Source organism: Streptococcus sp. LMAG:39, assembly GCF_008680485.1.
GTDB lineage: Bacteria > Bacillota > Bacilli > Lactobacillales > Streptococcaceae > Streptococcus > Streptococcus pasteurianus.
Genome location: NZ_NALE01000001.1, coordinates 1,952,971 through 2,068,313, shown reverse-complemented (window position 1 = coordinate 2,068,313; position 115,343 = coordinate 1,952,971). Strand labels below are relative to the sequence as shown.

Annotated in this window: 108 protein-coding genes and 10 pseudogenes (2 of these 118 only partly in view); 15 read left to right on the top strand and 103 right to left on the bottom strand. The window is 37.3% G+C overall.

The features are described from left to right. From CCC20_RS10600 to CCC20_RS10545, 12 genes are all read right to left on the bottom strand, one after another. Positions 1-202: the start of a YbhB/YbcL family Raf kinase inhibitor-like protein gene (locus CCC20_RS10600; protein WP_117575636.1), read on the bottom strand. 299 nt of this gene lie to the left of the window's left edge; only the first 202 of its 501 coding nucleotides appear in the window; the start codon lies at positions 200-202; the stop codon falls past the left edge of the window. 78 nt (positions 203-280) lie between these two features. Then, on the bottom strand, positions 281-910 hold the full coding sequence (gene pyrE, locus CCC20_RS10595) for an orotate phosphoribosyltransferase (RefSeq protein WP_003064536.1): 630 nt from the start codon (positions 908-910) through the stop codon (positions 281-283). 14 nt (positions 911-924) lie between these two features. Further along, the gene (locus CCC20_RS10590; RefSeq protein WP_013851753.1) at positions 925-1,248 is read right to left on the bottom strand and encodes an inorganic diphosphatase; all 324 of its coding nucleotides are present in this window, start codon (positions 1,246-1,248) and stop codon (positions 925-927) included. Positions 1,249-1,292: 44 nt separating this feature from the next. After that, positions 1,293-1,985, bottom strand: a complete 693-nt coding sequence (pyrF, locus tag CCC20_RS10585) for an orotidine-5'-phosphate decarboxylase (RefSeq protein WP_003064530.1) — start codon at positions 1,983-1,985, stop codon at positions 1,293-1,295. Between the two features lie 219 nt (positions 1,986-2,204). Next, complete coding sequence (locus CCC20_RS10580; RefSeq protein ID WP_117575633.1) at positions 2,205-3,149, bottom strand: dihydroorotate dehydrogenase; 945 nt, start codon at positions 3,147-3,149, stop codon at positions 2,205-2,207. 9 nt (positions 3,150-3,158) lie between these two features. Further along, entirely contained in the window at positions 3,159-3,965 is an 807-nt protein-coding gene (locus CCC20_RS10575; protein WP_069788991.1) for a dihydroorotate dehydrogenase electron transfer subunit, read from the bottom strand. A 422-nt stretch (positions 3,966-4,387) separates the two neighbouring features. Next, a protein-coding gene (locus CCC20_RS10570) for an IS3 family transposase (protein ID WP_285394395.1) occupies positions 4,388-5,736 on the bottom strand; the annotation gives its coding sequence in 2 pieces (ribosomal slippage) (positions 4,388-5,295 and positions 5,295-5,736; 1,350 coding nt in all). Positions 5,737-5,808: 72 nt separating this feature from the next. After that, entirely contained in the window at positions 5,809-7,014 is a 1,206-nt protein-coding gene (locus tag CCC20_RS10565; protein WP_013851752.1) for a hypothetical protein, read from the bottom strand. A 227-nt stretch (positions 7,015-7,241) separates the two neighbouring features. Next, positions 7,242-9,908 carry a mannosylglycerate hydrolase gene (gene mngB, locus CCC20_RS10560; RefSeq protein ID WP_013851751.1) on the bottom strand — a complete coding sequence of 889 codons (2,667 nt, stop codon included), beginning with the start codon at positions 9,906-9,908 and terminating at the stop codon, positions 7,242-7,244. A 51-nt stretch (positions 9,909-9,959) separates the two neighbouring features. Beyond that, the gene (locus CCC20_RS10555; protein WP_013851750.1) at positions 9,960-11,051 is read right to left on the bottom strand and encodes a PTS fructose transporter subunit IIC; all 1,092 of its coding nucleotides are present in this window, start codon (positions 11,049-11,051) and stop codon (positions 9,960-9,962) included. A 24-nt stretch (positions 11,052-11,075) separates the two neighbouring features. Further along, positions 11,076-11,384 (bottom strand): PTS fructose transporter subunit IIB, encoded by a 309-nt coding sequence (locus CCC20_RS10550; protein ID WP_003064512.1) that lies wholly within the window; start codon positions 11,382-11,384, stop codon positions 11,076-11,078. A 1-nt stretch (position 11,385) separates the two neighbouring features. After that, on the bottom strand, positions 11,386-11,841 hold the full coding sequence (locus tag CCC20_RS10545; RefSeq protein WP_013851749.1) for a PTS sugar transporter subunit IIA: 456 nt from the start codon (positions 11,839-11,841) through the stop codon (positions 11,386-11,388). A 193-nt stretch (positions 11,842-12,034) separates the two neighbouring features. Here CCC20_RS10545 and CCC20_RS10540 point away from each other — a divergent pair, with 193 nt between their 5' ends. From CCC20_RS10540 to CCC20_RS10530, 3 genes and pseudogenes are all read left to right on the top strand, one after another. Then, a complete protein-coding gene (locus tag CCC20_RS10540; protein ID WP_287180216.1) occupies positions 12,035-13,960 on the top strand; it encodes a BglG family transcription antiterminator in 1,926 nt (641 codons plus the stop codon). A gap of 56 nt (positions 13,961-14,016) precedes the next feature. Continuing rightward, positions 14,017-14,168, top strand: a pseudogene (locus tag CCC20_RS10535) (ISL3 family transposase); the annotation flags it as partial. 359 nt (positions 14,169-14,527) lie between these two features. Further along, positions 14,528-16,009 carry a nucleotide sugar dehydrogenase gene (locus CCC20_RS10530; protein WP_048791278.1) on the top strand — a complete coding sequence of 494 codons (1,482 nt, stop codon included), beginning with the start codon at positions 14,528-14,530 and terminating at the stop codon, positions 16,007-16,009. Between the two features lie 79 nt (positions 16,010-16,088). Here the strand turns inward: CCC20_RS10530 and CCC20_RS10525 are convergent, their stop codons facing one another. From CCC20_RS10525 to cpsA, 14 genes are read right to left on the bottom strand one after another with little or no spacing between them, the layout of a single operon-like run. Then, a complete protein-coding gene (locus tag CCC20_RS10525; protein ID WP_013851746.1) occupies positions 16,089-17,522 on the bottom strand; it encodes a flippase in 1,434 nt (477 codons plus the stop codon). A gap of 1 nt (position 17,523) precedes the next feature. Beyond that, on the bottom strand, positions 17,524-18,855 hold the full coding sequence (locus CCC20_RS10520) for an O-antigen polymerase (protein ID WP_013851745.1): 1,332 nt from the start codon (positions 18,853-18,855) through the stop codon (positions 17,524-17,526). 4 nt (positions 18,856-18,859) lie between these two features. Next, positions 18,860-19,702, bottom strand: coding sequence for a glycosyltransferase family 2 protein (locus CCC20_RS10515; RefSeq protein ID WP_013851744.1), 843 nt, complete (start codon positions 19,700-19,702; stop codon positions 18,860-18,862). Then, complete coding sequence (locus tag CCC20_RS10510) at positions 19,699-20,331, bottom strand: AAA family ATPase (protein WP_013851743.1); 633 nt, start codon at positions 20,329-20,331, stop codon at positions 19,699-19,701. Before CCC20_RS10510 ends, CCC20_RS10515 begins: the two co-directional genes overlap by 4 nt. 5 nt (positions 20,332-20,336) lie before the next feature. Then, positions 20,337-21,368, bottom strand: a complete 1,032-nt coding sequence (locus CCC20_RS10505) for a glycosyltransferase family 4 protein (RefSeq protein WP_013851742.1) — start codon at positions 21,366-21,368, stop codon at positions 20,337-20,339. Between the two features lie 5 nt (positions 21,369-21,373). Then, entirely contained in the window at positions 21,374-22,276 is a 903-nt protein-coding gene (locus tag CCC20_RS10500) for an ATP-grasp fold amidoligase family protein (protein WP_287180210.1), read from the bottom strand. Continuing rightward, positions 22,277-23,047 (bottom strand): glycosyltransferase family 2 protein, encoded by a 771-nt coding sequence (locus tag CCC20_RS10495; protein WP_013851740.1) that lies wholly within the window; start codon positions 23,045-23,047, stop codon positions 22,277-22,279. Positions 23,048-23,053: 6 nt separating this feature from the next. Then, the gene (locus tag CCC20_RS10490) at positions 23,054-23,746 is read right to left on the bottom strand and encodes a sugar transferase (protein ID WP_043910388.1); all 693 of its coding nucleotides are present in this window, start codon (positions 23,744-23,746) and stop codon (positions 23,054-23,056) included. Between the two features lie 8 nt (positions 23,747-23,754). Next, positions 23,755-24,981, bottom strand: coding sequence for a DegT/DnrJ/EryC1/StrS family aminotransferase (locus CCC20_RS10485; protein ID WP_048791277.1), 1,227 nt, complete (start codon positions 24,979-24,981; stop codon positions 23,755-23,757). A 3-nt stretch (positions 24,982-24,984) separates the two neighbouring features. After that, a complete protein-coding gene (locus CCC20_RS10480; protein ID WP_043910168.1) occupies positions 24,985-26,793 on the bottom strand; it encodes a polysaccharide biosynthesis protein in 1,809 nt (602 codons plus the stop codon). Positions 26,794-26,834: 41 nt separating this feature from the next. Beyond that, a complete protein-coding gene (locus tag CCC20_RS10475; RefSeq protein ID WP_013851736.1) occupies positions 26,835-27,566 on the bottom strand; it encodes a tyrosine-protein kinase in 732 nt (243 codons plus the stop codon). A gap of 14 nt (positions 27,567-27,580) precedes the next feature. Next, positions 27,581-28,267: a Wzz/FepE/Etk N-terminal domain-containing protein gene (locus CCC20_RS10470; RefSeq protein ID WP_013851735.1), complete on the bottom strand. Its 687-nt coding sequence runs from the start codon at positions 28,265-28,267 to the stop codon at positions 27,581-27,583. Between the two features lie 8 nt (positions 28,268-28,275). Further along, complete coding sequence (gene cps4B / locus CCC20_RS10465; RefSeq protein WP_013851734.1) at positions 28,276-29,007, bottom strand: capsular polysaccharide biosynthesis protein Cps4B; 732 nt, start codon at positions 29,005-29,007, stop codon at positions 28,276-28,278. Next, complete coding sequence (gene cpsA, locus CCC20_RS10460; protein ID WP_048791276.1) at positions 29,008-30,483, bottom strand: LCP family glycopolymer transferase CpsA; 1,476 nt, start codon at positions 30,481-30,483, stop codon at positions 29,008-29,010. A gap of 293 nt (positions 30,484-30,776) precedes the next feature. On the opposite strand from cpsA, the gene CCC20_RS10455 reads away from it, so the two are divergent. Next, on the top strand, positions 30,777-31,685 hold the full coding sequence (locus CCC20_RS10455) for a LysR family transcriptional regulator (protein ID WP_003064471.1): 909 nt from the start codon (positions 30,777-30,779) through the stop codon (positions 31,683-31,685). A 34-nt stretch (positions 31,686-31,719) separates the two neighbouring features. On the opposite strand, the gene CCC20_RS10450 is transcribed toward CCC20_RS10455, so the two are convergent. The 8 genes from CCC20_RS10450 to CCC20_RS10415 form a co-directional block, all read right to left on the bottom strand. After that, the gene (locus tag CCC20_RS10450; RefSeq protein WP_013851732.1) at positions 31,720-32,496 is read right to left on the bottom strand and encodes a Gbs1250 family HEPN protein; all 777 of its coding nucleotides are present in this window, start codon (positions 32,494-32,496) and stop codon (positions 31,720-31,722) included. Then, a complete protein-coding gene (deoD, locus tag CCC20_RS10445; RefSeq protein WP_013851731.1) occupies positions 32,496-33,203 on the bottom strand; it encodes a purine-nucleoside phosphorylase in 708 nt (235 codons plus the stop codon). The genes CCC20_RS10450 and deoD overlap by 1 nt, the downstream gene beginning before the upstream one ends. After that, complete coding sequence (locus CCC20_RS10440) at positions 33,160-34,449, bottom strand: chloride channel protein (RefSeq protein ID WP_013851730.1); 1,290 nt, start codon at positions 34,447-34,449, stop codon at positions 33,160-33,162. The genes deoD and CCC20_RS10440 overlap by 44 nt, the downstream gene beginning before the upstream one ends. Then, entirely contained in the window at positions 34,433-35,137 is a 705-nt protein-coding gene (locus CCC20_RS10435) for a type 1 glutamine amidotransferase (RefSeq protein WP_013851729.1), read from the bottom strand. Before CCC20_RS10435 ends, CCC20_RS10440 begins: the two co-directional genes overlap by 17 nt. Positions 35,138-35,188: 51 nt before the next feature. After that, positions 35,189-36,001, bottom strand: coding sequence for a purine-nucleoside phosphorylase (locus CCC20_RS10430; RefSeq protein ID WP_003064461.1), 813 nt, complete (start codon positions 35,999-36,001; stop codon positions 35,189-35,191). A 9-nt stretch (positions 36,002-36,010) separates the two neighbouring features. Further along, positions 36,011-37,222, bottom strand: coding sequence for a phosphopentomutase (locus CCC20_RS10425; RefSeq protein ID WP_003064459.1), 1,212 nt, complete (start codon positions 37,220-37,222; stop codon positions 36,011-36,013). A gap of 162 nt (positions 37,223-37,384) precedes the next feature. Continuing rightward, a complete protein-coding gene (gene rpiA / locus CCC20_RS10420) occupies positions 37,385-38,059 on the bottom strand; it encodes a ribose-5-phosphate isomerase RpiA (RefSeq protein ID WP_003064456.1) in 675 nt (224 codons plus the stop codon). Between the two features lie 107 nt (positions 38,060-38,166). Next, the gene (locus tag CCC20_RS10415; protein WP_003064454.1) at positions 38,167-39,012 is read right to left on the bottom strand and encodes a DUF368 domain-containing protein; all 846 of its coding nucleotides are present in this window, start codon (positions 39,010-39,012) and stop codon (positions 38,167-38,169) included. Between the two features lie 420 nt (positions 39,013-39,432). On the opposite strand from CCC20_RS10415, the gene mnmE reads away from it, so the two are divergent. Further along, complete coding sequence (mnmE, locus tag CCC20_RS10410) at positions 39,433-40,806, top strand: tRNA uridine-5-carboxymethylaminomethyl(34) synthesis GTPase MnmE (RefSeq protein ID WP_003064451.1); 1,374 nt, start codon at positions 39,433-39,435, stop codon at positions 40,804-40,806. Positions 40,807-40,914: 108 nt separating this feature from the next. On the opposite strand, the gene CCC20_RS10405 is transcribed toward mnmE, so the two are convergent. The 8 genes and pseudogenes from CCC20_RS10405 to CCC20_RS10370 all read right to left on the bottom strand — a co-directional run bounded on the left by CCC20_RS10405 (position 40,915) and on the right by CCC20_RS10370 (position 50,960). Continuing rightward, positions 40,915-41,499, bottom strand: coding sequence for a uracil-DNA glycosylase family protein (locus tag CCC20_RS10405; protein ID WP_013851728.1), 585 nt, complete (start codon positions 41,497-41,499; stop codon positions 40,915-40,917). A 95-nt stretch (positions 41,500-41,594) separates the two neighbouring features. Beyond that, positions 41,595-43,001, bottom strand: coding sequence for a dipeptidase PepV (gene pepV / locus CCC20_RS10400; RefSeq protein ID WP_003064448.1), 1,407 nt, complete (start codon positions 42,999-43,001; stop codon positions 41,595-41,597). A gap of 160 nt (positions 43,002-43,161) precedes the next feature. Then, a complete protein-coding gene (locus CCC20_RS10395; RefSeq protein WP_003064446.1) occupies positions 43,162-43,764 on the bottom strand; it encodes a nitroreductase family protein in 603 nt (200 codons plus the stop codon). Positions 43,765-43,921: 157 nt separating this feature from the next. Further along, on the bottom strand, positions 43,922-45,652 hold the full coding sequence (locus CCC20_RS10390) for a putative glycosyltransferase family protein (protein ID WP_058692839.1): 1,731 nt from the start codon (positions 45,650-45,652) through the stop codon (positions 43,922-43,924). A gap of 161 nt (positions 45,653-45,813) precedes the next feature. Next, positions 45,814-46,149: pseudogene (locus tag CCC20_RS11445) on the bottom strand (ACT domain-containing protein). Beyond that, a complete protein-coding gene (uvrC, locus tag CCC20_RS10380; protein ID WP_287180194.1) occupies positions 46,136-47,935 on the bottom strand; it encodes an excinuclease ABC subunit UvrC in 1,800 nt (599 codons plus the stop codon). Before uvrC ends, CCC20_RS11445 begins: the two are co-directional and overlap by 14 nt. Before the next feature lie 419 nt (positions 47,936-48,354). Then, a complete protein-coding gene (locus CCC20_RS10375) occupies positions 48,355-49,731 on the bottom strand; it encodes an NAD-dependent succinate-semialdehyde dehydrogenase (RefSeq protein ID WP_041973959.1) in 1,377 nt (458 codons plus the stop codon). Between the two features lie 203 nt (positions 49,732-49,934). After that, positions 49,935-50,960, bottom strand: coding sequence for a YeiH family protein (locus tag CCC20_RS10370; RefSeq protein WP_003064438.1), 1,026 nt, complete (start codon positions 50,958-50,960; stop codon positions 49,935-49,937). Between the two features lie 99 nt (positions 50,961-51,059). Between CCC20_RS10370 and CCC20_RS10365 the strand changes: the two genes are divergently transcribed. Together CCC20_RS10365 and CCC20_RS10360 are read left to right on the top strand one after the other, a co-directional pair. Then, complete coding sequence (locus CCC20_RS10365) at positions 51,060-51,926, top strand: LysR family transcriptional regulator (RefSeq protein WP_003064436.1); 867 nt, start codon at positions 51,060-51,062, stop codon at positions 51,924-51,926. 79 nt (positions 51,927-52,005) lie between these two features. Continuing rightward, complete coding sequence (locus CCC20_RS10360) at positions 52,006-52,677, top strand: Crp/Fnr family transcriptional regulator (RefSeq protein WP_048791273.1); 672 nt, start codon at positions 52,006-52,008, stop codon at positions 52,675-52,677. Positions 52,678-52,715: 38 nt separating this feature from the next. Here the strand turns inward: CCC20_RS10360 and pynA are convergent, their stop codons facing one another. The 21 genes and pseudogenes from pynA to CCC20_RS10255 form a co-directional block, all read right to left on the bottom strand. Next, positions 52,716-53,402 carry a pyrimidine 5'-nucleotidase PynA gene (gene pynA / locus CCC20_RS10355; protein ID WP_013851722.1) on the bottom strand — a complete coding sequence of 229 codons (687 nt, stop codon included), beginning with the start codon at positions 53,400-53,402 and terminating at the stop codon, positions 52,716-52,718. A gap of 10 nt (positions 53,403-53,412) precedes the next feature. Continuing rightward, complete coding sequence (locus tag CCC20_RS10350; RefSeq protein WP_003064430.1) at positions 53,413-53,742, bottom strand: potassium channel family protein; 330 nt, start codon at positions 53,740-53,742, stop codon at positions 53,413-53,415. 83 nt (positions 53,743-53,825) lie between these two features. After that, on the bottom strand, positions 53,826-54,509 hold the full coding sequence (locus tag CCC20_RS10345; RefSeq protein ID WP_013851721.1) for an ABC transporter ATP-binding protein: 684 nt from the start codon (positions 54,507-54,509) through the stop codon (positions 53,826-53,828). Between the two features lie 9 nt (positions 54,510-54,518). Next, a complete protein-coding gene (locus tag CCC20_RS10340; protein ID WP_013851720.1) occupies positions 54,519-55,571 on the bottom strand; it encodes an ABC transporter permease in 1,053 nt (350 codons plus the stop codon). A gap of 152 nt (positions 55,572-55,723) precedes the next feature. Next, the gene (locus CCC20_RS10335) at positions 55,724-56,224 is read right to left on the bottom strand and encodes a YkgJ family cysteine cluster protein (protein WP_021142109.1); all 501 of its coding nucleotides are present in this window, start codon (positions 56,222-56,224) and stop codon (positions 55,724-55,726) included. A gap of 80 nt (positions 56,225-56,304) precedes the next feature. Next, on the bottom strand, positions 56,305-57,165 hold the full coding sequence (locus tag CCC20_RS10330; protein WP_003064420.1) for a hypothetical protein: 861 nt from the start codon (positions 57,163-57,165) through the stop codon (positions 56,305-56,307). A gap of 142 nt (positions 57,166-57,307) precedes the next feature. Then, entirely contained in the window at positions 57,308-57,733 is a 426-nt protein-coding gene (locus tag CCC20_RS10325) for a cupin domain-containing protein (RefSeq protein ID WP_061100120.1), read from the bottom strand. Positions 57,734-57,760: 27 nt separating this feature from the next. Continuing rightward, positions 57,761-58,084, bottom strand: coding sequence for a carboxymuconolactone decarboxylase family protein (locus CCC20_RS10320; RefSeq protein WP_003064415.1), 324 nt, complete (start codon positions 58,082-58,084; stop codon positions 57,761-57,763). A 102-nt stretch (positions 58,085-58,186) separates the two neighbouring features. Further along, positions 58,187-59,032 (bottom strand): aldo/keto reductase, encoded by an 846-nt coding sequence (locus tag CCC20_RS10315; RefSeq protein WP_061100119.1) that lies wholly within the window; start codon positions 59,030-59,032, stop codon positions 58,187-58,189. Between the two features lie 11 nt (positions 59,033-59,043). Beyond that, positions 59,044-59,436: a stress response transcriptional regulator NmlR gene (gene nmlR, locus CCC20_RS10310; RefSeq protein ID WP_061100118.1), complete on the bottom strand. Its 393-nt coding sequence runs from the start codon at positions 59,434-59,436 to the stop codon at positions 59,044-59,046. 97 nt (positions 59,437-59,533) lie between these two features. After that, positions 59,534-60,118 (bottom strand): NAD(P)H-binding protein, encoded by a 585-nt coding sequence (locus CCC20_RS10305; protein ID WP_101774222.1) that lies wholly within the window; start codon positions 60,116-60,118, stop codon positions 59,534-59,536. Positions 60,119-60,154: 36 nt separating this feature from the next. Further along, positions 60,155-60,505, bottom strand: a complete 351-nt coding sequence (locus CCC20_RS10300; RefSeq protein ID WP_058692833.1) for a nuclear transport factor 2 family protein — start codon at positions 60,503-60,505, stop codon at positions 60,155-60,157. Beyond that, positions 60,506-61,366: an SDR family oxidoreductase gene (locus tag CCC20_RS10295; RefSeq protein WP_058692832.1), complete on the bottom strand. Its 861-nt coding sequence runs from the start codon at positions 61,364-61,366 to the stop codon at positions 60,506-60,508. A 22-nt stretch (positions 61,367-61,388) separates the two neighbouring features. Then, positions 61,389-61,985 (bottom strand): carboxymuconolactone decarboxylase family protein, encoded by a 597-nt coding sequence (locus tag CCC20_RS10290; RefSeq protein WP_231729886.1) that lies wholly within the window; start codon positions 61,983-61,985, stop codon positions 61,389-61,391. Continuing rightward, positions 61,982-62,280, bottom strand: a pseudogene (locus CCC20_RS10285) (DUF3848 domain-containing protein). Before CCC20_RS10285 ends, CCC20_RS10290 begins: the two are co-directional and overlap by 4 nt. A 154-nt stretch (positions 62,281-62,434) precedes the next feature. Continuing rightward, complete coding sequence (locus CCC20_RS10280; RefSeq protein WP_058692830.1) at positions 62,435-62,899, bottom strand: DUF3021 domain-containing protein; 465 nt, start codon at positions 62,897-62,899, stop codon at positions 62,435-62,437. Between the two features lie 10 nt (positions 62,900-62,909). Further along, positions 62,910-63,350, bottom strand: a complete 441-nt coding sequence (locus tag CCC20_RS10275) for a LytTR family DNA-binding domain-containing protein (RefSeq protein WP_058692829.1) — start codon at positions 63,348-63,350, stop codon at positions 62,910-62,912. A 178-nt stretch (positions 63,351-63,528) separates the two neighbouring features. Continuing rightward, complete coding sequence (locus tag CCC20_RS10270) at positions 63,529-63,888, bottom strand: hypothetical protein (protein WP_058692828.1); 360 nt, start codon at positions 63,886-63,888, stop codon at positions 63,529-63,531. A gap of 36 nt (positions 63,889-63,924) precedes the next feature. Further along, positions 63,925-65,112 (bottom strand): Mbeg1-like protein, encoded by a 1,188-nt coding sequence (locus tag CCC20_RS10265; RefSeq protein ID WP_058692827.1) that lies wholly within the window; start codon positions 65,110-65,112, stop codon positions 63,925-63,927. Positions 65,113-65,272: 160 nt separating this feature from the next. Further along, positions 65,273-68,062, bottom strand: a complete 2,790-nt coding sequence (locus CCC20_RS10260; protein ID WP_117567383.1) for a cation-translocating P-type ATPase — start codon at positions 68,060-68,062, stop codon at positions 65,273-65,275. A gap of 154 nt (positions 68,063-68,216) precedes the next feature. Then, positions 68,217-68,390, bottom strand: coding sequence for a DUF2798 domain-containing protein (locus CCC20_RS10255; protein ID WP_003064389.1), 174 nt, complete (start codon positions 68,388-68,390; stop codon positions 68,217-68,219). Between CCC20_RS10255 and CCC20_RS10250 the strand changes: the two are divergent. Beyond that, positions 68,386-69,177, top strand: a pseudogene (locus CCC20_RS10250) (transposase); the annotation flags it as partial. The gene CCC20_RS10255 and the pseudogene CCC20_RS10250 sit on opposite strands and share 5 nt — an antisense overlap. On the opposite strand, the gene CCC20_RS10245 reads toward CCC20_RS10250, so the two are convergent. The 7 genes and pseudogenes from CCC20_RS10245 to CCC20_RS10215 form a co-directional block, all read right to left on the bottom strand. Then, positions 69,128-70,195 carry an FUSC family protein gene (locus tag CCC20_RS10245; protein ID WP_003064383.1) on the bottom strand — a complete coding sequence of 356 codons (1,068 nt, stop codon included), beginning with the start codon at positions 70,193-70,195 and terminating at the stop codon, positions 69,128-69,130. The pseudogene CCC20_RS10250 and the gene CCC20_RS10245 overlap by 50 nt on opposite strands. 28 nt (positions 70,196-70,223) lie before the next feature. Next, positions 70,224-70,571: pseudogene (locus CCC20_RS10240) on the bottom strand (transposase); the annotation flags it as partial. A gap of 1 nt (position 70,572) precedes the next feature. After that, positions 70,573-71,040, bottom strand: coding sequence for a GNAT family N-acetyltransferase (locus tag CCC20_RS10235; protein ID WP_003064380.1), 468 nt, complete (start codon positions 71,038-71,040; stop codon positions 70,573-70,575). Between the two features lie 60 nt (positions 71,041-71,100). Next, on the bottom strand, positions 71,101-71,751 hold the full coding sequence (locus CCC20_RS10230; protein WP_058692825.1) for an HD domain-containing protein: 651 nt from the start codon (positions 71,749-71,751) through the stop codon (positions 71,101-71,103). 57 nt (positions 71,752-71,808) lie between these two features. Then, positions 71,809-72,108 carry a rhodanese-like domain-containing protein gene (locus tag CCC20_RS10225; protein WP_013643007.1) on the bottom strand — a complete coding sequence of 100 codons (300 nt, stop codon included), beginning with the start codon at positions 72,106-72,108 and terminating at the stop codon, positions 71,809-71,811. Continuing rightward, complete coding sequence (locus CCC20_RS10220) at positions 72,101-73,756, bottom strand: FAD-dependent oxidoreductase (RefSeq protein WP_081048614.1); 1,656 nt, start codon at positions 73,754-73,756, stop codon at positions 72,101-72,103. Before CCC20_RS10220 ends, CCC20_RS10225 begins: the two co-directional genes overlap by 8 nt. Next, positions 73,753-74,136: a rhodanese-like domain-containing protein gene (locus CCC20_RS10215; RefSeq protein WP_081048613.1), complete on the bottom strand. Its 384-nt coding sequence runs from the start codon at positions 74,134-74,136 to the stop codon at positions 73,753-73,755. Before CCC20_RS10215 ends, CCC20_RS10220 begins: the two co-directional genes overlap by 4 nt. Before the next feature lie 86 nt (positions 74,137-74,222). On the opposite strand from CCC20_RS10215, the gene CCC20_RS10210 reads away from it, so the two are divergent. Continuing rightward, the gene (locus CCC20_RS10210; RefSeq protein ID WP_003064371.1) at positions 74,223-74,483 is read left to right on the top strand and encodes a metal-sensitive transcriptional regulator; all 261 of its coding nucleotides are present in this window, start codon (positions 74,223-74,225) and stop codon (positions 74,481-74,483) included. 129 nt (positions 74,484-74,612) lie between these two features. Continuing rightward, the gene (locus tag CCC20_RS10205; protein ID WP_058692824.1) at positions 74,613-75,395 is read left to right on the top strand and encodes a protein-ADP-ribose hydrolase; all 783 of its coding nucleotides are present in this window, start codon (positions 74,613-74,615) and stop codon (positions 75,393-75,395) included. Positions 75,396-75,665: 270 nt separating this feature from the next. Here CCC20_RS10205 and CCC20_RS10200 read toward each other — a convergent pair. After that, positions 75,666-76,008, bottom strand: a pseudogene (locus CCC20_RS10200) (NADPH-dependent FMN reductase); the annotation flags it as partial. Between CCC20_RS10200 and CCC20_RS10195 the strand changes: the two are divergent. Further along, positions 75,992-76,456 (top strand): annotated as a pseudogene (locus CCC20_RS10195) (MFS transporter); the annotation flags it as partial. The pseudogenes CCC20_RS10200 and CCC20_RS10195 overlap by 17 nt on opposite strands. A gap of 268 nt (positions 76,457-76,724) precedes the next feature. On the opposite strand, the pseudogene CCC20_RS10190 reads toward CCC20_RS10195, so the two are convergent. The 8 genes and pseudogenes from CCC20_RS10190 to CCC20_RS10155 all read right to left on the bottom strand — a co-directional run. Continuing rightward, positions 76,725-76,856: pseudogene (locus CCC20_RS10190) on the bottom strand (alpha/beta hydrolase); the annotation flags it as partial. Positions 76,857-76,964: 108 nt separating this feature from the next. Then, positions 76,965-78,128, bottom strand: a complete 1,164-nt coding sequence (locus CCC20_RS10185; RefSeq protein ID WP_058692822.1) for an MFS transporter — start codon at positions 78,126-78,128, stop codon at positions 76,965-76,967. Positions 78,129-78,256: 128 nt separating this feature from the next. After that, on the bottom strand, positions 78,257-79,621 hold the full coding sequence (locus tag CCC20_RS10180) for an MATE family efflux transporter (RefSeq protein WP_003064359.1): 1,365 nt from the start codon (positions 79,619-79,621) through the stop codon (positions 78,257-78,259). A 131-nt stretch (positions 79,622-79,752) separates the two neighbouring features. Continuing rightward, positions 79,753-80,253: a pyridoxamine 5'-phosphate oxidase family protein gene (locus CCC20_RS10175; protein ID WP_333485237.1), complete on the bottom strand. Its 501-nt coding sequence runs from the start codon at positions 80,251-80,253 to the stop codon at positions 79,753-79,755. A gap of 79 nt (positions 80,254-80,332) precedes the next feature. Further along, entirely contained in the window at positions 80,333-80,683 is a 351-nt protein-coding gene (locus CCC20_RS10170; RefSeq protein ID WP_003064355.1) for a cyclophilin-like fold protein, read from the bottom strand. Beyond that, positions 80,683-81,159 carry a cyclophilin-like fold protein gene (locus tag CCC20_RS10165; protein ID WP_003064353.1) on the bottom strand — a complete coding sequence of 159 codons (477 nt, stop codon included), beginning with the start codon at positions 81,157-81,159 and terminating at the stop codon, positions 80,683-80,685. The genes CCC20_RS10170 and CCC20_RS10165 overlap by 1 nt, the downstream gene beginning before the upstream one ends. Continuing rightward, positions 81,160-82,329 carry a MalY/PatB family protein gene (locus CCC20_RS10160; protein ID WP_013851703.1) on the bottom strand — a complete coding sequence of 390 codons (1,170 nt, stop codon included), beginning with the start codon at positions 82,327-82,329 and terminating at the stop codon, positions 81,160-81,162. Continuing rightward, on the bottom strand, positions 82,322-83,182 hold the full coding sequence (locus tag CCC20_RS10155) for a DUF3737 family protein (protein ID WP_287180177.1): 861 nt from the start codon (positions 83,180-83,182) through the stop codon (positions 82,322-82,324). The genes CCC20_RS10160 and CCC20_RS10155 overlap by 8 nt, the downstream gene beginning before the upstream one ends. Before the next feature lie 211 nt (positions 83,183-83,393). Here CCC20_RS10155 and CCC20_RS10150 point away from each other — a divergent pair, with 211 nt between their 5' ends. From CCC20_RS10150 to CCC20_RS10140, 3 genes are all read left to right on the top strand, one after another. Continuing rightward, positions 83,394-84,263: a LysR family transcriptional regulator gene (locus tag CCC20_RS10150; protein WP_003064347.1), complete on the top strand. Its 870-nt coding sequence runs from the start codon at positions 83,394-83,396 to the stop codon at positions 84,261-84,263. A gap of 151 nt (positions 84,264-84,414) precedes the next feature. Beyond that, positions 84,415-84,723, top strand: a complete 309-nt coding sequence (locus tag CCC20_RS10145; protein WP_003064345.1) for a DUF898 family protein — start codon at positions 84,415-84,417, stop codon at positions 84,721-84,723. A 57-nt stretch (positions 84,724-84,780) separates the two neighbouring features. Continuing rightward, a complete protein-coding gene (locus tag CCC20_RS10140) occupies positions 84,781-85,323 on the top strand; it encodes a hypothetical protein (protein ID WP_003064344.1) in 543 nt (180 codons plus the stop codon). An 86-nt stretch (positions 85,324-85,409) separates the two neighbouring features. Here the strand turns inward: CCC20_RS10140 and lplA are convergent, their stop codons facing one another. From lplA to trpX, 21 genes and pseudogenes are all read right to left on the bottom strand, one after another. Then, complete coding sequence (gene lplA, locus CCC20_RS10135) at positions 85,410-86,399, bottom strand: lipoate--protein ligase (RefSeq protein ID WP_003064342.1); 990 nt, start codon at positions 86,397-86,399, stop codon at positions 85,410-85,412. Positions 86,400-86,884: 485 nt separating this feature from the next. Then, a pseudogene (tnpA, locus tag CCC20_RS10130) lies at positions 86,885-87,212 on the bottom strand (IS200/IS605 family transposase); the annotation flags it as partial. A 67-nt stretch (positions 87,213-87,279) separates the two neighbouring features. Further along, positions 87,280-87,423 (bottom strand): phosphotransferase, encoded by a 144-nt coding sequence (locus tag CCC20_RS10125; protein WP_167310043.1) that lies wholly within the window; start codon positions 87,421-87,423, stop codon positions 87,280-87,282. A 6-nt stretch (positions 87,424-87,429) separates the two neighbouring features. Beyond that, complete coding sequence (locus CCC20_RS10120; protein ID WP_167310042.1) at positions 87,430-88,128, bottom strand: MBL fold metallo-hydrolase; 699 nt, start codon at positions 88,126-88,128, stop codon at positions 87,430-87,432. A gap of 368 nt (positions 88,129-88,496) precedes the next feature. After that, positions 88,497-88,891 (bottom strand): annotated as a pseudogene (locus CCC20_RS10115) (iron chelate uptake ABC transporter family permease subunit); the annotation flags it as partial. Positions 88,892-89,245: 354 nt separating this feature from the next. Next, positions 89,246-90,991, bottom strand: coding sequence for a dihydrolipoyl dehydrogenase (gene lpdA, locus CCC20_RS10110; RefSeq protein WP_013851698.1), 1,746 nt, complete (start codon positions 90,989-90,991; stop codon positions 89,246-89,248). Positions 90,992-91,136: 145 nt separating this feature from the next. Continuing rightward, entirely contained in the window at positions 91,137-92,531 is a 1,395-nt protein-coding gene (locus CCC20_RS10105) for a dihydrolipoamide acetyltransferase (RefSeq protein WP_013851697.1), read from the bottom strand. Between the two features lie 14 nt (positions 92,532-92,545). Then, positions 92,546-93,550, bottom strand: a complete 1,005-nt coding sequence (locus tag CCC20_RS10100; protein WP_003064327.1) for an alpha-ketoacid dehydrogenase subunit beta — start codon at positions 93,548-93,550, stop codon at positions 92,546-92,548. Between the two features lie 31 nt (positions 93,551-93,581). Further along, a complete protein-coding gene (locus CCC20_RS10095; protein ID WP_013851696.1) occupies positions 93,582-94,550 on the bottom strand; it encodes a thiamine pyrophosphate-dependent dehydrogenase E1 component subunit alpha in 969 nt (322 codons plus the stop codon). Positions 94,551-94,968: 418 nt separating this feature from the next. Beyond that, complete coding sequence (locus CCC20_RS10090) at positions 94,969-96,468, bottom strand: PTS transporter subunit EIIC (RefSeq protein ID WP_003064322.1); 1,500 nt, start codon at positions 96,466-96,468, stop codon at positions 94,969-94,971. A gap of 16 nt (positions 96,469-96,484) precedes the next feature. After that, positions 96,485-97,192, bottom strand: a complete 708-nt coding sequence (locus tag CCC20_RS10085) for an N-acetylmannosamine-6-phosphate 2-epimerase (protein ID WP_003064319.1) — start codon at positions 97,190-97,192, stop codon at positions 96,485-96,487. Further along, positions 97,189-98,019 carry a MurR/RpiR family transcriptional regulator gene (locus CCC20_RS10080; RefSeq protein WP_003064317.1) on the bottom strand — a complete coding sequence of 277 codons (831 nt, stop codon included), beginning with the start codon at positions 98,017-98,019 and terminating at the stop codon, positions 97,189-97,191. Before CCC20_RS10080 ends, CCC20_RS10085 begins: the two co-directional genes overlap by 4 nt. Before the next feature lie 482 nt (positions 98,020-98,501). Further along, positions 98,502-100,379, bottom strand: a complete 1,878-nt coding sequence (locus CCC20_RS10075) for an ABC transporter ATP-binding protein (RefSeq protein ID WP_003064312.1) — start codon at positions 100,377-100,379, stop codon at positions 98,502-98,504. Next, the gene (locus tag CCC20_RS10070; protein WP_117567381.1) at positions 100,379-102,130 is read right to left on the bottom strand and encodes an ABC transporter ATP-binding protein; all 1,752 of its coding nucleotides are present in this window, start codon (positions 102,128-102,130) and stop codon (positions 100,379-100,381) included. Before CCC20_RS10070 ends, CCC20_RS10075 begins: the two co-directional genes overlap by 1 nt. After that, positions 102,123-102,569, bottom strand: a complete 447-nt coding sequence (locus tag CCC20_RS10065; protein ID WP_003064307.1) for a MarR family winged helix-turn-helix transcriptional regulator — start codon at positions 102,567-102,569, stop codon at positions 102,123-102,125. The genes CCC20_RS10070 and CCC20_RS10065 overlap by 8 nt, the downstream gene beginning before the upstream one ends. 231 nt (positions 102,570-102,800) lie before the next feature. Beyond that, on the bottom strand, positions 102,801-104,720 hold the full coding sequence (locus CCC20_RS10060) for an ABC transporter ATP-binding protein (RefSeq protein ID WP_003064305.1): 1,920 nt from the start codon (positions 104,718-104,720) through the stop codon (positions 102,801-102,803). Positions 104,721-104,811: 91 nt separating this feature from the next. Continuing rightward, entirely contained in the window at positions 104,812-105,525 is a 714-nt protein-coding gene (locus tag CCC20_RS10055) for a matrixin family metalloprotease (RefSeq protein WP_003064304.1), read from the bottom strand. A 158-nt stretch (positions 105,526-105,683) separates the two neighbouring features. Continuing rightward, entirely contained in the window at positions 105,684-107,345 is a 1,662-nt protein-coding gene (locus CCC20_RS10050; RefSeq protein WP_013851684.1) for a ribonuclease J, read from the bottom strand. A 197-nt stretch (positions 107,346-107,542) separates the two neighbouring features. Next, positions 107,543-108,301 carry an ABC transporter ATP-binding protein gene (locus tag CCC20_RS10045; RefSeq protein ID WP_003064301.1) on the bottom strand — a complete coding sequence of 253 codons (759 nt, stop codon included), beginning with the start codon at positions 108,299-108,301 and terminating at the stop codon, positions 107,543-107,545. Beyond that, on the bottom strand, positions 108,298-109,167 hold the full coding sequence (locus tag CCC20_RS10040; RefSeq protein ID WP_013851683.1) for an ABC transporter permease: 870 nt from the start codon (positions 109,165-109,167) through the stop codon (positions 108,298-108,300). The genes CCC20_RS10045 and CCC20_RS10040 overlap by 4 nt, the downstream gene beginning before the upstream one ends. Positions 109,168-109,187: 20 nt before the next feature. Continuing rightward, positions 109,188-110,189 (bottom strand): tryptophan ABC transporter substrate-binding protein, encoded by a 1,002-nt coding sequence (gene trpX / locus CCC20_RS10035; RefSeq protein WP_003064294.1) that lies wholly within the window; start codon positions 110,187-110,189, stop codon positions 109,188-109,190. 596 nt (positions 110,190-110,785) lie between these two features. On the opposite strand from trpX, the gene CCC20_RS10030 reads away from it, so the two are divergent. Then, positions 110,786-112,441, top strand: coding sequence for an Rqc2 family fibronectin-binding protein (locus tag CCC20_RS10030; RefSeq protein ID WP_003064291.1), 1,656 nt, complete (start codon positions 110,786-110,788; stop codon positions 112,439-112,441). Positions 112,442-112,491: 50 nt separating this feature from the next. Here the strand turns inward: CCC20_RS10030 and CCC20_RS10025 are convergent, their stop codons facing one another. The 3 genes from CCC20_RS10025 to CCC20_RS10015 form a co-directional block, all read right to left on the bottom strand. Further along, positions 112,492-113,895 (bottom strand): APC family permease, encoded by a 1,404-nt coding sequence (locus CCC20_RS10025; RefSeq protein WP_117567379.1) that lies wholly within the window; start codon positions 113,893-113,895, stop codon positions 112,492-112,494. A gap of 138 nt (positions 113,896-114,033) precedes the next feature. Continuing rightward, positions 114,034-114,798, bottom strand: coding sequence for a MurR/RpiR family transcriptional regulator (locus tag CCC20_RS10020; RefSeq protein WP_117567377.1), 765 nt, complete (start codon positions 114,796-114,798; stop codon positions 114,034-114,036). 235 nt (positions 114,799-115,033) lie between these two features. Beyond that, on the bottom strand, positions 115,034-115,343 hold the final stretch of the coding sequence (locus CCC20_RS10015; RefSeq protein ID WP_003064281.1) for a glycoside hydrolase family 13 protein. It continues 1,373 nt past the right edge of the window; 310 of the gene's 1,683 nt are visible here — the last part of the coding sequence; the start codon falls outside the window, past its right edge; the stop codon is at positions 115,034-115,036.

Below are 115,343 nucleotides of genomic sequence, written 5' to 3'. Positions count from 1 at the left end.
CAACCCAATGAATATAAGCAAAACCGCAGACAGGAATAGAATCATAATCAACAAATGTCCATGCAAAACTTTTCGTTTTTTCAGGAACATCTTCAATCGTAAACGGAAAAGAAACCACTGCATTTCCCTTTACTTGTACCTTTGCTTTCTTAGCATAAACGTCTGGCAAAATATTATCTTCAAATGTACAAGAAAGTTTCATCTTTTTTACTCCTTTCATCCTTTAAACCAAGAAAGCCACTAAAGCAATTTTACTTTAGTAGCCAAATACTAAACTTGATTAATCACGCCAAGTTTCTTGATTTTCTTTAAATTTATGTAGTAATTGAAGGTCGTCAGCTGTGATATAACCTTGCACCTTAGCAACTTTGATTAATTCAGTATAGTTAGAAAGTGTCACCAATTTAACACCTGCTTTTTCAAAGTTTTCAGTTGCTTTAGGCAATTCATAAGTAAAGATAGCCACAACTCCGATGACATCAGCACCTTCACGTTCTGCTGCTGCAACAGCTTCTAGTACAGAGCCACCAGTTGAAATAAGGTCTTCAACGACGACCATTTTTTGACCTTTTGTCACACGACCTTCGATTTGATTACCAGCTCCGTGATCTTTTGGTTTGCTACGAATGTAAGCAAATGGAAGGTTCATCTTGTCAGCAATAATCGCACCGTGAGGGATTCCTGCTGTTGCTGTCCCTGCAATCACTTCTACTTCAGGAAATTCTTCTTTGATTTTTTCAACAAAACCATTTTCAATCAATGTACGCGTTTCAGGATATGAAAGCGTCACACGATTATCTGTGTAAATTGGTGATTTAATACCAGATGCCCAAGTAAATGGATCGTTTGGTTTCAAGTAAACAGCTCGAATATCAAGCAAATCTGATGCAATTTGTGATGCTAAAGTCATAATATTCCTCTTTTCTATAATAACTCAATGGTTGATGTAAAATATTGTTCTAAAAAATGGGTTGCTTGTTTTATTTGGTCATAAGTAACTAGTTCACCAGCGGTTATTAAAATCCATTTAGTCTCCACATCATCAGCACGATGACTAATGGCTACTAATTCCCCTTCGAATACTTCTAGGGGAGCTGAGATATTCTCTGAAATAATATAGACATCTTGCCACTCACCGTCACCTCCAATCAGATTTGGAATGTAATCATAATTGATTGGATAGTTATTCCCGTATCTATCTTGATAACCGATTGGTCTATCAATAACCGCTGTGTAAGATTGCCTCATTGTTAACTCCATACCAACCCTAAAACAATTTTAGTATTCCAATACTAAGCATTCCATTCATCGTAAATGGCTTTGTAAGCCGCAACAGGATCATCCGCTTTTGTAATTGGGCGTCCAACAACAATATAGCTTGAGCCAATGGCACTAGCTTGACTTGGGGTCATTACACGTTTTTGATCACCGACAGCAGCTCCCGCAGGACGAATACCTGGTGTCAAGCAAACGAAATCTTCAGAAGTTGTGTCTTTAATAACTGCAACCTCACGTGCTGAACAAACCACACCATCAAGACCAGCTTCGTTTGCTTTCTTAGCATAATGCAAAACAGATTCCACTAAGCTTGTTTGGATATTTTGATCAGCCTTCATCTGTTCGTCTGACGTTGACGTTAACTGTGTTACCGCGATTAGTTTCGGACCTTGTCCAAGACCTTCACGCGCTGCTTTCATCATTTCAACGCCACCAGCAGCATGAACATTAGTCATATCGACACCAAGATTTGATAACACACGCATAGCTGATTTGACTGTATTTGGAATGTCATGTAATTTTAAATCTAGAAAAACAGAATGTCCAAGTGATTTAACATAACGGACAATTTCTGGTCCTGCTGCATAGTATAGCTCCATACCAATCTTAACATAAAGTTTTTCATCAGCAGGGAACAAAGCAAGAAATGATTTCACATCATCAAATGACGGAAAATCAAGAGCAATAATCGGACGACTTTCGTGCATTTTTTCTCCTTTTTCTACAAAGAAAACCTCGCCAAAGGGCGAGGTTACACGAAAAGCAGGGTAGCAAACACCCATCATTCAAAGACTTTTTATCTTCTTTTTTCACGAACCTTTCTCGCCTCTCTGGACTCAATTAAAGGTTATTCAGTTGTTAATATTATATCTTTTTTTACTGGCAAAGTCAAAAACTTACTTGACTTTTCGGAAAAATAGCAGAGCTTATTTTCCACGTAATTCTTGCCTAACCTCACATCGTAAGGTTTCAAGATTTTCAATGCCGTATTTATCCATCACTTCTGGCAAACGGTCAATAATATTTGGACAAGCATATGGATCTGCAAAATTAGCTGTTCCAACGCCAATCGCTGATGCGCCAGCAATCATCATTTCAATAGCAGCTTCTGCCGAATCCACACCACCCATACCGATGATTGGCAAATCCGTACTTTGCGCCACTTGACGAATGAGTTTTAGAGCTACTGGAAAAACCGCTGGACCGCTCATGCCACCAGTACCGTTAGCAATAATTGGCTTACGAGTTTTCAAATCAAATCGCATACCAACCAAGGTATTAATCATGGTAAATCCTGTTGCACCAGCTTCTTCAACAGCCTTAGCAACTGTTGTGATATCAGCCACGCTCGGTGTTAATTTAACATAAACTGGCACATCAGAATGCTCAACACTCGTTTTTACTGCTGCATAAGCCAATTCTGGCACTTGTCCAATCAATAAGCCATGATTACCATGGTCAACGTTAGGACAAGAAATATTAAGCTCGATAGCTTTAACATTTGGAGCTTTTGAAATCTTTTCAGACACATAAGCATACTCATCATTTGAAAAGCCCGCAACATTGGCAATAATCGGTAATTCTGGATAATGCTGCGCTAACCACGGTAGCTTTTCAGCCAAAACAACATCCACACCTGGATTTTGCAAACCAATAGCATTTAACATTCCTGACGGCGTTTCAGCCACACGCGGTGTTGGATTTCCAAAACGAGCATCTTTGGTTGTCGCTTTAATCATGATTGAGCCAAGCTTATCTAAATCGTAATATTTAGCATATTCTTGACCGAAGCCAAAACAACCTGATGCTGGGATAATTGGATTTTTCAAGTCAAGCCCTGGGAGACTGACCGCTAAACGATTTTCTGACATAAGACCTCCTTATAAGATGATGTTACCAGTTTCAAAAACCGGTCCGTCTTCGCACACACGTTTATTAGCCGCTTCTTGTGCATTTTTTAAATGAACAACACAAGCATAGCAAGCTCCCATACCACACGCCATACGCGATTCCATTGACAGGTAGGCATGCGGATGATTTTCAAATTTTTGGTCAACGTATTTTAACATGCCTGGCGCACCACATGAATAAATCGCATCATACGTTTCGTTCTGCACCAAATCATCGACGACCGTTGAGACATAGCCTTTAATACCATAAGAGCCGTCATCTGTTGTGACATAAACTTTGCCATAAGCTGACAATTCTTCTTCCAGAATCACAGCCTCTTTACTGGCAAAACCAAGAACAGAAGTGACGTCAACACCCTTAGCAGCGAGTTGTTTAGCTGTCTCAACCAAAGGAGGTACACCAATTCCACCACCAATTAGCAACGCTTTTTGACCTGATGTCACCACCGACAAATCGAATCCATTCCCTTGAGGCCCCATTGTGTCAACACGGTCACCAGCCTTCATTTGCGATAAAATCGCTGTTCCTGCACGCTCCACACGATACACAATCGTTGCCACTTTATTAACTTTATCAATCTGACAAATCGAAATCGGACGACGTAACAATTTACTTGGGTCAGGCACACGCAGATGTAAGAATTGACCGGAAGCCATATCCAAGACCATTTCTCCTGATAATGTCATCTCAAAAATACGTGGAGCAATCTCTCTTTGACTAACAATAAGTAAATCTTCTTTCAACACTAAAGGTTTGTTTTTACAACTTGGATTCATAACATTCCTTTCACACAAAAAACCTCGCCAGAAGGCAAGGTTACAGCAAAATAAGCAGAGTACATCAAAGCACACTCATACCTTTTATTAGAGTTAAAACTCTTTTTTTTACAGTAACCTTGAAAGTCTCTCTGGACTTAATTAAAGGTTTTCAAATTTTTATTATTATAACGCGTTTTAAGATGATTGTCAATTAGTTTTATAAGAATGATTGTTAGCGTTAACATCATTTAAAGTTATCAAAACTCTCACTTATTTCTAAATCACCACTTCTAAGTTGCATAATAGCAATTTCAAAAAGTGCTTTCAAGCTTTTTCTCTCTTTTGTAGGCACTTCTGCATCATCTCCTACTTATCGACATAATACCCAAAAATAAAAAGAAGGCACAAGTGAAGTGCCCCCCAAAAGTTAGACTAAATATTTAAGTTAAGGATTGAGTTCTGTATTGCACAGGACTTAGTCCTTTTAATGTAAGTTTGATTCGTTTAGTGTTGTAGTAGTTGATATATTCTGAAATAGCTGTTTTCAATGTTTCGAGGGAAGTAAATTCCTTCTCAAACCCATAAAACATTTCTGTCTTCAATGTTCCAAAGAAAGATTCCATCATGCCGTTGTCTAAGCTATTTCCTTTACGCGACATGGACGGTCTCATTCCATGCTCCTCAAGAAAATGATGGTAGTAAGTGTGTTGATATTGCCATCCTTGGTCACTATGTAAAATAGTGCCCTGATAAGTTTGTTCAGGAAAAGCCTCGGAAAGCATCGTTTTAAGTTGTTGTAAGTTTGGCGAGGTAGATAAATTATATGCAATAATCTCACTGTTAAAGCCATCAAGAACTGGTGATAGATACAATTTTTGATCACTAGCAGGAATTGAAAACTCTGTTACATCGGTATAACACTTCTTAAGTGGTTGGGCAGCTTTAAATTGACGCTTAATGAGATTATCAGCTTTCTTGCCCACCTCACCTTTATAAGAGTTATAGCGACGTTTCGCACGGATTCTAGCTTTCAAACCAAGTTCTGTCATCAGACGTTGAACTTTCTTATGGTTAACTTTATAGCCTCGATTTTTAAGTTCGAGGTGAATTCTACGGTAACCATATCTCCCTTTGTTCTCAGAATAAATATCTTGAATAGCTTCTTTTAATTCTTTGTTTTTATCTACCTGGGTTAGACGTTTAACCTGATAATAGTAGGTTGATCGAGACAGCTTCAAAATATTAAGTAGGATTCTTAAATCAAATACATTGATTAGTCCTTGAATGATTTCTGTTGCTCTTTGAGCCTTGCTTCGTCCCTCAATCGGAGTTCTCTCAACTTTTTTAGTACGGCACTCTCCGCTCTAAGGTACTCATTTTCATATTGAAGACGCTCTAATTCAGTCATTTCTTCAAGTTTTTTCTTTGGTTTGCGTCCCATCTTTACAGGTCTCCCTCTTGATTTCTCAAGAATAGTATACCCGTTTTTCTTGTATTGCGCTATCCAATTAGGAAGCATTCCCTTATTTGGTAATCCATAATCTAGAGAAACCTCTAGCTGAGACCTACCTTTCATCAGAACTTCGTTTATGATTTCCTGCTTTAGTTCAGGAGAATAATACCTATTTTTCCTTTTACAAACACTTTCCAATCCGTGTATATCAATAAGGCGGACCATGTATTGAAGGTTATACTTACTAATATTAAATGTTTGACTGATTTTAGGCCATGTCCAACCAGATTGTCGTAAGCGATAGATTTCAATTTTATCTTCATAACTTAATTTCATAGAAAAACACCCCAAAAGTTAGATTTGTTGTCTAACTTTTGGGGGGCAGGTCAAAGTGACCTTCTTTTACTTTTATTCATAAGCTTTGTAGGCTGAAATGTGTAAATCTGAACGATTTGAAAAGTGCTGAAGTTCTAATAAGAGACTTTCAAAGCGACTATCTTCCATTAATAGATTTTGCCCGTAGATAAGAAGATAAATTGGTTCTGTTGGCTCACTCGTTAAGTTTCCTTCATCATCAAATGTTTCTTCGTCACGTTCTTCCAGATCTTCTAAGATTTTTTCCATAAGAACTAGAATATCTGATATTTCATCAAAAGCACCCTCAAAACGATCAAATGCATTGTAAAATTTGATTTCACGTTTTAAATCATCCTGAGCATCTGCAACGTAAATCATCCCTTTATGGTCAAAAAGATAATGACGGAATTGCTTGATAGCAGCCTCACGACTAATTTCGGTAAGCTCCAGCTCTGATTCTTCCTCATCAAGAAGCGTAGCAAGAGGAGCATGAGATATACTCTCTATCTCTTTAGACTCTTCTTCGACCTTAACTACCAATTCGGTAGCATCCTCAACTTCAGATTGAACACCAGCAACCTCTTCTTCAACATCATCAGACGGTTCTTCCTCGTCAACCACTGGCTCAACTGATTGCGGTTCAGCTGCAAGCTCAGCTTCTTTATTCTCAAGGATAGGGACATCTTGGACATCTTTATCAACTTCAAGACTCTGTTCTGATTTTCTAGGGGTCAAGGCATCAATTTTAGCCAATAATTCGGCTTTTTTCGTTTCCCTTTTTTGATATTCTACCGCTTGCAAAGGGTCAACTAAAATAGGGTATTCTGATTCTTCCTTGATTGATAAATTGGTAATTCGAATTGAAGTAAAAACATCAATCAGCACGCCAAAAACACGCTGGCGCTTATCACCAAGAATCGCTTGAAAAACAGATTTTGACTCACAGATTTCTAAAACATTATCAATCCCACGAATCCAATTACCGACAATATCCAAAGAGTGATTCATCAATCTAAAAGATGCTTCATCATACCAAAACGTTGATTTAATCAATTTTTCTTGCTTAGAAAGCGCATCAACAGCCGCTAAAATTTCACCCAACTCTGATTGAACTACATAAGGCGAAAAAGACGCCCCCAACAATGACGGAGTCTTTTCAACCAAAACAATCTCATCTCTGAAAAGTGTCAAGTAATGAATACTAACAAGCAGCTTCTGAATCAACAATCGATGATTATTTGAATTAGTATTTTCCATCACTTCCACCACTTACCTTTATCTATTAATATTACAGTTTCGTTACAATCCACTACTATTAATATAACATATGCGAGGCAAAAGAGCAACGAAAAAGAGGAGACAGTTAGCAAAGAAAGATAAAAAACGAACGATGGGGAAGAAAATATAAATCCTACAAAAGGAATCCCCCACGTGGACGATACCACCAAAAATTAGACATAAAATCTAATGATTGAAATATGATTTTAAAACTCTACATATAATGTTACAAACTTATTATGAGTCAAATTCGGAATAACAACTTTTCTACCTGTTATTTCTAGTTTTTGCTTGATTTCCTCCTTTAAATCTACACACTCAATAGTTTTAGGTTGTTCATAAAATTCAACTTCTCCACTACATGTCTGTTTATAATTTCCGTTATAGAATCTGAGAATATAACCCGGGCGCTCTTCTGCTTTCTTTACAATACTTAAAATAGCATCTCCCTTAATATTTAATAATGAATATTTTTGACTAAGAGTTTTAGGAACACTAAACTGTGTAAACCGTAAACGAGTATTTAAATAATCAGCATATTGATAAATTTGAAACTCCTTCAAATATTCATTAACCACTTCTGCTAATCCATATGTATTCATATTTCCTTGGTAATATATGACTGAAAAAGCAAACGTCATTTCTTTATGACATTGAGCATCTGGCGTGGCAATAACAGTTTCTCCTGAGGCTCTTCCTGGACGGTATAAAAGATTTTCTTTCCCCATATATCCATACGTTCTAAATAATGTTAATCGGATGGTATCATACTTCGAACCAATAACTTCATATTCTCTGACACCTTTTGGAATTACAGCGACTCCTCGAATATCATTATCTAGTCCCACGAATGACTGACAAGTTTCAATAGAAATTGGGACCTCGTTCCACTTATCTGGCTCCGTCTTCCAAAGTTTCATTTCTTTTCGGACAATAGGACGTTTAATCGTTCCAAACTGATGATCAGCTAGTGAAAATTTTGAAGCAATTTCACTATTAAATAAAACACACATACGGTGACTATCCACAAAACGGTTATCAACCTTGAAGTAGAATTCTATAATAGGAGATTTAGATTTTAATACTACTGATAGTTGTATTGGTAAGTGGGTATCTTTAATCCCACATGCACGTTTTTCTAAGTTTTTTGGAACCTTAAACTGATAAGATAATGTCATTTTACTGATAACCTTAGAAGTTTTAACTTCCACCTTAGGGCAAAACTCAAAAGAATTAATTATCAGATCCTCTCTAGGTGGAGAATAATTGAACGAATCTCCTGCATCACCATTTTCTTGAATTATTCCTTGGTTTTGATAAAGCTTACCGCTTTTTTTATCAAGTATATCTAGAGTATTATTTGCATTAACAGTAATACTATAAAATTCGTTTTCAATTCTGCTAGCTAAATTCTCCTCTAGTTTATCATGACTATTCCCTCCTAAATCCAAGTAGAAACTCTTGTAGCCAAATGTTGGTAAACTATCAAAACTAATCGCTATCGCCACCTTGTATATTTTATCTGGTTTATAAATCTTTGTAGAATCTAAAACATTACCTTGTCCTAAAATATAATCAGTTTGATCTTCGATAGAAGTCACCGTATATTGATATTGTTTGCCTTCTTTATCTTTTATTGCAAAGTCAAGTTGTGGAGTATAAAATATTGTTTCTATCACTCCTTCTTTTTTACGACCAGAAAGATTGAAAACAGTTGCCGTTATTGCTTCATCGCTCTCAATTCGCATAACAATCTCACGCATTTTCAATTCAGCTAAATTTTCAGCCAAATCACGCGCTTTTTTGTATCTTAAATAAACATCTTCATTGGTTGTATCTGATACACACGAACCAATTGAATCATGAGCAGCATTTTCAAACATTAATTTCCAAATTTCCTTAACTACCTCCACAGGATAGTCAAATCCTAAAGATTGCGAAAGAGAAAGTAATGGTTCTAATATATTAACAATATAATTCTGAACTTGTGTATTTAACTTCTTTAAATCAGATCTAGAAGAGTATATTGATTTATGAATCCGCATTAGTTTTCCGTTCAAAAGTTCCCCAGCTATTTCTTCTAATTCTGGATGTTGTTCTTTAACTTTACGTATATAATCCGAGTAAGTAGAAATTTTAAATTCATACTCCCCTGCATAAAACTTTTGCATTTTACCTAAAATATCAGTTAAATTTTCACGTGCAGGAGCTTGATCAAATCCGTTTGGAAAGAGGACCTGATTCGTACTACTTCTTTCCCACAAACTTTTAAAAGGTTCATTATGCAAATAATTTTTAAGATTTTCTGCCTCTTCAGGAATATCCCCACCGATATAATATCCAGCTTGAATCTGATAAGCATTTACTGTTGAACCATCCTCTCCTCGCCATTTAAACTCAGTTTTATGAGTATCCTCATCACTAACGCCACGCCAAAATAAGGTATCATCAATGCCAAATTCTTTATAAATCTGTGGCATAGCAGCAGATTGCCCAAACGAATCTGGAACATAGCCTACATTCATATGCTTTCCAAATTTTTTCGATATATTTATACCATAAAGTAAATTTCGAACAATACTTTCACCAGAAATAACCATCTGATCCGTTTGTGTGTACCATGGACCAATAATCAATTTTCCCTCCTGTACTAACTCCCTGATAACTTCTTTATCTTCAGGGCACCAAGCCAAGTAATCATCTAATAAGGAAACTTGACCATCTAGGGTATAACGGTTATATCCATTATCTCCCTGTAATAATGAAATAACTCTTTTTAAGTTATTCATTAAATAAATTTTTGAACGACTTGTTGTAAAATACCATTCTCTATCCCAATGAGAATGTGGAACTACATGTACTGTTTTCTTCATATTATTCTCTACTTTCTAGAAATAAAGAGCACATATATGTGCCCTATAATATTATTCAAAGCTAATTTCAATGTCGTCTATATCAACATCTTCAACATCATCAGAATCTTTAAAGTTGACAATCAACGGAGCAACAAATCCAATGAAAGCTGCACCTATAAACATCCCCACGAGATAAGCCCAACCATTCCCAACTGTAATAAATCCATAAATTCCACCAACAGGAGGCATTTTAGCATACATTCCAAATAGAATTCCTAATCCAGATGCAATTGCACCGCCAATCATATTAATAGGAACAAGTTTGAGGCTAACCATTGTAAATGGAATGGCACCTTCTGTAATTCCAATAAATCCCATAACCCAATTATTACGTGAAGCATCTCTAAGTTCATCACTTAATTTATCTTTATGGAACAATGAAGCAAATGCATATCCAAGAGGAACTGCACAAATTGCAACATTTACAATAATTGCTGGCAAATAAATTCCTTCTGCAAGAAGAACATTTCCAGCCATCCAAGCAGCTTTATTAATAGGACCACCTAAATCTGTACCAATCATAGCCCCCATTATCATGGCAAGAAGTACTTTATTAACATCATTTTCAATCATCGCTTTAATCCAAGCGACTAAACTTGTATTAATCCAACTAAGTGGACCTGCAAGAATGACTCCCATAACTATAGCTACCGCAAAAGTTGCAAAGAACGGAAAAACAATCAATGGTAAAACACTACTGTATTTTTCGGGAACCTTAACCGTCTTCTTAGCCCAAACTACCATATAGCCAGCAACAAATCCAGCTACCATAGCCCCAAGAAAACCAGCATTTGAATTAGATGCAAGAGCACCACCTATTAAACCTGCACCAATTGCAGCTTTATCGCCAATAGAATATGCAATAAAACCTGCTAATACTGTATTTAATAGACCAATGCCTGTCCATCCAACTTGTTCTGTCAAATAAAGGTAGTGTTCAAAACCATTAGTTTCAGCAAAACCATCTAAACTGGTATGTCCCATTGCTAAACCGATTAACTTAGGTACCGCGATAACCAAAGACGCTCCTATAATCAATGGTAAAGCATAACTAATACCAGTCATCAGATGTCCTTTGGCATCGTTTAAAAATTTTTTCATCTTAACTCCTCCTTCATTTTATTACTAACTAACCGCTTGAATGCATTTTTTTAACACTGCTTCAGGTGCTTTAATGCATGTTGAGATATTCACTCGAATTTTTTTCTTCCCTTCAAAACGCTCTTCACCTACAATTTTTTGATCTGTAGCAAGTAAAACAAAATCTGCATCAGCAATTTCCTGTGGTGTTAATTTGTTGATTTGCCCCATTGAACCTTGTTGTTCAATTCTAACGGTATGACCTAGCTTAGGTCCAGCTTTTTCTAAAGCTTTTGCTGCCATAGGAGTGTGAGCTAGCCCTGCTGGGCATGATGTAATTCCGACAATTTTCATATTAATTATCTCCCTTCATTGCACTAATGATTGTTTTTTCTAGTTCATCTATATTTGATGAGTTCTTAACTATCATAATAAATTCATCATCCAAAAGAGAAGTTGCAATTCTGCTAATCATTTCCAAATGTAAAGTTCCTTCATGTTTAGTTGGAACTAATAATGCAAAAATATTTTGGACCGGTTTGTCATCAAAAGTCTCCCACTCAATTGGATGAAGTAATTTCAAATAAAGAACAGTGGGCTTCATTATGCAATCTGCTTTAGCGTGAGGAATAGCAAATGAGTTCTGTAAACCTGTCGAAACTTCTGATTCTCTATTAGTAAATGCTTTAATCAATAATTGCTCATCATCAATAATCCGCTTCTTTTTTGCATATCTTGCAATATAGGCAAATAAGTCTTTCTTGTCTTTGACATTAACATTCAAAAGAATATTTTCTTTGTCAAATTTCATTTCAAACACCTCTTTTCGTTTACAGCTATATCATATCATTCGTTGACAGCGCTGTCACTAATTGCTTTTTCCAATTATTTCTGGAAAAATGGAAAAAATTATTTTTATCTATTTCAACTTCTTTTTGGAAAAATAGTAAAAAATCATTCATTTGTTTTGTGCTAAAATAAAGATGATATAAGGAGAAGAAGGTATGAGTATATTTGACTTCCAAAGATTAGATAATATATTAAATCTACTAATACAAAAAAACGAACCCATTCATATTAATGAATTAAGTTCGTTTTGTGGTGTTTCAGATAGAACTATCCGTTCTGATATCCATACAATTAATGACTATATCACTGAGAATGGAGCAACTATTACTTTAATTCGAAAAAAGGGATATGTTATCAACTATATTGATAAAGAAAAATTTGATAAATTTTGGACAAACCAAGACAGTGGTACTTTTTTATTCACTTCATCTGATTCAAGGCTTAAATATCTTGTACGGAAATTTCTTACTACTGATAATTATATTTCTCAAGACTATTTGCAGTCTATTCTTTTTATCAGCCAAAATACCCTTTATAGTGATTTTCGTACCTTAAAGAATCACTTTTCTTCCTATAATCTGAAACTCGTTAATAAAAGTAATCTTGGTTATATCGTTAATGGACTCGAACAAGATAAGCGAAAAGCTATAATTGATTTAATATTTAAAGAAGACTTTTCAAACTACATCACAGCAAAATCAACTATTGAAAAAGATTTTTGTAACAACATTAATTACGATACATTCTCTACTATTTTCAATAAGTACTTTAAAGATAGTATAAAAACAGATTCCGATTATTTTTACCGAAACTTATTCACTGGTATTTTTTTAGCCATTAGTCGAATAAAATCCAATAATAATATTCAACAATTTAAGCAAAACATACAGTTAAACACAACAATTAATGAAATTGTTGAAAAATTTATAACCGATTTAGAAAATCAATTTCAAATTCACATAACAATTTTTGAAAAGAATTACTTTCAATTTCTAATTGCAGAAAATTTCCCAAACTATATCGACGATCACACTATTTCAAATAATCAAGAACTTGCAGAAAAAATTACAATCACCATCTATGATATTCTTTCAGAATTAACCAATGCTGATTGGCTAACAGATTGTAAATTAAAAACTAATCTCCTTGAACATATAAAACTCTTTTTGAGCATCCAAACCATAGAAGGCAAGCGTTCTAATCCTATACTAGATACAATCAAAAATAATTTTCCTTACGCCTTTGAATTATCCGTGGCTTGCTGTCAAGAAGTTGTCAAACAGTATAATATACATTTTTCAGAGGATGAAATATCCTACATTGCTCTCCATTTAGCTAATGCCATTGAACGAAATATGGAATCCAATAACCACGAACTATCATTAGCAATTATCTGTGGAAGCGGCAAGACTTTTAGTTCTATTATTGAATCTAAAATACGACGACTGTTGCCAAATATATTTTCTAAAATCTCCAAATTTTCGTATTCGAATTTTAATCGAGAACAACACTATCACAATTTTGATCTCGTTATCTCAACAATTCCAAATCAAACTTTAGCAGATAATCTTATTTATATCAATATCAATGATTTAGACTATTCAATGACTAAAATTAATCAATTTCTTAAAACTTTAGAAAAAACACAAAATGATGGTAACCTATTTTCTAAAGAAAGATTTCTATATTTCAACAAAAAAATGTCAAAGGATGATATATTGTTTACTATAAATACGATACTAAAAAAGCAAGGATACGTTAGCGATGATTTCTTAAATGATATTTATGAAAGAGAAAAAATTTCTTCAACTATCATAGGTGATAACATTGCACTACCTCACCCTATTGGAGATAGTGTCTTAAAAAGTTGTGTCTTTACCGTCATTAATCCCAAGGGGATTAATTGGGATAAACATCAATCGATAAAATTTATCTTCTTATTTGCTGTGAAATCCGAAGATACCGAAAAAATTCAAACGATTTATGAACAAATGCTTGATTTTATCGGTTCAAAAGACAAACAAGATCTACTTCTTAAAACACCAACTTTTGAGACATTAACTAATATTTTTTCAGAATAAAGAGAGCAAAGTAAGAGTTTGGAATGTCATATTTCAAACTCTTATTCATCTGATAACTTCACTATTCGGATGCCAAACTAGAAGCTACTAACAAACTCATCAAACACAACGTTTTGGTTACAGGAACTTTGACGACTTTAAAAAACACATTTACTTCATTTTGAATATCAAAAAAGCAAGAACATCATTTGTTCTCGCTAGAGTTTAACTTTGCCACCCATTACAGTTGACAAAGAGCCTATAAAAAAAACGACTTAGCACTGGTACGCATTATTAAGAGGCGTTTGCTAAGTCTTAATCATAACTGTATATTAACGAACTTAGAGCTATAAGTCAACTATTTACCTTTTAACTCTTCTCATCGACTATTTCCGAGTTGTAACATTTCTTTTTCAACCATAGTCCACTCTCCGAAAAGCAAAGTATGAAGTACCTTTACTGCTGATTCGCTATCTAAAGAACTTTTAGTTACTACTAACAACATAATATCAAAGCATATGTTATTTATCCTTATTTTCAGTTGTTTTAAGAAACAAAAAAGAGTATAATTTTGTTAGGAGGAATTCAATGAAAACTTTTTCGTCAGCTACTTTAGCGAAGCTTATTTTAGATTACCGTAAAGAAAACAAAGTATCTCAGGAAACCTTGGCCGCTGAAAGTGGGATCAACCGCTCTATTCTAAGCAAAATTGAGCAAGAAGAGCATATCCCTTCTATCACTCAGATAGAATCATTGGCCAAGATTATCTCTTTTGATATTGCTGATTTATTTACAGAAACAAAAGAAAAGAAACAAAAATTGGACCGTTCCTATAATATTGCTGTAGCGGGAACTGGATACGTGGGATTATCTATCGCCACTCTTCTTGCACAACATAACTCTGTGACTGCTGTTGACATTGTCCCAAAAAAAGTTGAACTGATCAACAATAAAAAATCACCCATTCAAGATGAGTATATTGAAAAATACTTAGCAGAGAAAGAACTCGATTTAGTTGCAACAACCGATGGAGATGCTGCTTACAAAAAGGCTGATTTTGTGGTTATCGCTGCTCCAACTAACTATGATAGCGAAAAAAATTATTTTGATACTAGCGCCGTAGAATCTGTTATTGAGCAAGTGCTTTCAGTCAATAAAGATGCCATTATGGTTATTAAATCAACAATTCCTGTCGGCTTTACAGATGCCGTTCGTCAAAAATTCAATACAGATAAAATTATTTTTAGCCCTGAATTTTTACGTGAATCAAAAGCCTTGTATGACAACCTTTATCCAAGCCGTATCATCGTTTCTACTGATAAGGACAACAAAGAGTTGACATCTGCTGCACATACTTTTGCGCAATTGCTTCAAGACGATGCTGAAAAAGATGACATTGACGTTCTCTTCATGGGCTTCACAGAAGCTGAAGCGGTTAAACTATTTGCCAATACTTATCTTGCACTTCGTGTGTCTTATTTCAACGAGTTGGATACTTATGCCGAACTAAAAGGATTAGACACCCAAGCAATCATCAATGGTGTTGGTTTAGACCCACGTATCGGTACACACTACAATAACCCTTCATTTGGTTACGGTGGCTATTGCTTACCAAAAGATACCAAACAACTTCTAGCCAACTACAATGATGTGCCACAAAATATGATGAGTGCGATTGTTGAGTCAAATCGTACCCGCAAAGATTTCATTGCAGACCAAGTGCTTAAACTAGCTGGTTATTATGCTTATTCAGATAACGACAACTATTCACCACAAAATGAAAAAGAAACTGTTATCGGTGTTTATCGCCTTACCATGAAAAGCCATTCCGACAACTTCCGTCAAAGCTCTATTCAAGGTGTTATGAAACGTATCAAAGCCAAAGGAGCGACCGTTATTATCTATGAACCAACTCTTGAAAACGGAACAACTTTCTTTGGGTCAAAAGTCGTTAATAACCTCAACCAATTTAAAAAATTAAGTCAAAGCATCATTGCTAACCGCTATAATACTGAATTGGATGACGTCAAAGAAAAAGTCTACACACGAGATATTTTTAGAAGAGATTAAACAATACACTTAACCCGTGGTTTTAGTTAAGGTCAGATACATGACCTTAACTAAAACCACGGGTTTATTTTTTAACGGATCATCTAAATATTTTCCGTAATCGAGCTCTAAAGAAGAACAGCACCAAACCATATAGACTAACAATCAGCACCATCGTTGTTGCTAGCATAGCGACAACCGATATGAGCGAGTAAGTAGTGATAAACTGTGTCATTACCAACGAAACGACTGTGGCAATAAGCCCACCAACTACAGCTAAAAGAACAACCAATCTATTAAAGAATTTGTAGGTTATAAATTGATGAGCATAGTATTGTTGAATCGCTAAATTTAATAGTTCTGATACTAGTGTTGTTAATGCGGCACCAATCATGCCAATAAAAGGGATAAAAATAATATTTCCAATCACATTAACCAGAGCAGAAACACTTGTAGCTACCAATATCTTTTTTTCATTTCTGCTGATAATCAATATACAATTTGTATAAACTGAAGATATTAGGGCAAATATTATTGAAAAAATAAGAATACTAAAGGATGTGCTACCGGAAATATACTGATTTCCTCCAGCAACCCAGATAATTTTGGGACTTAAAATCGACAATGCGACAGACATTGGTATGACTAATAATACCAACAAATTGATGATAATAGATATCAATTTACCATATCGATTATGATCCGAAATATAATAAACCGTTAATCTAGGGACAAAAACAAGAATCGTTGCGTTGATTAGTTGCTTAATAATATTATATAGTTTTGAAGCAAAGCTATACACCCCTACAACGGAATCATCTTTAAATAAACCTAATATAGTGATATCTGAGTTGACATAAATAATAACAGCGAGCGAGTTGATAAATAAAATCAATAATGGTAGAGCTACTTTCCGAAATGGGACATTCCAAGTGAATCTAACGTCTACATACTTTCTAAGATGAAATAGGTTGATGATATTGCCACCATATGAAGCTAAAACCATGATCAAACAATAGATAGCAGTATCATGTTCTGTTCGGACAAAAGCAAAAATAGCTCCTAAGGCAAATACTTGAAGCACAATATATCTTAATGTAATATAAAGGAAATCTTCAAATACCGTATTAAGCCAATCCTGCCCTATAAGATTCATCATCAAGCATAAACTTTGTATCAGAATCAAGGTTGAATAGGGTTGAAATTTTTGGCTTAAAGAAACAATCAGAAACAAGATAACATAAGATATTGTTGTCGTTATCAGATTGATGGAAAACATTTGAGAAGCAAAACGAGAGATTTCTTCTTGATTATCCCGTATTCGTGCCCCTTCTCTGACAGCATAATTTGTTATTCCAAATAAAGCCAACAATGAAAAATAACTTACTAATGATGACGCAATATTGTACTTACCAAATTCTGAACTTCCTAAAACCCTTGACACGTATGGAAATGATACTAGAGGAAAAACAATGGTCATCAATTGTTTGACAAAATTGAGAAGGGCATTCACTTTTAAGGAGCGTACACTCATATCATTTTAAACCACCTAACTTTAATTTAATCCTGTCTTTAGTCAAAAAGTCAAAGAGCAACAACAAAATAATCAAAAACGTAACTGTTCCTACAGAAACATAGTTTACACTATATTGAATAATAGGCGATGAAATGATCCAATAGAAGAAATAGCCGTAAACCAGAGTCCAATAAGTAGTAGAATTCAAGTTTGTGTTCCCTTTTATTTTCCTATAATACATATAGGCGAAAAAAACTGCAATACAACCGACAAAGAGATACATCCCTAGCACGCCAAAGTCATGCAAGGGACGTCTGAAAAACGAATAGACATTACTATAGCCAATTCCTAGTCGTCTAAACTCCATATTATAGGATGTTGATGGCTCACTCAAGCCTAAAAAGTGAAGGATTTTTACGACACTGTATAAGGATTCTTCTCCCCAGACATCTCTAGGAACAGGATTTTTCACATACTCAGAAAAAAGAACGATCCCACTTCCCAAATAATCTGCCACATAGTCAAAGATACCTCTTGCAGTCTCTCTTCCTAGCAATTTAAGACCATAATAAAAGGTTGGAATCCCTACTAGCAAAGAAGACACACCAATACTAAGTATTTTTAACGTTAGGATCTTATTCCAGCCATATTTTTGATGCCATAATATATAGTAATAGATGATTAAGGCACTCATCAATTTTAATAATTGCGTTCTACCGGCCGCAAAAGTATTTGGTAGGATAGACATGACTAACAGTAACAATAAGCCTACCCTACTTGTTGCCTTGCTTTTACAAATAAGATTTCTAAGCAAAATATAACCCGAAATAAGACCACTAGCCTCTACAATTTTCAAGAAATAGTTTATCCAGCCACCGACCGTTTCAACATTTTTTCCAGCTAATTTATCAATACCAAGATAACGATACTTCTGAAATATTGCTGCAACATCTCCACCACCAACGATAGCCCGAATTTTAAGAAAATAAATAAGGAGAATAAGTGCGTTGAGAGAGATTAAGAGCAATAGTTTTGTCGTCCGAGTAGGTATGGGAGTTAAACTATCTACAACTGGTTGATGTACATCTAATCGATTTTTTTGACTCATAAACAGAACTCGACTAAAACATTCCACGCAAATAAACACTAATATCCCTGAAATGGTTAATAGACCAGCTTCAATACTATAATCAATCTTCCAACTTTCAATGTTAGGTATGGTAAAAAGTGTCCCTAAAATAAACATCAAGACCATTGTGACACTAGGGGACAGGACATCTCTTCCAGACAAAATATAAGCGAGAAAAAGTAAGGCTATTAAGGCTATTAAAAGAATATATAAGAAACTCAACTTTCTATTCGCCTTTCATCAACTGAATAAAAGCATGACACGAATCAAGCAAACACTGATTGACAAAAATAACTTTTTTGTACATGCCTTGATAACTTTGGTTTGTGGATACATCCTCATGATGAGTCACCTTAATCGTTGGATCGTAGATAAAAACCATCTTCTCTTTCATACCCAAATAGTGTAGAATGTAAGATTCAAAATACATAAACGTTTTCGGATAAAAACAATCGTCATTTTGCTCAATAAATCGACGCGAAAAAATATAGATTGCACCATGTAAGGGTTTGTCGAATTGCACCTTTTCATAGTCTAATTCTTGAGTTCCAGAATCGTCAGGTGTTTTTCTAAATAGGTATTTTAATTTCAATAAAAACTTAAATCTATTTTTAAACACCAATTTCCTATGCATACGTGTCAATTCAGACAATGTGTAATTGCTCTCACGTTGGGGGTTTTGGTGCAAAGATGTTTTCGTTGAATAAATATCTGGTCCTAGTACATCAAAGTGGTACTTGCGATAACTTTCTTCTACGAGTTCTAAAAAATTGTGCTGAGTTAAAAAGACATCATTATTCATCACAACGATAAAGTCTGGTTGATCTTCTTTCGCTTTTTGATACCCCAAGTTATTGCCTCTAGCAAATCCCAAATTTTCTTGAGAGAGGATAACTTCGACTTCTGAATCTTCAGTAAATAACTCTAAAAGTTTCTGTCCTGAACCATTTGGAGAAGCGTTGTCTACAATGATTATTTTTTTGGTTGAAGGTACCTTACCCTTTATTGTCTTGATACAATCTAAGGTTTCTTCCAATGCCTGATAATGTAGGATAACAAATGAAATCATCTAATTTTTCTCTCCTCAATGAACTGTCCGAAGTCGTTTTTATGTAGTGTCTTAAAATGAAAATGCTCTGCAATCTCCTTACAAACGACTTCATAGTCCTTTAAATAATCCAATAACGTTTCATCGCTAAAAAAATCCATTTTCGATTCTTTACGATTGCGTTCTTTGATAGATTTGAACGCCTCTTCACTTGAAATTTCAATAAAAATAACATCTGTGGTCTGAAATAGGCTCTCAAAACTCTCAAGTATTTTAATAATGGTCTGTCCACCTAAATCGTAATTGATAGCAAAAGAGATGGTTCTTTGGACAATGCCCTCATCTAGCACTCCTTTTCCACCTGCTCTCATCTTGTAAGCACTAGCTACCAATACAATACTATCTAGCATATCATTCCAATTGGTATCATGGTATTTGTGATGTTTAGTACTATTGGCTAGTATCTTACGTAGACGAAACTTATAATAGAGAGAGGTCGGAGAAAACTTAGAAAGTTTTTTTATCATTTGTAGATATTTATTTGTTGCTTTTTGCGACAATGTCTTTCTATCTATACTAGTTATTTTTTCAACAAGAAAGGTCTTCCCACATCCTGGTAATCCAAAAAATTCAATTCTATGACTATCCATTTTTCTCACTCCAATAATTGACAAATCTTTTCTATATGAATATCGGGCATATAATATCTCGATGTCGCTATACAATTTTCTTTTAACGAAAGCATATTTTTTTCATTATCCACGAGCCACTCTACTCCATCTAAAAGAGAAGAAATCTCTTCTGTAGGATAAATGACCCCATTTTGAAAATGAGTAATCATCTCACTATTATGCTTCCAGTCAGTAGCTATCACAGGAACACCTGCAAAAAAACTTTCAATGATTGTTCCTGCACTTCCCTCACCCTCCCAATAAGTTGGAAACAATAGACCGTAATATTTAGATATAACATTAGTTGCTTTTGAAGACGGCACTTCTCCCTTGTATTGAATAGCCGCTGAAGTTTCCGAAAGTTTTTTTGTTAATTCATCTTGAAAGTCACTACTAATGGAACCATATATATCTAGGGTGCATTTTTTATTAGAGTGCTTGGCATTAAATGCCTCAATCGCATCAATAGCGTCTAAAATCCCTTTTTCTTTGGTCACTCTTGAAAATGTACAAAATTCATAAACAGCCCTATTTTGAGCGACTTCTTTTAAAGAGATTGGCTCCATTATTCTAAAATTTGGAATAACCAATACATTCGTCACTCCTTTGGTAATTAGAGTGTCTTTCATCTGATTCGTTTCAACAAAATTATACTTAAAATGATTTAAGTAGGTGAGAAACTTAGGATTATTATCAATGTATCCTACTAGATTTCCACCAATGACATCGTGATAAATATTTTTTTTCAAATACTTTGCACAGAAAGAATAAATTGGGAAGAAAACTTTCATACCATTCCCAGATAAAAGGATGATGATATTCTTTGAAGTAAGTAAAGAAACAAATATCTGAAAAATGAGTTTCATCGGATTCTTATTCTTGTAAAAAGTATCCACGATATAGATAGACTTGGTCTTTTTTGATAATTCCTGATACAGGGTCTTTGTTTTGACTGTTTGGCCATCTGTAAATGTCTCACTACCTCCAAAATGCCCTACTATTGAAACTCTCTTCACTATTCTTACATCCTTCCATATTGATAATCATGCTTAGGTAGTTTAAATTTTTTACCCCATTCTATATCATATTCTATTGGATTAATCGGTATCATCCCTGCTCCTGGGGTAAAAGTCAACTCTGCAAATTTAAATGAGTCATTCGTAATAAAGAAGTCAACTCTCACAAAAGGAAAGTCGCTAGAGAGTTTTTTTGATACCTCAATCATATCATTTAAATAATCTGGAAAAATTACTTCTCCAATATCCTTGTAATCTTCTCTAACTAGTGGAATTTTTGAACCATCCATATCAAAAAAAGCCATTTCCGCCTGACGATCATTTACCAAATCAGTTGATACATAAAAAAACTCTGGATTTCCATTAAAACAAAAGAACTTATAGTCAGTAATTGCCTCTCCAAGAAATTCTTCACAGATTATTTTGGGTTTTACTTTTCCATAATGAAGTTCAACATTGAATGTCGAGAAATCTTCTCTCAACCAGTTATTTAACTGTTTTGTTGCTTTAGCAAAATCAAACGTTGTTTTATCAGTACAAATAATATTATATGCACACCCATGCGTACACTTCATTACAAATTGATTGGGCAATGATTCCCAATCAATATCTTCTGCATTATCCCATACCCCTAGAAGACCAGTCAATAAATTTTGATAACCTTTATTAACTAAATAGTCTCTTACATGATACTTATCAGTACAATCAACGATCAATTGGTTATCTGCACAATAATAAAGTTTATACCACTGTAATTTTTCATTAAATGTTTTAGGATTCTTTAAGTTTAGTTTCTTATGCAAACATATTCTATAATATAATTTAGATAATGTTTCATGACTTAATAAAGTAAATGCTATTGCTTGCCCTTTTCTGCGTAGTTTATACGCAACGCTGTTTCTTTCCATTTATCCGTTAATTACCTTTCTATATAGTATTTTTTTCATAAAACCAAACAATAAATTTTTTACTGTCAAATAAAAACTAATACTGGGATTTTTTTCTTCAACTTCGCACCACAATTTATAATGCCAACCAATCATCGTTCTGATACTCTGTCTACTGATTGAACCCATTCTTTTGCGATATTTCGCTAAGGTCTCATCTAACAACCAGCATTCTGCTTTCTGAGATATTTTCAACCACATGGCATAGTCATTATTTTTTTTGATATCTTTTATCTGAACTAAGCCAATATAATCTGCGTCATACATCACCGTCAGACAACCGGGCCAACAATAATTAAACATTCCTGTTTTACTAATGCTCTTTGGTCCTGTAACGTTGACTCCTGTTGGTTGCCCATCACTATCAATTTCTTCATAATTGGTATAAGAAAAATGATAGCCGTTTTTTGCCATGAATGCTACCTGCTTTTCCAGTTTATTTGGTGACCATAAATCATCTGAATCAAGAAAAGCTATCCATCTCCCTCTTGCTTCTTTTAAGGCTCGATTTCTAGAAAGAGCTGCACCAGAATTGACTTCATTTTTGATGTACCTAATGCGTTCATCAACTAGATACTGCTGAACAACCTCATCAGTATTGTCTTGCGAGCAATCATCTACAATAATCATTTCCCAATTTTGATAAGTTTGCTCCAAGACTGACTCAATCGTTTTTCCAATAAAGTTCGCTGTATTATAAGATGGTGTAATTATTGAGACTAAATCTTTCATATCTATTTAACCTCTTATCAATAAATTTTTAGCTTCCTCTTGTTTCTTACGATATTCTTCGAGACTGATATTACCGTTTTGCAACAAGTAATCCCCAAAGTCCATATCGGAGTCGGTACCTTCCCTTGTAATATCCGCACGTTGAAACACTTTTTTTACCGTCTGTAAAATCAAAGACAAGTCACTAATAAAAGTGATATCTGATATATACTCTATATCAAAAGATAATTTTTTTTCCCAACTAATAGCGTTTCGCCCATTGACTTGAGCCAAGCCACTTAGCCCCGGACGCACCAAATGCCTTTTTCTCTGAGCATCAGTCATAAAGACCATATCTCTAACCAACAATGGTCTTGGACCAATAATACTCATGTCACCAATAAAGATATTCCAAAGTTCTGGTAATTCATCTAAACTTGTCGAACGTAATAGCTTACCAAACTTCGTTAATCTGACTTCATCTGGTAGTAATTCTCCATTTTCATCAACTTCGCTAGTCATCGTACGAAACTTATACATGGAGAATATGCTTTCGTTCTTGCCGGGACGTTTTTGTGTAAAAATTATTGGCGATCCTAGTTTTATCCTAACTAGGATTGCAACGATTAGCATGAGAGGACTAAGTACAATCAAGGCTAGCCCCGATAAGACTATATCTAATAATCTTTTGATATAGCTTATATAAACGTTCTTTTTCATATCACCTTCTAATTGAAACAACTACGGATCACCTCAATAATTTTCTCTTGTTCTTCAATCGTCATCTTGATATCACTCGGCAGACACAATCCACGGTTGAAGATATCTGTGGCAACATCTGAATATTCTTCTACAATATAAGCATTTGTCTGTGCACGTCCATTACCGTTTGCGGTAACAAATGGGTTCATTCGGAAAATTGGTTGTAAATGCATCGGTTTCCAAATTGGTCGTCCCTCTGCATTTATCGACGTAAGGGTGTCAAGAATTTCAGATGGAGTTGTCTTTCCTTTTTCGCTTATATATAGGACATCATTGTCTGAACGTACTTGCTTAGTCATAGCTTCTGGATTGATTGTCAGGCATGACAACCAGTAATTTGGTACACTGTTTATTTCATCAAAAGGATTCATTTGGATTGATAAATCTTTCAATCCTTCTTTATATCGCTCATAAATAGCTTTTTTCTGTGCAATATGTTCATCCAAATAAGGCATTTGTCCACGCACCACACCAGCAATCACATTGCTCATACGGTAATTATAACCAATCTCTTCGTGCTGATACCAAGCAGCTTGTTCACGTGCCTGAGTAGACCATTTTCGTACTTTGTTAGCCGAATGCACATCATGCGTTAACAAGGCTCCACCACTAGAACCCGTGATAATTTTATTACCATTAAAAGAGACGACTGCGTAATCTCCTAAGGTTCCTGTTTGCTTACCTTTATAGGTCGCTCCAAGTGATTCTGCTGCATCTTCAATCAACACAGCACCATGTTTGTCACAGATATTTTTAATATCATCCGTTTTCGCTGGCACACCATAAAGATGAACTAGCACAACAACTTTTACTTCTGGATAAAGCTCAAAAGCTTTTTCCAAGGCTTTTGGATCCATATTCCATGTATCTTGCTCCGAATCAATAAAGATTGGAATACCACCTTCATATGTTACTGGATTTACAGTAGCTGAAAATGTCATATCCGAACAAAATACATAATCTCCACTTTTAACTCCTGCTAATTTCATAGCAAGGTGGAGAGCAGAAGTTCCAGAAGACAAGGCGACAGCTTGTTCACTATGAGTATACTCTTGTAGTAACCGTTCAAGAGCATTGATATTAGATCCAGCAGTTGTCATCCAATTAGTGTCATAGGCTTCTTGCATATATTTCATTTCATCGCCATGCATTGTTGGTGATGATAACCATACTCTCGTTTCAAAAGATTCCATTCTCTACTCCTGTTTTGCAAATTCGATAAGTTTATTTTTCAAAGTTTTATTGTCTGTACTTAATAAAGTTGAGATGAAACTGTCGACTTCCTCAGCCGGTTTTGGTGTGACTTTTCCAATAAAGATTTTTTCATGAACTTGCTCACTAACACGTTCATCTGATGATAAAAGTTCCTCATATAACTTTTCTCCTGGACGAATGCCAGACTCAACAATACCAATTTCCTCTTCGGTATGACCACTCAACTTAATTATTTTTTTAGCTAAGTCTACAATCTTGACAGGTTCGCCCATATCAAGAACAAAAACTTCACCACCTTTTGCTTGGTAGCCCGCTTGAATAACTAGTCGACTTGCTTCTGGAATTGTCATAAAGTAACGTGTCATACGGAAATCGGTTACAGTTAGCGGGCCACCTTTTGCAACCTGCTCTTTAAAGACAGGTACAACCGAACCACGACTACCAAGAACATTCCCAAAACGAACGGCAACAAATTTTGTCTTCCCTTTACCGTTAAGTCCTGTCACAATCGTCTCTGCTACTCGTTTGGTAGCCCCCATTACATTTGTTGGGTTAACTGCTTTATCTGTCGAAATCATAACACACTTCTCAACACCAGCTTCCAATGCTGCTTCAGCGACATTTTTTGTTCCAAAAATATTATTTTTGACAGCCTCTTTGGGATTATACTCCATCAATGGCACATGTTTATGTGCTGCTGCATGATAAACATAGTTAGGACGGTAGTCTTTCAAGAGATTAAAAATCAAATCTCTATCTTGAATATCTGCAATAATTGGAATAATTTCAATTTCCCGACCATATTTTTGTAGAAGTTCTCGATGAATTAAATAAATAGAATTTTCTCCGTGTCCTAAAAGTAACAACTTTTTAGGCTTGAAATTTGAAACTTGACGACAAATTTCTGAACCAATAGATCCACCTGCTCCAGTCACAAGAACAGTTTTTTCTCGGAAAAATTCTCCTAAATTTGTCTGATTTAATTCGATTTCTTCTCGCCCTAGAAGATCCGCAATGTCAATTTCACGTAAATTTTGAGTAGAAACTTTACCTACAATAACATCCTCTATGTTGGGCATACTGTTAACACGGACACCGCACTGATTACAAGTCTCAATAATTTTTTCACGATCCTTCCCTAGTAAAGACGGAATCGCAATTGTAACTTGTTCGATAGCATAGTCAGACACCAAATTGGGAATGGCTTTGTGGTCTCCCAGCACTTTGACACCATGCAAATAACTACCATGCTTATTCGAATCATCATCTACAAAACCAACAATCTCAATGTTTGAATCTGAATTTAAAATAGTTTTAACAAAAATAGAACCGCCTTTTCCAGCACCTACGACTAATGTTCTGACTTTTTTTCCATCTTTACTTGTCCCTTTACTATGACTATTTATCTCACGCCATAAAAGTCTTGGTGTTATTACAAACAAAGTAGAAAACAAGAAAGAAAGTAACAAAAAACGATAACTATAATTTTCTCTACCGTAGACAGCTGTCACAAAGATCACTAATAAACTATAAGAAATAATAAGAGATATAACTAAATAAAGTAACACTCTATAGTCTGTAAAACGGTTTAAAACTGAAAAAATTTTAAATCTACTCGCTGACACAAGATAAACAATTATCACTACAAGGTAGGAAATCATTATCTGACTTAAACTAATACTGGCAAAACCCATCATAAATAGCATTGCTATCAGCACTGCGACAAACAACATCAATAAATCAGTGCATATTAAAACAAAACGTTTCTTATTTCTATTTAACTTATTCATAATAGTCCCCACTATAATTTGTACACTTAGTTAACCTAAAACTACTTTCTCCGCCTACCTTTCCCTTTCTTAGACTTCTCTTCTTTTGCTCCATAGGTACCATAACCGCCATAACTACCATATGCCCCATAATTATCTAAGTGAATATCATATTTATTTAAAATAACACCAAGGAAAATAGAGCCACTTTGTTCTAGTTGTTCTTTTAGTTTCGTAATGGTACGGCGTTTATCAACTCCTGCTTTTGCCACAACTAGACTAGCATCTGAGTAATGCGCTAAGATAGCTGCATCAATAACCAGGCCAAGAGGGGGTGTATCAATAATCACATAATCGTAAAGACCACGCACGGTTTCAATCATTACCTTAAAATTATCGTTTTGAATCAATGATGTGGGGTTTGGTGGGACTTGCCCAGCAGGAATAATCATTAAATTATCAATTGTTGTATCACAAATAACATCTGACAGTTCTGCATTTCCAGACAAGAAACTTGTCAAGCCTTGATAACGTTCATTAGACTTAAATGTACCTGACATAACTGAATTGCGTGTATCTGCATCAATCAAAAGAGTGCGAAAACCTGCACGCGCAAATGAGATAGCAAGATTAACCGATGTGGTCGATTTGCCTTCACCTGCCTGAGCAGACGTTAGCGTAATCACTTTTAAATCACGTCCACTAAACTGAACATTGGTACGGATAGAATTGTAATATTCTTCCATAGATTTTACCATTTGAGCTTTAGCTCTCACTAATTCTAATTGTGGCATTACAATCTTTCTCCTTACATTTTATCAATATCTGGTACAACTCCTAGAAGAGTCATACCAAGCACGTCTTCGATATCTTCTGGACGACGGACACGATCATCAAGCACTTCAACTACAAGAATAACAATAACAGCTAGAACCCCACCAACAAGTATCCCTAAAGCAAGATTTTTCTTAACGTTAGGAGATGAAGGATGTTTAGGCGTAGCTGCAGCTTCTAAGGTTGTCACGTCATCTACTTTTGTAACAGCTTTAATCTTTTCAGCAGCAATTTCACGGACAGCGTTAGCAATATCGGCGGCTTCTTGGCCATCCGTATCTTCCACAGAAATTGAAATGACACGTGTATCTGTTGGGATATCAACTGTAATCATATCTGACAACTCACTGGTTGAAAGAGGCAGTTTTTGTTGATCAATGACAGAAGATAACACCTCACTTGACGTAATCACTTCTTTGTAATCGTTAACAAGATAAGAACCAGCTTGTAAATCTTGACTGGTAATATTATCAGCAGTTTTGCTAACAACATAAATACGAGTTGTTGACGTGTACTTAGGCTTTATCAGAAAAATACTACCAAGTAAAGCAACTGTTCCTACAACTAAAGCAATGAAAATGATAAAAAATTTCTTACTCCAAAGTTTTCTTAGCAAGTAGAATACATCAATCTCAATACTCGCCTGATCATTTGAATTCATATTAACTCCTATAAATCTTTATTTTCTAATAAGGTTTGAGGATTGCCCTCAAAAAGAGCGTAAGCTCGCTTAGTGCCAAAATCTTTCGTAATGATTTCTCTAGCCTCATCCATAAATGGTGGTCTTGGACCAAGATTATGCATATCACTTGCCACACAATGAACAAGATTTTTTTCCAAGAAATAACGTGCTCGTTTTTTAAACTGACGGTATTTATCGCCGAATAATTTTGGTTTGAGAACATGTGAGCTATTGATTTGCGTGTAACACCCCATGTTAATCAATTCCCTCACACGTTCTTCATTAAACTCAAGCGCATTATAACGTTCGATATGAGCAACAACTGGTGTAATTCCAAGCATGATCACATTGCTAAGTGCTGTATGGATGTCTTTCCATGGTGTGGTCATACTAAACTCAATCAATGCAAAACGTGTATTATTCATTTTGGGAACCTGACCACGCTCTAGCTTTTCAAGGATATCACTACTATAGTAAAGTTCACCACCATACAAAATCTCTAAGCCTTCGTATTTGGCTTCCGCAGCTTCTTTGACTTGGCTAAAGTTAGCAAAAATCTTATCTTCTGGTGTTTCAAACATTCCCTTGCGACGATGTGACGTTGAGACAATCGTGCGCACACCTTGACGATAGCTTTCACCGATAAGTGCCAAACTTTCTTCTATAGTAGTTGGTCCATCATCAACATCAAAAACGATATGCGAGTGAATATCAATCATCTATTTCCCTTCCATAACATCTTTAATTGCTTGTGAAGCACTAGATACGCTAGCATCATCCAACTGAATCATGTAAAGACTTGCTGTTGGCATAGCATAAGAAGTCAATTCTCCTGTTGAACCTGTACCAGTTACTTCTTGTGACGTAATGGTGAATTTCTTACCTGAATCAAGTTGTGTATTGGCAAGATCCATCATTGTATCCAATGGCATATCTGTTTGAACTGAATCCTGCAGAGTAGACATAATTGATGAATAATTCGAAATTGAACTAAACGAAGTTAGCTTGTTAATTATGGCTTGAATAACTTTTAATTGATTTTTACCACGATCATAGTCACCATTATCAAGACTATAACGTTCACGAACAAAACCTAGTGCTTCATCTGAATTCAAATTGATATTACCAGCTTCAAATGAATCCCCAGCACTAGAAGTAAATGCTTGATCATTATAAACAGTCACACCACCAATCGCATCAATTAGATTCATGAATGATGTAAAATTAACTCTTGCATAGTAATCAATATCAATGCCGTAAAGATTTTCTAGTGTCTTTTCAGAAGTTTCAACGCCGTAGATACCTGCATGAGTCAATTTATCATATTGATTAGCACCACCATCAGGTATTTGAACATAAGAGTCACGTGGTGTTGATGTCATTAAAATCTTATGAGTATCCATATTAACTGTCAAGATAATATTAACATCTGAACGAGAAACTGTTGAGATTGAACCATAAGTATCAATACCACTGATATAGATATTAAAGACATTTTTATTTGATGATGAGACATCATTTGAAATATTCTTCTTAACTTTGTAGGTATAAATGGTCTTTAAATTTGATTCATAATTATCATAAGATAATTCTAACAGGCTTGAATAAGCGCTATTTAGAACCATTGCTTGACTACTACCATTAATGAGATTTTCATAGGCTGCTTGATAAGAATCAACTGTATCCGTTGTTAAATTAACACCTTTATCTGATTTGATTTGTGACAGTAAGGCCTCAATATTACTTCCATCAGCTCCAGTCGGCGCTTGAACACTTGATAATTCTGTCACATCTGAAATAGAACTATTCGTCGGTACTACAACACTCATTTCAATTTCTGAATATGAAGCTGTTTCATTCAGATTACCTGCTACATCAATTAATGATTTAAATGCAAAAAGCGAAGCAGCTGCGACAATCGAGAAAATGACCAAAAGGACAGTAACAACTAGTTTACCTTTTTTCCGAATTATCAATACCAATGATACGACAAGAACAACCACTAACAAAGCAGTATAAATAATGTTGAAGTGTCGGAAAGCAAGAATGTTATGCGAATACATCAGAAAAGTCGCAATTCCTGCCAGTAAAGCATACAAGACTAGCAAAACACTATTCACTATCGTCTTAGTATCAAGACGGGAATATGAACGTGAATTTTTATGCTGTCTTTGATGACGTGAATGTGTAGGCATTATAAATCTCCACTCTCTATAAGGATTACTAACGTTCCTATTTTAACACTTTTGTCATGCTTTTGCAATTCGGTATTATTATAAAACTAGATGTTTACAAACGGTTTCATTGCTTTGTTTCAAACAATATAGGCGCTTTGTTAAAGAAAAGAAATTAATAATCAAAATGTTGTATTTTTACCTTCGTTTTGTAATGATGTTACAAAATGACTAATGTTCGTTTTTTAATCGTTTTCTTCATAAAAGACTGGTACCTACTTGCGGGAAAATCATTTTTAGGCTAAACTAAGTCTATGAGAATACAACAATTACACTATATCGTTAAAATAGTAGAAACAGGGAGCATGAACGAGGCTGCTAAGCAGCTTTTTATCACTCAACCAAGCCTTTCAAATGCTGTACGAGATTTGGAGCGTGAAATGGGTATTGAAATTTTTATTCGTAACCCAAAAGGCATTACCTTGACTAAGGATGGCGTTGAGTTTCTTTCTTATGCTCGCCAAATTTTAGAACAAACGGCTCTTTTAGAGGAACGTTATAAGAGCAAAAATACAAACCGAGAACTGTTTAGCGTGTCTTCACAGCACTATGCTTTCGTTGTCAATGCTTTTGTTTCACTTTTAGAAGGAACGGACATGTCACGTTATGAGCTTTTCCTTCGTGAAACACGAACGTATGAAATCATTGATGATGTTAAGAATTTTCGTTCAGAAATCGGTGTTTTATTTTTGAATAGTTATAACCACGATGTCTTGACCAAAATGTTCGATGATAATCATCTGACCTATACAAGCCTTTTTAGAACGCGTCCGCATATCTTTGTCAGCAAAAACAATCCTCTTGCAAGCAAAAAACTGGTAACTATGGAAGATCTGGAAGACTTCCCTTACCTTAGCTACGATCAAGGAATTCATAATTCTTTCTACTTCTCTGAAGAAATTTTTTCACAAATTCCCCATAAGAAATCAATTGTCGTTAGTGACCGCGCGACACTTTTCAATCTCTTGATAGGACTTGATGGTTATACAATCGCTACAGGTATTTTAAATAGTAATTTAAATGGTGATAATATTGTTTCTATTCCGCTTGATGTTGAGGATATGATTGACATTGTCTATATTCGCCACGAAAAAGCTAACCTTTCAAAAATGGGTGAACGATTTATTGAGTATCTCCTTGAAGAAGTTAAATTTGATACATAAAAACTCTTGGACAATGTCCAAGAGTTTTTATGTTCTATCCATTTCTCTTCAACTCACTTTTGATAATATCATTAACTTGGTCAAAATAGAATTTTTCTTTGTTATATTTGACACCTGCATAGGTAGCAAGGGCAATAATTTTATCTAGAAAGACTTGGGATGAGAAATTGGTTGTTCGGTGTAGTTCTTCTTCATCAAAAGACTTGATGAGGTGGGCTAGGGGATTACGAACGGATTTTTCAAAATTGCGAAGTTCGCTGATTAACTGTTTAATCTCCTGAGGAAGTTGTCCGTACTGCAAAAGTTCTGCTAAAGCTTTTGAAGTCACTTTACCATCACGACGAATCTCAAGGTATCTATGAAAAATAGCATAGTCGCTCTGTTTCATTTTTGTAAAAAGCCAAGTATCATACTGATTATTTTTAGCATCGTGGATATAGTTTTCCAAATTTGGAACTTCGCGTTTGGCAAGGCGATAAAAGAGCCTATACAGAATTGGGCTAACAGAGCGGACAAAATCAATAATATTGCCATTTTTCACCTTAGCTTCCAAATCCATAATATAATTTGCCAATTGTTCTTCCTCATACGCATTGGTAATGAGTGAAACGCCATAATTAGCTAAAATTGCTTGATTTTCTGCTGGATGTAAAAAAGCAAAGTCAACGTTAAGTTCCCTACGCTCTTTTAACATTTCTAAAAGATAACGGCTTTGCGCTGGAAAATCGCTGTGCTGCTCTGCTATTTTCCAAGCGTGATTATAAGCATAGACATCCAAAAGGATGTCTATCGTTTCATATATTTCTTGCATTAATCTGCAATAAGAGTTTCAAGACCGACTTTCATCATGTCTGTGAAAGTTGTTTGGCGTTCTTGAGCGGTTGTGTCTTCATCAGCAACAAGGCTATCAGAAATCGTCATGATACCGAGTGCTTGAACGCCGTGTTTTGCTGCGAGATAGTAAAGTGCAGCGGCTTCCATCTCAACAGCTTTCACACCAAGTTGTCCAAGTTTAACATTGTTTTCAGCAAAATCTGAATAAAAAGCGTCAACAGATAACACGCTGCCAACATGAGTTGTCATTCCTAGATCTTGCGCAATATGGTAGGCTTTGTCAAGCAAGGTAAAATCAGCAATTTGTGGAAAATCATACTGTGGCCATTCATTTTTAATCATGCTTGATGTTGTTGCTGCTGCTTGTGCCAAAACAAGTTCGCGAACGTGAACATCTTTATTAAGGGAACCAGCTGTTCCAACACGGATTAATTTTTTAACGCCGTAAGATTGGATTAATTCAGTCGCGTAGATAGAGATGGATGGCATTCCCATACCAGTTCCCATAACACTGACACGTTCACCTTTATAAGTCCCTGTAAAACCAAGCATACCACGGACATTATTAAAACATACGGCCTCTTCTAAAAAGTTTTCTGCGATAAATTTGGCACGGAGCGGATCTCCTGGAAGTAAAATTTTATCTGCGATTTCGCCTTGTTTGGCTTCGATATGGATTGACATAGTATTTCCTTTCAATATGTTCAATAATAGTTTTTGTAGCAAAGGCTACGATGACCGCAAGAAGCAAAATTGGAAGAGCTGTGAAAGATTGTCCCGTAAACGATACAACCAAACCAACAGCCGTTAACAGAGCATTCATCGTAATGGCTAAAAAGATACTTGAGCCAATTAACATAGCCGAAGTTAGTGATAATTCTGGGACTACCAATTGACACAGCACTGCTACCAAAAATCCTAGGACAGCGCCTATTGAAAACGACGGTGTCAGAGTGCCTCCGTAGGCACCATTTTTCAGCGTCAGCAAAACAAGTACGGCTTTAATAACCACACAAGCTAAGGCATACCACACACCCATCCCATCAAAAACGGCTTGTGCCAAAGCTCCGCCATTTCCCAAAATCTCTGGAAAATAAAGGGAAAAGCTTGCGAGAAGCAAAAAAGTTAAGGGGAGTTTCCACAAAATGCTTTTAGTTGTCACTTTGCCGGCTTGGGCTTTTTGGGTGAGGTGGCGAAATAGCTGCGCTAAGGGGGTGATAAGAATAGCTAGAACAATTGCAAAACCACATGTTTTAGCATCGAGCACGACTTGTCCTGAATGATAAAGTGGTGTATCTGAAATAACCGTTCCCGCAATAAGACTAGCTAGAATCGTTGTGCTTGAGACTGAAATAAGATTCAAAACGGACAAACCTAAACCTAGTGTCTCAAAGGCAAAAAAGATACTGGCAATCGGCACTTGATAGACAGCTGCCAATCCTGCCGATGCCCCACAAACAATAGCAAGCTTTCGGTCTGTTAAGGTCAATGTCATTCGATCGGAAATACGACCTGCTCCTAAAGCTCCAAACTCTCGTGGTGCACCTTCTTTACCAATAGGTGAACCAGCTCCGACTGAAGCCACTTGAAGAAAAATATGTATCAAGTGTATCCAAAGTATCGGACGTTTGCTATTATCAGTAACTTTTAGCTGTGATTTGATTGAAATGATTTGACGATTTTTATCTTGCAAAACAAACCAAATAAACGCTGAAATAATACCAGTTAATAAGATAATAATAAATTGTAGGTTTGTGATAGGCTGCGCACCTGTACTTTCCCCATGACCAAAAATCATCCATTCAATCAATTCTAATAAGTCATGAAGTAAAATACCGCCTACTCCTGCTACTATACTAGTCAAAAGAAGGGCAGTACCAAAGCGTAAGCAATAAGCTTTAGAGTTAAATCTTTTATTTTGTGAAAGCATCTAAAAATTGCTCTAAAATATGATTCATTTCTGAATAATCGTAAGCTAGCATTTCGTTTGCTACTTGAAGGTATGAGTATGTCTTAACTTGTTCATCATAATCAACTTCTTCTGCCAAAAGTGCTTCAATCAATGGTTTTGAAAACTCTAAATGGCATTGGAAAGCATAGTGTTTATCACTATATTTGACAATTTGTCGTGGGCAACCTTGACTAGTTGCAAGAATTTTGGCTTGTGGTGTCAAACCAGGCATATCGCCATGCCAGTGCCCAACAATTGCAGATGTTCCAATATGCGAAAGATTACGATTTGCTAAACCAGCTTCTGTTAATGTGATTGGATAATTTCCAATTTCTTTTTCTGGGCTTCTTTCAACAGATGCTCCGTAGGCTTCACCTAGCAATTGAGCTCCTAAACAAATACCAAGAACTCGTTTATCTTGTGAAATAGCTTCTTTGATAAGCGAGATTTCAGCCTGTGCATCAAAATGAGGACATTCTGCTACTGTTGTTCGTGGGCTTTGTGGTCCCCCCATAACAATTAGTAGGTCAATACCAGAACTATCTTTTGGCAATTTTTTACCTTGATAAAGCTTTGTCATTGTCACATCATGACCACGTTTAATAGCCCAATCATAATAAACACCTGGTGCTTCAAAGGCTTCGTGAACGATAAAATGAATTCGCATCTGACACCACTTTCTAATTTTAGTATGATAATACTAAGTTTTAGTATTGACTTACAATTCTGCCAAGACAGCCTTAACTAGAGTTTTAAAGTCCTCTTTGATTTGTTGTGTAACAGCAACAACTTCTTCATGATTAAGTGAACTTTGGAAACCTGCGGCATGGTTTGTAATAGCTGAAATTCCTAAAACTTTCAAACCTGAATGAGCAGCAACGATGACTTCTGGAACTGTTGACATACCAACCGCATCAGCTCCAAGTGTTTGGAAAGCACGAATTTCGGCAGGTGTTTCGTAACATGGTCCAGAAACACCAAGATAAACACCTTCATCAAGTTTGATACCGATTTTTTCGGCAACTTTGTGAGCAGTATCACGGTATTCAGCTGTATAAGCATCTGACATATCTGGGAAACGTGGTCCAAAGTCATCAAGATTCGCACCAATCAATGGATTTTGTCCTGTCATATTAATATGGTCTGAAATTGCCATTAATGTTCCTGGACCAAAGCCAATTCCGCCAGCTGCATTTGTCACGATAAGTCCTTTACAACCAAGAGCCTTCATGACACGAACTGGAAAAGTCACTAATTCCATTGGATTTCCTTCGTAAAAATGGAAACGTCCTTGAAGAGCAATGACTTTGTGTCCACCAAGGTCACCATAAACCAATTGTCCAGCGTGTCCTGCTACTGTTGATTTTCCCCAATTAGGAATTTTTTCATAGGGAATTACAACAGCATTTTCAATTTCTTCGGCAAGTTCGCCAAGACCTGACCCTAAAATCAAACCAAATTCAGGAGCATCACAACTTTGTGATACCAAGAACTGACGAGCTTCTTCAATTTTTTCAATAATTGTTGTCATATGCACCTCTTATACTAATTTTTCTAGGAAAGATTGACCAATCATGGCTGTCTCAACACCAAAGTTGTCAGCGATTGTTGCTGAGATATCAGCAAAATGTCCGACTGGTAAGACACCATTTCCTTTAAATGATGGGCTATAAGCCAATAACGGAACGTATTCACGTGTGTGGTCTGTTCCTGTGTAAGTTGGGTCATTACCATGGTCTGCTGTGATTAAAAGAAGGTCATCTGATTTCATATTGTCTATAATTTCAGGCAAACGATTATCAAATTCTTCTAGACAATCACGGTAACCTGCGGCATTACGACGGTGACCATATATAGCATCAAAATCAACAAGGTTTGTAAATGATAATCCTTTTGTAAATTCTGGCAATTGTAGGGTTTTAATCAAGGTATCAACACCATGCATATTTGATTTATTGTGCCCCATATCGTTTGTAATACCTGAACCATTGAAAATATCATTGATTTTTCCGACACCGTAAGTCGGAACGCCTGCATCCGCTAATTTATTAAGCACTGTTGGTGCAAATGGTGACAAAGCATAATCACGACGGTTAGCTGTACGTGTGAAATTACCAGGTTCACCAACGTACGGACGAGCAATAATTCGGCCAAGCAAACTTGGACGTTCTAATGTAATGGAACGAGCAAATTCACAGATTTTATAAAGTTCCTCAAGCGAAATAACATCTTCATGTGCTGCGATTTGAAGTACTGGGTCAGCTGAAGTGTAAACAATCAATTCACCTGTTTTCATCTGACGTTCACCAAAGTCAGCGATAACTTGTGTTCCTGAATAAGGTTTGTTGGCTTCACGAATGATTTTACGTCCTGAAAATTCTTCAATTTTTGTTAAAATTTCTTCTGGGAATCCTTCAAAGAAAGTATCAAAGGGATCTGTAATATTAAGCCCCATGATTTCCCAGTGCCCTGTCATGGTATCTTTTCCACGTGATACTTCTTCTAATTTTGTTGCATAACCACTTGGCTGTGCTTCTGCTGGTACTGTTTTTAGAGGTGCTTCACGAAGAATATTTCCAAGACCAATTTTCGCCATATTCGGAACAGTTAATCCGACTGTTTTTGAAATATGACCAAGGGTATCTGAAGCACCATCTGGCACACCAGCATTGACAAAATTGTTAGCATCTGGTGCTGCACCAATTCCGACAGAATCTAAAACTACAAGGTGAATACGATTAAATGTTGGCATAATTTTTCCTAATCTAGGGTGGTTACGGTTGGCACCCAAAACCTCCTAATCTCTTAATATTCAAATAAGTCAAGTGATTAGAAATAATAATGAATCAATATAACATAGTAAACAGGAGAAGATTCAGTTATGGTAACTGTTAATTTCCTCCTGCTGAAATCATTATTTAGCTTCTAAAATGTTGACACCGTCTTTACCTGCAACGATAACTTTATTAACCATACCGTTGAAGAGACCGTGTTCAACAACGCCGACCATGGCTTTCAATTCTTTGCCAAGTTCGACAGGATTTTCAATGACGCCAAGGTCAAGGTCGATGATATAATTTTTCATATCAGTCACAAAGCGTTCACCATTTACCATGCGATAGGACGGTTTGTAACCTTTTTTCTCGAACTCACGGAAAATACGGTCTGCACCATATTGAACCACTTCGACTGGCAATTTAAAGGCACCGAGTTTATCGACCATTTTTGAGTCGTCAGCAACCCAGATGTATTCTTTGGTTGGTGTGGCAACGATTTTTTCCATAAGAAGGGCGCCACCACCGCCTTTGATACCGTTGAAGTTAGTGTCAACTTCATCTGCACCGTCAACGGTAACATCGATAACATCAATGTCATCAACAGCTTTCAAAGGAATCCCAAGACCTTCTGCTTGTGCAGTGGTTTGGCTTGAAGTTGTTACACCTACAACTTTGAGTCCTTCTTCTTTCATGCGGCGACCAATTTCTTCAACAAAAAAGTATGCTGTTGAGCCTGTTCCAAGTCCGACGACCATACCATCTTTGACATACTGAGCGGCTGTGACACCAGCGATTTTTTTGAGTCTTTCCATAGCTACCTCGTCTTTTTATATATTATTGTAAATAATTTCTATTTCCAACTGATTATTATATCATGATTTAAGTGTTTTGTGTCATAATGAAATAGATAATCTCGCGTTTATTCCTTATAGTCTTTCTCTAATTTTACCATCCATAATCCGAATAAAATCCCGAGAACAAAAACAAGAGCTGTTATTACTATCTCCATGCCTGTAACATTTGCATAAGAGATTCCCTCATAGGCATTTCCGCTTGGTAAAAGTATTAATAATGTACTTGAAAGGACACTACCAATAATACAATAATAAATATATGATCTATAGTGCAAGAGAAGATAATTCATTCCTTTTGATAATAAAATCATAGTCACCCCTCCTCCAATCATAATTGGGAAAAAAGTTCCTAGCAAATCAAACGCTTTAAAACCATTTAACATAGGAGTATATACTCCTAAACATAAGAGGATACTTGACGGACTGAGACCTGGAAGAAGAACCCCTAGCGCTATGAGAGCTCCTGCTAATAAATAACTAATAAATCCGACCGACATATTACCTGTAAAGCGGCTCATAGAATAAACTAAAAGAAAAGAAATGATAAAAGCGCCAATAATCCATCCCCACTTTAATCGATTCCTAGGAGCACTTTGTTTAGTATCGTTCAATAAACTAGGTATTGTACCAAGAACTCCTCCTGAAAATCCCCATAGTGTTGGAATTTCGTAATGTTCCAAAAGGAATTCAATAGGATAAGAAAATAGAGCTATTCCTAAAAGTCCCCCAACTCCTATCGGCAAAAAGAAAAGTACATTTGACTTAAAATTAAGTTTGATATTAGCTAAGAAACTAATAAGGCGCTCATAGACACCTAAAATAGCAGCAAGCGCTCCACCAGACACCCCCGGTAGTAAAAAACCAAGAGAAATAACCATCCCTTTGATTACCTTTTGTACTATAGAAAACATATATCCTCCTTACAGTTTTCTGATTAAAAAAATATCTCAATAATACTTCTTCATCATCGATTATAAAATAGTGTGCTTTATATTGAAAACACTTCACTTTAGGTTATCATATCTATTTTAGATATGTCAACTAATAGCAGTAACGAATCTATCTTACTATTGCTTTCTAATCATCTAACGAAACAGACACTTCTTTAGTAACTTTATTAACATTTTGAAAACTCCTTAGACTTTTTAATCCAAAAAGATGATTATTCTTAATACTTATCCCTCGCTAGCTTTTCTAAATTAAAACTGCTATACTTTACTAGAAGCTTATAAGTGGCATTCTTAAGCCACAATACTACTTTTACTATCTAATTTATTATCGTTGATGCTCTAATTTCAATAGGCTAAAACCGATAAATATGAGGAAACATAATGATTACAAATGAATTTGATACGATTGCTGCGATTTCTACACCGCTTGGTGAGGGGGCAATCGGAATTGTAAGACTTTCTGGAACGGAAGCGCTAGCTATTGCACAAAAAGTCTATCATGGTAAAGACCTTAACGAGGTCGCTTCACATACGATTAATTACGGTCACATTGTTGACCCTGATACTGATGAAGTGCTTGATGAGGTTATGGTGTCTGTGATGCTTGCGCCAAAAACATTTACCTGTGAGAATGTCGTGGAGATTAATACGCACGGTGGTGTTGCCGTGACAAATGAAATTTTGCAACTTGTCTTGCGCCAAGGGGCTCGTCTTGCTGAACCTGGTGAGTTTACCAAACGTGCTTTCTTGAATGGTCGTGTTGACTTGACACAAGCGGAAGCCGTTATGGATATTATCCGTGCGAAAACAGACAAAGCCATGAATATTGCGGTAAAACAACTTGATGGGTCATTGTCACAATTAATCAATGACACGCGCCAAGAAATCCTAAACACCTTAGCTCAAGTCGAGGTCAATATCGACTACCCTGAATACGATGACGTGGAGGAAATGACGACAGCTTTAATCCGCGAAAAAACACAAGAATTCCAAGAACTTTTGGAAAATCTATTGCGTACTGCAAAACGTGGCAAAATTCTGCGCGAAGGCTTATCTACTGCTATCATTGGTCGTCCAAACGTTGGAAAATCAAGTTTGCTTAACAATCTGTTACGCGAAGAAAAGGCTATCGTTACTGATATTGAGGGAACAACCCGTGATGTAATTGAAGAATATGTCAATATCAAAGGTGTACCTTTGAAACTGGTTGATACAGCTGGTATCCGCGAAACAGATGATGTGGTTGAAAAAATCGGTGTTGAACGTTCGAAAAAAGCCCTTGAGGAAGCTGACCTTGTTCTTCTTGTGCTCAATAGTTCTGAACCTTTGACTGACCAAGACCGTGCACTTTTGGAACTTAGCAAAGATAGCAACCGCATTATTCTCCTTAATAAAACAGATTTACCAGAAAAAATCGAAGCTGACCAGTTGCCAGATGATGTCATTCGCATTTCCGTTCTTAAAAATCAAAATATCGACGTAATTGAAGAACGTATTAACCAACTGTTCTTTGCTAATGCTGGTATTGTTGAAAAAGATGCAACTTATCTTTCAAATGCTCGCCATATTTCATTGATTGAAAAAGCGGTGCAAAGTTTGCAAGCCGTCAATGAAGGGCTTGAACTAGGAATGCCTGTTGATCTTCTTCAAATTGATTTAACACGTTGCTGGGAAATTCTCGGTGAAATCACAGGTGATGCAGCACCTGATGAATTAATCACAAAACTCTTTAGCCAATTCTGTCTTGGAAAATAACGTTAGGTCAGAGCATTAAAAACTATCCTATCCAAATAAGATATCTCAATCACTTATCCTAGTTATGATAAAACGAAGCTAAGCACTTTTCCTTAGCTTCGTTTTCTATTACTTTGCAAGAATTTCTTTGACTCGTTTTTGCAAATCAGGGATTACTTCTTTTGCAAACCAAGGATTTCTTGCTTGCCAAAGATTGTTACGAGGCGAAGGGTGTACTAAAGGGAAAAATTGGGGTAGGTAGGTTTGATAATGTTTTACCGTTTCTGTTAACGTGACAGAAGATTTCTGCTGCAAATAATAACGCTGTGCATAGAAGCCAACCAAAATATGTAATTCAATATTTGGAGCAAAAGCCAAGGTTCGTTTGTGCCACTTTTCAGCAAAGCCCTTTCGTGGCGGCAAATCACCTGATTTTCCCGTTCCCGGAAAATAATAATCCATTGGTACAACCGCAAAAAGCCCAGAATCGTAAAATATTTCTCGGTCCACGCCCAGCCATTTTCGCAAATTATCACCACTTGGATCATTCCAATACAAACCCGACTCTTGCGCACGAATGCCAGGAGCTTGTCCGACAATATTAATCCGAGCCGTTTTTGGAACAGTAAAAAGTGGCTTTATGCCTTGTTGAGTGTAGGTCGCATTTTGCTCATCTGCCATAATGTCCGCAATTAATTGTTCAATGGTATCCATTTCTCCCCCCTTCTACTTCTTCTTCAAAGCTTTCAAATATATAAAGAAAGAGATTCTTACAAGTTGTAAAAATCTCCTCTTGTCATTGTCAAAGATTATTTAATCAATTCGTAAAGTGCTTCGGCGTAGATTGCTGCAGCACGGTAAAGGTCTTCAACATCGGCAAATTCATTTGCTTGGTGCATTGTATTGACATAATCTGGGAACATTGCACCGAAAGCAACACCACGTTTAAGAAGGCGTCCAAATGTACCACCACCGATAACTTGTTCGTAACCTTTCAAGCCTGTTTGTTTTTCGTAAACAGAGAGAAGTGTTGCAACCAATGGGTCATCAGCTGGAACATAGTGTGGTGTGTGTTCATGGTCTGAAAGTGTTACTTTTGTCACACCGTTAAGTTTTTCAAGTTCAGCTTTGATAGTTTGCGCATCTGTACCTTGTGGGTAACGGAAATTAAGAGTGATTGTATTGTCATCTGAATTGCGGTCAAATTTGAAAACACCAGCGTTCATGCTAAGAGCGCCCATTTTTTCATCAGTATAGGCAACACCAAGGTTTTCACCTGCAAAATCACCGTGAAGAACGTTTGCTGCTGTTTCAAGATAAGCTTTAGCAGCTCCTTCAAAAGCAAATTGGTTAAGGAATTTAGCAAGGTATGTTGCACCGTTGATACCAAGTTCTGGTGTTGAACCGTGAGCTGATTTTCCGACAACTGTCAAACGGAAAGCGTCGCCTTCTTGAGTAAGTTCAGCAGTCAAGTTTTCAGCTGTTGTGTATGCTGTTAATTTTTCTTGAAGTTCAGCCAAAGTACTGTCAGCTGTGAAGATAGCTGTTGCTGATTCTGGCACCATGTTATCACGAAGTCCAGCATCGAAACTATTCAATGTGAAGGCACCGTTATTGTCACCTGCAAAGTGTAGGAATTCTGTGATATTTCCTTTTTCACCATTGATAATTGGGAATTCAGCATCTGGAGAGAAACCAAAATCAGGGTCTTTCAATCCATTATGAGCAAAATAATATTCCATATCTCCCCAGCCTGATTCTTCATCAGTACCAACGATGAAACGAACTTTTTTAGATACTGGCAAACCAAGTTCTTTGATGATTTTTAGGGCATAGTAACATGCCATTGTTGGACCTTTATCATCAGATGACCCACGCGCATAAAGGCGTCCATCTTTGATAACTGGCTCATAAGGGTCAGTATCCCAACCGCTACCTGCAGGCACAACATCTAAGTGAGCAAAGATTCCGAGAACTTCGTCACCTTCACCAAATTCAAAATCACCAGCATAGTTATCAATGTTACGTGTTTTGTAACCATCACGTTCAGCCATAGCTAGGAAATGTTCCAAAGCTTTTACTGGACCAGGTCCAAATGGGTGTTCTTTGTCAGCTTTGCTGTCATCACGTTCTGAGTTGATACGCAAAAGAGCAAAGAGGTCTTCCATCATGGCATCTTTACGTTTTTCAACTTCTGCTTTAAAGTCTACTGTCATTCTTATAACTCCTTCATAAAGGTAGCTTTTCTCAAAAAGAAAAGCAATCTTGTTTTATCTTTTGAATTCACCAAAAATTGATAAACTCATGTTACTGTATTTGTCAAACTCAACCTAGCAAATAAACCAAGCTTGATGCATGAAATTAAAGTCGGTACGCTTAACGACGTTCGATAATTTCGTCAACAGGCAAACGATAACTTGGTTCAGGCTTATTATCGCTATAACCAACAGTGATTAAGAGCTCTGGACGAAAACGTTTATCAATTTCTAGGATATCATTGGTTGATGACTTATCAAATCCCAGAATAATATTTGATGAAATATCTTGGTCAGTCAAAGCCAAAACAAGATTCATCGCAACAATTCCAGCATTAAGAGCAAGGTATTCACCTTTACGTTTGTCGTCAAATTCTGCAAAACGAGCAGGTAAAGTCTCCATGTAGTAGCCTAACATATCATTACTCAATGACTTGACACCAATACGAGCAATTTTGCGAGAACGTTGAACCAAATCTGTATCGGTAAAAATTGCTACAACGTATTGAGCTTGCTCTACTTGCTTTTTATTAATTTCTGGAAGATGTTCAGCAAGTTCGGCTTTTTTATCTTCCACCACAACAAATTTCCAAGGTTGGATATTATTAGCACTTGGAGCTAATGTAGCGATTTCAATGGCTGTTCGTAAATCCTTATAATCAACAGCTTTGTCATTGAAGGTTTTGACGGCATGTCGCTTTTTGTTTAATTCTAGAAATTTCATAAGCGAACCTCCTTCTAAAATATTCTCTGCTCCTCTATTCTAACATTTTTTGAAAGAGTTCACAGCTTTTTTTAGTAGTTTTGGGAAAGAAATCTAACATGAAACAAGATTTTTGTAATATAAAAAGACTGGATGTGCAATTCCAGTCCTAAAATTATTATACTTTTTTTATCATTCTTAATTTCTTTAGCCAAGCATAGCCTGCTACTGCTAGCCATGTGAAGACGTTGCCAATCAGTAAAGGTTTGAACCAGACACCAATATGGTAAGTGATTTTTAATGTGTTTTTTCCGACTTTTTGTGTCACAGTCGGTGTTCCGATTCCTGACAAGGAATAGTCCTTACAACTTAGTTTCTTACCATTGAGTGTTAGCTCAGTATCCTTGTATTTGGCGATTGGAATGTTGACCTTACCACTATTGTCGGCAATCCATGTAAAGATAAGAGTATTGCCATCTTGTGATTTGTCAAAAGCAGCTGTATGACTAATGACAAATTCTTCATAAAGAACGTATTTGTTATCCTTGTTTGATTTGTCAGCAGGAAGATAGTCTGGTGTTGATTTCGAGATTAAATTTAACAGTTCATCTAAATCTGAACTGTGAAAACTAGCTCGAACTTCCTCAGGCTTTCCCCAAACAAAGGTATGTTTTTTAGTTTTGATAGGGTGTTTAGCAGTATAGTATTCAACAATCTTTTCTTGTTGCAGATGTGTTAGCTGAGCAAGGCTGAAAAGATTAATCAAAATCGCTCCGGCTGTCACTAGTCTGGACCATTTGATATCAAAATAACGCTCTAAAACTAGCGCTACTGCTAATAATAATAGCACCGTAGCGGGCACAAAAAAGCGAAACGGGAATTGAATTAAATTGACTAAAGAAAGGTTTAATTTATTAATACTGTACCAAGGAAAAATGCTACTTGACAGAACGAGAAAGAAGAAAAATGTTCCTGTTGTAACTCGCAAGAGTATATCAAAATGGCGCCAATGTCTGAATGAAAAATACAATTGATACAGCACCAAAAGTAGCAAAGGTAACGGTGTTATCAGCCATTGAATGCTACGTTGATTAACCGTCATAATATATAATTTTGAATTGATAAATGGTTCAACCAAATTATTACTACGCCCGACGTCAATAAGCGCAGCCCAGACATTCGTTGTCAATAAAAGAGCCAGTAAAACAGCTTGTATTCCTTTGATGATAATGGTTTTCTTTTCTTGAGATTTGATAAAACCGTACAAATAAAACGGCAAATAAGAAACAATAAGCAAGAAACAGCTTAGCATATGAACTTGCATCATCAAAGCGACAGCAACAGCTAAGCGTAGCACGCCTACTTTTTTAGTTTTTACAAAATCAATCGCTGGAATCATGCACCACGGCATAAAAGCAGCTCCCCAACTTGAAAAACCTTGCCTAAATGTCCAATATTGAACAGAAAAAGTCATCATGTAAAAAATAGCAATGGCTAGAGAAATTTTAGGCTTGACAGCTACTCTACGTGTTAATCGATACATTGAAAAGCCTGCAATCACACTCAACAAAAAGCGTGACACTAACTGATACGTGTACCAATTACGACTGATTAAAACCAGTAAACCTTGAAAATAGGCAAAATAGGGACCGTATAACGCATTAACAATCCGCCCTGAGCTATAAAAGCCATACAAGGATATAAAATAACTGAAGTTACCAGTCTTAATCTGCATAGCCGTTTCATAGAAACGATTGTAGTGAAAGAGAAAATCACTACCAACAATAACACCTTTTGATATAATTTGTGGAAGAATCAGTAAAAAAGCAACTAGCATTATCATAAGGCTTGGTAGCCAAAAGCGCTTTTCTCGTAGATGAGAAAGGCTCTTCTTAAAATTCTTAAACATGCTTATCTCCTTAAAAAATCCCTATCCATGTTAGCACAGTTTAAAAAAGATTACAAACAGAAATAGAAAGTTTTCATAAAATTCTCTTATTTATATTCAAAAGTACCTTTCGTTTCTTGCAAAAATTATCCCTAAATCTGATCCCCTGCTTCCTCTAAGAATCAGAGTGCTCTTTGGAAATCTACTATTTTCGTTAAAACGTAATCCGTATTAGTAGGTCGAAATGGCAAAAATACTAGTATTATTTTCTGTTAAAAGACTTGATATTTTCGATAAAATGCCAATCAAAGAAAAGTCTAAAATACCCTCAATTCGAAAGCTGACCAAGTCTTATCAACTGTCAAAGCATTTTCAGAGACAAAAGCAATCGGACAAACAAGTTATTTTTCGTCATCTGTTGCCCCAGTAACGACAAACGGATTTCCCAGACTGACTTGTGAATAATCCTCGACTTGGCAAACAGCAAGTTCTTCAGTCATCGGTTTAATGGTTAGCATTGGCCGCTTCCTCATCACTTAATTTTGCTTTAATCGCAGTCGCGACATTTCGTGGAATACCACAGTTCACAATGTCGTCTATATCAGCCTTTTGAATATTGGGTAGGCTCTTAAAGTGCTTCATGAGTAATTGCTTGCGCTTTGGTCCCAATCCAGCAATGCCATCAAGTTTTGATGAGAATGAATTTTTACTACGCACTTGACGGTGGAAGGTAATAGCAAAACGGTGCACCTCATCTTGGATACGTTGTAACAAGAAAAATTCTTCGGAATTTCGTGGCAATTCAACAACTTCTAAGGGATCACCAAATAATAATTCGTGCGTTTGGTGTTTATCATTTTTTTGCAGACCAGCAATTGGAATATCAAGACCGAGTTTATTTTCAATAACATCACGCGCCACACTGACCTGACCTTGACCACCATCGATGATAATCAAATCTGGTGGCACTAAGCCATCTTTCAGCACACGGCTATAACGGCGATAGATGACCTCGCGCATGCTGGCATAATCATCTGGTCCGACAACCGTTTTAATCTTGAATTTTCGATAATCTTTCTTACTTGGTTTTCCATTTATAAAGACCACCATGGCAGCGACAGGACTTGTTCCTTGAATATTTGAGTTATCAAATGCTTCAATACGAACGGGCTTTGGAATGTTAAGCAATTCGCCGATATTTTCAACAGCGCCATAAGTTTTCTTAACATCTTTTTCAAGCAAATCAAATTTTTGTTGCAAACTCATACGTGCATTTTTGATAGCTAGGTTAACAAGCTGCTTCTTCTCACCACGTTGGGGCTTGATGATTTTCGTATCAACAATCGCCTTGACCAAGTCTTCATCAATTTCTTTAGGAATAAAAATTTCTTTAGGAATAAAGTGCTTATTGTCACGGTAAAATTGTCCCATGTAAGTCAAAAAATCTTCTTCTGGGTCATTGTAATAAGGAAACATATTAACATCACGTTGAATGAGTTTCCCTTGGCGAACAAAAAATACTTGCACACACATCCAGCCTTTGTCAACGTAGTAGCCAAAAATATCACGGTCCATCATATCTTGGCTCATCACGCGCTGTTTCGTGCGCAAAGTTGAAATAGCTTGCAGTAAATCGCGATATTCTGCCGCACGTTCAAATTCCATTAAATCTGACGCTTTTTGCATTTTATCTTTAAGTTGGTCAACAATTTTATTGTCTTGACCGTTAAGGAAATTTTTCACATCGTGCGCCATATCAACAAAATAATCATGGTCAACATGACAAATCGTATGTGCTTTACATTGCCCTAAATGGTAATAAAAACAAACTTTATTAGCAGGGTTGGTACATTTCTTAAACGGAAAAATGCGGTCTAACAGGCGTTTGATTTCCGTTGCTGCTCCCGAATCAGGATAGGGTCCAAAATACATGGCACCGTCTTTTTTGATTTGGCGGGTAATCATTAAACGTGGGTACTGCTCATTAGTTGTGATTTTGATGAAAGGATAGGATTTATCATCTTTGAGCTTGATATTGTATTTTGGCATATTTTCTTGAATGAGATTGATTTCAAGAAGCAACGCCTCGGTATTGGAACCTGTGACAATATACTCAAAATCCTCTATTTCTGAAACCAAAAGTTCTGTTTTGGTATTATGGCTGCCATGAAAATAGCTACGCACACGATTTTTCAGATTTTTTGCCTTACCAACATAAATAATCGTGCCATTTTTATCCTTGTGTATATAGCATCCTGGGCTATCTGGCAATAGCTCCAGTTTATGTTTAATCAGTTCATTCATGTCTCTATTATAACAAAATCGTTTTAGCATTGCTGTGGTAAAAGTTCCTCTTATTTTGAGGATTTGGCTTTTTTTGATAACATAAAGGCAAGATTGATTCATCGAAGAGTGAAACTGTCATTGCCATTATCAGTAGTTATCCGCTGACAGAATCTCTTTATCAAGGTGCCCTATTATTTATTAGATATCATATCCTATCTTTGTGCGACAACATGGGCATACAATCGCTACTATTCTGGCAGTTCGTCGAAGAAAACGTGAGTATCACAATATTCTACATCCTGGTCCAAGGAAAAATTTACGTGATTTTTCATAACTGTTATTTAACAAATAAGACTTTTTCAGCATATCCAAAAACCGCAAGCTAAATTAGTTTGCGGTTTTCTATTTTAAATATAAATAAAAGGAGAGCGAGTTAATTAATCATTTGGAACGAAAACAAGGTGTTCGTTGACAAAGGCATCAAAGCCGAGTTCGCTTAATTCGCGACCGTAACCTGAATTTTTAATGCCTCCAAATGGGATTTCTGGGTGTGATGTCCAACCAGAATTGATAAATGACATCCCTGTCTCAATCTTGGCAGCCACTTCTTTGGCATGATTAAGATTTTCTGAAAAGACGGTACCACCAAGACCATAGCTAGAATCATTGGCAAGCGCGATAGCTTCTTCTTCAGTATCAACTTTATAGATAGAAGCAACTGGACCAAAGATTTCCTGATTGTAGATTGGATTTTCTTTGGTGATATTTGTCAAAACAGTTGGCATGACAAAATTTCCGGGGTGGTCAATTGGTTCATCACCGTAAACCACAGTTGCACCATTTTGCTTAGCTAATTTGATTTGACCAAGCACTTCTTCTTTTGCGGCTGCTGATGACAACGGTGCTAAAGTTGTCGCTTGGTCCATCGGGTCACCCCATTTAGCTGATTTGAAATGTTTAACTACCATATCAACGAATTTATCATAGTTTTCTTGACCAACAACGACAAAACGTTTTGATGAGGTACAAACTTGACCAGCATTGTAGAGACGAGCAAAGAAAATGGTCTTATCAAGCAAATCAAAATCAGCATCTTCTAGGATAATAAAGGCGTCATTACCCCCAAGTTCCATAGATGATTTTTTCAAATTTGCTCCCGCTTCTGCTGCAATAGAAGCACCACCACGTTCAGAACCAGTCAAGCAAACCCCAACAACACGTGGGTCTGCGATAGCCTTGGAAACTTGGTCATAAGAAAGGAAGAGATTTTTGAATGCGCCAATTGGTGCACCTGCTTCCAAAACCAAATCATCAAATGCTTGTGCTGATGCTGGACAGATTGAAGCATGTTTCAAAATCATCGGATTTCCAATCATAAAGTTTGGTGCAAAGACGCGCATGATTTGATAGAATGGGAAATTCCATGGTTCAACGGCTACCAAAACACCTGTCGCTTGCTTGATGTAATAAGCATCACCATTAATGTTTTCAAGCGGACGTGGTTTCAAAAATTCTTCTGCCTTATCAGCATAGTAATCAGCAATTTCTGCACAGAGGTCCACTTCGCCTTTAGCTTCCACGAACAATTTTCCCATATCTTTTGTCATGACTTCAGCGTATTTGTCAACGTCACGACGTAGCAGCTCAGCAATCTTACGCAATTGAGCTTTTCGCTCTGCTAAGCCACCTTCAGCACGCCACTTTTTATAAAGCGCATGCCCATTTGCCAAAGCTTCCTCTAACGCTTCATCCGTTGCATTGTCAAAAGTCGCAAGAATCTCGTTTGTATAAGGATAAGTTGTTTTATATGCCATCGTACCTTTTCCTCCTTTATCGTTGCTAAATTCCATGCCTTACAACTGTTAACCATTAGATTAATAGTCTTTATTTATAAAATTTAACTAAGGTTTTCAAGGTCATTATAGCACTTAAGGAAACGATTTCAAGTAAACGCTATCATTTTTTAAAAAAGAAAAACAATGCTTGAATAGTCACAAACATTGTTCCTACATTTTCATTACCAAATCCCTAGAAGATGTTGCATCCAGAGACTGACACAGGTGATAGCTATCCAACACGTAGCTCCCAATCCAATAGCTTGTCCACCAGTCTTAATAAGTTTAATAGGATTCGTGTTAAGACCAATAGCTCCCATTGCCATGACAATAAAGAATTTTGAAAGTGTCTTAAGATTATCAAAAATAACCGTATCAATTCCTAAACCGCTGACAATTGTCGTGACAATCGAAGCCAATAAGAAATAAAGAATAAACATTGGAAAAGCTTTTTTCAATTGGAAAGTCGTTTGGTTAGCTCTGCCATTTTTTGAATCTTGATAGGCTTTATAGATTGACAGTCCTAAAGTAATCGGAATAATGGCCAATGTGCGCGTTAATTTCACAATTGTTGCACCGTCTAAGGTATTTGACCCGTGAACAGCATCCCAAGCTGTCGCGGTCGCCGTAACGGATGACGTATCATTGACAGCTGTTCCCGCAAAAAGCGCAAAACCTTGGTTAGATAGGTGAAGTAATTCTCCCAACGTTGGAAAAATTAGTGCCGCTAAGATATTGAAAAGAAAGATAACCGAAATACTCTTTGCGACTTCTTCATCTTTTGCTTTAATAACTGGTGCTGTTGCGGCAATAGCTGAGCCACCACAAATAGATGACCCAACACCAACCAAGATTGCTATATTACTATCCAATTTTAGCCATTTTTGCAATAAAAACGCTACAACCAACGAGACTGCAATGGTTGAAATAATAATTGGCAATGACTGTGTCCCAACTTTAAAAACTTGTGTTAAGTTTAAACCAAAACCTAATAAAACAACCGCCGCTTGTAAAATATATTTTGATGTAAAAGCAATACCATCAGTGGTTTGGGTGCGATTATTATGAAAATTCCCCATAACCATCCCAAGTAGAATTGCAAATACTGGCGCTCCTACAAGTGGAAATAAATTCCCTAAAAACCAGGCTGGTAAAGCTAGAATCACACAAAACATAATTCCCGGCAATTTTTTCTCAATTGTCATCATAATAAAAACTCCTTTTCACAAAATATTATAACCTGGACAAGTTATAATGTAAAATTATGATTTATTATGATATAATAAAAAAAAAAATAGGAGATTATTATGCTTGATTACCGTGTTTTTACCTTTATGAAAGTCTGCGAAACGCTTAATTTTACCCAAGCTGCTAAAGAATTGCATATCACTCAACCTGCAGTCACTAAGCATGTCAAAACTTTAGAGACAGAGTATCAAACTAAGCTTTTTACCTTTTCTGGCAAGCAATGTCAGCTGACACAAAGTGGCAAAGAATTGCTTGATTTGCTGACGACTATGGACACAGATATTAAGCATTTCAAGACACAGCTCAAGCAAGATTTACAGCCGCTAAATTTTGGGGCTACTTTAACCATTGGCGAGTATGTTTTGACCGATTCTTTAGTGGATATTTTGGCAAATCACCCGAATTTCCAAGTCAAAATGCTGGTGGATAATACCGAGACACTGTTAAAAGCTATTGATAATGGACAGATTGATTTTGCCTTGATCGAAGGTTTCTTTTCAAAAGAAAAATACGATTTTCTGCCTTATCGCACAGAATCTTTCATCGCGGTCGCTTCTCCCGGCTCACCCCTAGCAAGCGGAAGCTATTCTTTAGAAGACCTACTAGCCTATCCTATCATCGTACGCGAGCAAGGGTCAGGTACCCGTGAAATACTTGAAATCATGCTCAAAGAGGCCAATCTAACCATTTCTGATTTCCATAAAATCACTGAAATTGGTAATCTAAATACCATTTGCGAGCTAGTCCAAAAAAATCTGGGAATTAGTTTTGTTTATCAAAGCGTGGTTCAAAAAGAAATTTCTGCAGGTAAACTCCAAAAAATTAATTTGGATATTCCTGCCATAAGTCATGATTTTACCTTTATTTGGCGCAAAAATAGTCATTTTAAAAATCATTATCAAGATATTTTTAAGCTCTTTTTCTGATTTTTTGGCTTGATAAAAACGCTTTTTTAACGTAAACTATATAGTTATATAGCCTATGTTAATTTTAGAAAGGGTAATTATGCACTCTACACTAGATATTACAGAACTTTATCAATACGGCGAACGTGTGACCTTTAAAAAGGGAGATAATCTCGCACAGTCCGTCACTGGCGAAACAAGCGGTGATATTTATATTCTATCTTCAGGCATCTGTGCTCTTTCATCTATTTCTTGTGATGGCAAAGAAACAACTTATCTATACTTTAAAAAGCGACAATTTGTCGGCTTTGTTCCATTGATGAACAATCTGCATTTGAACTATTACGGGAAAAAATCATTTTCAATTGTTGCCAAAACGCCTTGCGTGGCTTACCGCATTTCTAATCGTCAATTTCAAGACTTGCTAGGATTTCCATCAGTTGTTAGCTTGATGTTAAATACATTGACCGAAAATCATATTTATCTCATGGAACATTTTCACAGCAGTAAAAATGAACCTGCTTTGGTCCAATTCTGCCGCTTCTTACTTGACCAAGCTGAGCCATGTGAATCAGGTCATTTAGCTTTAAATACCTTCTTTACCTATCAAGAAATCGCCTGCTACCTAGGCATGCACTCAGTGACTATTGCACGAATGGTAAAAGCACTTCGCGCTGAAGAAATGATTGAAAAAACTGACCATCAGATTCAAATTATTAACCCCGAACAAATGGCTAAACTTATCACAGAAGAACGTAAAATCGATTATTAAAGATAAAAGCTAGAAGTTAAAACTTCTAGCTTTGGTTTTTATCGTAATAATTTTAGCAATTCTTGATAGTTATGGACGGTGTAGGTTGGGTTAGCTACGGTGTGATTGATTTTTTTATCTGGGTTATACCAGACAGTATCGATGCCAGCATTATTGCCACCTTGAATATCCGCCAGCAAATTATCACCAATCATCAAAGCTTTTTCCTGATTAAATCGTGAAATGGCTCCAGAAATGGCGTCATAAAAGCCTTTATCTGGCTTTTGATAACCAACTTCGTCAGAGATAAAGACGTGTTCAAAATAATCTTTAATCCCTGAATTAGCCATGCGACCAGTTTGAATCTTGGTAATGCCATTTGTTGCACCAAAAATGCGGTAACCTTCTTGATTTAGCTGGTCTAACAACTGATCTGCCCCAGGAAGAGTCTGACCTTGTTGGCTAAGAAAATCTTGATAGCGCATAGCAAAGGCATGTCCATCAACCTCATGTCCAAAATGCGCAAATAAACGAGAAAAACGGGTGTCAACCAATTCTTTTTTGGTAATCTTTTTCAAACTTAAATCATTCCAAAGTTTACGATTCATGGGAATATAAACTTCTTTGTAAGTTTCAACATCATCCACGTGCGCCTCTGTCAAAAGTTCTGTCAGAGCAACATCTTCTGCCGCGTTAAAATCAAGCAAAGTATGGTCCAAATCAAACAATAAATCACGATAAATCACAGGTCTTCTCTCACTTTTTTTTATCCAATTGACCCAATTTTTTAACCACAACAGCTAGAAAACTCCCCATAACCCCTAATCCGACAACTGAATACATCATGGTAAAAATCTTTCCAGCTGCTGTAACGGGATAAATATCCCCGTAGCCAATCGTTGTTAAAGTTGTAAATGAAAAATAAAGGGCATCCAAATAAGTAAAATGTTCTACATTTGCATAAAAAAGTGTCCCACTGAGCAATAAAACAGCAGTGACACCAGCAATTCCTCTGGTTTCATCATCCTTAAAGATTGACCACAAGACACGCAATGTCCGACGCATTTGTAAGAAAAAAGTAATCATGACGTCTCCTTTACTAACGACCCTTTTTTGAATCGGTAAGATTTGACCTCATTATATCACACATCGCATCTCAAGACAAATTACTACTGATAAGCAGCAATCTCTTCTTCTCGTAAAACGCCGTCTTCCATGACCAACAATCGGTCACAATAAGAGACTAAACGTCTGTCGTGCGTAACCATTAAGACTGCTTTATTCTTTTCTTTGGCCTCGTCGGCTAGAATTTTGACAACTTCCATGGCTTTTTCAGTGTCCAAACTCGCTGTTGGCTCATCAGCCAAGATAATCGTTGGGTCATTATACAAGGCTCTGGCTATCGCCACTCGTTGCCTTTGCCCGCCAGAAATTTCCTCAGGATATTTGTCTGCGATACTGGCAATACCCAGCTGGTCAAAAAGGCTGTCAATCGATTCGCGCTGTTTTTTCTTATCAACCTTGTCAACCAAGCGTAGCTGATCTTTGATTTTTAAAAAGGGTACTAGGTTGGAAGCTTGCAAGATAAAGCCAATCTGGTCAAAACGCATCTTAGCACGCGCTTTTTCTTTTTTCTGGCTAAAAGCTTGGCCGTTCAATCTCACTTCACCTTGTGACGGTGATTGCAGGCCACCAATAATGGTCAAAAAAGTACTTTTTCCAGAACCTGACGGGCCAATAACGGCAACAAATTCACCTTTGTTAATCGTCAAATTTGTCTCTTTCAGAGCTTCAATTTGATCTGGACCATCTTTGAAATATTTTTTGATATTGATTAATTCAATTGCTGTCATAATTATCTCCTAACCGATTGCCTTTAAAGGGTCAACTTTGACAATGCTTACCACTGAGAAAAGTGCACCAAAAACGGCAATAAGAACCATCAGCACACTAATTCCTGCAAAAAAGAGTGGATTTACCTGAAACGGAACTGATGTTGGTAGAAAAACGGCACTGAGCAGGGTTAACGCTAAGCCGAGACTAACCGCTAATATGGCTAAAATAAAGGTCTGTGCGAAAACCATCCGTGATAGATAGCCGTTAGAAATGCCTTGCGCTTTTAAAACACCAAAGATTGCTTTTTTCTGCAGTGTCAAAATATAGATGAATATTCCAATGACAATCGCTGCTATCACAATCAAAAAGCCAATCATAAAGGAAAAAGTCAGATTCTGAGCTTTATAACCTGGAAGATTTTCAATAAACGTTGATGTGGTCATGCTCTCAAGCTCTTTAGGAACCTGATTTACCTTGCCACGAATCACTAGAGCACTGATTGTATTTACTTGAGCATTATCCGCAAGGACGCTTGCCAGTGTTTCTTTTGTCATGTAAAGGACTGGCTGAACATTAAAGCTCGCATTATCTGTAAAACCAGTAATAGTTAGCTTTTTAGTACTATCTCCAAGAGTAATTTTGTCACCAATTTTTAATTGATATGATTTTTTTAAGCTACTATCAGCGACGACTTCTCCTGTTTTTGAGAAAAGCTTTCCTTCACTCAACTTCGGACGTAGAAATTCATCCTGCTTAATCGCGAATAAATTGACATTAATTTTATTTTTTTCCTTGTCTTTAATTGTCGTAGAAGCTTGTGTCAATTCTGCCATTTTATCAGCGTTAACATCATTTTTTAAGTCGACTGAAAAGCGTGACATGCGCAGATTTTTATTAGCTTGCTCATTTAAAATGACATAATCAGATTTCCAAGAATCAACCGCCGAGCGATTGGTCTGGGCTAAACCATTAGCCAAACCCGTCAGGAAAAAGACCAAGTAAGCAATCAAGAAAATCACTCCAACCACTAATCCATAACGCAGCTTCGAGTGTTTCATTTCATTCCATGCTAAAAACATAACTGCCCTCCTCTATTTCGAATACTGTAAGCTTACTATGATTTTCAAATAAAGTACATTAATTTGATTGTAAATTTTACCGCTTTCATGAAAAACCAGACGTAGTAAGGGATAGGAAAAAAGCACCTCAAAATGAGATACTTTCTAAATCTTTATTTCCCTTCCAATCGTTCTTTGAGTTTTTCAACAAAGAGGTAGGCTGCGGGGCAGAAAAGGGTGTTTTTGATGGTTAGGTTATTAATTTGATAGATTTTTTTGCGGTCTGTGTGCGGAAATTCACGGCATGCTTTTGGTCGGACGTCGTAAATGGTGCAAAGGTTGTCATCGCCTAAAAATGGACAAGGCATTGATTGAAAGACTTTGTCGCCGTCTTCATCGACACGAAGGTACATGTCTTCAAATACGCCAAGTTTCATGCGAAAGACTTTTGAAATGCGTGTGATATCTGCTTCTGTAAACAGAGGACCTAAGCTTTTGCAGCAGTTAGCACATTTTGTGCAATCAATCTCGTTAAAAACTTCTGTGTGAATTTCTTGAGTAATTTTATCAAGATTTTTAGGAGCTTTTTTCTTGAGTGTTGCTAAAAATTTGCGGTGTTCTTTTTGTTTTTGTTGAGCTAGTTCATGATAACGTTCAATGTCAATATCTGTCATTTTCATACTTTCTAATATTGTTTTCAGTCAGAAAATATTATAGCACAAATAAAAAGCGGACTCAAAAACCTCTTTGATTGTCAGCGCAGCTTTAGCAAAGCCTCGCGCTCTTGTTCTTTTATCTCTTGAATAAATCTGTCAAACTCTGCTTTTGCTGCTCTGCTATTTTTCAAATCACAATCAAATAAAAGATTCTCTAAAAAGACGGGGTCAGTTCCTTTTTCTTGATAAATATTTCCTTGAAAAAAATAACGGCGAGTCTTTCGGTCAATCGCTACAACCGACGAGCGCCAGCGTGCATTGTGCTGATTGTCGGGTTTCCAATTGATTTTGAGCTGCTGCCCATGATAATACCAGCCCATCAATTGCAGAGCAATTTGCTTGTTTTTTTTCGGGTCTTGGTAAAAACATGGAGTAGCAACGGCTTGATTATCTAAAAGTGAAAAAGGATGGAAATCCTGAATACCCTGATAATCATCATAAGATATGGCATTGTCAGAATCATCTGAGTGAAAAAGCGCCGAGTGCGCATCACGAAAGGGATCATAAACATCGTCTAGGTTGGCTTTCTTGCCAAAGCACAACCAATCAATGCTTGCCTTATCGTAATAGGTCACGTAAGCCTTCAGCAACTTTTTATCACTTGGTACCTGCAAAATCTGAATCGTCTGACGTGCCTTTAGCGGAACGGATAAAATCCCTTGATAAAGTGTCGATTTGGTAAAACGTTTGAGACGTTTCAACTCATGATCATATCCAAGTTTTGAACGATTGAGGGCGTAAAATGCCTCGTCGTCATCTAATTTAAAAACAATGACAAAATGAAGGTGCTTTCGCTTGTGGTCAATTCTAAAAATCGGTGTTGTAAATTGAGAATCATTTTTAAAAAGTTGTAAAAAATGACCAGCTTGCACAATTCTTTTATGAGTGATGTGAGTCATAAATTTAGTTTAGCATGGTTAGATAAAATTGTCACGGTAGTCACATAAAAAACGCCCAAACCGTTTTCAGCTGGGCGTTAAGCGAAATGAGATTGTTTTGTGTTTTGATTGTATGAGTAAAATGTAATTGTAAAAGAATAGTTTAAAGGGCGTTGTAATCGTCGTCGCTAACGGCTTCTAGCCAAGTATTTGACGTGTTTTCGCCAGGAACTTCCACTGAAATATGGCTAAACCATGAATCTTTTTTAGCGCCATGCCAATGTTTTGTATTGGCTGGAATCACGATAACTTTCCCTGGTTCAAGGCTCACAGCTTCTTTTCCTTCTTCTTGATACCAACCTTGACCTGCTATACAAATCAAAATTTGTCCGCCACCTTTATCAGCATTGTGAACATGCCAATGGTTGCGACAACCAGGTTCAAAAGTGACATTCGCCAAATGAAGAGGTGAGTCAGGATCAACCAATGGGTTCAAGAATGATTGTCCGTCAAAATATTGCGCAAAAGCGTCATTTGGTTGTCCTTGCCCGAGTACATTTTCTTTGTCAAAAGTTGCTTTATCTGTCATTTGTTATCCTTTCATTTCATATCTTTCTTAATCTTCATTCCAAACTTCTTTGGCAAGGTTAAAGACTGCCCAGCCTTTTGGCCAACCTGCATAGAAAGCCACGTGTGTAATGACTGCTGCAATTTCTTCTTTGCTAACACCGTTAGCTTTCGCATTTTGCAAATGGAATTTTAGTGAGTTGTCTGTAATGCCTGATGCCATAAGTGCCACAACTGTGATGATACAGCGTGTTTTTAAATCAATATCGTTATTATTCCAATTTTCACCAAAGAGCACATCATCGTTAAAATGTGCAAATTCTGGCGCAAATTCCCCCAATTGGTCACGTCCTGCTGTTTGTTTAATTGTCATTGTTTTTCCTTTCTTAATAGGGTTTATACTGCCGTTATACGCTTCTCGTTTTTAATAACAAATACTTATTTGACATAGTGTTCTATGCCTTTTAAGCATAATTTAAATCTTAAACGAGCTAATCATTTTAACTGTTTCAGGGTCTGCATGTGAGAAGAATTGGCTTTCACCCATATCAAGTTTCAAAATTTCTGCCATGTCATCATCTGTTAAAATAAAGTCAAAGACATCAAAATTTTGTTCCATACGATTTTTATGAACTGTTTTAGGAATAACAATAACATCACGTTGAATCAAGTAACGTAGGGCAACTTGCGCAGCTGATTTATGATATTTTTGTCCAATCGCAACAAGTGTTTCATTGGTAAAGAAATCATTGCGCCCTTCTGCAAATGGTCCCCAAGATTCGATTTGAACACCATATTCGTCCATTGTTTTGCGAGCATTTAATTGTTGATTGAAAACGTGCGTTTCAACTTGGTTAACCATTGGAGTGACATCCGCAAAAATAGCCAAATCTGCTACACGGTCTGGTGCAAAATTGCTGATACCGATTGCTTTGATTTTACCAGCTTTGTAATATTCTTCCATGGCACGATAAGCACCATAATAATCACCAAATGGTTGATGTAAAAGCATCAAATCAATGTAGTCTGTTTGAAGTTTCGCTAAAGAAGCATCCAGAGAAGCTTTGGCTTTTTCATAGCCATAATTGCTAATCCAAATTTTAGTTGTGATGAAAAATTCTTCACGCGCAATACCAGACTTGCGGATAGCATTTCCAACAGCTTCTTCATTCATATAAGCTTGAGCGGTGTCAATTGAGCGGTAACCAACCGAAATCGCATCACTAAACACGCGCTCACATTCGTCAAGATCTGGCACTTGATACACACCAAATCCTAAAATCGGCATTTTAACGCCATTTGATAACGTTTTGTAGTCCATTTGCTTCTCCTTTACTCGTTTTCATTCCCTTCAAACAGAGCTTGTTCTTTTTTAAGGATGATATTTTGATAATTTTCAATTTTGTGATTGAGCCTATCATGTGCACTTTGCAATTCAGCAATACGTTCTGCCAATTTATCACGTTGTTCTTCAAGCAAAGTCATGCGTGCCTCTTCAGTTCCGTCACCTTCTTCCACCAAGGCCATGTATTCAATTAAAGATTCAACGCTCATGCCTGCTTTTCTGAAACAACGAACAAATTCCAAAGTGGCGATGTCACGCTCTGAAAAATCACGGACTCCTGATTTATTACGCGTTACTCGAGGAAGCAAGCCAATTCGTTCATAATAGCGAATGGTATCTGCTGAAATTCCTGTCTGTTCGCTTACTTTTTTGATATTCATACGTCATCTCCTTTCTTATTTCACTCTCAGTATATACCTTAGAGCTAACTCCAAGTCAAGCAAAAAACGTCAAATTTATTGAAAAATCGTCGATTTTTTAGCGATACAAGCCTAGGCTGGTGTTAAGATAAGTTTCTGGTTGGTCAATGATGTGTTTTACGAGTGTCACGATTGCTTTGCGAGAAACGTCATGTCCATAGAAAGTCTCACCTTTTTGCGTAATCTGACATGTGCTATCTTGGCCATTGTCAAACCACCCTGGGCACAAAATCGTGTAATCAAGTCCTGACTGTTCAACAATGTCTGCCGCTTTGCGATATGGTTTAAGAATCGGTGCGACAACACCTTTTGGTTCTCCTGCCACTTCCCCATAAATGCCCATTGATGAGACAAAGACAATTCTAGCCACACCAATACGTTTCATACTAGCAACGATTTCTCTTGCCATTTTGGGTAAATCACCTGATAGAGCTACAAAAACAATATCTTGGTCGGCTAAAACCTTGTCTAAATCATTGCCAGATGTTGCTGACCCATTGATAGCTTTTTCATTACTTGCCAAAGCTAAGCTTTCTGCACGACGTGAGAAAAGTGTTACGTTATAGTCAGCTTTATCTTTTAATTCTTCACGCAAACTGCGTCCTAATGAACCAGTTACACCAATAATCGCTACATTTGTCATCATATCTGCCTTTCTAATCTAGTAAGTGCTTGCACTTTATTTGATAATTTTCCAATCACCGTCAATCTTTTCAAAATCCATTTTAATTTGCAGGCGCCAAGTGGCTGGTCCTGCTCCCCAAACTCGTGCTTTAACACGACTTTGCCCAACAAGACTGGCTGTATTGTCAGTGATATGAATGGCTTTTATGGCATCTTCTTGCCATGCATAATAGCGCATTTCTTCGCTCTCAATTTGCGCTAGCCATTCTTTCACAGGTTGTACATAACCCGTCATATGAACGAGAACCGAATCAGGTGCTATCAATTCAGCCAAGGTTTTCTTGTCCTTTGCGACCATAGCATCGTTGACTTGGCGATAACGATTTTTTAGGATTTCTTCAATCATTTAATCTTTTCCTTCTGCCACACCAGTTTTGGTATTTGGATTTAATAGTCCATAGAAATAAGAAGCTGTTGCGCCACCGTCAATAAGGAAGGTTGAGCCAGTAATGAACTGCGTACGTTCACTCATAAGCAATTCAGCGACATCTGCTACTTCATCTGCTGTCCCAGGACGTCCAGCTGGTGATTTGGCAAATATATTTTTGTGGAAATCACCTCGAATACCATTGAATTCGTCAATAGCAAGTGGTGTAACAATAATTCCTGGTGCAATATCGTTAATTCTGGCACCACGTTCTCCCCAACGAACAGCTTCGTACATGGTACGTTTTTCATTGGCACGTTTTGCCAATTGGTAAACATGAAGGCTATTTTCAATTCTATCTTCTTGTAGAAAATCAAGTATCAACAATTCTTCCGTTGGTGTCATGGTAAGTGCCAGATCTTGTTTGGCAGTCAAAGCAGGCATACGGTGACCTGATTGGCTAGAAATAGTGACACCTGCACCGCCTTTTGCAATGACTTTTCCAACTTCTTCTAGTAAAACAGATGTTCCGTAAAGGTCAACTTTTAGCACGGTTGCAATCGAAGCTTGCGATGGCGAAACACCCGCACCATTAACCAAATACTTAATGTCACCAAAAGTTTGCGCATAAGCAATCATCTCTTTAATTGATTGACATGATGACAAATCCATTTCAAATGTCACGACATCAAAACCAGCTTCTGTTAAGGTCTTAGCAATTGCTTTGGCATTATCAAGTGAGCGGTCACCTAAAACAATTTTTTTACCATATCCCATGCGGCGTGCAATCGCCATTGAAATCTGCCCAGCACCTGTTACTAACATAATATCTTTTGTCATTTATCTTTCCTCCTGATTGTTTTTACTTTAACTTATCGGCAGCTTCATTGACACAACGAAGAGCATTTAAACTACGTGGATAACCAATGAATGGTAAGGCATTTGAAATAACTGCGATTAGAAATGCTTTATCGTTGCCAATTTTCATATTTGCTGCTGCCTGGCTAGTCAATTGTGGCTCAACACCACCTTGAGCTGCCAAGAAACAAAATGTTATCAACTCACGTTGCTTATCATCAAGACCTTTACGTGTGTAATAATCTCCGAAACAATTATCAGCCAACCAATAATTGATATGGGTACTTTCCTTAGCACCTGATTGCCAAAAATCACGCATGCCTTCACCCAAAATATCCACTTGCGCTTGTGTACCAGCTTCACGACGATTGTCAATGGTTGTGGTTGCTTGTCCTTCAAGTGGCAATGTAACGCCTTTTTCTTCCAATACTTTATTGGTTGCTTTTAGAAATGGAAAGACACGCCCAATTCCCAAATAAGCCACCGCTTGATAGACAATTTCTTTGATTTCAACTGGTGTAACGCCAAAATTTAGCGCTGCTGGCTCAATAGTTTGAAATTCATCAATGCCTTGGCAACCTAGTAACGTCGCTAAAATCACCTGCCTTCCCGTTGCTGTTTCTTCTCCTGCCGTTGCAGGTTCTTATCCGCTGCCGTTTCGATGGAGTCCCGGATGGTATCCATATGCTCGGTTTCTCTGTCCCGGAACTCCTTATAGACATCACTCAGAGGACAAGGGAACGAAGCAAAGCCCTTGCCTTTTCCGGCTCAAGCTCCAGCTCCTCCATACACATTACGATGTCCTCCCGCATCGTGTATTCGTAGGTGTGGTTGATGATTTCGGACAGCTCCTGATGCAGTAGCCAGTCTCGGTATTTGTCCTGCTCGGCTTTCATTTTCTCATAAAGGCGAGCGTTGTAATCTGTTTCGCTCATAGCGAACACCTCCTTCAAAATAGAAATAGCCGCCTGATTTCTTTTGAAAACCAAGCGGCTATGTATGTGGTTTATTCTGTTGTTAAAACAAGGCGCAGGATGCAGATCGGAGGGATCAATTCATATCGTTATTATCCTTAATACCTTCGTTCATTTTCTTAATCTTCCTTTTCCACACAGAATACTGAGTTACCCAAGCAGCGAGGAAGATCGCTACGAATATGCCTACATAAGACAGAATTCCAGCGGCCGAATGGGGCATCCAGTTGACAAAATAAGAGATAGGGAACATAATCACGCAAGCAATTGCGAAGTAAATCCCGCTTTGCTTTGCAAGACTCCACGAATCAATCTCCCAAATAACCGAAGCCATTGCAAAGCCTGTGCCCATTATTCCGCTCAGAGCGGTTTGAATGATAACCGCATTTAATACGTTCCCCATTTTATTCACAAGCTCCGGAGTGACCGGATGGAAAAAACCATCCCCAATGCAGATTGAGATAATCACCGTAATGACATATCCGATTGCAATGCCGACAGGGAAACCAAGTAGTCCTCGTCCAATCAGTTTTTTCTTCATTTCTACCACCTCACAGTCCTAACAGTTGTTTGATTTTGGCAACGGATCGCCGTGAAACATAAGTAACCGTACCGTTTGAAAGCGTAATGCAAATTGTCCCAGCAAAGCTCAAATCAAAGCTCTTGACCTTTCTCAGATTGATAATATCCGAGTTTGATATTCGGACAAAAATCTTGCTGTCAAGCCGTTGTTCCGCCTCATATAACCTCAGACGGAGCGCATACTCGCCGTGATCTGTCTCGGCAAACACCTTACCTGATTCGGCAAAAACACGGTAGATCTCAGACGGTTCCAGAACCTCGACCATATCCTCCCTGAATCCGGCAATAACCTGCGGTTGCTCGTCTGACAATCTTTTTATGATTGCATTGACTTCATCGGTCATTTTGTCCGTCATCACGATGATTTTTGGCTCTTTGTATTTTTCTTCTATCTTGATTTCAATTTGCATCGATTCATCTCCTTGCTACAGTTATAGTATAGGAAAATCAAGAACCGATTTCTACCGATTCTCGATAGGTGGTTGTTTTAAGAACATAGGTGGTGATTTCTACGGGAATCTCATACCGGTCTGTATGGGTAGCTGATAAGTATCTGCGGTATGGGGCTACTCCCATATCGCAGACGGATTATCTTTCCGGCTCGTTTTTGCGCTTTGTGCTTCTCTGAACCGAAATGGAGAGCAGCTCTCTTGTGCGCTCTCCGAGTTGCTTTTCAATGGCTGTCAGCCGTTCCTCCAGCAGATTCAGGGACGGATGGCGGGGGAACTTGAAGTCCACCATTCGCCGTAGCTGCGCTTTCTGCTTTGCACCCATTACCTCTTTACACACATCCTCATAGGAAATGCGGTAGGGATTGGAACGAGTCTTTGCATACACACTCAGGTTTTTGAAATCATCCGGCATTGCATCATAGTTGAACAGCGACAAGCCGTTATCGAAGATGGTCGCAGGGGCAATAATTTCGCCCGTGTGATTGTTCCGCGGCAAGCCGGCAACCTCCTTCTTAGACTGAAAAAGCCATTTTTATTTCAATTTTTTAGTATTCAAATAGCTCAACAAGCTATTAAAATCAGGAAAATTAAGGGCAATGCGATCTTTTCCCAGACTTCCCAGTTTACTATGTCCGACAAAAGCTTCAAGAAATAACTTCGCTGATTTGGCAAGGAGCAACTTCTTCTCCGCTCCAATAGAATAAAAAGAAGCAATGCTTGTTGCCAATTTCGCGCCAAATTCTCGGTCAATCGTCACATCGTTAATGCTTTTGATACCGCTTGACATCAAGGTATCAAAAAGGGTATCAAAAAGAATTTTCAATTCTTGACTGGACAATTCATCCGTCCATTGTTTAAACGTTTTTTCAAGATTACGGCTTAAATCGGTTGGCTGTTCTGCTAAAATCAACTGCCCCGTCTCAGCATCAAATTGCCATGTCGTCAAAGCATGTTGCATGATTCCAGAAGCCTGACTTTTAACCACAACAGGATCAATGTCATTATAAAGCATAATACCAACGATGGATCCTTCAGGGCGAATGACACGCACACGCTCACGAATAGCTTGGTATCCTACTCGCTCAAGTTCTTTTTCTTGCAAACCTGGTGCATCAAGCATATAAACTTGCTTGATTTGCGGACGCCATTTTTCCTTAACATGAGCTGCAGCGTACAAAGCCAAATTCCCACCCTTAGAATGCCCTGATACCATGATAGGCATTGGATGACTCGCTAAGTAACGCTCAAGATAAGTCACCGCTGCACGATGAGCAGGAATTTCACGAACATAAGTTAGTTTAAAATCTTCTTTCCAGCCAATCAAGGTATCATCTGTCCCACGAAAAACTAATTGATAATGATCAATTTCAGGTAAACTAAAGACCATAGCAGAGAATTGTCTCTCATATTCGGAATCAACATCATTAACATAAGCTGACAGATGCAAATCAGCAAACCGTCGTGATGAGGCTACATTTTTTAGCAATTCAACACGCGCCTTGGTGACCAAAAAACTATGATTGAATACCCTCTCACCAGCCTCGTAAGGCACCAGAATGTCATGTAATATCAATTCTTTTGAAAAATCAAGCGTATTATCCAAATCTTCAAAGCAAAAATACCCCAGTTCATTTAAACAAAGAATATCTGCTTCGTTAAATGGAAATTGCTCAAACGTTTCATTTTTATGTTTTGCTAGATAATCATTAATTATTGCCATATCGTCCTCTTTACTCTCTTGAATTTTACAAGCATTTTCCAAGAGTGTCAAGAAAAAGCCAAAGCTGTCACATCAAGAGACTTTCAACACTCCAAACATCCTTAAAATAAAACTAACCCTAGCTCGTATGTAAAAACTAGGGTTACTGTTTTTATCGTCTCTAAAGTGTCATCAGCCGCTTACGAATTTCTTCTAAACCAACGATGACAAATGGGCAAAGTATAAGATAAATCCAATGCCACACACCCAAACTCGCGGTGTTAAAGAGATTATGGAAAATAGGCACATAAACTAATAGGATAAAAATAGCTAATTCAACTACCAAGCCAATATTGATTAAGGAATTGCCAAATAATGACAATTTACGAATAGATTGGTCAGAGGTACGGATATTCATCACCATACCAATTTGACAGAAAATGATAGCCCCCAAAGTCATGGTTGTAGCCTCACGATAAAGTTGACCTGAACTAGCAAGTACTGCCAAATTGCCATTATGTAAAAAATAAGTGATAAAGAAAGCACCCATGGCAAGTGCCGACTCAATCAATCCATACCATAGAAACGCTTTAACAAGAAGTGATTTACTTAAAAGACGGTCTGATAATTTGCGCGGGGGTTCTTGCATCACATTGGGTTCTGGAGGTTCAACTCCTAAACCAAGAGCAGGAAGCATATCCGTTCCCAAGTCAACCGCTAAAATTTGCATAACCGTCAAAGGGAGTGGGACAAAACCGCAGGACAAGAGGAAAACGGCAGACGGCACCGCTTCTGGCGTATTTGAATTGAAAATATAGGTCAAGAATTTCTTGATATTATGGTAAACCGCTCGCCCCTCTTCGACTGCATCAACAATGGAAGCAAAATGGTCATCCGTTAAAATCATATCAGCAGATTCTTTAGCTACATCCGTTCCCGTAACACCCATGGCCACGCCGATATCAGCTTTTTTCAAGGCCGGCGCATCATTAACACCATCACCAGTTACCGCAACAACTTCGCCTAATTCCTGAAGGGCTGTTACGACACGATATTTTTGTTCAGGTGCCACACGCGCAAAGACAATCTCACCAGTAAGAGCTTCTTTAAGGTCCTCGTCAGACATCTTTTCAAGTTCCAATCCAGTTACCACACGTGCATCATCGCCACGAACAATACCAATTTTCTTAGCAATACTAAGTGCGGTCAAACCATAGTCTCCCGTCACCATGATAATGCGAATACTAGCTTTATGGCATTTATCAATCGCTTCGCGCACACCTTCACGTGGTGGGTCACTCATGGCAATCAAGCCAAGAAAGACCATGTGCTGTTCAATATTTTCTTGAGTCCATTGACTTTCTTGAACCAAATTCTCCTTTTCCAAAGCACGGTAAGCAAGAGCTAACACACGCAAGCCATTTTTAGCAAAGTCATCATTTGCTGCTAAAATACGCGCTTGGATATCGGCAGTCATTTCATGCAAGCCCTCTTGGTCTTTATAATAATGGCAGAGCTCAGTCATTTCTTTTGGAGCCCCTTTGGTAATCGATACCAAAGAACTGCTATCAATCAAACTATCAATGCGATTAATCGTTGTCATTCGCTTGCGCACAGAATCAAAAGGTAATTCTTTCACGCGCGGTGCCCAGCGATTATTATTTTCAAGAGTAATTCCAGCTTTTTCGGCAAGAACATTCAAACAAGCCTCGGTTGGGTCGCCAAGAACAGTATAAGAAGCATTCTCGTCATCAGGTGGCAAGACTTGTGCATTGCTACAAAGGTGAGCGAAGCGGACAAGTTGTTCAAGCGATTGATTTTCGACAAGCGAAGCTTTCTTACCACCGCTATTACGAATGTCTCCTTCTGCTGAATATCCTAGCCCTGTTACTTCATAAGCTCCAGAAACTTGCCAGAGGTGATTAACTGTCATGGCATTTTGGGTCAATGTTCCCGTTTTATCCGAGCAAATGACAGAAGTTGCTCCCAAGGTTTCAACAGAAGATAATTTCTTAACCAAGGCATTTGATTTAGCCATACGTTGCACCGCCATTGCCAAAGAAAGTGTAACGGTCGGAAGCAAACCCTCAGGGATAAAGGCAACAATCATACCGAGCGCAAAAATGAATGCTTTAGCAAATGGCTCATGAACAAACAGGGTTGCTGCGATAAAGAAAATGACACCAACTGTAATCGCAATAACTGAGATTTGCTTTGTCAAATGGTCTAGTTCTTTTTGAAGCGGACTCTTGTCATCAGCCATATTTTGGGTCAAGTGAGCAATTTGTCCAAACTGTGTTGCCATGCCAATGGCAGAAACAATCATTTTCGCAGAACCAGATGAGACTGTCGTTCCCGCAAAGACCATATTATCGTATTCAAGCGCTGTCTTTTGTGGGTCATTATCAGCTTCACTCGTTTTAAAAACGGGATTTGATTCGCCTGTCAGCGCTGATTGATTAACCTGCAAATCAGTCGCAAAGACAATCCGACCATCTGCGGAAATACGGTCCCCTTCTTCAATCAAGACGACATCGCCAGGTACCAATTCTTCTGCTAAGATTTTCTCTTCTTGTCCCTCACGAATAACACGCGCATAGGAAGGTAACATTTTTTTGAGAGCTTCTGTCGCTTGGCTGGCACGGTATTCTTGTACAAAACTGAAAATCCCATTGACAATATTGACAAACCAAATGACAAGCCCAAGTTCTAAACTATGAGACAGAATAGCAATGCCACCACCTACCCAAAGCAAAATTGCCATTAGACTTGTAAAATTTTTAATGAAGGTAAGTACAATAGGTTCTTTGTCAGCTTTTTTCAGTTGATTCATTCCATACCGTTTTTGCCGTTCTTCAACTTGTGGTTGCTTTAACCCAGAACTTTGCGTATTAGCAGCTTGGTAAACGTCGTTAGCTGCGTAAGTTTCAAGTTCAAGTTGATTAACTTTTTCATTTACGTTATCAGTCATAACTTGTTCCTCAATTTCTAAAAACGGTTACATCGTTCTTACCGTTATTATACTACTTTTTTGAAAAAGTGATAAAGATAAGTTGTTTTAATGACAAAACTTCTTTTTAACTCCTAAAAAAGCAAGGAGTTATCCTTGCTTTTTTAGGGGGTGTTTAGGCTAGTACAGTTTGTTTTTGGATTTCACCTAGGAAATAACGAGCGATCGGACCAACCACGACAAAATTATATGGTAATGCGACAACAAAATTTGTTAGCCAAGCTTGTCCATAGGCTGCAAGGCTGACACCTTCCAAGCCTGAATTGAAAATGATGCCACTGAATGACATTTTTCCAAACCCAACAGATACTAGAACTCTAGAGCCATTCCTAAACTCTATCCAAACTCTGGATTTATTCCAACATATTGTAGCCGATGCAGGTTATGGAAGTGAAGAAAACTATGTTTTTATCATGGATGAGCTGGAAAAACACCTCTAATCCCTTATGGCATGTATCAAAAAGAATTAACGAGGAAATATAAGAACAGTCCTAATAATTCCTGTAATTGGAATTATCTTGAAGAAACCGACCAGTTTATGAAACCAGACGGAGTGATTTATTCTTTTAAGTGCTACGCTCGTCGATGTGATAAGTATGGCTTTAAACGTGATTTTAAAATCTATGAGGCAGATAAAAATACAAGACACACCAGAGTTGGAAGAACTTGCCAAAACAGAAGGTGGCAATCAGAAACACATTTATTACAATCCAACTTGGAATTACTTTAAAGAACTCATAAAGGAAAAATTGAATAGCGAAGAAGGCTCTCGTGTCTACGCCAAACGGAAAACTAATGTTGAACCCGTTTTTGGTAGATTGAAGAGTGTTTTTGGCGTTCGCAGAGTCCACGTTAGAGGGAGACAAGCTATTCAAACAGAGATTAGATTTCTCTTCATGAGTATGAATCTAACAAAATTGGCTAAGAATCTAGCCTTAAGAACGTTAAACACTCAAAAACCACACAGTGATTTTATCATCTTGATTGTTTTCAAGACTGAAATCGTTGTGTGGTTTTATTTTAAAGCTAGTTTTTGCCCAACCTCTTTTTTCCTTTTTTCATTAAAGACCCAGTAATATTTACGAATATAAGATGATATAAAAAAGCATACCCTACTCCTAATAGGTTAAGTGTTATTCGTAGGAGTACCGTTGTTTTTAGTCCAAATATTAATGTTGCTGAAGTGATTGCTCCAATACAATTTAAAATCGTTTTGTTTTGATATGTTGCACAAAATCCTAAGCATATTCCGCCTAATATTCCAAGATAATTTGTTGGAATAAGAAGCAGAAGTAACCCTGATAAAATTGATCCTCCAAAGATTCCAATAACTCGCTCTTTTGCTCTTTCAGAAATTTTAAAAGTGTTATATCCAGAAAATAGAGAGGAACAAGCAAAAGTCGACCACATAAATCTATCAATTCGTAAATAAGTTCCTAGAAAGAGTAATAAACTAATTCCGAACGCATAGTAAAAATACCAAATATTTTTGTTATTTATATGTCTATTTTCTTTTATTATATGAATAAAGGAAATGTTTTCATTTGAAAATTTATGTTTATGATAGAAGATGATAGCAAAAAGTCCATAAGAAAATAATAAAATAAAAAAGGAATGTACTACTTGAGTATTGGATATATAGTGTACTGTTCCAATTAAATATAGATAGGAAAAGGAGTATAATCCGGGGTTACCCATTTGGGGCTCTTTACCGGTGATAAAAAATAAAAGCAATAAACAAATGAAATGAAGTATGAATTGTATAAATGGATAAGCTATTAAAGAAATGAACGGAGCCAACCAAAGTATAATAAAAACAATTCCTAATCCTACTAGAGAATGACCTACTCTATAGCCAAATGGTACAAAACGTAAAGTTAATAGAATACAAAATAGAATAAGTGAAAACGATGAAATATCTTTACCAAATATAAAATTTAGAGAGCTTATCCAAAAAATAGCAAAGGAGACTAATAAAATTGCCCTTATAAAAAGACAAGCTATAAGCTGAAGTTTTTGTTTCTTATTATCAACATCATGTATCTTTTGCTTTAAGGTTAGAGGATCTAATTGTAATAGTTGGTAAAAGTGCATATAAAATAATTCCTTCAAAGTCGTGGTGCTAGTTCATTTCAAAATAGCGTAAGTTATGAGCCAGAATAATTTGTTCAATTCGTAACTGTAGTCCGGCTAGGCTTCTAGCTAATGTATGTTCTTCGGTCTCTGTCATGTTTTTACGAAACGGCGTCCATAGATGGTAACCTTGTTGTTCTAAGTCCTTCTTGTGTTCACTGCTCAGTTAGCCTAAATCACCTAGGATAGCCGATTGCTTACATCCCTCTAATAGTTCATAGACCACCTTGATATCATGAACAGGGGCTGGCGTGACAACAGAGTTCAGAATATAACCAGATAAGGTCACCAGAATATGAACTTTGAAGCCGTAGAAACAAAGATGTTTAGAGGCATTTTTAATCAATAATCTGTTCCATACGTGTCTCTTGCGGTGTCATGCCTTGACGTTCATAGAAGCGAACGGCTGATTTATTTGCACTCCAGACGTTTAACGTTAGGTTGTAGCAACCAATTTCTTTGGCGTATTTCAAAGCAAACTGATAGAGTTTTTCACCAATTTTTTGTCCGCGCGCTGCTTCGTCCACACACAAATCATCAACAAAGAGTGTTTTTTGGGGAACTCTTGGTGCGCTAACGTCTTCAACAATAGTAAACATATGTGCAATCACTTTACCATTATCATCTTCATAAACAAAAATCGGACGATTATCGTCAGCAATAAGTGCAGCTAATTCGTCTTCTGTGTATTTGACACCTTTTTCTTGAAATAAATCAGGTCTTGCCACATGGTGCACATAGAGAATTTGTTGTAAAAGGTCCATCAATGTTGGAATATCAGCGATTGTCGCACGTCTAATTGCCATTTTATTGACCTCCCAATCTTTTCGTTTTTCTATTATAACATTTTGCCTTTTTATTGCAACCTATAACTTACCGTCCCATTCTGCGTAAAATTCTGTTAAAAACTCTTCTAGAACTTTGTGACGGTGCTCTGCCATTTTTCTAGCATAAGCCGTATTCATCAACTCTTTAAGTTTGAGTAACTTTTCGTAAAAATGCATGATTGCCGTATCTTGCCCGTTGCGATAATCTTCTAAACTAGGATTGTCACGTGCTACCTTACTTGGGTCATGAATCGGACGTCCCTTGCTTCCCGAATAAACCATACACCGCGCTATTCCAATTGCACCAATGGCATCTAAACGGTCTGCATCTTGCACAATCTTACCTTCCAAAGTTGGCGGAACACTTTGACCACTTCCTTTGAATGACATGGTCGTGATAATTTGGATAATGTGGTCAATAGCTTCTTCTGATAGTTCTTGTTGCATTAGCCAAACTTTCAGCTCTGTCAAAGCTTGCTCGGGATTAGCATTTAACTTATCATCTGCCATATCGTGAAGCAACGCTGCCAATTCACAAATAAACTGGTCTGCCCCTTCTTTTTCTGCCAACTCACGCGCTGTATTTCTCACGCGCACCACATGCCACCAATCATGCCCACTGGTATCTGTATGCAATTTATCATAGACAAACTTTTCCGCATTTTGTAACATATTATTCTTATCAATCATAGATTGATTATAACATAAAAGCAAGACCAGTAGCCTTGCTTAATGATGTCAACTATTTTAGTATTCCAATACTCCTGTCCAAGCGGATGTGCCACCTGCGACATTGACAACTTGATAGCCTTGTTGAGATAAGAAAACTGCTGCCTGTTCAGAACGTGAGCCACTTTGGCAAATGATATGATAAACCTTGTCCTTATCAAGTGTTTGGTAGCTTGATACAAATTCGCTTAAAGGTAGATTAACCGCTGTTGGCACATGTCCCATGGCATATTCTACTTTCTCACGAACATCAAGCAAATGCAGCTTCTTTTTGCTTATTTTTTCTTGTAATTCTCTAGCTGTAATTGTTTTAATCATGAACAATCTCCTCTGGTTTGACAGTACTATAAAGGAAATAAGCACCATCAAGATTTTGAATTTTAAAGCCATTTTGCTTCAAAATACGTTCTCCAATGTAAGAACGAAGCCCGCTGTGGCAACTGATAATGTATTCTTGATTGGTGTCTAATTCTGCTAAACGATCACGCAATTCATCAAGTGGTATGTTAACACTATTTGCAAAATGACCGCGTGAAACTTCTTCTCTCGTACGAACATCAAGCAAGAGTTTTCCTTTGGCTAATTCATCTGATAAAGCATACCATTGAACATTTTCACTAATACCTTCCATAATGTTAAGCGCAGCATATCCTGCCATATTTACTGGGTCTTTAGCTGAACCAAATGGCGGTGCGTAAGTGAATTCCAATTCTGGTAAATCATCTACCGTTAGTCCTGCCTTTATCGCTGTTGCTAGAATATCAATACGCTTATCAACGCCTTTTTGCCCAACAGCTTGCGCTCCATAAATAGCACCCGTTTTCTGATTAAAAATCAATTTCAAAACGATATCGCTAGCATTGGGATAATAACTAGCATGGTCTTTTGATGTCGTATGAACAACAGCTACATCTTCAAACTGTTGGCGAGCTATGCGTTCACTCAAGCCTGTTGAAGCAGCTGCCAAATCAAAAACACGAACAATAGCTGTTCCAATACTTCCTTTATTTTGACGAGCGATGCCAGCGATATTATCCGCAACTTGGCGACCTTGACGGTTTGCTGGACTAGCTAGAGAAATAAGCGCATCTTGACCAGTGATTTCTTGTTTGACAATAATGGCATCTCCAACAGCGTAAATATCTGGATTGCTGGTTTGATAATACTCATTAACAAGAATCCCCCCACGCATACCAAATTTAAGACCTGCTTCTTTGGCTAAATTTGATTCTGGTTGAACCCCAACTGACATGATAGTAATATCAGATAGTAGCTCACTACCATCTTCAAGAATGATAACTTTTCCATTATCCTTGAAAGCTTTGGCAGATTGATTAGTGTAAACCGTTATGCCGTTTCGTGTCAATTCATCCTTAACAAAAGCTGCCATTTCTTCATCTAACGTTGGCAAAACATGCGGTGCCTTTTCAACGATTGTCACTTGCAAGCCTTTTTTAACCAAATTTTCTGCCATTTCAAGTCCGATAAACCCAGCACCAATAACAGTGGCACATTTAGCTTTGGTGTCGTTTAATGCATTCAGAATCTTATCCAAGTCAGGAATATTGCGAAGCACAAACACGTTATCAGCACTATCTAGCCCTACCATTTGAGGAACAACTGGTTTGGCACCTGGCGACAAAATCAGTTTGTCGTATGATTCTTCATAGACTTTATCCGCATAGCAAACTGTGATGGTTTTCTTATCCGTATCAACTGCCACCACTTCTGATTCTGGTCGAACGTCAATAGCAAATCGTGCTTTCAAACTTTCTGGTGTCTGTACGATAAGACTTTCACGCTCTGATATTTCCCCAGAAACGTGAAAGGGAAGCCCACAGTTGGCAAATGAAACATAAGGTCCTTTGTCAAATACAATGATTTCAGCGTCCTCCATTAAGCGGCGTAAACGAGTCGCTGCTGACATCCCACCTGCGACACCACCAACAATCAGAATTTTAATCATTTATTTCCTCCAATAATTTTTCTATGCCAAGCCATCATACCGCCTTTAACCGAAATGGCTTCATAGCCTTTTTGTTGTAATAATTTTGCGCCACGTTTGCTGCGAGCTCCAGAATGACAAATAAGATAAATTGGCTTATCTTTGCTACCCTGATAGGTATTCAAACGGTCTAAAGGATATGACCGAGCTCCTTTAATATGCCCCCTAGCGTATTCTTGAGCTGTTCGAACGTCTAATAACACAATATCTTTATCTAAAAGTCGTTGAAGTTCCGTAACATCAATATTTTTTATCGATGATGAAAATAATTTTTTTAGAAAAATAACCTTGTCTCCTCTCTGTTGATAAATACCCCTATGGGTATATTTTGATGATATCACATCCTACAATTTACTGTCAATGATAATGTCTTGGGTTTGACAAACAATACCCCATATCGGTATAATAGCAATCAAAGGAGAGCTTTATGGCAACAGATAACAAAGACATCATTAATCGTTTAAAACGTGCTGAGGGGCAACTGCGTGGGATTCAAAAAATGATTGAGGACGATAAAGAATGTATCGATATCGTAACACAATTAACTGCTGTTCGTTCTAGCATCAACCGTACCATGGGTATCGTTATTAGCAACAAAATCAATCAAATCATCGAAAATCCAGTTAAGGATAAAGAAAAACAAGAAGAAAAATTACAAAAAGCATTGGAATTGATTATCAAAAAATAGGGATTCGTTATTGCTACACGGATTCCTAATTGTCATTTTTAGATTTTTTCATTTTTCTTAATGCTAATTCCTTAAAAAGGTGATATACTTATGATTAGGAAAGCGATTTTATTATGCTAAGGAGACCATATGACAAAAAAAGAAATGGTAACCTACCTTCTAGATTACCTGATTAAGGAAAATCCACAATTTAGAGCAATTGATGTGTCTAGTGACTTGGATAGTCAAGAAACATTATTGCGTGCTCTTCTTAACGTTCGTCCACCAATGGCGGTTTCAAGTGGCTTTTTAGATATGCAAGATAACTATCTACAACTTAAAAAAGCAGAGCGTGTCGTTGTTTTCTTAAATCATCTACGCCCAATTCCAACAGACGACCGCCTTTATGTTTGGAAAGGTGATATTACGCGTCTCAAGGTGGATGCCATTGTCAATACTGCTAATCATCGTATGCTTGGTTGCTTCCAACCACTTCATGACTGCACTGACAATACTATTCATACCTATGCTGGTGTACAACTTCGTCTGGATTGCTACAAACTCATACAAGAACAAGGTCATGATGAACCAACCGGCACGGCAAAAATTACGCCAGCTTATAACTTGCCTGCCAAATTTGTACTTCACACCGTTAGTCCTGCTATCAACGAGCATTTGACGCCGATTGACGAAGATTTACTTGCTAAAAGTTACTTATCTTGTCTAACGTTGGCAGAAAAAAATCATCTTGAATCTGTTGCCCTACCCTCTCTTGCAGCAGATGATGAAGTTCGTTTTATTAATGAAAATGCGGCAAAAATTGCCATTCAAACCGTAAAAGACTTTTTAGAACGAAGCCAATTTGTTAATAAAATTGTCTTGAACGTTGATGAGGACGATGAATTAAACCTTTATCAGCAATTACTTAATTAATCACAAAAACGCCTTTATGGCGTTTTTGTGATTAATCTAGAGTTACTGTATCTAAAATATCTTTTCCTTCAATGCCTAAATCAGGACCAAAGATGTCGTCTAGTGTTTTATCAAATGGGGTTGTTGAGTTAGAGGTGATAGGCTTGGCTACTGGGGCTGCACTCGCATTCCAACTAGCTGAAGCACCTGAATTAGCATCCGTAGATACTGGTGTACTTTCGTTAGCTCCAGCAGGTTTGAGAATTTCTTCGTTTGGGGCATTCAGTCCGTTTACCAAACTAACATACTTCATAAAATTTTCTAAACAAGTTCCTAAGAAATTGATGGTTGCTTCATTTTTCAAATGATAATGACTGTCAAAGGATTCTTTAGCATTTCCAAGGAGAAACTCATTTCCTGGTAAAACCATGGCATTAACACCTGGGGAATCAAGAATTTGACGAAGGTGTAACTGTGCCCGTGATGACCCTTGTTGATAATAAGAGGCTCCTACAATCATAACTGGTTTGCCATCAAAGGGATGAATTTGATAGGAAAGCCATTCAATCGTGCTTTTTAAAGCTGCACTTGTGGTGTGATTATGTTCAGGTGTCGCGATGATAACGCCGTCTGCTGCGTCATCAATTCTTGCTTTACTTGGTTTGTCTTCCATGGTAGCAGCCCTTCTTTACGCCCCAGTTTCAAAATTAATTGGTAACTTTATTTTACCAGTTGCCTATACCGGCATTGCATTTGGTTTCTACTTGGTAGCCACAGCGACAAACGTTGCTTTAGTAACAACAGGCGTTATCATTGCTGGTTTATTCTTTGGTTGGGTGTTCCCACAAGCTTTTCTTCGCGTGGCACAAGTCGGTCCTAAAAATGGTGGTACCTTAACCACATCGGTCATTCTTATGGGAATCAATCTCGGTGCTGCTTTTGCCGCACCAATGGTAAATGCCATTGCTGGTATCTTTTGGCGAACAAGTGCCTCAGGCACACTTGGATTGGTTGCAATTGGTTTTGTTATCCTTGCGATTATCGAATACATTTACAACTTCTTTGACCGTAAAACGACTTAAAATCAGTTTTGAAAATAAAGCTAAGACAAAGTGCTTAGCTTTATTTGTTTACGTATTTCTCAATGAATATTTTTAAAATTTGGAGCTTCCTCATAAATTTTTACTCTGACGCCTTTAGAGCGTTTTTTTATCCAATTTAATCGTATTTTAGGAGATTTTTGTCATTTATTATTCATATTACATACCAAACTGTCATATGATATTTTAGAAATGGTTAAGTAATGCTTTATAAAATGAAAGGGTCTTCTATAAAGAGAGGAAGTTCTTATTTATGAACAAACGACTCAGCAACTAAAGTAATTCCAAAGTGGTTATGGAAAGTCACTTTTTTGTGGTCAACCTTATCACTTTTTGGAAAAACTTTGTCCCATTCTTGAGTTAAATGTAATTCTTCAGTCATGTTCTTTTTTCCTATCTTTATTCTAAAGTTATGATAACAAAGGTTATCATACATTACAAATACTTATATTTTATAGATGTTATGCTTGAAAGGCATGAATAGTGTTTTTTATTTTAATAGTGCAAGCCATTTTTGACGAGTAAGGATAGCTATAAAAGCGATAATAAGCATAATGATACTTCCCAAAATGCTAAATTGACTACCACCACCAAGCGTTATAAACACACCTGTAAACGATGTTCCGACGGTCACACCAAGATTGGCAGCCGCCAGAAACAGACCATTAGCAAAATCGGGTGCATCTTCACCAACACTGTAAATCATATATTGATTCACATTCCCCGCAAGTCCACCAAGTATTCCAAAAATGACAACTAAAATCATCATCGCTAGTGCTTGATTTCCAAAGAAAAATAGTAAAGCTAAATCAAGGATAAGAAATAGTGGCAAACTAATCAGTAATCGATGAGTATTTTTATCTAAAAATTGTCCAGCTAAAGCATTTCCAATAATATTAGCCAGCCCAATACTTAACAAAACCAAGGCAATTAGATTAACGTTGATTTGTGAGAAACTCTCTAAGAAATCTGACATATAGGAATTAAAACCTAGCACTGCTCCATTCAATAAAAGAACGCTTATAATAGAAATCCAAATCGTTTTACGTTTTAAAATGCTTAATTGTTGTCCATAAGATAATCCAGTTGTCACTGGCATCGATGGTACTAAAATGATGGTTCCGATAAAAACAAGTAAATTAATAATAGCAAAGAAAATCATTGATAAGCTAAGTGAAAATTGACTTGCTAAGAAATTAGACACTGGTACGCCTAAAAGTGTTCCAGCTGAAACACCCATAAAAACTTGAGCAACTGCTTTTCGCGATTCGTTTTCAGGAACAGATGTGGCGGCTACCGTCATCGCCATAGAGACATAGACAGGATGAAAAATTGCTGGTAAAACACGCGTAATCAGTAAAACAGTAAAATTTGGCGCCAAAATCGAAACGATAGTGCTCAAGGTAAAAGCACCTGTTGCCAAAAGCATAACTAATCTACGATTGACCTTTGAAAATAGTAAAGGCATGGTTGGTCCTGCAATAGCAACAACTAAAGCAAAACCAGATACCAACAAACCAGCCGTTGTCAATGAAACACTGTAATGCTCAGCGATATGTGGCAAGATGCCTGTTATTCCCATTTCTGTATTCAGAATGCCAAATACACCGATTGTTAAAAGTAAAATTAATGAACGATTTGAAGTTTTCTGCATAAATTAATCCTTTTCTTTAATTACTAAAGCTATCATAACAAGGATTAACAACTATTACAAATACTTATATTTTATAGATATTATGCTTGAAAGGCATGGATGCTTTTTTAATTTTAAAATTGTTTTTCCTAGACTAACTTGTAATTTTTCCATGTTCCTTTTCGGTAGCGGATTTCATAAATGATTCCTTTGATAAACCAATCTAAAAACATAGCTGCCCACGTTCCTAGCATTCCCATACCAAGCATAACAGAAAAAATGTAGGCAAATACCACACGAGCTAATAGCATTGATAAAGTACTAACTACCATTGGAAAATTGGCATCTCCAGCACTACGAAAAACAACAGGTAACACATAACCAGAATTCCAAAAAATACTAACAAGAATACCGTGTGCAAGGACAATAATCCAAACATAGTGCGTTGCTTGCGCAGACAAATCATAGATTTTCATCAATAACGGCATTGCAGCAATAATGAGCAAAGAAATCGCACCATTTGCCAAATGAATAATTCGGCTAACCTTACGCTTATAGTATTCTGCTTGCTCATAGTCCCCAGCACCAACGCATTTTGAAATGATAACTGCTAAACCTAGCACGATAGAAATTCCTGGAAGTGCCTGAAACATAATAATCGTTCCACCAACCGAATTAGCTGCTATCGCCGCTGTTCCAAATAAAGACACAATTGATAACACAATCAAGCGACCAAGAAAGAACATGCCATTTTCAAACCCAAATGGTAGTCCAATACCAAGAACTTTTTTAATCATCTGCCAGTCAACTTTTTCACGCAAAAAGTTTCCCAAAGTTAATTCAGATGTCAAGTGATGTGCAAACCAAAGAACTAGCACCATGGCACCAACACGTGATAGCAAAATCGGTACTGCAACACCTTCGACACCCCAACCGAGACCATAAATCAAACTAATCCCCATTAAAATATTCAAGCCATTCATGACCAACATAATATTCATCGGCAAGCGTGATTTGTTTAAGGTTCTAAAAATCGCTGCGCCACAATTATACATGGCAATAAATGGTGTCGATAAGGCAACGATATTAAAATACCGATCGGCTTGGGCATGAACTGCTGGCGTAATTGAGCCAAACAAATGATTTAAAATTAACGGTTTAATGGCAAAAATAAAAACCGTAATCACGATACTAAATATAAGAGTGAATTTCGCTAATTGATTGATAGCTTTATTAGCATTTTCACCATCACGGTCACCTAAGTATTGACCTGCAACAATGCCGCCACCAGTTGCAAAAGCGGCAAAAATACTGATAAAGAGCGCCATGAGAAACTCCACAAGAGAAACACCCGACACTGCTGCTTCGCCAACTCTTGAAACTAAAATCGAGGCGATTAAGCCCACCAGATATTCCAACCCTTGTTCAATAATCAAAGGAATAAACAATTTAGCCAAATCACGATTACTAAAAAAATACGTTTTTTGCTGTGTTGCGACTACGTTACTTTCCATAATTTCCTCCTCTTTCTAATGTCATCTATTACTTTACACCTTTGAGTTAGCTCCAAGTCAAGGGAATTTTTCAATTTTTTATCTTTATTAACAAAAAACAACCAATCTGCTTTAGATTAGTTGTTTTTCTATTATTTTTTAGGCATCATTGTCTTAGCTTTGGCGGAATATTGGTCAATCACAATCTTAATCACGCCGACTGGTTTTGTCATTTTTTCGGTGAATTCAAATATTTTGCCAGCTTGGTGCTGCATGAGTAGATTAAGGGCGTAGGCTTTTTGCTCTGATTCTTCGATAAGCTCTGCTTTTCCACGTCCGATAAACGAACTAAAGAAAGCACCGTATTTACAAGGCACATCATAGTCGTAATCAGGCACCACTTCTCCCTCAATCTGAACACAAACATTGGGATTTTGGTGGATTAAATCAATTTTATGCCCTCGTCTCGCACCGTGTGTGTAAAAAATAAACTGGTCAGTTTCTTCACGGTATTCATAACCATAATGCAAAGGGATAACGTAAGGAAATTCCTCATCAAAAAGCCCTAAATGCAAAATCATATTTTTCTCAACAATAGCTTTGATTTCTGTCAAGTCAGTCACTTCACGGTCACGACGTCTCATTTTTGTCATAGGTTGCCCACCCATCATTTCTTTTTTCAAACATTATAGCAAAAATAAGCAGTAATTTCATGAAGCAGTCAAGACTATCTTACTTTTCCTCAAAAATAACAGTGACTATCTTGCCTGTCATGGCTTTTCTGAAATTCTGGCTGTCTTTAACATGTCCTAGATAAGTGTATTTAAAGCAGGTTTTACTATCATCATAGAAAAAGGTTAATTCATTTGTATGACATAGTAATAAATCACCTGCTTTTATCAAACAAGAACAGCGTTCTTGGTTTGGTAGGTGGTCAGCTAGTAAATAAAATTTCTCATTGCCATTCACATCAACCATTTCCAATTCAAGTAGCAAAAGTTCAGAAAAAGCTTGCGCGCTAGCATTATTTTCTAAGAAAAGCTCAAATGTTCCTTCTGCAATGGTTACTGTTATTGAGCGCATCAATCGACGACCTCAATGGTAATAATAACGTCCCCAGACCCAAGAGCTTCTGCCAAGCCTTGACTATCTGACATCGTTCCTAAGTCTGTATATTGGTAAGATGAGGGAAAATCATTATAGAAAAGAACCAAACCGTCGCCAGACCATAGTTTCAAATCACCAGCGTGAATCGTTCCTACTTTTTTATCATCGTTTGTGAATGTTTGGTTGAGCACCGCATATTTTTCATTACCGTTTACATCTCGCATATCAAGTGTTAGGGGCAAAAGATTTAAAAATTCCTGCGCTGCTTGTGACTGATTTAACGTGATTGTAAATGTCTCTCCATTAACCGTAGCTGTTACCATTTTTTCTTCCTCTGTTTTACTTGTCGTTGTTGTTTGTGTTTGCTTAGCTTGTTGATTATTTTGTACACTACTACAAGCGGACAAAACCAAAAGCATCATAACTAAGATAAAACACCCAAATTTTTTCATTTATTGCTCCTTGTACTCTTTGACCGCTTTTTTAAAACGTTCAACACCGTCAACTAACACTTCAAGCGGGCAAGCGTAATTCCACCTGATGAAAAGTTTACCATTGCCACCAAAAATGTCACCGTCAGATAGGATTAAACCTGTTTTTTGACGAATAAAGGCACATAATGCTGTTGTATTTTGTGAAATAGCAGAGCAGTCAAGCCAAGCAAGATAAGTCGCCTTTGCTGGAACGATTTTGATTTCTGGAAAAGTTGTTGTCACTTGCTCAATCAAGTAAGCACGATTTTTTGCCAAGTACTCGTTAAGCTCATCTAACCATTGCCCTGCTTCATTGAAAGCTGCTTCTGTTGCTTGAATGGCAAAAGAATTTGGCTCAGCCACTTCGTCCGTATTGATGCCACGATTGACTCGTTTACGAAGGGCTTCATTTGGCACAGAAATTACCGACGTTTGCAAGCCAGCAATATTAAAAGCTTTTGACGGCGCTAAGCAAGTCATTGTAATGTTTGCGATTTCTTCTGATACCGATGCAAACGGCGTATAATAGCTATCAGGATGTGTCAAATCACAATGCACTTCGTCTGATAAAATAAGGACATCATGTTTCAAACAAAGCTGACCAATTTTATCAAGCTCTGCCTTTGTCCAAACATAACCTGTCGGATTGTGGGGATTGCAAAAAATCATCAACGTCGTCTCGGGTTGCGCCAGCTTATTTTCCAAATCATCATAATCAAGCTGATAATTTCCGTCCTTATAGACCAAAGAGCTTTCCAACACTTCTCGTCCATTGTTCAAAATAGAATTGTAAAAAATATTATAAACAGGCGTCAAAAGCACTACCTTATCACTTGGCTTAGTCATCTTACGAACAATTGATGAAAGGGCAGGAACGGCTCCCGTGCAAAACATCAACCAATCTTTTTGAAGTGTGAATTCATGACGGTTTTGCCACCAAGAAATATAGGCTTCAAAGAAAGAATTTGGCACAGTATTGTAGCCAAAGGCGCCCTGCTCAATGCGCTTTTGCAGGGCATTTTTAATTTCTGGCGCCGTATCAAAATCCATATCCGCAACCCACATTGGAAGTTCATCCTCACCAACATCCCATTTATAGGAATTCACTTTACGACGATTGACAATTTTATCAAAATGATACTTAGGCACGCTCAAGCACATCCTTTCTCAATGAAATGGTTGTTTGCTTGGCATTGATTTCTGGGTCGTCAAAAATAATCTCACCAATGGCATCTGCTGTGATGTTCCCAGAAATCGGATTTTTAATACTAATAATGTCAGAATGAATATCTGCCTGCAAATTCTCAACGTATTCAAATACTAAATCCGAATTAATCAGCTGGCAATTCTCCAAAGTCACGTGTTTCATATAACAAAGCCCTTGGTTGCTTTCAATCGTACAATTGATAAACGTGATATCTTCTGAATTCCAAGCAAGATATTCGCCTACGATTGTCGAATCACGCACAACCACGTGTTTACAATTCCAAAAAGCATCTTTTGACAACAAAGTGCTATTTGAAATCTCAATATTTTCAGCACCGTCAAAGCAATAATTTCCTGCAATCGTCACATTATCCGCCTTGATATGCTTACTATTCATACCAAAATAATCACCCGTTATATTAACATTAGTCAACTTAATATCCTCACATGACCAGAGACTTTCTTGAGCATTTGGCATTTGGACATTTTCCAGAACAATAGCAGAGCTACAACGAAATGTCTTAGGTGCTTGAATGATACTGTCAGAAATATTGATTTGGTGCGTGTACCAGATACCTGAACGCGCTGTGTCAAGCAACTGAATCTTTCGTGCTTTGACATCACGTGAATACCAAAGTGGGTATTTCCAACGGAAAATATTATTTTCCAAAACAATATGACGACTTTCCTTTAACGGTGATTCGCCATCCGCAAATACTGATTGGGTAATGGTCATATTTTCTGCTTTAAAACAGGCACGTTCTCCTGTCAATAATTTTTGATTAATATCTGTCATTCTTATCCCTCCATTTTTTCAAAGTCTTTTTTAAGACCGAAACGCCATTCAGTGTACACCTTGGAGCCCACTCAAAGTCAAGCATTAATGTTTATTTTTTTAATCATGTAACCACTTCATTTTACAAAGTTACTTTATCACGATATAATAGCTATGACAAATGCTTATATAACATAGTTTATATAACTAAAAGGCATAGAAAGAGGACATTATGGACATTCGTGTGCTTAATTATTTTGTCACAATTGTGCAGACCAAAAGCATTTCCAATGCAGCTGACGCTCTGCACGTGACACAACCAACACTCTCACGACAAATTAAAGAATTAGAAGATGAATTAGACACGATTTTATTTCACCGAGGTAGCCGTGAAATTCAATTGACCGATGACGGGCAATACCTTTACAACCGTGCCATTGAAATTCTGGCATTGGTTGAAAAAACTGAAAATAACATTCGAAAATCAGATGGCATTGCTGGTGATATTTACATCGGAGCCGCCGAAAGTCAGTCGCTTGATATTGTTGCCCGCGCTATCAAAACACTAACCGAACAATATCCAGATATTCGTGTCCATATTCGCAGTGGTAACGCAGATGACATTCTCGAACATTTAAATAAAGGCGTTTATGACTTGGGAATTACCATTGGCAGTTACGATATCAAAAAATACAATCACCTAGCCCTTGACAACCGCGACCGCTGGGGAGCCTTGGTTCCTAAAGGACATCCGTTGACGCTGATTGAAAAGCCAAGCCTCACTGATGCTCTGGCTTACCCACTTATCACTTCTGCTCAAACGAGTACAGAACCTAGCGCATTGGCCGGTTTAGGAGATTATCGTATTGTTGCAACCTATAATCTGCTCTATAATGCTTCACTTCTCGTCAAAGCTGGTGTGGGAATCGCCCTTTGCCTTGGCAACATTATCGACACCTCATATCCAGATAGCGACTTAACCTTTGTTCCATTTGCTGAAAATAATCACGACACCCTGCAAATTCTCTGGAAAAAACAAAACACGCTATCCCCAAGTACCAAACAATTTCTCAAAATAATGCGTGAAGAAATCGAAAAATAATAATATTTTTCACCACAATAATAACCGCTAAAATACAAACTTTGGTGGTTTTTGTTTTTGCTCATATCATCTTGCATAGCCATTTTCAATATGCTACACTAATAACGTTTTTGCGTAAAACAATCGTTTAAATACAAAGGAGATATATAGGATGAAACGAGAAAGTTATTTTGACGGTGGTTTATTAAGTTACGTTGGACACAGTATTTTAGCTGGGTTGATTACCATTTTAACCCTTGGAATCTGCGCACCTTGGGGCATTTGTATCATGATAAACTGGAAAGTCCAACATACTGTTATTGACGGACACCGTCTAGCCTTTGACGGAACAGCCACACAACTCTTTGGCAATTGGATTAAGTGGCTCATTTTAACTATCATTACAATCGGTATCTACTCATTCTGGCTTAATATTAAATTGCAACAATGGATTACCAAACACACGCACTACTTAGACTAAATTAGGAAAACGTGCAAAAAAACTGAACCACGTTAAAAGCTGAATGGAGAATTTTTAATGAAAAAAATGTTATTAGGAGGAGTATTGCTCCTTTCTGCTACTACACTTGTTGCTTGCTCAAATACCTCAGATGAAGAAACAACTACGACTTCTATTGAGGTTATCGAAGAATCAAGCTCTAGTAAAGAGGAGACATCTCACAACCTTTCATTTGACGAAAGTTACACTTTCACTGAAGCTGATATGCATGTTACTGGATATGAATCAACAGGTTTAAAAATGACAATACAGAAACCTGTTATAGATGAAAATATTGACTTAAAAGAAGGATATCCAGAGGAAGAATATAGTAAATTTGAAGGTAAAAAAGCACTTGTTGTTACAACAATAGTAGAGAATACAAGTTCAGATTATATTGATTTAGGTGGATGGACTGTTTTAGATTCTGAAGGTAAAACCTTGGATTACACATTTACAAATGTTTCAACCCAATCTATTGATGGCTTAACAGCAGGTCAAAAAGCAACTATTGTTGATGTTTATCTTGTAAGTGACGATACCCCTGTCACTGTTTCCTACGAAAACGCAACTTGGAAATAAGCACTAAATACTCATCATAAGATACCTAACTAGAAACTATAACAAAAACTAGCTAGCAAAAATTGCTAGCTAGTTTTATATATTCCTCACTCCACGATTGCTTTGGCGATTTCTTGTGGAGTGATGTTGGTAAAGTATTGGGTGGTATCAATTGTTTGGAGTTTGGCTAAGACATCTGGGTATTCGTAGCGAAGTCCGATTAGGGCTTGTTCAATGTCAGCCACATCTTTGATGCCAAAAAAGTCACCGTAAAGTTTCATTCCTTTAATGACTGATTTTTCAACATTAGCATATGTGGTAATTTTTCCTGCTGGGTAACGAACAGAGCGTTTAATTGTATATTCTGGTGCTTCTCCGTAAGTCCAGTCCCAAGTGCCAAATTGTTGGTCAGCCAAGGCTTGAATGTTTTTCAGGTCATCATCAGAAAAGACATATTCTGTCATATCAGGATAAGATTCTTTCATTTTATTTAACAATTGATTTGAAAAGGCTTCAACAGTCATTTTTTCTGGCAATTCATCTAAAATATTGGTCACACGCGCACGCACAGATTTAACCCCTTTGGATTCAATTTTATCTTTTGAAACTTGCAGGGCATTTCCAAGAACAGTCATATCCACGTCAAATAACAGACAACCATGATGCATCATTCGTCCTTTATAATAAGCTTGCGCATTGCCACAAAATTTCTTTCCGTCAATTTCGAGGTCATTACGTCCCGTAAAAGTCGCTGTCACCCCTAAATCAGCTAGCGTTTCAATGACAGGTTGGGAAAAGGTCTTAAAATCAAAAGCCCCTTCTTGTGATTTATTAGAAATAATCGTGTAATTCAAATTATTGAGGTCATGGTAAACCGCACCGCCACCTGATAAACGACGAACCACATGAATACCGTGTTCATCTGTATAAGTTTTGTTAATTTCTTCGATAGCATTTTGGTGTTTACCAATAACAATCGTTGGCTCATTAATCCAAAGAATGAAAAGCTCATCTTCAGCTAACAATTCACGAAAAGCGTAAGCTTCCAAAGCCACATTGTAGGCAGGATTATGGGAGTTATTGACAATATATTTCATGCGAAAGCTCCTTTTTATAACATATAAGGATAGTATAGCAAAATCGCCGCTTTCAGTCTCTTAATCTGCTTGGAAGAATTCCTCGATGAAGATACTTGAATGCTTATCATCAATTCAAAGCTCGGCTAAGACGACTGACAAAATCTGGGATATCTTCTAAATCAATTTTACTAAAATCAGCCATTTCCTTAAACGTTGTTTTGATTTTATTAGCTGGAACAATCATGGTATCGTAAACACAACCCTTCCGTTTTCAGCTTGTTTTTCAAATCACACTGATTGATTTATCTGGAAAAATCACCAAGAAATATTGACTGCTGACATTTGAGGAAAGCTTTATCGGCGACTAAAACTGTTCAAATTCCTTTTCTTACACTAGCGTTGCCAATGCCAATGGATGAGTCAATTTAACACCTTTTACGGTTATCCCAGTCAGTTATTTTCTCTTAGCTGATCTGCTACGACGTCTTCTTATTTGAGTATTAACGAATATAGGTTTCTATTTTCTTCTGATTGTAGCCAACTGTATCCACATAATAACCGCGACACCAAAATTTTCTATTCCCATACCTATATTTCAGATTGGCATCTCTATCAAAAATCATTGAACTACTTTTTTCCTCCTTTTAAATAGCCCATAAATGATGAAACACTCCGTTTTGGTGGAATACTCACCAACATATGAATATAATCTTTACACACTTTTGCTTCAGGTGGGCGTTACGATAAACCTTTTGAACGTTTTGAGGCGAAAACAATATGATACTTACAATTCCATGTTGTGTGTACGAAACTATCATTATCCTGATTCACAAGCAACTCGCTGTTAGTATTAGGGGTGTTCCATTAACTTTTCTATAATTGGGGGATTCCTTATTTCTTAAAATTCAATAACATGGGGTTGAATATCTGAATCATGATTTGCCAAAGATTCAATACAGTTAGGGTCTAAACTTTGTTCTCTAATCCAAGCTAATGATTGGCGTTGCTTTGCTCTGTCGGCAGCAATACCTGATGTAATCATTTGTTCTCAACTTTTTGTCGCATAACCGCCATCTGAAAATAATAGGACAAATTTGCCTTCGTCATTTTTAACTTTTACAGCAAATAAGCCATCTGCATGCCCTGGGATACTAATTAATTCAATCGAACCATCACCTAGCAAGTCATAAGATTTTGAAAATGCTCCTTGAGTGTCATTCCAATCAAAGGCAGTAAGATTAACGCCTTCCCACCAAGTTTTTCGATAACGGACTCTATTCGTTAATTTTTGAGCAAACGCCAATTCGTCAGCTGATACCAGAAATTTTTTAGCGTTGCTTACTTGCTTTAAACCATTAGCGTGGTCACAATCAAGATGTGTCAAAAGCACCGCATCAAGGTCTGAATCTTTGATTCCTAGCTTTAATAGTTGTTCATCAATACATTGTCCCAAACCAACTTTTCCTTGATTAATTTTGTAAAGTAACCTACTATTTAATGATTTTATTTGCGACTTTTTATCAAAAATACCATTCGGGCTCATATCTCGTGACCAACCAGTATCGACAAGAAACGTTCCTTTTGGGTGTTCAATTAGATATGAAGAAACAGGAAGCCAAATACGATCTTCTTTTTTGCCAAAGATACCTGATGCTTCAACCACACTACAATCATCTCCACCAAAAGGCAATTTGGGGGCGACACAAACTTCACCAGTATGAAAAACATGAATTTTAATTTTTCTCATAAGAATATTTCCTCCCTTGTTAGGTAACTAACTTTTATTGGTTTTATTATAAAACAAAGACTGTTTCAGTCACACTACACAAATGACAAATGTGTTCAAAGTTCTACGATAGATTCAAGAGTTTGATCAATCAACTTTTTCATTTCCTCAGTGTTAACCTTACTTGGATTTTATATTTAGCAAGAATAAGCACTAATCATTGCTAAACTAACACTTACTACCACAAGATAATAAGCACACAATTTTTTCAAGCGAAGCTTTATAACAAAAGGCAGCAACGCCCTCCAATGGGAAGTAAATAAGCCCAAAAACAAACAACGGCGAGCACAAATAGAACAGCTATAATGCGTTTTGATGAGGGATTTTTCTTAGTCATAGACGTCACCTCGCCATAACATCCAAATGAAAATCGCAGAGCCTAAAACGCCCAATATTACTGAAACCGATAGTTCATAAGGACGGATAATGAGACGAGCTAAAATATCACACGCCAAGACCAAACATACCCCACTCCAAAAAACAAGTCGCCTACTTTTTTTTAAATGATTCCCAACAAAATGACGGACGATATTAGGAATAATCACGCTAAGATCAGATTAAGAAATAACCATTCGTATTGATTGGTCTGAATCATAGCAAAAGAACCCTGTGTCCACGAGGTCATTGATTGTACCAAGTTAAAGCGGGAAGCAATCATTTCTGCTACTGCTCCAATCATGCCACCATAAATGAGACCAATGAGTGGCAACATCCATTTTTCCTTAAAAGGCACCCGCTGCCAAAACAATTGCCAAGGTTCTAGGTAGGTGTGATTCAAAAAAGACCGGATAGACTACCTCTTCCCCTTGAAACAATTTAAGCTAGGAAAATTGTGAACTTACCCCAATACTTAGTGATAAGAACATTAAGACAAGACTGAGGGGAAGCAACCAGCGTATAGCTCTCATAAGCTTCCTTCCTAAAAAATTGAACAATTTATTTTCATACCTTGTCCCTTATTACTTTAGTAAATTGTCATGTAAGCGTCAATTAATATTGCAGAATATTCTGAAAATAAAGCATGTTGTTTCATCCATAAAAGTATGCTCTAAAACTATGTTTAGAGCATACTTTTGATTTATTTCTTCGGTGGGTTATGGATAGCTTCACCAATGGTATCTAGGAAAGCTTCGTACATATTTTCAGAGAAGGTTGGGTGTCCATGAATCGCTTGGGCAACGTCATCAACGGTCAATTCATTTTCCATAATGGTTGCCGCTTCATTGATGAGCTCTGCTGCTGCGGGGCCAATGATATGCACTCCAAGGATTTCATGATACTTGCTATCAGCGATGACTTTGACAAATCCTTGAGCTTCATTAGACGCAAGAGCTCGCCCATTGCCTGTGAAGCTTGATTTTCCAATCAAAATATCGCCGTATTGCTCACGCGCGGCCTCTTCTGTCATTCCAACCATGGCAACTTCTGGGTGAGTGTAAACCGCTGCTGGTGTGTAGGTGAGATTGGCTTTGCGATGATTGCCACGGAGAGCATTTTCAGCAGCCACTTCTCCCATACGATAAGCAGCGTGCGCTAGCATTTTTTGACCATTGACATCACCAGGGGCATAAATACCAGAGATTGACGTTTCTTGGTAAGCATTGACTTTGATACGATTACCTTCCATATCAAGATTGAGATTTTCAAGACCTTGCATTTGGGGAACACGTCCAATTGATAGAAGCGCTTTATCTGCTTGGATTGTCTCACCATTGGTTAGCGTCAACTCAAGCTGGCTATTTTTCTCAACAATTTCGGCTACTCCGACATTGGTTTTAATGGTCATACCTTTTTTCGTCAGAATTTTTTGCAATTCCTGCGAAATTTCCTTGTCCATAGCTGGAATAATGCGGTCTGCCATTTCAATAACGGTCACATCAACGCCGTAAGATGCCCAAACCAGTCCAAGCTCAATTCCAACAACACCGCCACCCATGACAACTAGTGATTTCGGTACTTCACGTAGATTAAGGATATCATCAGAAGTCAAAACAAGCGGTGAATCAATACCTGGAATATTAATGCGTGATACTTTTGAACCAGTTGCTAAAATGATACTATGTCCCTTAATCGTTTCTGACCCAATCGTTACCGTCTTGTCTGGATTGACTTGAGCCAGTCCGTCAAAAATGGTTACTTTATTAGCTTTCAAGAGACCACGAACGCCACCTGTTAATGTTTTGACAACGGAATTTTTAAACTCAACGGTTTTATCCATGTCAATACTGTAATTAGTTGAAGCCAGATTAATACCACGACCAGCAGCAATTTTTAGTCCATCAAGGATTTCGGCATTTTTGAGATAAGTTTTAGTTGGGATACAGCCAACATTTAGACACGTACCACCAAATTCTGATTTTTCAACGATAGCAATTTTGCCACCGAGCTGCGCACCACGAATGGCAGCATAATAGCCAGCAGGACCACCACCAACCACAATCATGTCATACTCATCAGCTGCAAGTGGAGCTTTTTGTTCAGAAGTCACATCAGCCGTCACCGCCTTTGGCACTTCCAAGCCTGCTGCGGTTAAGTCTGCCGCTGCTTGTTCTGGTGTTACTTGCGCAACTTCGTCAATAACTTCACCTTCAGCACCAAGGTAGCCAATGATTTCTGTCACAGGAACAACATCACCAGCCTCGTGAACAATTTTCAAAAGCATGCCAGAATCTTCGGCTTCAATTTCCATATTCGTCTTATCAGACATGATTTCAAGCAGAATATCGCCCTCTTGGACAAGCTCACCTTCTGCTTTTTTCCATTCAATAATTTCGCCCTCTTGCATGTCAACACCAAGCTTGGGCATGATAATTTCTACTGCCATTTTACGTTTTCCCTTCAGAAAATTCTTTTGTTTCTCAGTCAGCTTTGGGCGGCTCTCACCCAAGCAACTGACTATATCATTTATTTGTCAACATTAGGCTTTCAAGATGACCGAGTCACCTATGTCACCGCCCACGTTTTTTACTTTAGATTAGCAATTCTAGCGGATTTTCAAGAAGCGCTTTTAAATCTAGCATGAATTTTGCACCATTCATTCCGTCAACCAATCGGTGATCAATGGTCAAACTCATTCCCATAATTGGGCGAATAACCACTTCACCGTCATGAACGACGGGTGTTTCAATAGTTGCTGAAATCCCAAGAATTGCCGAATTTGGTTGATTAATAATCGGATTAAACGACTTCACTCCAAACATCCCAAGGTTCGTTATGGTGAAAGTTGAGCCAGACATTTCAGCTGCTTTCAATTTACCAGCTTGTGCTTTTTGAATCACATCTTTTGATGCTACCACAAAGTCTGACAAACTCATCTGGTCTGCACCATGAACCACAGGAACCACTAAACCTTCAGAAAGCCCAACAGCGATTGCAAGATTGACAAAATGATGTAGTTCGATGTCTTGAGCATCGTTAATCAGAGAAGCATTAAGGAAACGGTGTTCCTCCTTCATCAAGGTCTTAATCACAGCAAGCCCAATTAAGTCCGTAAAGGTCACCTTGTAACCAGTCTTTGCCATAATTGGCTCAATGAGTTGCTTACGCAAGGCAATCAGATTCGTCATATCAATATCATAATTAAGCGTAAAGGTCGGTGCTGTAAAGTAAGAATGGCTCATTCCCTTTGAAATTGCCTTACGCATAGCAGACATCTTAATGACTTCAACTCCGTCACTTGCAGCCGTAACATCAGCCAAAGCTCCTGCTTGCGGTGTCACTTTTACATCTGCTTGTTCTTTTTGCGGCGCAACATCACCTAGACTTGCTAAAACATCTTCCTTGGTAATCTTACCAGAAACACCCGTTCCCACCAGTGTCTCAAGGTCAACACCTTTGTCCTTTGCAATCCTACGAGCCAGTGGCGTCACACGAATCTTACTAAATTGTTCCACATTTTCCTTGTGAATCCGCCCATTTTCACCGCTGCCAGTGATTTTTTCAAGGTCAATACCACGCTCACGTGCCAACTTTCTAGCAGCAGGCGTAGCACGGACTTTTCCAGTCTCAGACGTCTTTTGGGAAATCGCTGGCGCTGTGCTTGCTTGCAACGGTTGAACTTTCGCTTCCTGAGCTGATGCTGACTGTTCAACGTGTTTCTCACCCACAGAATCAACAAGAGTTTCACCCTCTGCTCCGATATAGCCGATAATTTCGGTAACAGCTACGACATCACCTGCCGGATGAACAATTTTTAACAGCACGCCAGAATCTTCAGCTTCAATTTCCATATTGGTCTTATCAGACATGATTTCAAGCAGAATATCACCCTCATTGACCTCATCACCTTCAGCTTTTTTCCATTCAAGAATTTCCCCTTCTTGCATGTCCACACCAAGCTTTGGCATAATAATTTCATTTGCCACAGAAAACACCTCCCTTAGGCATCACGACCATTGCGTGCCATTTTATAAATGGCTGCTTTAATCTTAGCAACGTCTGGCAAAATGCCCTGTTCTAAAACACGTGCGTATGGTACTGGCACATCTTCGCTTGCCAAACGTACAATCGGATAATCAAGATAATCAAAAGCTTCACTTTCCGTAACTAGCGCAGCTATTTCCCCAATAAAACCACCTGTCTTGTAAGCGTCATTAACCAACATGAGCTTCCCAGTCTTTTTCACCGAATTGATAATCAACTCCTTATCAAGTGGAATAAGTGTCCGTGGGTCAACCACTTCAACGCTAATGCCGTCAGCTGCTACTTCATCTGCTGCTTGAAGAACACGCTCCAACATACGACCATAAGAAACAATGGTCAAATCAGTTCCCTCACGCTTAATATCACCTTTTCCAAGCGGCAAATAAAAATCAGAATCCAAGTTCACTTCCTCTTTCTTGCCATAAAGCGCCTTTGGCTCCATGAAAATAACAATATTATTATCACGAATGGCTGATTTTAAAAGCCCTTTGGCGTCATTAGCATTCCCTGGAGCAACAACCTTAATACCAGGAATATGGGTTAACCAAGCTTCCAGAGACTGCGAATGTTGCGCTGCTGAACCGATACCAGAACCAGAGGCTACACGAAAGGTTACTGGCGTTTTCAAACCACCACCAAACATATAATTATTTTTAGCGCCGTTATTAACAATGGCATCAAGGGCAATGGTGATAAAATCCATAAAGGTCACATCAACAATCGGACGAAGCCCAGTTATCGCAGCGCCAATGGCACTTCCTGCAATAGCCGCTTCTGAAATCGGTGTATCCTTGATACGTTCAGGTCCAAACTCCTCAAACATACCAACAGACGTTCCAAAGTCGCCACCGTAAATACCAACATCTTCTCCCATGAGAAAAATCGTATCATCTTTTCGCATTTCTTCTGTCATCGCAAGATTGACAGCTTCACGTAATGCCATTTGTTTTGTTTCAGTCATTGTCTTTCTCCTCTTATGATTAAAAAGCTGCCTAATCTACCCAGACATCTTCAAATGCTACTGACAAATCTGGTTCAGGGCTATTTTGAGCAAATGCGTAAGCATCATCAATTTCTTTAACCACTTGTGCATCAATAGCATCCAATTCGTCATGGCTTGCCAAATGATTTTCAGTCAAATACGTACGGAATTTGACAAGTGGGTCTTTTTTCTTCCAGTCATCAACTTCCTCTTTACTACGGTATTTACCTGCGTCAGCTGTCGAATGCCCAAACCAACGGTAAGATTCTACCTCAACAATGGCTGGACCATTTCCAGAACGCACGTGGTCAACCGCTTTCCCCATTGTCTCATAAACCGCTAGGACATCATTGCCATCTTCGCAGTAAAAACCAGGAATGCCATAAGCTTCAGCACGTGTGTAGAGATGCGGTGTATTGGTCGCTCTCGTAATATCCATAGAGATACCATAGCGATTATTGATAATAAAGAAAATAACAGGTAATCCCCAAGTAGCTGCTAAGTTTACTGATTCATGAAAAGAACCCTCATTTGTCGCACCGTCACCAGAAAAGGCAACAACAATGTTGTCCGTTTTTTTATAGTCTTGTGTCAACGCTGCACCAACAGCAAGCGCATAACCACCGCCAACAATACCATTTGTACCATAATTGCCTTTTTCAAAATCTGCCAAATGCATGGAACCACCACGACCTTTTGACACACCAGTCACCTTGCCAGCGAGTTCAGCCATCATTTTGTTCAAATCCATGTCTTTAGCAATACATTGCCCATGCCCACGGTGATTTGAAAAAATAATATCATCATAAGTCAAATGTGCTATTGCTCCAACACTGGCCGCTTCTTCCCCAACTGAAAAGTGTGTCATGCCTTGGACAAAACCACGTCGGACTAACTTATTAATGCGCATATCAAACTCACGAATACGCTGCATTTTGAGATACATATCTATATATTGTTCTTGAGACAAATTCATCATATTGCCCTCCAAATATCTTTTTCTTAGTCCATTTATCATATGATATTATTTCCCAAATCACAAATTATTGAACCGAAAGTTTGAAAACGTTTTTAAAAAGTGGCGTAAAAAGAGAAATTTAGTATATCTTTAAAGATCAAACGTAATGATTTTTTCTTGACTGTTTAAATCGAATGATTTTCTTGTTTCGTTGTCTATGAGATACCTTAGATTAGTAAGCCTAACATCATGCATACGTTATAACTTTCAGCTCAATCAGGTTAATTCACATCCCTCCCCGATACCTCACAATCATCAAGGTTGGGAGTCACTATTATGTTCACCGGCAGCGGGTCACTATAGAGGACTTTCACTCCATATATACACCATGCCCGTCGTACACTAAAAAAGCCTTGAAATTAATCAAAGCTTTTAATCATTATACCTCTTTTCCTAAAATTTCATTAATCTCTTGGCTATAAAGGATAGCTTTTCCACCATAAACCGCTTGGATACCATTATCTACATCTAAAATCGCTGTAGCTCCGGTTAATTTTAAACTTTCCTTATCAACTTTATGACTATCTGATAAAGACACCCGTAAACGTGTTGCACAAGCCGTGACATGTTCAATATTAGCTTCGCCACCAAGCGCCTCTATGATACTTATAGAAATTTCTGTCAAAGAAGAATTTTCTTTAGATGCCTGCACAGAAGTCTCCTCACTCATAACCATTCCTGGAATAGCAACTTTAAATCTACTGATCAGGAAACGAAAGACTACATAGTAAATTCCTGCCCAAACTAATCCCACTGGTAACACTAAGAGCCAATTCGTTTTGTCATTTCCTTGTAGAACACCAAAAAGTAAGAAGTCGATGATACCTCCTGAAAAGGAGTTACCAATACGAATAGATAACAAATCAGCAACAAAGAAAGACAGACCATCTAAGAAAGCATGTACAACATAAAGCCATGGGGCTACAAATAAGAAAGAAAATTCAATAGGTTCTGTAATACCGGTTAAGAATGACGTTAAACCGCTACTAAAGTAAAAGGAGCCATTAGCTTTACGATTAGCTTTTGGAATTGAATGATACATCGCCAAACAAGCTGCTGGAAGACCAAACATCATAGTCGCAAAACGTCCCGCAAAGAAGCGTGTACCATAAGTAAAGAGACCGGTATGATTCGGATCTGCCAACTGAGCAAAGAAAATATTTTGTGCACCTTGAATCGTCTTACCAGCAACCTCTTCAACACCGCCCAAAGAAGTATACCAAAACATAGGATAAATGGTATGGTGTAAACCAACAGCACCCGTTAATCTCAGAAAGAAACCATATAAGAAAGAACCAAAACTTCCCATTGTAGCAATAGCTTCTCCCAATGAAACGAGAAGATTTTGAACAGGTGGCCAAATAACATAGAAAATACTACCAATCACAATAGCAACTAAAGAAGAGACAATGGGAATAAAACGTGAACCACCAAAGAAACCTAGATAAGCTGGTAATTCAATCCGGCGATATTTATTATGAAGAATAGAGACTACATAACCAATAACTAGCGCACCTAAAACGCCTGTATCAATAGTAGCACCTTCTGCGGAAAAGAGTTGTAATAAACTACTGATAGTTGCTGTATAGACCAGATAAGCTACTCCACCTGATAAGCCTGCTGTCCCTTTATCAGAATCCGCAAGACCAACAGCCACGCCAATACTAAAAATTAAAGCAATGTTATTAAAAACAGCACCACCTGCTCCACTCATTACAGCAAATATAGTCTGCAACCATTCTTGACCTAAAAGTGGAAATTGAGCAATAGCATTAGGATTAGATAGAGCACCACCAATTCCTAACAATAAACCTGCTACAGGTAAAATAGAAATAGGCAACATAAACGCTTGACCTAAACGTGAAAATTTCTTAAACATAAAATCTCCCTTCAATTTAATCTATATTCGTTGCCTCAATAAATGGTTTTGCAATCACCAATGGTCGTGTGATAGCAGAGCCGACAACTACTGTATGAACACCTAGTTGTAAAACACGTCTAACCTTACTTGGTGTATTAATATTTCCTTCAGCAATCACTGGTGTCTCCAAAACTCCAACAGCTTTCCTAATAATTTCAAAATCATTAGATTCAATTGCTAAATCTTGACTTTGTTTAGTATAACCAACTAAGGTAGTTCCAATAAAATCAAAACCTAATTTATCTGCAACTATCATTTCATCCATGGTTGAACAGTCAGCCATTAATAATTGTTCTGGGTAAGACTGTCTAATTTGAATCACGAATTCTTCTAAAGTCTGACCATTAGGTCGACTAGATGTCGTTGCATCCAAAGCAATAATGTCAACCTTTGTCTCTACTAATGCATCAATTTCATCCATAGTCGGCGTAATAAAAACATCAGCATTCTCATAATTTTTTTTAATAATACCGATAATCGGTAAATCTACCGCTTCTTTAATCTCTGTAATATCACGAATTCCATTAGCTCTAATCCCAACAGCACCTGCTTGTGCAGCTGCCTTAGCAAAAAGCGGCATAACTCCTCCTTTTTCCGAATACATAGGCTCACCTGGTAAAGCTTGGCAGGAAATAACTACTCCCCCCTTAAGTTGTTGTAAAAAGTACTCTTTTTTTGTCATAATTCCTCCTTATAAGAAATAATCGTTTTGTGGTAACGTTTTTGTTTTTCATCTTGATTAACTGCTAATTGGTAAGCAAATAAGCAGTCAATCAACAATAAAATAGGAAATTGTGGTGAAATACGATTCCCATAAGATAAGTTATCTCGTGAAGCCAATAAAACTAATTCATCCCAAGAATCATCTCTTTGAGTAACAATTTGGGTTGTCATTAAAACCGTCTTAGCCCCCCTTTCCTTAGCAGTCATTAGAGCATTTATCACAGATTTGGTTTTTCCTGACAGAGACGCTGCAATAACCAAACAATCTGGTCCCACTAACATACTAGACCATATCAGTTCATCATTATCTGTTACAATATCAAAATCAAAGCCCAACCTCATAAAACGTGTCTTCATCTCTTTCAAAGCTTGAGCCGAGCTCCCCTTACCATAAAGATATATACGGTTAGCTTCTTCAATCAAGCGTGTAATCCGTGTGAGTTGCTGTTCATCAATCACTGAATAGGTCTTTTCTAGCAATTGCTCATAGTCTGCCATAACCCTCTTAGTTACATTATTTTTTAAGGTGCTTGACTCTCCTTTTAAATGTAATTTAGATTCCTGATAAGAAAAAATAAATTCTCTGTAACCACTAAAACCACATTTTTTAGCAAAACGTGTCAAACTAGCTTTTGATACATGTAAACGTTGACAAATTGCGCCAGAACTCACATCTTTTTCTGAGGTATTAGTGATAAAAAAATGTGCAATTGTTTGTTCAGTATCTGTCATAGAATCCCAATATGATTCTATGAGAGGCTCTATTTTTTTTAATGTTTTATCCATAAGAAACACCTCCCACCATCAAGTATAGCGCTTACACTTTTTAATTTCAATAGTTTCAAAAATTCAGAAACTACTTTCTGTTTTTCTCTTTTTTTATGCTTTTTTCTAAAACTAGTTTTAAAAATTATGATAACCACTTGTATAGTTATTAAAATTAAACTAAAAAATAGTACCTAGATAGCTCCTTATCAAGTAAATAGTGAAATAAACAATTGCAACCACTTACTGATAGAATGTTTGAAAAAGATATTCCTTAAGCAAACGAATAGAAAAATTTCTTATGTAGTCAATAAAAAATTCTAAAAATATCAACGAAATATTTATTAAGGTTGACATAAAATATCTACACTATAAATGATAATGTTCCCTCCTACTTAGCTTGATAAATAAAAATATAAAAAAGAATAACCCAGTAAAAGAGGTTATTCTTTTTTACATTTTCACATATTGATAAAATAAATTTTAACAATGATTTAATTCAGCTATTCACTAATGGCGTTACCTGTGTAAAGTTGGTAATAACGACCTTTTTGCGCAATCAATTCGTCGTGGTTACCACGTTCGATGATACGTCCTTGCTCGAGAACCATGATACAATCCGCATTGCGAACTGTTGACAAACGGTGAGCGATAACAAAAGTTGTACGACCTTTCATCAACGCATCCATACCTTCTTGGACGTGAACTTCGGTACGCGTATCGATTGATGATGTTGCTTCATCCAAAATCAAAGCAGGTGGATTTGCCACAGCTGCACGTGCAATCGCAAGCAATTGACGTTGTCCTTGAGATAAATTACTTCCGTCACCTGTCAAAATGGTATCGTAACCTTCTGGCAAACGTTTAATGAAATCATGTGCATTAGCTAACTTAGCCGCAGCAATACATTCGTCGTCAGTCGCATTCAAACGTCCGTAACGGATATTATCCATAACTGTTCCTGTGAAAAGGTGTGTATCTTGCAATACAATCCCTAAGCTACGACGAAGGTCAGCTTTTTTGATTTTACGAATGTTAATACCGTCGTAATGAATCTTACCTTCTTGAATATCGTAAAAACGGTTAATCAAGTTTGTAATAGTTGTTTTACCAGCACCAGTTGAGCCAACAAAGGCAATTTTTTGACCAGGTTCCGCAAACAAATTAATATCATGTAAAACCATTTTATCATCACTATAACCAAAGGTTACATCTGAGAAGGTTACACGACCTTCTTGCTTGTGATAAGTTACGGTGCCGTCTTCGTGTGGATGTTTCCAAGCCCACATACCAGTTGTTTCTTCAACTTCTTGAAGATTTCCAGCAGTGTCCTCAGTAGCATTTACCAATTCAACATAACCTTCATCTGTTTCCACTTCAGCATCAAGTAGATTAAAGACACGATCAGCACCAGCCATCGCCATAATAACTGCGTTGATTTGTTGACTGATTTGTGTGATTGGGTTTGTAAAACTACGGTTAAGCGCTAGGAAAGAAACCAATGTTCCCAAAGTCAATCCAGCATAGCCTTGAAGAGCTAGGGTTGCCCCAAGCATGGCACAAAGCACATAGGAAATATGTCCAATATTAGCTGATACTGGCATCAAAATATTAGCATAGATATTAGCATTTGTAGCAGAATAGCGGAGCTGTTGATTGATTTTTCGGAAATCTTCTTTAGCACGTTCTTCGTGATTGAAAACTTTAACCACTTTTTGACCGTCCATCATTTCCTCAATGAACCCATTGACACGCCCAAGGTCATTTTGTTGATTATGGAAATGCTTAGACGATTGCGAAGCAATTTTACGCGCTACTGATAATAACACCACAACCATAAAAAGTGATAATATTGACAAGGGAACATTCAAAAGAAGCATACTTGTAAATGTTACCACAATCGAAAAAACCGAATTAATGACCTGAGGAATACTCTGGCTAATCAACTGACGAAGTGTATCAACGTCGTTAGTATAGATAGACATGATATCACCGTGAGCATGTGTATCAAAGTATTTGATTGGCAAGCGTTCCATATGAGTGAACAAATCAATACGAATACGACGCATTGTTCCTTGTCCAACATAAACCATCAAACGATTATAAGTGTAAGAACTTAGAACACCAATAATACCAATGATGATTAATTGGAAAATAGCGTGCGCTAACCCTGAAAAATCTGGATTTTTAGCAGCTAAAAGAGGTGTAATATAACTATCAATCAATGTTTGCATGAACAAACTAAAGCGTACCATACAAAGCGCTGTTACTAAAATCAAAACCAATACTAGCAAGAAGCGCCATTTATAGTTTTTCAAAACATAAGCCAACACACGTTTTAGCGTATCTTGTTTATTAATTTCTTTTTTGGTTTGAGCCATTAATTGCTACCTCCTTCCGCATCAAAATCACCACTACCTTGCTGTTGAACATCGCTAATTTCACGGTAGATCGCATTTGTTTGTAATAGTTCATCATGACTGGCAAATCCCGAAATCTTACCATCATCAAGAACTAAAATTTTATCAGCGTGTTGCACACTAGAAATACGTTGGGCAATAATAATTTTAGTTGTCCCAGGAATGGTTTCAGCAAATGATTGACGGATATTCGCATCTGTCGCAGTATCAACAGCACTAGTTGAGTCATCCAAAATCAATACTTTTGGTTTTTTCAACAACGCGCGGGCAATACAAAGACGTTGTTTTTGCCCACCAGAAACGTTACTACCACCTTGTTCAATCCAAGTGTTATATTTGTCTGGGAAGCGTTCGATAAATTCATCTGCGCAAGCTTGACGGCAAGCTTCCATACATTCTTCATCTGTCGCATTTTCATTTCCCCAACGAAGATTATCTAAAATAGTACCTGAGAAAAGGACATTTTTCTGAAGAACAACCGCTACTTGGTCACGAAGAACTTCCAAATCGTATTCGCGAACATCACGTCCACCAACTTTAATTGAACCAGAATCAACATCATAAAGACGTGAAATCAAATTAGCAAATGAGGTCTTACCAGAACCTGTTCCACCAATAACTCCAATGATTTCACCAGATTTAATACTCAGGTTTATATCAGAAAGCACCTCTTCACCACCGCCATGTTTATAAGAAAAATGCACATGATCAAAAACAATACTTCCGTCTGAAACTTCCATCAATGGATTTTCAGGATTAACAATGTCAGCTTTTTCGTTGAGTACCTCAGAAATACGTTCTGCACTAGCTGTACTCATTGAAATCATAACCATAATCATTGACAACATCATCAATGACATCATCATGGCAAAGATATAAGAAAGAAGTGACGTTAGCTCCCCTGTCGTTAAACTACCCGCTACAATAAAGCGGGCTCCGAACCAAGACAAGCAAATCATACAAGCGAAGATGATAAACATCATGATTGGATTATTAAAAATAACAATTTTTTCCGCTTTCACAAATAAACGGTAGATATTTTCAGCAGCCTTGGTGAATTTTTTATTCTCATAATCTTCACGGACAAAAGCTTTTACCACACGAATACCAGAAATATTTTCTTGGACACTGGCATTCAAGTCATCGTATTTACGGAAAACATAGTTAAAAGCGGGCATTGCTTTACGTATGATGAACAGCAATGAAGCCGCTAAAATAATAACAGCAAGTAGGAAAATCAAGCTTAATTGACGATCAACCACAAAACACATAAACATACTGAAAATGATTGTTAACGGTGCTCTGACAACCACACGAATAATCATTTGGTAAGCATTTTGCACATTTGTCACGTCGGTTGTCATACGTGTTACAAGACCAGCCGTGCTGTATTTATCAATATTTGAGAAAGCAAATGTTTGAATATTGTCATACATTCCTTCACGCAAATTAGCAGCAAAACCAGCTGAAGCCTGTGCCGCAAATTTCCCTGCTAGAAAACCTGTCGTCAAACCACAAATAGCTAAAAGTAACATAAATAAACCATATTTCATGGCTACCGCAAGATTTCCTGCCTGAATCCCTTGGTCAATCAATTTTGCAATCACAAAGGGAATAGACATATCGAAAAAAACTTCCAAAGCGGCACATAAAGGAGCTAATAAAGATGGCGTTTTATACTCCTTCACTTGCGCGAGTAAAGTTTTAATCATTCTCGTTACCTCTTTCTACAACATTATAATAAGCTTTTTCAAGCAATAAATGAAAAGTCTCTTGCTCATCTCTGGTAAAGTTCCCAACGATTGCAACTTCTGAATCCTCTAGGTGCTCACCTAAACGATTAATCAAAGCTCTACCATCATCAGAAATTTGAACTTTTTTAATACGCTTATCTTTTTCATCTTGAATGGTTATAATCATATTTTTTTGATCCAAACGTGCTAAAATACCGGCCATGGTTGGCTGAGAAACTTCAAATTGTTTCTCTAGTTCTTTGAAAGTGTAGCACTTCTCTGTTTGTTTCAAAAACATTAAAACCCATGATTGCATAATCGTAATATTATACGGTTTAAGAAAATTATTCATATTTTGTTCCAAACGACGCGCTATCCGTTTTACTAACCATCCATAAGGAGCATGTTTAGGATTCATGATTACCTCCACAGTCAAAAAAACAAGCCTCTAAAAATTAACCCAAAAATAAACTTTTTCCTTTTCAAGTAAGCTTATTCGGCTAAATTTAAGATTTGCTAGATACTTTCTTATTATTTATCACTAATTATTATAGAACTTTAACATAAAAAGTCAATAGCTTGCTATTGATTTTTTTTAACTAAAAAATGATATGCTAACTAATCCCAGACAGCTGCATATCATTAAAGATCATCCTTCAACCTGTTCGCTGAGTTCTTCCCATTCTAGGATGAGGTTTTCTTGTTGTTCAGTCAAGTCATCGAGTTCTTTTTGCAAATCAACAAGTTCTACGGCATCATTTGTGGCTAACATCGCTTGATTGATTGCTTCTTCACACGCTTCAATCTCTTCTAATTGATTTTCAATTTCAGCGATTCGGCGTGTGAGTTTGCGAAGTTCTTTTTGGTTAGCTTTTTGCGCTTGATAATCATTAGCTGGCGCTTTTTCAACAATGGCAACTGTTTTTTCCTGTGCTTCTTCGGCTTTCAAACGTTCCATTTCTTCCAGCTCTGCTTTTTTCTCAAGGTAATAATCATAATCACCAAGATAAAGGGTTGAGCCTTTTTCAGAGATTTCAAGCACTTTTGTTGCCACACGGTTAATGAAATAACGGTCGTGACTGACAAATAAAAGTGTTCCATCAAAATCAATCAAAGCATCTTCTAAAACTTCCTTGCTATCGATATCCAAGTGGTTGGTTGGTTCATCTAGAATAAGGAAATTATCATTTTGCATGGACAATTTTGCAAGAAGTAAGCGGGCGCGTTCACCACCAGAAAGCATGCTGACTGATTTCTTGACATCATCGCCAGAGAAGAGAAAAGCTCCCAAACGGTTACGAATTTCCACTTCTGGTGTCGTTGAAAAGTCATTCCAAAGCTCATCAAGAACCGTGTTTGTACGCGTCAAATTTGATTGCGTTTGGTCATAGTAACCCACTTCAACATTGGCACCGTAGGTTGATGTTCCCTTGATAAATGGAATTTGACCCACAATTGATTTAATTAAGGTTGATTTTCCGATACCATTTGGTCCGACAATGGCAATGGCATCAAATTTCTTGACATCAATATTAATTGGTTCTGACAAGATTTGGTCATCATAGCCAATTGCCGCATCTGTCACCGTCAAGACTACATTTCCTGACACTTTATCCGCATGAAAAGTCATGTTAGCTGATTTTTGCCCTGCCGTTGGTTTGTCCAAACGTTCCATTTTTTCCAACTGTTTGCGGCGAGCTTGGGCACGTTTTGTCGTTGAGGCACGCACAATATTACGTTGAACAAAGTCCTCTAACTTAGCAATTTCTTTGGCTTGTTTTTCATAATTTTTGGCTTCGAGTGCTAACTTTTCAGCCTTCAAATCCATGAATTTAGAATAATTACCAACATATCTGTCAAGCGAATGTGGTGTCAAATCAAGCGTCACCGTTGCCACCTTATCCAAGAAATATCGGTCGTGACTGACAATAATCAAAGCACCTTGGTAGTTGACCAAGTAATTTTCAAGCCAAGCAATGGTTTCGATATCCAAATGGTTGGTTGGTTCGTCTAGCACTAGCAATTCAGGCTTTTCAAGCAACATTTTGGCAAGCGCCAAGCGTGTATTTTGCCCACCTGACAATTCCGAAATCTTCATTTGCCACATGGATTCATCAAATTTAAAACCATTTAAAATCGCCTTGATTTCCGCCTCATAGGTAAATCCACCCTTGACACGAAATTCCTCTGACATGCGGTCATAATCTGACATCAATTTATCAAAAGCATCACCTATCAGCTCTGCCATTTGCATTTCCATTTTACGCAAACGTGATTCCATGCCACGCACATCATCAAAAACGTGCAACATTTCATCAAAAATCGTATTCTTTGACTCAAAACGGCTATCTTGGGCCAAGTAAGATAAGGTTAAATCACGTTTGGTATTAATTTCACCAGAAGTTGGTGTTTCTTCACCCACTAAAATTTTTAACAAAGTTGATTTTCCCGCACCATTTCGCCCAACTAGCGCAATGCGGTCTTTCTCATCAACTTGAATATTAATATTATCAAAAAGTACATCGCCCGAAAATGAGCGTTCAATTTTATTCCCTTGTAAAATAATCATATGTCTATTTTACCAAATCACAAGTCGTTAAACTAGGAGAATATGAAAAAAACTGCTGAAATCAGCAGTTTTTTTCTAGATTTACTTTTATTTAAGAAGCATAAAGTGATTGGACTTTTTCAATATCAACATCCTGAATGCCATAATAAGAGCCTGAGGATTGCATAACTGATTCTTCACTATCATCATGATCAAGCCCAATCGCATGTCCCAACTCATGTTCCGCGGTATAAACAATACGATTATGCGTATAACCATAATCATTTTCTGTTAAATAGTAAGTATTCAATTTTACATCAACATGAGTAATATGATTTGTCAAAGCATTCGTTTCTGTCTCAGCAAATCCTGCTGCTTTTGAACTAGCATCAGAATATTCAGTCGCAATAATATCTGCTGATGATGCATCCGAAACTACATTAAATGTAAAAACTCCCGTTGCATTCCAAGTATTAATGGCTTCCTTATAAGCATTGACCAAAGTTTCATTGGTCGTTTCAATATAGACATTTGCAGAATTGCTTGACCAACGTGCTCCTGAATAATAAGTGAAATCATCCGTTGACAAATCCTTTAGACTATTAGCAATATCATCACTATTTGCTGAAAGATAACTTGTTACATTATTTGCAATGGTTGAAATCGTATTGGCTAACTGAGAACTACTATTATTGGCATAATATAGTAAACCAAAACAAATAATTCCAATAATTACAATCGTTCTAAAAATAGCCCAGAAAAAATTCCAGATAATACTGATAATGAGTTTGGGAATAAAAAAGATTATCCTACATAACTTTCTCATACGTATCCTCGCTTTCTAGAATTTTAGATTAAGGCAAATTAATCCATATTTCAAAATCTTGGGCTTTTAGTATATCAATCAAAACTTAAAAAAACAAGAAAAAACTGCACAGCAAAAATAACAAATAGGGAGACTTGGCTTTTGCCTCCCTTATCTTCTTATCTCACTTCCATAACCACTGGTAAAATAGCAGGGCGACGTTTGGTTTGGTCAAAAAGGAATTTTGCCACTTCATCGCGGACAGCTCCTTTCAATTCTCCCCAGTCAAAGCTATCTTGTGCCAAGTAATTTTCAACAGTTTGATTAACCAATTCAGCTGATTCACGTAGAATATCACGGCTTTTCTTGACATAGACAAAACCACGTGTGTGAATTTTAGCTTTTGAAACGATTTTCTTTTCACGTTTATTAACAGTCAAGGCAACAATGAAGATACCATCTTCTGACAAGACTTTGCGGTCACGAAGAACAATATTACCAACGTCACCAATAGCATTTCCATCAATCATCACATCACCAGCTGGGACACTTCCCTCGTGATTAAAGCCGTCTTTATCAAGAACCATGACATCACCACGTTTAACGATGTAAATATTTTCTGGATACATACCAACTTCTTGCGCTAACTCAGCATGCGTTGCCAAGTTACGGTATTCTCCTTGAACTGGGAACAAATATTTTGGGTGAAGAAGGTTAATCATCAACTGCAAATCACGCGCATTGGCATGGCCTGAAACATTCATTGTTTGTGTGATAAGTTTAACCACACCGCCAGCTTTGTAAATCAAATTTTCGACACGCGCAACAGCTGCTTCTTTTGAAAGACTTGGCGTTGTAACGATGTAAACAAGGTCACCTTCTTTGATTTGCACATAACGATGGCGTCCAAGTGCCATTTTTTGCAAACCATTAATTGGTTCACCCATACGACCAGTTTCAAGAATAATCAATTCGTGATCTTCAAATTTGTGCATGTCTTTTGGTTTGACAATCAATTTTTCATCAACCAAACGCAAGCGTTTCATACGAATGGCTGTGCGGACAATATTTTCAGCGTCAAAACCAGTTAAAACCACACGACGACCGTAGTCTGCAGCTGAATCAAATACCTGCTGAATACGAATCAAGTTAGAAGCTACGGCTGCAATAATCACGCGGCCTTCAGCATCTGCGATAATGCTATCCATTTCAGCTGCAACTTCTGATTCGCTAGCTGTCAAAACATTACTTGTCGCATTAGCAGAATCAGAAAGCAGAGCTAACACGCCTTCACGCCCAATTTCAGTCAAACGAGACAAGTCTGTACGGTAATATTTACGGGCAGCTTGGTCAAATTTGAAGTCGCCTGTGTAAACAATATTTCCCTCATCTGTACCGACAACAATCCCCAAACTTTCAGGAACTGAGTGAGTTGTTTTAAAGAATGAAATCGTCGCATCTGCAAATTCAATTTCAGTTTCTGCGTCAATAACATGGAAATTATTAAATTTTTTAACGTTGTTATTTTTCTTAACAAAAAGCTTCGCTAACTCAATTGTCAACGGTGAGCCGAATACTGGCGCTTTAAATTCCGATAGAATATAAGGCAAAGCTCCAATAGCATCTGCATGCCCATGCGTCAAGAAAATTCCTTGCACACGTTTTTTATTTTCAACTAGGTAATCAATATTTGGAATAACTTCATCCACACCCAATTGTTCATTTTCAGGATATTTAAGTCCAGCATCCAAAATGAAAATAGAGTCATTAACTTCTACCACATAGAGGTTTTTCGCATTTTCGCGCACCCCTCCAAGGGCAATAATTTTAATATCGCTCATTACGATGTTTTCTCCTCATTTTTATTTTTTATACGAGCAAATTGTTTTGCTTTTTTCATACAAACGGTCCTTGCCTCCAAAAAAGTTAGCAAGTCGAATTACAGCATTAACATTGTACCATATTTTCAGAAGATTTTCTTCTTTGTGATTTGGAAAAGTTACTTGAACACCTAAAAAACGCCCGAAGGCGTTTGTGTTTATTCAAACAATTGATAATAATCGGCGATTGCCATTTGAGCTTTTTCGTCTTGATTGAGGTCTTTGATGATTTTGCCGTCTTTCATAACAATCAAACGGTTACCATATTTCAGAGCGTCTTCCATGTGGTGTGTAATCATGAGTGCTGTCAAGTGGTCACCTGATACAAATTCATCTGTTAAATTCATCAAGGATACACTCGTCTTAGGGTCAAGGGCTGCCGTATGTTCATCAAGTAGCAACAATTCTGGGCGTTTTAGCGTTGCCATGAGCAAGCTAAGTGCTTGACGTTGCCCACCTGATAAAAGCCCAGTCGGCGTTTCCAAATGCTTTTCAAGACCATTACCAGTTCGTGCAACCAACGCTTGAAATTCATCGGTAAACGCATGAATTTTTCGTGGCAAAAGTCCACGTTTTTCACCACGATATTTGGCAATAAGAAGGTTTTCAGCCACAGTCATACGTGGTGCTGTTCCCATTTTAGGGTCTTGAAAGACACGCGCCAAATAGTTTGCACGTTTTTCAGCAGGTAAATGTGTCACATCTTTGTCTAGGATATAAATGCTTCCGCTAGTCAACATCAAAGTTCCAGCAATCACGTTAAAAAGCGTTGATTTCCCAGCACCGTTCCCACCTAAAATCGTCAAAAAATCATGTTCATAAATTGTCAAATTCACGTCATCAAGGATTGTTTTGACCTCGTCAAGACCGTTATTAACTTGAACGGTAGCATTTTTTAATTCTACAATTTTTTTCATCGCGATAAGGTCACTCCTTTGAAAAATTTATTTTTAAGAACGGGAACCATGAGACAGAGTGCCAAGACAAGAGCACTGAACAATTTGAGGTAGTTCGTATTGAAGCCAAGGGCAATAACTGCTGTGATTAAGAATTGATACAAAATTGACCCAACAACAATGGCAATCAAACGCTCTAAAAGTGTTAAACCAGTTGAATACAACACTTCTCCGATAATGATACTAGCAAGTCCGATAACAATCACACCAATTCCTTTCGAGACATCAGCGTAGCCATCTTGTTGGCTGACAAGAGCACCTGATAAAGCAATCAATCCATTTGAAATCGTAAGCCCCATAACTTCCATGCGGTCGGTATTAATCCCAAAACTTTTTGCCATATCACGGTTATCACCAGTAGCGATATAAGCCTGACCAAGTCGTGTGTACAGGAAGAAAATTAATCCTGAAATCACAATAACAACCGCTAAAAGACCAATAATCAGCAAGTTAGTGCTATCTGCAAACGGGAATAAATCTTGCAATGTTTTAATATCAAGCAAACCAAGATTAGCACGTTTCATAATCATGAGCATGATTGAGTTACAAGAGGTCATCACCAAAATTCCTGCTAAAATGGTTGGGATTTTTCCTTTAGTATAAAGCAAGCCTGTCACAAGCCCTGCAAAACACCCTGAAAGCATTCCTGCAAGTGTTGCTAAAATAGGATGAAAACCATGGTTCATCAAAGTAACAGCCACTGCTCCTCCAAGCGGAAATGAGCCTTCTGTTGTCATATCTGGAAAGTTCAAGATTCTAAAGGTGAGGTAAATTCCTAGGCCAAGAATTCCCCACAAAAGCCCTTGTGATACTGACGAAATAATCATCTGATTTTTCTCCTTCTTCCTTAATTATCATCTGCCTCAACAGCCACTGTGGCTTCTGAAAGAACACTATCTGGTATTGTAATACCAAGCTCTTGTGCAGCTTTCAAGTTAAGGGTTGGTGTCCCTGTATTGACAATATTAACAGGAACTTCTGACACTTTTTTACCTGCTAACAATTTAACAGCAATTTTTGCCGTTTCCACACCTAAATCATACTGACTTTGGGCAACTGATGCAATGCTTCCTTGCTCTACCATTGTATCAACGCATGAATAAATCGGAATTTTCGCAGCATTGGCAGCATTAACAACCGTCGTAAAGGCTGATGCAATGGTATTGTCTTGTGGAACAAAGATAGCATCGACTTTTCCTGTCATAACCGACATTGTTGTTGTGATTTCATTTGTTGACGGTACGGCGTATTCAATGACATTAATGCCAGCAACTTCAGCATCCTTTTTAAATTCAGCGACTTGTGATACTGAATTATCCTCGCTACTAGCATATAAAACGCCGATTGTCTTGGCATTTGGTGTGATTTTTTGAATGAGCTCTACGCTTTGTTCAATCGGAACTTGGTTGGAAACCCCTGTTACGTTTCCTTCTGGTTCTTCAAGATTTTTAACTAATTTTGCACCAACTGGGTCAGAAATAGCTCCCATAACAACTGGAATATCACTTGTCGCTGATGCCAAACCTTGTGCGGCTGGTGTTGCAATACCAATCAAAACATCGTTTTTAGCATTGACCAGCTGCTTACTCATCGTTTGAATCTTGCTTTGGTCACCTTCAGCATTCAACATCGTAATTTCAGCGTTATCACTATCATAGCCAGCCTCAGCAAGACCGTCCTCAATTCCTTTTTCAATCTCATCTAGAGCATCGTGCGTCACATACTGCAAAATACCAATTTTAACCACATCATTTTTACTTGAATCTCTTTTAGTCTGGTCATAAATCATCGAACCAGCAACTAAAATAACAAGAGCAATAAGGGTTCCAATAAGTGCTTTATTTTTCATTTTCTCTCCATTAATTTTTTAGTTAAAATTCTATATCAATATTATTCGTTAATAATGTGAGTCAACTAAAAAGAAAAGCGTCTAGTAAAAATCTACTACACGCCTTTTTTATCCTGTAACTAAGATTAGCGCATAGATACTTTTTAGAAGTACTCCAAAAGTCGTATCTATGCAAACACATAAACACAACTCTACCTACGCCAACTTTGCCAATTTGTAAGAATTTGTGTGTTGTTCATCTTAGCTTCCTCCTGTGTTTTTTTATATTATATCCTAAATTTTAGAAATTTCAAGCACTTTTCGAAATTTTCTTAATTTTATTATTTATTAAACTTTGTTATTTAGTAAAAGATGCAATCAAAGCGTTATCAATAGCTATCTGTTTTCAGACAGACAAGTATCTTCAGATCTCCTTTATGTTAACTAAGAATAAAAATGTTTTATAAAAAATAATATCAGCAACTTTTCCATGACTAAAATCCCAGTTTTCGCCAAGGATATGGTATAATAAAGGGATTGAACACATGAGATTAGAAAGGAGACGTCGTAAGATTTCTTATCATTTTTGATTAGCTAGTCTTGCGACAACTTTAATCATGTCATTTGATGGTTTTTTTCTACACCATTTAACAAAAGAATTACAAGAAGAGCTACTTTATGGACGTATTCAAAAGGTCAATCAACCTTTTGAACGTGAGTTGGTTTTAACCATTCGCAATAATCGTAAGAATTATAAGCTCTTGCTTTCTGCTCATCCTGTTTTCGGACGTGTGCAGATTACGACAGCTGATTTTCAAAATCCACAAACCCCAAATACATTTACTATGATTATTCGAAAATACCTTCAAGGGGCAATCATTGAGAGCATTACGCAGATTGAAAATGACCGTATTTTAGAAATCGCATTTTCTAATAAAAATGAAATCGGTGATAACATCAAAGTCACCTTGATGGTTGAAATCATGGGCAAACACAGCAATATTATTTTGATTGATAAAGCTGAAAGCAAGATTATCGAGTCAATCAAGCATATTGGTTTCTCACAAAATAGCTACCGCACTATCTTGCCTGGCTCAACTTATCTTGCACCGCCAAAAACAGAGGCTAAAAATCCTTTCACTGTTTCAGATGAAAAATTATTTGAACTTTTGCAGACAGAAGATTTGGCACCGCGCAATCTGCAAAAACTTTTCCAAGGCTTAGGACGTGATACTGCAGAAAACCTGGCTGCTCAGCTCAGCAACAACAAGCTGAAACAATTCCGTACTTTTTTTGCTAGACCATGTCAGCCAAATATGACCGATAAATCATTTGCTGCTGTGCTATTTGACAAGAGCGATAAGCAATTTGACAGTCTTTCTGAACTCTTGGATGTTTTTTATCAAGATAAGGCTGAACGCGACCGTATCAATCAGCAATCAAGCGATTTGATTCACCGTGTTCAAACAGAATTGGATAAAAATATCAAAAAACTTGGTAAGCAAGAAAAAGAATTATTAGCGACGGAAAATGCGGAAGAATTCCGCCAAAAAGGAGAACTCTTAACAACCTATCTCACGCTAGTGCCAAACAATCAAGACCAAGTCGAATTAGACAACTACTACACCAACGAAAAAATCGTCATTGCGCTCGATAAAAGCCTGACACCTAGTCAAAATGCGCAGCGTTATTTCAAAAAATACCAAAAATTGAAAGAAGCTGTGAAGCACTTGACAGGCCTTATTCAAGAAACTAAGGATACGATTACTTACCTCGAAAGCGTTGAAACAGCGTTGAATCACGCGTCAATTTCTGATATCGAGGATATTCGCGAGGAATTAGTCGAAACTGGCTTTGTCAAACGTCGCACGCGCGATAAAGGCCACAAACGCAAAAAACCAGAACAATACTTGGCTTCAGATGGCAAAACGATTATCATGGTTGGACGCAACAATCTGCAAAATGATGAATTGACTTTCAAAATGGCAAAAAAAGGAGAACTTTGGTTCCATGCTAAGGATATTCCTGGTAGCCACGTTCTTATCAAGGATAATCTCAATCCAAGTGACGAAGTCAAAACTGACGCTGCTGAATTAGCTGCCTACTACTCAAAAGCACGTCTGTCCAACCTTGTTCAGGTTGATATGATTGAAGCTAAAAAGCTTAACAAACCAACTGGTGGCAAACCTGGTTTTGTAACTTATACTGGTCAAAAAACGCTTCGTGTCACTCCGACCGAAGAAAAAATCAACAGTATGCGCATGACAAAATAAACAAAAACTCACTCTAAACCTTCCTTTCGGTTGATTTAAAGTGAGTTTTCTTATTTTTTACTATCTTCTCTTAACTTAGAATGTCTGTATCCATATCCAAAATAGATGAGACTTCCAAGAATAAAGGATGCAATGAAACCATACCAAGTAATCGCTTTGCATTGTGTCATCAATGACAAGTAAATAACAATCGATAGCAGCGGTAAAAATGGCACCCAAGGTGTTCTAAATTCTTCCTCTTTTGGTTCGCCAAAATCTTTGCGAAGTTTAATCACTCCCAAAGCTAACAAAATCAGATAAGCCAAGGTCACAATATTAACCAACAAGGCTAAAATTTCTAATTGCAACACACCTGAAAAGAACATGGTTACCAAACCAACAAAAATAGTTGCTTTCTTAGGAACTTTACTCTTCGGTGTTAATTCTTGAAATTGTTCAGGCAAAAGACCGTCACAACTAATATTATAAATCATACGTGTTAAAGCGTACATCATGGAAATGCAGACGGTAACAAGTGTCATGATAACAACAATTGATACAAAATTTCCGATAAATGGAAAACCAATGCTACGCAACACATACGGAACAACATCCGTAATATTCAATTTTGAATAGTGAACAGTTCCTGTTAAAATCAAGGTTACCGCAACATACAACAAAGTCACCAAGCCGATTGAGATAAAAATGCCTTGTGGGATTTTCTTTTGCGGTTCCTTTGTTTCATCTGCTGCCATTGAAATGGATTCAAATCCCAGAAATGCAAAGAACATCAAAGAGGCTCCTGCCATAATCCCAACTTTTCCGCCATAAATTTGACCAAAACCATATGGGGCAAAATTGCTCCAATTATCAACATTAATAGCTGTCAGCCCTAAGGCAATAAAGATGAGTAAAACAGCTAATTTAAAGATAACTAAAATAGAATTAAATCTTAGAACCGTTTGAACCCCTAGTAAAACAAAGGCAGTTACGAAAAATAATAAGAGAACGGGAATGATATCAATATAAGTTCCGTTCTTAGGATTAAATGGGCCACTTAAAGCAGTTGGTAAGCTTATTCCAAATGTTTTCAAGAAAGCTTTTAGATATTCTCCCCAGCCAGAAGCCGCTGTTGAAATGGCACCTGCAAATTCGATGATCATAAACCAACCAGCAATCCAGGCAGGGTACTCTCCAAAAACAGTATACAAATAGCGATAAACACCTCCTGAATGAGGTAACCTTGAAGAAAATTCAGCAAAAAACAGAGCTGATATCGTTACACAAAAAGCCGCAATAAGAATTGATACTGTAATAGCAGGTCCTGCATATTGAGCAGCACCCATTCCTGTTATCGTAAAAATACCTGTTCCAACAATCGAACCTACTCCTAAAAAGATTAGTTCTGCTAACCCCAAACGTCGTTGCAAGTAACTTTTTTTGGGTGCCATTGGAGTCTTTCGAAAAATATCCATACATTCTCCTATTTTTTATTTCAAACTGCTGCACAAATTCAATTAATAAATTTAATACAAAATTCACACGTGCAACGCTTTCTATTTTAGGATAAATATGAATAAAAATCAACTCTCTGTTTAGAATTACAGGATAATTTATAGCTTGTGTTTATGTTGTCTTCTATATAAATTATACATACGAGCAACTAATATCAAAATAACATATAGACCAGACATCGATTTACTATCTTTAAAATTAACCTCTAATTCACTAGTTTCGTAATACAGTTGATAAGTGGAGTGTTGTCTTAAAAAACTATCTCCAAATGCGGTGATACCTAAAACAGATACTTGTTTTAACATTAAATTCTTTAATGTCTCTTGGATACTTGGTGTGTTACCACTCAAAGAAATAACAATAACAAGATCTTCATCATTTAACATATTAGAAATAGCCGAAAAATCTGTCTCTCCAGATAATAAAAAATTGGGTCTTTCGAACAAAAATAACTCTTTAGAAAATTCTTTTGCAAAATTATTTTGTGTGAATCCTGTTGCATAAATAATAACATTATTTGCTTTATTCAACACCGAAAATATTCTATCAAGCTCAACATTTTTCATCAATTTAATGGTATTTTTTACATCCCCTAACACTTCATCAATCACATCTTGTTCTGATGGAATTGATTGCATCGCAATAGAAGATTGGATAAAATACTTCATTTCAGAATAGCCATTAAATCCTAGCTTTTTTGAAAACCTTAGGACTGTACTTTTAGACATCATGACCTTTCGCCCTAACTCTACTAACGTTAACTCTTCAATACTTTCTTGATGAGCTATAATATATCTTGCCAAATCCTTTTCGGACTCCGATAATTTATCAAAATGCAATCCAACTAATTGTTCAAAATTCAATTCTTCCCCTCCACCAAACTACCGTATCATCATGCATAATCTCTCTTACTACTATTCTTAATAGTAGCCGCTAATTTTACGCAATAACATTGTATCATATTTTAGGAATCATTATTGACACAAAAAAGATAATGCCACTATTCCTTCTACACCGTAGATATCAAACCAAGATGTGAGAATAGTTTATAGGCATTATCCCTCTTTTATAATTTACCCATTATTTTTTATACTAAATTCAAGTGAATAAATAAACAAATGCTTCATAAGGCTGAAGTTCCTGTTTAACATTTAGCTGTAATTGCTCTTTATGGTAATTATGAATCAAACAATGACCTGAGCGTTTAAGTAAATCTTTTGGAAGACTAACGTAAGTTGGTTTGTCATCAAAAGAACATACGACAAGGAGAGTTTGTTCTTCATATGTTCTCAAATAAGAATATACATTACTATCGCTCTTATTAATTAGTTTATAGTCACCGTAAACAATGATAGGCAATTGATGTCGTAAAGCAATTAACTTTTTATAGTAATAAAAGACAGACTGT

Coding starts and splice junctions, on each gene's coding strand:
- CCC20_RS10455 (WP_003064471.1), top strand. CDS start 30,777: ATGAGAATACAACAATTACACTATATCGTTAAAATAGTAGAAACAGGG.
- rpiA (WP_003064456.1), bottom strand. CDS start 38,059: ATGGAAAGACTCAAAAAAATCGCTGGTGTCACAGCCGCTCAGTATGTC.
- CCC20_RS10170 (WP_003064355.1), bottom strand. CDS start 80,683: ATGCGCTCAATAACAGTAACCATTGCAGAAGGAACATTTGAGCTTTTC.
- CCC20_RS10515 (WP_013851744.1), bottom strand. CDS start 19,702: ATGATTTCATTTGTTATCCTACATTATCAGGCATTGGAAGAAACCTTA.
- CCC20_RS10415 (WP_003064454.1), bottom strand. CDS start 39,012: ATGTTTTCTATAGTACAAAAGGTAATCAAAGGGATGGTTATTTCTCTT.
- CCC20_RS10025 (WP_117567379.1), bottom strand. CDS start 113,895: ATGGATATTTTTCGAAAGACTCCAATGGCACCCAAAAAAAGTTACTTG.
- CCC20_RS10350 (WP_003064430.1), bottom strand. CDS start 53,742: ATGATTACTTTTTTCTTACAAATGCGTCGGACATTGCGTGTCTTGTGG.
- CCC20_RS10565 (WP_013851752.1), bottom strand. CDS start 7,014: ATGGAAAATACTAATTCAAATAATCATCGATTGTTGATTCAGAAGCTG.
- CCC20_RS10055 (WP_003064304.1), bottom strand. CDS start 105,525: ATGAGAAAGTTATGTAGGATAATCTTTTTTATTCCCAAACTCATTATC.
- CCC20_RS10320 (WP_003064415.1), bottom strand. CDS start 58,084: ATGACAATTAAACAAACAGCAGGACGTGACCAATTGGGGGAATTTGCG.
- CCC20_RS10090 (WP_003064322.1), bottom strand. CDS start 96,468: ATGTTTAAGAAATTTTCACGTTTAGGTCAAGCGTTTATGTTGCCTATT.
- CCC20_RS10280 (WP_058692830.1), bottom strand. CDS start 62,899: ATGAAGAAAAAACTGATTGGACGAGGACTACTTGGTTTCCCTGTCGGC.
- CCC20_RS10120 (WP_167310042.1), bottom strand. CDS start 88,128: ATGAGAAAAATTAAAATTCATGTTTTTCATACTGGTGAAGTTTGTGTC.
- CCC20_RS10065 (WP_003064307.1), bottom strand. CDS start 102,569: ATGAATCCTAAACATGCTCCTTATGGATGGTTAGTAAAACGGATAGCG.
- CCC20_RS10545 (WP_013851749.1), bottom strand. CDS start 11,841: ATGAAATTTGACAAAGAAAATATTCTTTTGAATGTTAATGTCAAAGAC.
- lpdA (WP_013851698.1), bottom strand. CDS start 90,991: ATGGCAGTAGAAATTATCATGCCCAAGCTTGGTGTTGACATGCAAGAG.
- CCC20_RS10235 (WP_003064380.1), bottom strand. CDS start 71,040: ATGGCAATTAGACGTGCGACAATCGCTGATATTCCAACATTGATGGAC.
- CCC20_RS10365 (WP_003064436.1), top strand. CDS start 51,060: ATGCTTGATTACCGTGTTTTTACCTTTATGAAAGTCTGCGAAACGCTT.
- CCC20_RS10060 (WP_003064305.1), bottom strand. CDS start 104,720: ATGATTATTTTACAAGGGAATAAAATTGAACGCTCATTTTCGGGCGAT.
- CCC20_RS10450 (WP_013851732.1), bottom strand. CDS start 32,496: ATGCAAGAAATATATGAAACGATAGACATCCTTTTGGATGTCTATGCT.
- CCC20_RS10030 (WP_003064291.1), top strand. CDS start 110,786: ATGTCATTTGATGGTTTTTTTCTACACCATTTAACAAAAGAATTACAA.
- CCC20_RS10580 (WP_117575633.1), bottom strand. CDS start 3,149: ATGTCAGAAAATCGTTTAGCGGTCAGTCTCCCAGGGCTTGACTTGAAA.
- pyrE (WP_003064536.1), bottom strand. CDS start 910: ATGACTTTAGCATCACAAATTGCATCAGATTTGCTTGATATTCGAGCT.
- CCC20_RS10140 (WP_003064344.1), top strand. CDS start 84,781: ATGAAAAAAATGTTATTAGGAGGAGTATTGCTCCTTTCTGCTACTACA.
- CCC20_RS10555 (WP_013851750.1), bottom strand. CDS start 11,051: ATGAAAAAATTTTTAAACGATGCCAAAGGACATCTGATGACTGGTATT.
- CCC20_RS10045 (WP_003064301.1), bottom strand. CDS start 108,301: ATGAAAAAAATTGTAGAATTAAAAAATGCTACCGTTCAAGTTAATAAC.
- CCC20_RS10340 (WP_013851720.1), bottom strand. CDS start 55,571: ATGTTTTTAGCATGGAATGAAATGAAACACTCGAAGCTGCGTTATGGA.
- CCC20_RS10085 (WP_003064319.1), bottom strand. CDS start 97,192: ATGACAAAAAAAGAGTACTTTTTACAACAACTTAAGGGGGGAGTAGTT.
- CCC20_RS10390 (WP_058692839.1), bottom strand. CDS start 45,652: ATGTTTAAGAATTTTAAGAAGAGCCTTTCTCATCTACGAGAAAAGCGC.
- CCC20_RS10185 (WP_058692822.1), bottom strand. CDS start 78,128: ATGCAGAAAACTTCAAATCGTTCATTAATTTTACTTTTAACAATCGGT.
- CCC20_RS10335 (WP_021142109.1), bottom strand. CDS start 56,224: ATGACAGATATTGACATTGAACGTTATCATGAACTAGCTCAACAAAAA.
- CCC20_RS10175 (WP_333485237.1), bottom strand. CDS start 80,253: ATGACAAAAATGAGACGTCGTGACCGTGAAGTGACTGACTTGACAGAA.
- CCC20_RS10230 (WP_058692825.1), bottom strand. CDS start 71,751: ATGATTGATAAGAATAATATGTTACAAAATGCGGAAAAGTTTGTCTAT.
- CCC20_RS10495 (WP_013851740.1), bottom strand. CDS start 23,047: ATGAAAGATTTAGTCTCAATAATTACACCATCTTATAATACAGCGAAC.
- CCC20_RS10425 (WP_003064459.1), bottom strand. CDS start 37,222: ATGCCAACATTTAATCGTATTCACCTTGTAGTTTTAGATTCTGTCGGA.
- CCC20_RS10475 (WP_013851736.1), bottom strand. CDS start 27,566: ATGCCACAATTAGAATTAGTGAGAGCTAAAGCTCAAATGGTAAAATCT.
- CCC20_RS10100 (WP_003064327.1), bottom strand. CDS start 93,550: ATGACTGAAACAAAACAAATGGCATTACGTGAAGCTGTCAATCTTGCG.
- lplA (WP_003064342.1), bottom strand. CDS start 86,399: ATGAAATATATTGTCAATAACTCCCATAATCCTGCCTACAATGTGGCT.
- CCC20_RS10070 (WP_117567381.1), bottom strand. CDS start 102,130: ATGATTAAAACTTTACTCGCGCAAGTGAAGGAGTATAAAACGCCATCT.
- CCC20_RS10430 (WP_003064461.1), bottom strand. CDS start 36,001: ATGACAACAATTATTGAAAAAATTGAAGAAGCTCGTCAGTTCTTGGTA.
- CCC20_RS10145 (WP_003064345.1), top strand. CDS start 84,415: ATGAAACGAGAAAGTTATTTTGACGGTGGTTTATTAAGTTACGTTGGA.
- CCC20_RS10165 (WP_003064353.1), bottom strand. CDS start 81,159: ATGAAAAAATTTGGGTGTTTTATCTTAGTTATGATGCTTTTGGTTTTG.
- CCC20_RS10370 (WP_003064438.1), bottom strand. CDS start 50,960: ATGATGACAATTGAGAAAAAATTGCCGGGAATTATGTTTTGTGTGATT.
- mngB (WP_013851751.1), bottom strand. CDS start 9,908: ATGAAGAAAACAGTACATGTAGTTCCACATTCTCATTGGGATAGAGAA.
- trpX (WP_003064294.1), bottom strand. CDS start 110,189: ATGAAAAATAAAGCACTTATTGGAACCCTTATTGCTCTTGTTATTTTA.
- CCC20_RS10225 (WP_013643007.1), bottom strand. CDS start 72,108: ATGATTAAAACAATTACAGCTAGAGAATTACAAGAAAAAATAAGCAAA.
- pyrF (WP_003064530.1), bottom strand. CDS start 1,985: ATGCACGAAAGTCGTCCGATTATTGCTCTTGATTTTCCGTCATTTGAT.
- CCC20_RS10510 (WP_013851743.1), bottom strand. CDS start 20,331: ATGGATAGTCATAGAATTGAATTTTTTGGATTACCAGGATGTGGGAAG.
- CCC20_RS10435 (WP_013851729.1), bottom strand. CDS start 35,137: ATGCGAATTCATTTTATCGTTCACGAAGCCTTTGAAGCACCAGGTGTT.
- CCC20_RS10480 (WP_043910168.1), bottom strand. CDS start 26,793: ATGAATAAGTTAAATAGAAATAAGAAACGTTTTGTTTTAATATGCACT.
- CCC20_RS10485 (WP_048791277.1), bottom strand. CDS start 24,981: ATGGAATCTTTTGAAACGAGAGTATGGTTATCATCACCAACAATGCAT.
- CCC20_RS10360 (WP_048791273.1), top strand. CDS start 52,006: ATGCACTCTACACTAGATATTACAGAACTTTATCAATACGGCGAACGT.
- CCC20_RS10205 (WP_058692824.1), top strand. CDS start 74,613: ATGACAAAAAAAGAAATGGTAACCTACCTTCTAGATTACCTGATTAAG.
- CCC20_RS10500 (WP_287180210.1), bottom strand. CDS start 22,276: ATGGAAAGAAACAGCGTTGCGTATAAACTACGCAGAAAAGGGCAAGCA.
- CCC20_RS10490 (WP_043910388.1), bottom strand. CDS start 23,746: ATGAAAAAGAACGTTTATATAAGCTATATCAAAAGATTATTAGATATA.
- pepV (WP_003064448.1), bottom strand. CDS start 43,001: ATGACAGTAGACTTTAAAGCAGAAGTTGAAAAACGTAAAGATGCCATG.
- CCC20_RS10080 (WP_003064317.1), bottom strand. CDS start 98,019: ATGGATAAAACATTAAAAAAAATAGAGCCTCTCATAGAATCATATTGG.
- CCC20_RS10525 (WP_013851746.1), bottom strand. CDS start 17,522: ATGAGTGTACGCTCCTTAAAAGTGAATGCCCTTCTCAATTTTGTCAAA.
- CCC20_RS10265 (WP_058692827.1), bottom strand. CDS start 65,112: ATGGCAATAATTAATGATTATCTAGCAAAACATAAAAATGAAACGTTT.
- CCC20_RS10040 (WP_013851683.1), bottom strand. CDS start 109,167: ATGATTATTTCGTCAGTATCACAAGGGCTTTTGTGGGGAATTCTTGGC.
- CCC20_RS10550 (WP_003064512.1), bottom strand. CDS start 11,384: ATGAAAATTGTCGGAATTACATCATGCCCAGCAGGGCTAGCTCACACT.
- mnmE (WP_003064451.1), top strand. CDS start 39,433: ATGATTACAAATGAATTTGATACGATTGCTGCGATTTCTACACCGCTT.
- CCC20_RS10125 (WP_167310043.1), bottom strand. CDS start 87,423: ATGATTACATCAGGTATTGCTGCCGACAGAGCAAAGCAACGCCAATCA.
- CCC20_RS10375 (WP_041973959.1), bottom strand. CDS start 49,731: ATGGCATATAAAACAACTTATCCTTATACAAACGAGATTCTTGCGACT.
- CCC20_RS10405 (WP_013851728.1), bottom strand. CDS start 41,499: ATGGATACCATTGAACAATTAATTGCGGACATTATGGCAGATGAGCAA.
- deoD (WP_013851731.1), bottom strand. CDS start 33,203: ATGTCAATCCATATCGAAGCCAAACAAGGCGAAATCGCAGATAAAATT.
- CCC20_RS10245 (WP_003064383.1), bottom strand. CDS start 70,195: ATGCACTTTTACCAACTATTACAATTAGATCCTCTAACCTTAAAGCAA.
- CCC20_RS10155 (WP_287180177.1), bottom strand. CDS start 83,182: ATGACAGATATTAATCAAAAATTATTGACAGGAGAACGTGCCTGTTTT.
- CCC20_RS10300 (WP_058692833.1), bottom strand. CDS start 60,505: ATGATTGAAGAAATCCTAAAAAATCGTTATCGCCAAGTCAACGATGCT.
- CCC20_RS10590 (WP_013851753.1), bottom strand. CDS start 1,248: ATGAGGCAATCTTACACAGCGGTTATTGATAGACCAATCGGTTATCAA.
- CCC20_RS10315 (WP_061100119.1), bottom strand. CDS start 59,032: ATGGACTACAAAACGTTATCAAATGGCGTTAAAATGCCGATTTTAGGA.
- CCC20_RS10210 (WP_003064371.1), top strand. CDS start 74,223: ATGGCAACAGATAACAAAGACATCATTAATCGTTTAAAACGTGCTGAG.
- CCC20_RS10275 (WP_058692829.1), bottom strand. CDS start 63,350: ATGCAAATTGAAATCAAGATAGAAGAAAAATACAAAGAGCCAAAAATC.
- CCC20_RS10075 (WP_003064312.1), bottom strand. CDS start 100,379: ATGGCTCAAACCAAAAAAGAAATTAATAAACAAGATACGCTAAAACGT.
- CCC20_RS10220 (WP_081048614.1), bottom strand. CDS start 73,756: ATGATTAAAATTCTGATTGTTGGTGGTGTCGCAGGTGGGATGTCAGCA.
- uvrC (WP_287180194.1), bottom strand. CDS start 47,935: ATGAATGAACTGATTAAACATAAACTGGAGCTATTGCCAGATAGCCCA.
- CCC20_RS10180 (WP_003064359.1), bottom strand. CDS start 79,621: ATGGAAAGTAACGTAGTCGCAACACAGCAAAAAACGTATTTTTTTAGT.
- cpsA (WP_048791276.1), bottom strand. CDS start 30,483: ATGCCTACACATTCACGTCATCAAAGACAGCATAAAAATTCACGTTCA.
- CCC20_RS10330 (WP_003064420.1), bottom strand. CDS start 57,165: ATGACTCACATCACTCATAAAAGAATTGTGCAAGCTGGTCATTTTTTA.
- CCC20_RS10095 (WP_013851696.1), bottom strand. CDS start 94,550: ATGATGAATTTGTCTCAAGAACAATATATAGATATGTATCTCAAAATG.
- CCC20_RS10440 (WP_013851730.1), bottom strand. CDS start 34,449: ATGCTTTCACAAAATAAAAGATTTAACTCTAAAGCTTATTGCTTACGC.
- CCC20_RS10305 (WP_101774222.1), bottom strand. CDS start 60,118: ATGACAAATGTAGCGATTATTGGTGTAACTGGTTCATTAGGACGCAGT.
- nmlR (WP_061100118.1), bottom strand. CDS start 59,436: ATGAATATCAAAAAAGTAAGCGAACAGACAGGAATTTCAGCAGATACC.
- CCC20_RS10540 (WP_287180216.1), top strand. CDS start 12,035: ATGAGTATATTTGACTTCCAAAGATTAGATAATATATTAAATCTACTA.
- CCC20_RS10395 (WP_003064446.1), bottom strand. CDS start 43,764: ATGAAATTTCTAGAATTAAACAAAAAGCGACATGCCGTCAAAACCTTC.
- CCC20_RS10260 (WP_117567383.1), bottom strand. CDS start 68,062: ATGACTGATAACGTAAATGAAAAAGTTAATCAACTTGAACTTGAAACT.
- CCC20_RS10295 (WP_058692832.1), bottom strand. CDS start 61,366: ATGACAAAAGATATTATGTTAGTAACAGGTGCTGGGCAGATTTCAATG.
- CCC20_RS10255 (WP_003064389.1), bottom strand. CDS start 68,390: ATGTCATTCAGTGGCATCATTTTCAATTCAGGCTTGGAAGGTGTCAGC.
- CCC20_RS10345 (WP_013851721.1), bottom strand. CDS start 54,509: ATGACAGCAATTGAATTAATCAATATCAAAAAATATTTCAAAGATGGT.
- CCC20_RS10530 (WP_048791278.1), top strand. CDS start 14,528: ATGAAAACTTTTTCGTCAGCTACTTTAGCGAAGCTTATTTTAGATTAC.
- cps4B (WP_013851734.1), bottom strand. CDS start 29,007: ATGATTGATATTCACTCGCATATCGTTTTTGATGTTGATGATGGACCA.
- CCC20_RS10575 (WP_069788991.1), bottom strand. CDS start 3,965: ATGAATCCAAGTTGTAAAAACAAACCTTTAGTGTTGAAAGAAGATTTA.
- CCC20_RS10150 (WP_003064347.1), top strand. CDS start 83,394: ATGGACATTCGTGTGCTTAATTATTTTGTCACAATTGTGCAGACCAAA.
- CCC20_RS10470 (WP_013851735.1), bottom strand. CDS start 28,267: ATGAATTCAAATGATCAGGCGAGTATTGAGATTGATGTATTCTACTTG.
- CCC20_RS10325 (WP_061100120.1), bottom strand. CDS start 57,733: ATGACAGATAAAGCAACTTTTGACAAAGAAAATGTACTCGGGCAAGGA.
- CCC20_RS10050 (WP_013851684.1), bottom strand. CDS start 107,345: ATGAGCGATATTAAAATTATTGCCCTTGGAGGGGTGCGCGAAAATGCG.